The 115,343-nt window shown below is 60.8% G+C and carries 108 protein-coding genes, 7 tRNA genes and 3 rRNA genes (2 of these 118 cut by a window edge); 29 read left to right on the top strand and 89 right to left on the bottom strand.

What is annotated here, in order from left to right:
* Nucleotides 1–53: the beginning of a helix-turn-helix domain-containing protein gene (locus tag AB688_RS04870; protein WP_054893579.1), read on the bottom strand. The gene continues 760 nt to the left of window position 1, outside the view; only the first 53 of its 813 coding nucleotides appear in the window; its start codon is at nt 51–53; the stop codon falls past the left edge of the window.
* Nucleotides 54–231: 178 nt separating this feature from the next.
* On the opposite strand from AB688_RS04870, the gene AB688_RS04865 reads away from it, so the two are divergent.
* Entirely contained in the window at nt 232–1,674 is a 1,443-nt protein-coding gene (locus tag AB688_RS04865; RefSeq protein WP_054893578.1) for an alanine/glycine:cation symporter family protein, read from the top strand.
* A gap of 72 nt (nt 1,675–1,746) precedes the next feature.
* Complete coding sequence (locus AB688_RS04860; RefSeq protein WP_063542495.1) at nt 1,747–2,736, top strand: asparaginase; 990 nt, start codon at nt 1,747–1,749, stop codon at nt 2,734–2,736.
* A 119-nt stretch (nt 2,737–2,855) separates the two neighbouring features.
* Here the strand turns inward: AB688_RS04860 and AB688_RS04855 are convergent.
* From AB688_RS04855 to AB688_RS04805, 10 genes are all read right to left on the bottom strand, one after another.
* Nucleotides 2,856–2,951 (bottom strand) — tRNA-Sec (locus tag AB688_RS04855).
* Nucleotides 2,952–2,957: 6 nt separating this feature from the next.
* Nucleotides 2,958–4,880: a selenocysteine-specific translation elongation factor gene (gene selB / locus AB688_RS04850; protein ID WP_063546620.1), complete on the bottom strand. Its 1,923-nt coding sequence runs from the start codon at nt 4,878–4,880 to the stop codon at nt 2,958–2,960.
* Nucleotides 4,877–6,304 carry an L-seryl-tRNA(Sec) selenium transferase gene (gene selA, locus AB688_RS04845; RefSeq protein ID WP_063542493.1) on the bottom strand — a complete coding sequence of 476 codons (1,428 nt, stop codon included), beginning with the start codon at nt 6,302–6,304 and terminating at the stop codon, nt 4,877–4,879. Before selA ends, selB begins: the two co-directional genes overlap by 4 nt.
* A gap of 167 nt (nt 6,305–6,471) precedes the next feature.
* Entirely contained in the window at nt 6,472–7,398 is a 927-nt protein-coding gene (gene fdhE / locus AB688_RS04840) for a formate dehydrogenase accessory protein FdhE (protein ID WP_063542491.1), read from the bottom strand.
* A 4-nt stretch (nt 7,399–7,402) separates the two neighbouring features.
* Nucleotides 7,403–8,059 carry a formate dehydrogenase subunit gamma gene (locus AB688_RS04835; protein ID WP_054893574.1) on the bottom strand — a complete coding sequence of 219 codons (657 nt, stop codon included), beginning with the start codon at nt 8,057–8,059 and terminating at the stop codon, nt 7,403–7,405.
* On the bottom strand, nt 8,056–9,006 hold the full coding sequence (fdxH, locus tag AB688_RS04830; RefSeq protein WP_054893573.1) for a formate dehydrogenase subunit beta: 951 nt from the start codon (nt 9,004–9,006) through the stop codon (nt 8,056–8,058). The genes AB688_RS04835 and fdxH overlap by 4 nt, the downstream gene beginning before the upstream one ends.
* Nucleotides 9,006–12,074 carry a formate dehydrogenase-N subunit alpha gene (gene fdnG / locus AB688_RS04825; protein WP_155738188.1) on the bottom strand — a complete coding sequence of 1,023 codons (3,069 nt, stop codon included), beginning with the start codon at nt 12,072–12,074 and terminating at the stop codon, nt 9,006–9,008. Before fdnG ends, fdxH begins: the two co-directional genes overlap by 1 nt.
* Before the next feature lie 276 nt (nt 12,075–12,350).
* A complete protein-coding gene (locus AB688_RS04815; RefSeq protein ID WP_155738187.1) occupies nt 12,351–16,373 on the bottom strand; it encodes a hypothetical protein in 4,023 nt (1,340 codons plus the stop codon).
* 224 nt (nt 16,374–16,597) lie between these two features.
* A complete protein-coding gene (locus tag AB688_RS04810; RefSeq protein WP_054893569.1) occupies nt 16,598–17,140 on the bottom strand; it encodes a single-stranded DNA-binding protein in 543 nt (180 codons plus the stop codon).
* Nucleotides 17,141–17,149: 9 nt separating this feature from the next.
* Nucleotides 17,150–18,544: an MFS transporter gene (locus AB688_RS04805; protein ID WP_063542485.1), complete on the bottom strand. Its 1,395-nt coding sequence runs from the start codon at nt 18,542–18,544 to the stop codon at nt 17,150–17,152.
* A 129-nt stretch (nt 18,545–18,673) separates the two neighbouring features.
* On the opposite strand from AB688_RS04805, the gene uvrA reads away from it, so the two are divergent.
* On the top strand, nt 18,674–21,508 hold the full coding sequence (gene uvrA / locus AB688_RS04800; protein WP_063542483.1) for an excinuclease ABC subunit UvrA: 2,835 nt from the start codon (nt 18,674–18,676) through the stop codon (nt 21,506–21,508).
* Between the two features lie 66 nt (nt 21,509–21,574).
* Here uvrA and bfr read toward each other — a convergent pair whose 3' ends face one another.
* The 56 genes from bfr to tyrS form a co-directional block, all read right to left on the bottom strand.
* Nucleotides 21,575–22,039 (bottom strand): bacterioferritin, encoded by a 465-nt coding sequence (gene bfr, locus AB688_RS04795; protein ID WP_063542481.1) that lies wholly within the window; start codon nt 22,037–22,039, stop codon nt 21,575–21,577.
* Between the two features lie 165 nt (nt 22,040–22,204).
* Entirely contained in the window at nt 22,205–23,644 is a 1,440-nt protein-coding gene (locus AB688_RS04790) for a catalase (protein WP_063542479.1), read from the bottom strand.
* A 172-nt stretch (nt 23,645–23,816) separates the two neighbouring features.
* The gene (gene rplQ, locus AB688_RS04785) at nt 23,817–24,203 is read right to left on the bottom strand and encodes a 50S ribosomal protein L17 (RefSeq protein WP_003255451.1); all 387 of its coding nucleotides are present in this window, start codon (nt 24,201–24,203) and stop codon (nt 23,817–23,819) included.
* A gap of 42 nt (nt 24,204–24,245) precedes the next feature.
* On the bottom strand, nt 24,246–25,247 hold the full coding sequence (locus AB688_RS04780) for a DNA-directed RNA polymerase subunit alpha (protein WP_003255452.1): 1,002 nt from the start codon (nt 25,245–25,247) through the stop codon (nt 24,246–24,248).
* A 22-nt stretch (nt 25,248–25,269) separates the two neighbouring features.
* On the bottom strand, nt 25,270–25,890 hold the full coding sequence (gene rpsD, locus AB688_RS04775) for a 30S ribosomal protein S4 (RefSeq protein WP_063542477.1): 621 nt from the start codon (nt 25,888–25,890) through the stop codon (nt 25,270–25,272).
* 15 nt (nt 25,891–25,905) lie between these two features.
* Nucleotides 25,906–26,295, bottom strand: coding sequence for a 30S ribosomal protein S11 (gene rpsK / locus AB688_RS04770; protein WP_003255454.1), 390 nt, complete (start codon nt 26,293–26,295; stop codon nt 25,906–25,908).
* Between the two features lie 18 nt (nt 26,296–26,313).
* A complete protein-coding gene (gene rpsM / locus AB688_RS04765; protein ID WP_003257112.1) occupies nt 26,314–26,670 on the bottom strand; it encodes a 30S ribosomal protein S13 in 357 nt (118 codons plus the stop codon).
* Nucleotides 26,671–26,801: 131 nt separating this feature from the next.
* Nucleotides 26,802–26,918 (bottom strand): 50S ribosomal protein L36, encoded by a 117-nt coding sequence (gene rpmJ, locus AB688_RS04760; protein ID WP_011531897.1) that lies wholly within the window; start codon nt 26,916–26,918, stop codon nt 26,802–26,804.
* 28 nt (nt 26,919–26,946) lie between these two features.
* Nucleotides 26,947–28,278 (bottom strand): preprotein translocase subunit SecY, encoded by a 1,332-nt coding sequence (gene secY, locus AB688_RS04755; protein WP_003255459.1) that lies wholly within the window; start codon nt 28,276–28,278, stop codon nt 26,947–26,949.
* The gene (rplO, locus tag AB688_RS04750) at nt 28,279–28,713 is read right to left on the bottom strand and encodes a 50S ribosomal protein L15 (protein ID WP_054893563.1); all 435 of its coding nucleotides are present in this window, start codon (nt 28,711–28,713) and stop codon (nt 28,279–28,281) included.
* A gap of 3 nt (nt 28,714–28,716) precedes the next feature.
* A complete protein-coding gene (gene rpmD, locus AB688_RS04745; protein ID WP_029614570.1) occupies nt 28,717–28,893 on the bottom strand; it encodes a 50S ribosomal protein L30 in 177 nt (58 codons plus the stop codon).
* Nucleotides 28,894–28,895: 2 nt separating this feature from the next.
* Nucleotides 28,896–29,396: a 30S ribosomal protein S5 gene (rpsE, locus tag AB688_RS04740; protein WP_003255465.1), complete on the bottom strand. Its 501-nt coding sequence runs from the start codon at nt 29,394–29,396 to the stop codon at nt 28,896–28,898.
* Between the two features lie 3 nt (nt 29,397–29,399).
* The gene (gene rplR / locus AB688_RS04735; RefSeq protein WP_023629183.1) at nt 29,400–29,750 is read right to left on the bottom strand and encodes a 50S ribosomal protein L18; all 351 of its coding nucleotides are present in this window, start codon (nt 29,748–29,750) and stop codon (nt 29,400–29,402) included.
* A gap of 10 nt (nt 29,751–29,760) precedes the next feature.
* A complete protein-coding gene (gene rplF, locus AB688_RS04730; RefSeq protein WP_027594874.1) occupies nt 29,761–30,294 on the bottom strand; it encodes a 50S ribosomal protein L6 in 534 nt (177 codons plus the stop codon).
* A 12-nt stretch (nt 30,295–30,306) separates the two neighbouring features.
* The gene (gene rpsH, locus AB688_RS04725; protein ID WP_023382627.1) at nt 30,307–30,699 is read right to left on the bottom strand and encodes a 30S ribosomal protein S8; all 393 of its coding nucleotides are present in this window, start codon (nt 30,697–30,699) and stop codon (nt 30,307–30,309) included.
* A 209-nt stretch (nt 30,700–30,908) separates the two neighbouring features.
* Nucleotides 30,909–31,214, bottom strand: coding sequence for a 30S ribosomal protein S14 (gene rpsN / locus AB688_RS04720; protein ID WP_013970638.1), 306 nt, complete (start codon nt 31,212–31,214; stop codon nt 30,909–30,911).
* 13 nt (nt 31,215–31,227) lie between these two features.
* Nucleotides 31,228–31,767 carry a 50S ribosomal protein L5 gene (gene rplE / locus AB688_RS04715; RefSeq protein ID WP_003255474.1) on the bottom strand — a complete coding sequence of 180 codons (540 nt, stop codon included), beginning with the start codon at nt 31,765–31,767 and terminating at the stop codon, nt 31,228–31,230.
* Between the two features lie 20 nt (nt 31,768–31,787).
* On the bottom strand, nt 31,788–32,102 hold the full coding sequence (gene rplX, locus AB688_RS04710) for a 50S ribosomal protein L24 (protein ID WP_003255476.1): 315 nt from the start codon (nt 32,100–32,102) through the stop codon (nt 31,788–31,790).
* Between the two features lie 11 nt (nt 32,103–32,113).
* The gene (gene rplN, locus AB688_RS04705) at nt 32,114–32,482 is read right to left on the bottom strand and encodes a 50S ribosomal protein L14 (protein WP_011063774.1); all 369 of its coding nucleotides are present in this window, start codon (nt 32,480–32,482) and stop codon (nt 32,114–32,116) included.
* Nucleotides 32,483–32,505: 23 nt separating this feature from the next.
* Nucleotides 32,506–32,772: a 30S ribosomal protein S17 gene (rpsQ, locus tag AB688_RS04700; RefSeq protein ID WP_023534981.1), complete on the bottom strand. Its 267-nt coding sequence runs from the start codon at nt 32,770–32,772 to the stop codon at nt 32,506–32,508.
* 2 nt (nt 32,773–32,774) lie between these two features.
* Nucleotides 32,775–32,966 carry a 50S ribosomal protein L29 gene (gene rpmC / locus AB688_RS04695; RefSeq protein ID WP_002555481.1) on the bottom strand — a complete coding sequence of 64 codons (192 nt, stop codon included), beginning with the start codon at nt 32,964–32,966 and terminating at the stop codon, nt 32,775–32,777.
* Entirely contained in the window at nt 32,966–33,379 is a 414-nt protein-coding gene (gene rplP, locus AB688_RS04690; RefSeq protein WP_009397508.1) for a 50S ribosomal protein L16, read from the bottom strand. Before rplP ends, rpmC begins: the two co-directional genes overlap by 1 nt.
* 12 nt (nt 33,380–33,391) lie before the next feature.
* Nucleotides 33,392–34,078 (bottom strand): 30S ribosomal protein S3, encoded by a 687-nt coding sequence (gene rpsC, locus AB688_RS04685; protein WP_003255481.1) that lies wholly within the window; start codon nt 34,076–34,078, stop codon nt 33,392–33,394.
* Between the two features lie 13 nt (nt 34,079–34,091).
* Nucleotides 34,092–34,424, bottom strand: coding sequence for a 50S ribosomal protein L22 (gene rplV / locus AB688_RS04680; RefSeq protein WP_003103908.1), 333 nt, complete (start codon nt 34,422–34,424; stop codon nt 34,092–34,094).
* Between the two features lie 11 nt (nt 34,425–34,435).
* Nucleotides 34,436–34,711, bottom strand: a complete 276-nt coding sequence (gene rpsS, locus AB688_RS04675; RefSeq protein WP_010486981.1) for a 30S ribosomal protein S19 — start codon at nt 34,709–34,711, stop codon at nt 34,436–34,438.
* Nucleotides 34,712–34,727: 16 nt separating this feature from the next.
* Complete coding sequence (gene rplB / locus AB688_RS04670; protein ID WP_029614573.1) at nt 34,728–35,552, bottom strand: 50S ribosomal protein L2; 825 nt, start codon at nt 35,550–35,552, stop codon at nt 34,728–34,730.
* A 14-nt stretch (nt 35,553–35,566) separates the two neighbouring features.
* Complete coding sequence (gene rplW, locus AB688_RS04665; RefSeq protein ID WP_003255484.1) at nt 35,567–35,866, bottom strand: 50S ribosomal protein L23; 300 nt, start codon at nt 35,864–35,866, stop codon at nt 35,567–35,569.
* Nucleotides 35,863–36,465 (bottom strand): 50S ribosomal protein L4, encoded by a 603-nt coding sequence (gene rplD / locus AB688_RS04660; RefSeq protein WP_009397517.1) that lies wholly within the window; start codon nt 36,463–36,465, stop codon nt 35,863–35,865. Before rplD ends, rplW begins: the two co-directional genes overlap by 4 nt.
* A gap of 12 nt (nt 36,466–36,477) precedes the next feature.
* Nucleotides 36,478–37,113, bottom strand: a complete 636-nt coding sequence (gene rplC, locus AB688_RS04655; protein WP_054893562.1) for a 50S ribosomal protein L3 — start codon at nt 37,111–37,113, stop codon at nt 36,478–36,480.
* 81 nt (nt 37,114–37,194) lie between these two features.
* On the bottom strand, nt 37,195–37,506 hold the full coding sequence (rpsJ, locus tag AB688_RS04650; RefSeq protein WP_003186070.1) for a 30S ribosomal protein S10: 312 nt from the start codon (nt 37,504–37,506) through the stop codon (nt 37,195–37,197).
* A gap of 141 nt (nt 37,507–37,647) precedes the next feature.
* Complete coding sequence (gene tuf, locus AB688_RS04645; RefSeq protein ID WP_013970626.1) at nt 37,648–38,841, bottom strand: elongation factor Tu; 1,194 nt, start codon at nt 38,839–38,841, stop codon at nt 37,648–37,650.
* A 27-nt stretch (nt 38,842–38,868) separates the two neighbouring features.
* Nucleotides 38,869–41,016, bottom strand: a complete 2,148-nt coding sequence (fusA, locus tag AB688_RS04640; protein ID WP_054893561.1) for an elongation factor G — start codon at nt 41,014–41,016, stop codon at nt 38,869–38,871.
* Between the two features lie 30 nt (nt 41,017–41,046).
* The gene (rpsG, locus tag AB688_RS04635; RefSeq protein ID WP_003246741.1) at nt 41,047–41,517 is read right to left on the bottom strand and encodes a 30S ribosomal protein S7; all 471 of its coding nucleotides are present in this window, start codon (nt 41,515–41,517) and stop codon (nt 41,047–41,049) included.
* Between the two features lie 106 nt (nt 41,518–41,623).
* Entirely contained in the window at nt 41,624–41,995 is a 372-nt protein-coding gene (rpsL, locus tag AB688_RS04630; RefSeq protein WP_003255492.1) for a 30S ribosomal protein S12, read from the bottom strand.
* A 210-nt stretch (nt 41,996–42,205) separates the two neighbouring features.
* Nucleotides 42,206–46,405, bottom strand: coding sequence for a DNA-directed RNA polymerase subunit beta' (gene rpoC / locus AB688_RS04625; protein WP_054893560.1), 4,200 nt, complete (start codon nt 46,403–46,405; stop codon nt 42,206–42,208).
* A 64-nt stretch (nt 46,406–46,469) separates the two neighbouring features.
* Nucleotides 46,470–50,543, bottom strand: a complete 4,074-nt coding sequence (gene rpoB, locus AB688_RS04620; protein WP_054926048.1) for a DNA-directed RNA polymerase subunit beta — start codon at nt 50,541–50,543, stop codon at nt 46,470–46,472.
* A 220-nt stretch (nt 50,544–50,763) separates the two neighbouring features.
* Nucleotides 50,764–51,132 (bottom strand): 50S ribosomal protein L7/L12, encoded by a 369-nt coding sequence (gene rplL, locus AB688_RS04615; protein ID WP_054893558.1) that lies wholly within the window; start codon nt 51,130–51,132, stop codon nt 50,764–50,766.
* Between the two features lie 80 nt (nt 51,133–51,212).
* A complete protein-coding gene (gene rplJ / locus AB688_RS04610; RefSeq protein WP_029614620.1) occupies nt 51,213–51,713 on the bottom strand; it encodes a 50S ribosomal protein L10 in 501 nt (166 codons plus the stop codon).
* A 203-nt stretch (nt 51,714–51,916) separates the two neighbouring features.
* Nucleotides 51,917–52,612 (bottom strand): 50S ribosomal protein L1, encoded by a 696-nt coding sequence (gene rplA, locus AB688_RS04605; RefSeq protein WP_054893557.1) that lies wholly within the window; start codon nt 52,610–52,612, stop codon nt 51,917–51,919.
* Complete coding sequence (rplK, locus tag AB688_RS04600) at nt 52,612–53,043, bottom strand: 50S ribosomal protein L11 (RefSeq protein WP_003255500.1); 432 nt, start codon at nt 53,041–53,043, stop codon at nt 52,612–52,614. The genes rplA and rplK overlap by 1 nt, the downstream gene beginning before the upstream one ends.
* A gap of 119 nt (nt 53,044–53,162) precedes the next feature.
* Nucleotides 53,163–53,696: a transcription termination/antitermination protein NusG gene (gene nusG, locus AB688_RS04595; RefSeq protein WP_003255501.1), complete on the bottom strand. Its 534-nt coding sequence runs from the start codon at nt 53,694–53,696 to the stop codon at nt 53,163–53,165.
* A 9-nt stretch (nt 53,697–53,705) separates the two neighbouring features.
* A complete protein-coding gene (secE, locus tag AB688_RS04590) occupies nt 53,706–54,074 on the bottom strand; it encodes a preprotein translocase subunit SecE (RefSeq protein WP_063542475.1) in 369 nt (122 codons plus the stop codon).
* Between the two features lie 44 nt (nt 54,075–54,118).
* Nucleotides 54,119–54,194 (bottom strand) — tRNA-Trp (locus AB688_RS04585).
* Nucleotides 54,195–54,249: 55 nt separating this feature from the next.
* A complete protein-coding gene (gene tuf / locus AB688_RS04580; protein WP_013970626.1) occupies nt 54,250–55,443 on the bottom strand; it encodes an elongation factor Tu in 1,194 nt (397 codons plus the stop codon).
* 79 nt (nt 55,444–55,522) lie between these two features.
* A tRNA-Thr gene (locus AB688_RS04575) sits at nt 55,523–55,598 on the bottom strand.
* Between the two features lie 28 nt (nt 55,599–55,626).
* Nucleotides 55,627–55,700 (bottom strand) — tRNA-Gly (locus AB688_RS04570).
* Between the two features lie 24 nt (nt 55,701–55,724).
* A tRNA-Tyr gene (locus AB688_RS04565) sits at nt 55,725–55,808 on the bottom strand.
* 143 nt (nt 55,809–55,951) lie between these two features.
* Nucleotides 55,952–56,377 (bottom strand): hypothetical protein, encoded by a 426-nt coding sequence (locus tag AB688_RS04560; RefSeq protein ID WP_063542473.1) that lies wholly within the window; start codon nt 56,375–56,377, stop codon nt 55,952–55,954.
* 7 nt (nt 56,378–56,384) lie between these two features.
* The gene (locus tag AB688_RS04555) at nt 56,385–57,134 is read right to left on the bottom strand and encodes a pantothenate kinase (protein WP_063542470.1); all 750 of its coding nucleotides are present in this window, start codon (nt 57,132–57,134) and stop codon (nt 56,385–56,387) included.
* Nucleotides 57,124–58,083, bottom strand: a complete 960-nt coding sequence (gene birA, locus AB688_RS04550; RefSeq protein WP_054895649.1) for a bifunctional biotin--[acetyl-CoA-carboxylase] ligase/biotin operon repressor BirA — start codon at nt 58,081–58,083, stop codon at nt 57,124–57,126. The genes AB688_RS04555 and birA overlap by 11 nt, the downstream gene beginning before the upstream one ends.
* A 210-nt stretch (nt 58,084–58,293) precedes the next feature.
* Nucleotides 58,294–58,409: ribosomal RNA gene (gene rrf, locus AB688_RS04545) — 5S ribosomal RNA — on the bottom strand.
* Between the two features lie 133 nt (nt 58,410–58,542).
* Nucleotides 58,543–61,435 (bottom strand): 23S ribosomal RNA (locus tag AB688_RS04540).
* A 222-nt stretch (nt 61,436–61,657) separates the two neighbouring features.
* Nucleotides 61,658–61,733, bottom strand: a tRNA-Ala gene (locus tag AB688_RS04535).
* A gap of 6 nt (nt 61,734–61,739) precedes the next feature.
* Nucleotides 61,740–61,816 (bottom strand) — tRNA-Ile (locus AB688_RS04530).
* Nucleotides 61,817–61,892: 76 nt separating this feature from the next.
* Nucleotides 61,893–63,429 (bottom strand): 16S ribosomal RNA (locus AB688_RS04525).
* Together the 16S, 23S and 5S rRNA genes with 2 tRNA genes alongside form the textbook arrangement of a ribosomal RNA operon.
* Nucleotides 63,430–64,000: 571 nt before the next feature.
* On the bottom strand, nt 64,001–65,200 hold the full coding sequence (gene tyrS / locus AB688_RS04520; RefSeq protein ID WP_063542468.1) for a tyrosine--tRNA ligase: 1,200 nt from the start codon (nt 65,198–65,200) through the stop codon (nt 64,001–64,003).
* A gap of 233 nt (nt 65,201–65,433) precedes the next feature.
* On the opposite strand from tyrS, the gene AB688_RS04515 reads away from it, so the two are divergent.
* Together AB688_RS04515 and AB688_RS04510 are read left to right on the top strand one after the other, a co-directional pair.
* A complete protein-coding gene (locus AB688_RS04515; protein ID WP_063542466.1) occupies nt 65,434–66,855 on the top strand; it encodes a peptidoglycan DD-metalloendopeptidase family protein in 1,422 nt (473 codons plus the stop codon).
* A 3-nt stretch (nt 66,856–66,858) separates the two neighbouring features.
* Nucleotides 66,859–67,950 carry an anhydro-N-acetylmuramic acid kinase gene (locus AB688_RS04510; protein ID WP_063542464.1) on the top strand — a complete coding sequence of 364 codons (1,092 nt, stop codon included), beginning with the start codon at nt 66,859–66,861 and terminating at the stop codon, nt 67,948–67,950.
* 54 nt (nt 67,951–68,004) lie between these two features.
* On the opposite strand, the gene erpA is transcribed toward AB688_RS04510, so the two are convergent.
* Nucleotides 68,005–68,355, bottom strand: a complete 351-nt coding sequence (gene erpA, locus AB688_RS04505) for an iron-sulfur cluster insertion protein ErpA (RefSeq protein ID WP_029615063.1) — start codon at nt 68,353–68,355, stop codon at nt 68,005–68,007.
* Nucleotides 68,356–68,499: 144 nt separating this feature from the next.
* On the bottom strand, nt 68,500–69,534 hold the full coding sequence (gene argC, locus AB688_RS04500; RefSeq protein ID WP_063542462.1) for an N-acetyl-gamma-glutamyl-phosphate reductase: 1,035 nt from the start codon (nt 69,532–69,534) through the stop codon (nt 68,500–68,502).
* Nucleotides 69,535–69,675: 141 nt separating this feature from the next.
* On the opposite strand from argC, the gene hemJ reads away from it, so the two are divergent.
* From hemJ to AB688_RS04470, 6 genes are all read left to right on the top strand, one after another.
* A complete protein-coding gene (gene hemJ, locus AB688_RS04495) occupies nt 69,676–70,101 on the top strand; it encodes a protoporphyrinogen oxidase HemJ (RefSeq protein ID WP_054892249.1) in 426 nt (141 codons plus the stop codon).
* 29 nt (nt 70,102–70,130) lie between these two features.
* On the top strand, nt 70,131–71,078 hold the full coding sequence (locus AB688_RS04490; protein WP_063542460.1) for an NAD(P)H-dependent flavin oxidoreductase: 948 nt from the start codon (nt 70,131–70,133) through the stop codon (nt 71,076–71,078).
* Between the two features lie 75 nt (nt 71,079–71,153).
* A complete protein-coding gene (locus AB688_RS04485; RefSeq protein WP_063542458.1) occupies nt 71,154–71,936 on the top strand; it encodes an SDR family NAD(P)-dependent oxidoreductase in 783 nt (260 codons plus the stop codon).
* Between the two features lie 64 nt (nt 71,937–72,000).
* Nucleotides 72,001–72,339: a histidine triad nucleotide-binding protein gene (locus AB688_RS04480; RefSeq protein WP_063542456.1), complete on the top strand. Its 339-nt coding sequence runs from the start codon at nt 72,001–72,003 to the stop codon at nt 72,337–72,339.
* A gap of 66 nt (nt 72,340–72,405) precedes the next feature.
* Nucleotides 72,406–73,053, top strand: coding sequence for a 2-polyprenyl-3-methyl-6-methoxy-1,4-benzoquinone monooxygenase (gene coq7, locus AB688_RS04475; RefSeq protein ID WP_063542454.1), 648 nt, complete (start codon nt 72,406–72,408; stop codon nt 73,051–73,053).
* Nucleotides 73,054–73,062: 9 nt separating this feature from the next.
* On the top strand, nt 73,063–74,103 hold the full coding sequence (locus AB688_RS04470) for a hypothetical protein (RefSeq protein ID WP_063542452.1): 1,041 nt from the start codon (nt 73,063–73,065) through the stop codon (nt 74,101–74,103).
* Nucleotides 74,104–74,131: 28 nt separating this feature from the next.
* On the opposite strand, the gene AB688_RS04465 is transcribed toward AB688_RS04470, so the two are convergent.
* On the bottom strand, nt 74,132–74,554 hold the full coding sequence (locus tag AB688_RS04465; RefSeq protein ID WP_028689009.1) for an OsmC family protein: 423 nt from the start codon (nt 74,552–74,554) through the stop codon (nt 74,132–74,134).
* Nucleotides 74,555–74,744: 190 nt separating this feature from the next.
* Here AB688_RS04465 and crp point away from each other — a divergent pair, with 190 nt between their 5' ends.
* Nucleotides 74,745–75,389 carry a cAMP-activated global transcriptional regulator CRP gene (gene crp, locus AB688_RS04460; RefSeq protein WP_054925379.1) on the top strand — a complete coding sequence of 215 codons (645 nt, stop codon included), beginning with the start codon at nt 74,745–74,747 and terminating at the stop codon, nt 75,387–75,389.
* On the opposite strand, the gene AB688_RS04455 is transcribed toward crp, so the two are convergent.
* From AB688_RS04455 to AB688_RS04440, 4 genes are all read right to left on the bottom strand, one after another.
* On the bottom strand, nt 75,386–76,090 hold the full coding sequence (locus tag AB688_RS04455) for a lipoate--protein ligase family protein (protein ID WP_063542450.1): 705 nt from the start codon (nt 76,088–76,090) through the stop codon (nt 75,386–75,388). The two genes, crp and AB688_RS04455, sit on opposite strands and share 4 nt — an antisense overlap.
* A gap of 91 nt (nt 76,091–76,181) precedes the next feature.
* Nucleotides 76,182–77,015 carry an indole-3-glycerol phosphate synthase TrpC gene (trpC, locus tag AB688_RS04450; protein ID WP_063542448.1) on the bottom strand — a complete coding sequence of 278 codons (834 nt, stop codon included), beginning with the start codon at nt 77,013–77,015 and terminating at the stop codon, nt 76,182–76,184.
* Nucleotides 77,012–78,061 carry an anthranilate phosphoribosyltransferase gene (trpD, locus tag AB688_RS04445; protein WP_063542446.1) on the bottom strand — a complete coding sequence of 350 codons (1,050 nt, stop codon included), beginning with the start codon at nt 78,059–78,061 and terminating at the stop codon, nt 77,012–77,014. The genes trpC and trpD overlap by 4 nt, the downstream gene beginning before the upstream one ends.
* Before the next feature lie 9 nt (nt 78,062–78,070).
* Nucleotides 78,071–78,664, bottom strand: a complete 594-nt coding sequence (locus AB688_RS04440; RefSeq protein WP_054892238.1) for an aminodeoxychorismate/anthranilate synthase component II — start codon at nt 78,662–78,664, stop codon at nt 78,071–78,073.
* Nucleotides 78,665–79,026: 362 nt separating this feature from the next.
* Here AB688_RS04440 and estP point away from each other — a divergent pair, with 362 nt between their 5' ends.
* Nucleotides 79,027–80,928: an esterase EstP gene (gene estP / locus AB688_RS04435; protein ID WP_063542444.1), complete on the top strand. Its 1,902-nt coding sequence runs from the start codon at nt 79,027–79,029 to the stop codon at nt 80,926–80,928.
* 144 nt (nt 80,929–81,072) lie between these two features.
* Here estP and trpE read toward each other — a convergent pair whose 3' ends face one another.
* From trpE to AB688_RS04390, 9 genes are all read right to left on the bottom strand, one after another.
* Nucleotides 81,073–82,554, bottom strand: a complete 1,482-nt coding sequence (trpE, locus tag AB688_RS04430; RefSeq protein WP_063542442.1) for an anthranilate synthase component I — start codon at nt 82,552–82,554, stop codon at nt 81,073–81,075.
* A gap of 70 nt (nt 82,555–82,624) precedes the next feature.
* Nucleotides 82,625–83,443 carry a phosphoglycolate phosphatase gene (locus tag AB688_RS04425; RefSeq protein WP_063542440.1) on the bottom strand — a complete coding sequence of 273 codons (819 nt, stop codon included), beginning with the start codon at nt 83,441–83,443 and terminating at the stop codon, nt 82,625–82,627.
* Nucleotides 83,440–84,114, bottom strand: coding sequence for a ribulose-phosphate 3-epimerase (rpe, locus tag AB688_RS04420; RefSeq protein WP_054892234.1), 675 nt, complete (start codon nt 84,112–84,114; stop codon nt 83,440–83,442). The genes AB688_RS04425 and rpe overlap by 4 nt, the downstream gene beginning before the upstream one ends.
* 184 nt (nt 84,115–84,298) lie before the next feature.
* Entirely contained in the window at nt 84,299–85,126 is an 828-nt protein-coding gene (locus AB688_RS04415) for an ABC transporter permease (protein WP_063542438.1), read from the bottom strand.
* Nucleotides 85,127–85,137: 11 nt separating this feature from the next.
* Entirely contained in the window at nt 85,138–86,385 is a 1,248-nt protein-coding gene (locus AB688_RS04410; protein WP_063542436.1) for an ABC transporter permease, read from the bottom strand.
* 67 nt (nt 86,386–86,452) lie between these two features.
* The gene (locus tag AB688_RS04405; RefSeq protein WP_054892231.1) at nt 86,453–87,487 is read right to left on the bottom strand and encodes an ABC transporter substrate-binding protein; all 1,035 of its coding nucleotides are present in this window, start codon (nt 87,485–87,487) and stop codon (nt 86,453–86,455) included.
* A gap of 40 nt (nt 87,488–87,527) precedes the next feature.
* The gene (locus AB688_RS04400) at nt 87,528–88,640 is read right to left on the bottom strand and encodes an ABC transporter ATP-binding protein (protein WP_063542434.1); all 1,113 of its coding nucleotides are present in this window, start codon (nt 88,638–88,640) and stop codon (nt 87,528–87,530) included.
* A gap of 275 nt (nt 88,641–88,915) precedes the next feature.
* Nucleotides 88,916–89,545 carry a response regulator transcription factor gene (locus AB688_RS04395; protein WP_063542432.1) on the bottom strand — a complete coding sequence of 210 codons (630 nt, stop codon included), beginning with the start codon at nt 89,543–89,545 and terminating at the stop codon, nt 88,916–88,918.
* A 10-nt stretch (nt 89,546–89,555) separates the two neighbouring features.
* Nucleotides 89,556–91,943 carry a PAS domain-containing sensor histidine kinase gene (locus AB688_RS04390; protein WP_063542430.1) on the bottom strand — a complete coding sequence of 796 codons (2,388 nt, stop codon included), beginning with the start codon at nt 91,941–91,943 and terminating at the stop codon, nt 89,556–89,558.
* A gap of 95 nt (nt 91,944–92,038) precedes the next feature.
* Between AB688_RS04390 and AB688_RS04385 the strand changes: the two genes are divergently transcribed.
* A complete protein-coding gene (locus AB688_RS04385) occupies nt 92,039–93,040 on the top strand; it encodes an alpha/beta hydrolase family protein (RefSeq protein ID WP_054892228.1) in 1,002 nt (333 codons plus the stop codon).
* 84 nt (nt 93,041–93,124) lie between these two features.
* Here AB688_RS04385 and AB688_RS04380 read toward each other — a convergent pair whose 3' ends face one another.
* From AB688_RS04380 to AB688_RS04370, 3 genes are read right to left on the bottom strand one after another with little or no spacing between them, the layout of a single operon-like run.
* On the bottom strand, nt 93,125–93,889 hold the full coding sequence (locus AB688_RS04380; RefSeq protein WP_063542428.1) for a TerB family tellurite resistance protein: 765 nt from the start codon (nt 93,887–93,889) through the stop codon (nt 93,125–93,127).
* Nucleotide 93,890: 1 nt separating this feature from the next.
* Nucleotides 93,891–94,562: an N-acetylmuramate alpha-1-phosphate uridylyltransferase MurU gene (gene murU / locus AB688_RS04375; protein WP_063542426.1), complete on the bottom strand. Its 672-nt coding sequence runs from the start codon at nt 94,560–94,562 to the stop codon at nt 93,891–93,893.
* On the bottom strand, nt 94,559–95,578 hold the full coding sequence (locus AB688_RS04370; protein ID WP_063542424.1) for an aminoglycoside phosphotransferase family protein: 1,020 nt from the start codon (nt 95,576–95,578) through the stop codon (nt 94,559–94,561). The genes murU and AB688_RS04370 overlap by 4 nt, the downstream gene beginning before the upstream one ends.
* 131 nt (nt 95,579–95,709) lie before the next feature.
* Here AB688_RS04370 and AB688_RS04365 point away from each other — a divergent pair, with 131 nt between their 5' ends.
* From AB688_RS04365 to AB688_RS04315, 11 genes are all read left to right on the top strand, one after another.
* Complete coding sequence (locus AB688_RS04365) at nt 95,710–98,520, top strand: LPS-assembly protein LptD (RefSeq protein ID WP_063542422.1); 2,811 nt, start codon at nt 95,710–95,712, stop codon at nt 98,518–98,520.
* Complete coding sequence (gene surA, locus AB688_RS04360) at nt 98,501–99,820, top strand: peptidylprolyl isomerase SurA (protein ID WP_054892223.1); 1,320 nt, start codon at nt 98,501–98,503, stop codon at nt 99,818–99,820. The genes AB688_RS04365 and surA overlap by 20 nt, the downstream gene beginning before the upstream one ends.
* On the top strand, nt 99,817–100,806 hold the full coding sequence (pdxA, locus tag AB688_RS04355) for a 4-hydroxythreonine-4-phosphate dehydrogenase PdxA (protein WP_063542420.1): 990 nt from the start codon (nt 99,817–99,819) through the stop codon (nt 100,804–100,806). The genes surA and pdxA overlap by 4 nt, the downstream gene beginning before the upstream one ends.
* A complete protein-coding gene (gene rsmA / locus AB688_RS04350) occupies nt 100,803–101,603 on the top strand; it encodes a 16S rRNA (adenine(1518)-N(6)/adenine(1519)-N(6))-dimethyltransferase RsmA (protein WP_063542418.1) in 801 nt (266 codons plus the stop codon). Before pdxA ends, rsmA begins: the two co-directional genes overlap by 4 nt.
* 166 nt (nt 101,604–101,769) lie before the next feature.
* Nucleotides 101,770–102,150, top strand: a complete 381-nt coding sequence (apaG, locus tag AB688_RS04345) for a Co2+/Mg2+ efflux protein ApaG (protein ID WP_054892220.1) — start codon at nt 101,770–101,772, stop codon at nt 102,148–102,150.
* Nucleotides 102,150–103,016, top strand: a complete 867-nt coding sequence (locus AB688_RS04340; RefSeq protein WP_054892219.1) for a symmetrical bis(5'-nucleosyl)-tetraphosphatase — start codon at nt 102,150–102,152, stop codon at nt 103,014–103,016. The genes apaG and AB688_RS04340 overlap by 1 nt, the downstream gene beginning before the upstream one ends.
* A gap of 14 nt (nt 103,017–103,030) precedes the next feature.
* Nucleotides 103,031–103,360, top strand: coding sequence for a thiosulfate sulfurtransferase GlpE (glpE, locus tag AB688_RS04335; protein ID WP_063542416.1), 330 nt, complete (start codon nt 103,031–103,033; stop codon nt 103,358–103,360).
* Nucleotides 103,361–103,644: 284 nt separating this feature from the next.
* Nucleotides 103,645–105,567, top strand: coding sequence for a PrkA family serine protein kinase (locus tag AB688_RS04330; protein WP_054892217.1), 1,923 nt, complete (start codon nt 103,645–103,647; stop codon nt 105,565–105,567).
* A gap of 129 nt (nt 105,568–105,696) precedes the next feature.
* Entirely contained in the window at nt 105,697–106,968 is a 1,272-nt protein-coding gene (locus AB688_RS04325) for a YeaH/YhbH family protein (protein WP_054892216.1), read from the top strand.
* A complete protein-coding gene (locus AB688_RS04320; RefSeq protein ID WP_063542414.1) occupies nt 106,965–108,533 on the top strand; it encodes a SpoVR family protein in 1,569 nt (522 codons plus the stop codon). The genes AB688_RS04325 and AB688_RS04320 overlap by 4 nt, the downstream gene beginning before the upstream one ends.
* 51 nt (nt 108,534–108,584) lie before the next feature.
* A complete protein-coding gene (locus tag AB688_RS04315) occupies nt 108,585–109,691 on the top strand; it encodes a multifunctional CCA addition/repair protein (protein WP_063542412.1) in 1,107 nt (368 codons plus the stop codon).
* A 156-nt stretch (nt 109,692–109,847) separates the two neighbouring features.
* On the opposite strand, the gene folK is transcribed toward AB688_RS04315, so the two are convergent.
* Together folK and folB are read right to left on the bottom strand one after the other, a co-directional pair.
* Nucleotides 109,848–110,360 (bottom strand): 2-amino-4-hydroxy-6-hydroxymethyldihydropteridine diphosphokinase, encoded by a 513-nt coding sequence (gene folK, locus AB688_RS04310; RefSeq protein WP_063542410.1) that lies wholly within the window; start codon nt 110,358–110,360, stop codon nt 109,848–109,850.
* Nucleotides 110,351–110,707, bottom strand: a complete 357-nt coding sequence (gene folB, locus AB688_RS04305) for a dihydroneopterin aldolase (RefSeq protein ID WP_054892212.1) — start codon at nt 110,705–110,707, stop codon at nt 110,351–110,353. Before folB ends, folK begins: the two co-directional genes overlap by 10 nt.
* Before the next feature lie 73 nt (nt 110,708–110,780).
* Between folB and plsY the strand changes: the two genes are divergently transcribed.
* Entirely contained in the window at nt 110,781–111,350 is a 570-nt protein-coding gene (gene plsY / locus AB688_RS04300) for a glycerol-3-phosphate 1-O-acyltransferase PlsY (RefSeq protein ID WP_063542408.1), read from the top strand.
* A gap of 24 nt (nt 111,351–111,374) precedes the next feature.
* On the opposite strand, the gene tsaD is transcribed toward plsY, so the two are convergent.
* Complete coding sequence (gene tsaD, locus AB688_RS04295) at nt 111,375–112,400, bottom strand: tRNA (adenosine(37)-N6)-threonylcarbamoyltransferase complex transferase subunit TsaD (RefSeq protein ID WP_054892210.1); 1,026 nt, start codon at nt 112,398–112,400, stop codon at nt 111,375–111,377.
* Nucleotides 112,401–112,604: 204 nt separating this feature from the next.
* Here tsaD and rpsU point away from each other — a divergent pair, with 204 nt between their 5' ends.
* From rpsU to rpoD, 3 genes are all read left to right on the top strand, one after another.
* Nucleotides 112,605–112,820: a 30S ribosomal protein S21 gene (gene rpsU / locus AB688_RS04290; protein ID WP_003255575.1), complete on the top strand. Its 216-nt coding sequence runs from the start codon at nt 112,605–112,607 to the stop codon at nt 112,818–112,820.
* Nucleotides 112,821–113,050: 230 nt separating this feature from the next.
* Complete coding sequence (gene dnaG / locus AB688_RS04285) at nt 113,051–115,033, top strand: DNA primase (protein ID WP_063542406.1); 1,983 nt, start codon at nt 113,051–113,053, stop codon at nt 115,031–115,033.
* Between the two features lie 67 nt (nt 115,034–115,100).
* Nucleotides 115,101–115,343, top strand: the beginning of a protein-coding gene (gene rpoD / locus AB688_RS04280) for an RNA polymerase sigma factor RpoD (protein WP_063542404.1). 1,611 nt of this gene lie beyond the right edge of the window; the window shows 243 of its 1,854 coding nt (coding positions 1–243); its start codon is at nt 115,101–115,103; its stop codon lies beyond the right edge, outside the window.

The following is a 115,343-nucleotide window of genomic DNA, read 5'->3' as shown; positions in this document are numbered from 1 at the left end:
GAGCGGTAGTGACTGCAGGCGAGTTTGAGATTGGCGGCTAGAAAATCGGCCATGAACGGCGTTCCAGGTGATGCGAGTGGTGCAAGTCTAGCATCAAGTCGCACCAAAACAGAGCAACCCGCGAAATTGTAACCACAGGTGTCATGACCAACCATGCGCGCCAACGATAGCGCGCGTCTCTGTCGCCGCTGGTCACTCCACACGAAGAATAAGAATCGAGGTCATTTTCCAATGCTCGAAGCACTTAACGATTTCCTTTCAGGAAAACTGCTCATCGTCCTGATCGTCGGGCTCGGTAGCTACTTCACCATTCGTTCCCGGTTCGTCCAGTTCCGCCACTTCGGCCACATGTTCGGCGTGTTCAAGGAGTCCCTGCGCGGCCAGGCTGGCCAACTGAGCTCGTTCCAGGCCCTGATGCTGAGCCTCGCCGGCCGCGTCGGTGCAGGTAACATTGCCGGTGTCGGCATCGCCGTGACCCTGGGCGGCCCAGGCGCAGTGTTCTGGATGTGGGTCACCGCACTGGTGGGCATGTCCAGCAGCTTCTTCGAATGTACCCTGGCCCAGGTCTACAAGCGCGCCGACGGCGACGGCCTGTACCGCGGCGGCCCGGCCTATTACATTCAGCACGGCCTGAAGCTCAAGAGCATGGCGATCGTGTTCTCGATCCTGCTGCTGGTCACCTACGGCTTCGCCTTCATCGGCCTGCAGTCGTACACCGTGACCCATTCGCTGCAGAACGCCTTTGCCTTCGACCCGCGCCACACCGGTATCGTCCTGGCAGTGCTGCTGGCCATCACCTTCATCGGCGGCATCAAGCGCATCGCTGCGGTGTCGGACCTGCTGGTGCCGATCAAGACCCTGGCCTACATCGGCGTGACCCTGTACGTGATCGGCACCCAGATCGAACACGTGCCTGCCATGCTGGAAACCATCTTCAAGAGCGCCTTCGGCCTCGACCCGGCCTTTGCCGGCCTGCTGGGCAGCGCCATCGTCATGGGCGTGAAACGCGGCGTGTTCGCCAACGAAGCGGGCCTGGGCAGTGCCCCGAACGTCGCGGCCGTGGCGGCAGTGAAGCACCCAGGCGCCCAAGGCGTGGTGCAGGCCTTCAGCGTGTTCCTCGACACCTTCGTGATCTGCACCTGCACCGCGCTGCTGATCCTGCTGTCGGGCTTCTACACCCCAGGCTTCGAAGGCGACGGTATCGTCCTGACCCAGAACTCGCTGGCCGCCGTGGTCGGTGACTGGGGCCGCATCTTCGTCAGCGTCGCGCTGTCGCTGTTCGTCTTCACCTGCATCCTCTACAACTACTACCTGGGCGAGAACAGCCTGCAGTTCCTGAGCCGCAACCGTGTCGTGCTGATGGCCTTCCGCGGCCTGGTGCTGGCGCTGGTGGTGTGGGGTTCGATGCAAGACCTGTCGACCGTGTTCGCCTTCGCCGACATCACCATGACCTGTCTGGCCTTCGTCAACCTGGTCGCCCTGGCCCTGCTGTTCAAGGTCGGCCTGCGCGTGATGCGCGACTACGACGCACAGCGCAAGGCCGGCATCAAGCAGCCGGTGTTCGACTCCAGCAAATTTGCCGACCTGGACCTGGACCGTGCCGCCTGGCCAGCCAATCCTCAGGCTGAAACAGCCACTGACAAAGCTGCTGGCGAACTTCAGCACCAGCGCTGATACCCTGCCCTGCCCGGCCGCCCCGCTCGTGGGCGGCCGGCTTTCCTTCGCTCCTCGCTTCGGAATCCTTCCATGGGTGCAGTCAAGAATCTCCTCGTTCTCTACACAGGTGGCACCATCGGCATGCTGCAGACCCCCGCGGGCCTGGCGCCGGCGGGTGGCTTCGATGCACGTATGCGTGCCCACCTCGCACAGCGCAATGACGCGCCGACACTGCAATGGACCTTGCGCGAGCTCAACCCGCTGATCGACAGCGCCAACATGCAGCAGGCCAATTGGCTGGCGATGCGTGATGCCATCGTCGAGGCGGTCGAGCATGACGGCCATGACGGCGTGCTGGTACTGCATGGCACCGACACCCTGGCCTACAGCGCGGCAACGTTGTCGTTCCTGCTGCTCGGCCTGCAGGTGCCGGTCCTGCTTACCGGCTCCATGCTGCCGGCCGGTGCGCCAGACAGCGACGCCTGGGACAACCTGGTCGGCGCGTTGCGTCAGTTCGAGCAGGGCCTGGGCAAAGGCGTGCAGCTTTACTTCCACGGCCGGTTGCTGCACGGCTGCCGCGCCTCGAAACTGCGCAGCGAAGCCTTCGATGCGTTCACCGTGATGGAACGCCACCGCGAGGGCGAGCGCGCTGCACAGATCCCTGCCAGCCTGGACTACCGCCAGGTGCGCCAAGCGGTGAAGCTGGCGGTGCTGCCGGTGTTCCCAGGGTTGTGTGCGGATTACCTGCACGGGCTGTTCGACGCGGGGGTCCAGGGCTTGCTGCTTGAGTGCTATGGCAGCGGTACCGGCCCGTCCGATGACCAGGCACTGCTCGACGCGCTGCACGGTGCGCGTCAACGCGGGGTGATGATCGTCGCGATCAGCCAGTGTCCCGAGGGCGCGGTGGTGTTCGACACCTATGCCGCCGGCAGCAAGCTGCGCGATACCGGGCTGGTCAGTGGTGGCGGGATGACTCGCGAAGCGGCGCTGGGCAAGATGTTCGCGCTGTTGGGGGCTGGGTTGGATGTGGAGGCCGCAGAGCGGTGGTTTGCATTGGACCTGTGTGGGGAGCGGGCTTAGGTTTCAGCCTGTCATGGCCTCTTCGCGGGCAAGCCCGCTCCCGCAGGGATTTCCACAGTTCTTGAGAATTGTGCTGTACCTGTGGGAGCGGGCTTGCCCGCGAAGAGGCCTGGCGAAAATGGCGGAAGGCAGCGGGAGTCGAACCTGCCCGGGAACGGCTGCCGTCCCCAACCGGGTTTGAAGCCCGGCCGCGCCACCGGGCGCGATTGCCTTCCTTGAACTCAGGGCCTGGCCTGCTGCCGGGCCAGCGCGCTATCGGCGCGGATGTGACGTTGCTCGGCAACCCTGCGGGTCAGGCCAAGCCGGTCGAAGTACTCGAGAATCTGCACGCTGCGCTTGCGACCGATGCCCAACATATCGCGAAACGCCGCCACCTGCACTACCGGCGTGTCCTGTATCTGGCGCAACAACATCTCGGCCATGCGCTGGATCGTCTCCTGCGGGTAGAACAGGTCGCGCACCACCTGGTGCAGCACTCCCAGCCGCGCCAGCTTGCGCATCAGCAGGCGCACCTGGGTTTCCTCCACCTGCTCGGCTGCAGCCAGGGTCCTGACCCAGGGCGGATCGAACGCACCTTCCAGCAAACGCGGTTGCAGACGCTCCCAGAGCGCAGTATCGGCGTCACTCAACTGCACCTTGTGATCCGGCAGGTGCAACCATGGGCCGCTGCTGGCGACTGCGCCCTCACCGAGCAACTCGTCCAGCAGGCTGACAAAGGCGGCACGCTCCAGCGGCAAGGCGCAGAAGCGGCGCAGGCGGTCGCGGTCGGGGCCAAGCTGATCGGGCTCCTGCTCGTGGAACTGCGCCAGTTGCTCGAGCACTTCATGCCTGAGCGCCTGCCATTGCTGACGATCGAACAGCAACGGCCCCTGGCGGGTGGCAATCACCTGGACGTCATCGGGCAACCGCCAACTGTCGCGCAGACGGTTGAACTGTCGCTCCAGGCGCTGCGGGTCGAGCCCGGCGGGAGCCGCCGCCAGAAGGGCCGACAGGGCCTGCTCCAGATCGCAGGCATCGCGCAGCACCTGCAGTTGGCGCAAGCGCGACTCGCTGCGGCGCTGCCTGCTGGGGGCGAAAGGGTCGAGCACCCGACCACCGCCGAGGGTGCGCTGGGCACGCTGGTCGCGCAGCACCAGGCGGTCGCCATGCACCGCCTGCAGCGGCGCGTTGAGCAGCAACTGAGCGAACATGCGTTGGCCTGCCGTCAGAGCCTCGCCCTCCAGCAGCGCCACGCGCGCCGTCACGTCCTGGGTACCGAGGTGCACATGCACCGCGCTGAAATGCTCGAAGGTGCGCGTTTCGCCCGGCAACAATGCCAACTCGATATCGATACGCGAACTGGGCGCATGCAGCCACTCGGGCACCAGCCAATCGCCACGGTGCACGTGCTCCACGGCCAGGCGCTCGGCACTGATGTTCAGCGCCACGCGCTGCCCGGCCTCGGCCACCAGCGCGGCCTGGTTCTGTGCATGCAGGCCACGCACCCGCACAGCTTTGCCAGCCTTGCCCAGCAACAGGGTGTCGCCCGCGCTCACCTGCCCGGCCAGCGCGGTGCCGGTCACCACCACACCGGCACCGGAAACGGCGAAAGCACGGTCAATTGCCAGCCGAAAGCCTCCTTGGCTCCCACGCCGCAGCACCTGCGTGCGCGCCTCGACCAACGCCTGGCGCAGCACTTCGACGCCTTCACCGGTCACGCTGGACAAGACGAACTGCCGAGCCCCGGCATAAGGCCCGGGGGCCAGCAGCGCTTCGACCTCGTGCTGCACTTCCAGCAGTCGCGGTGCCTCGACCCGGTCGCACTTGCTGATCGCCACCAGCGCCTGGGGAATGCCCAGCAGCTCGATGATCGCCAGGTGCTCGCGGGTCTGCGGCATAACGCCGTCGTCAGCGGCCACTACCAGCAACACCAGGTCGATGCCATGGGCGCCGGCGAGCATGTTGTGGATAAAACGCTCGTGACCGGGGACGTCGATGAAGCCGGTCAACGGCTCGCCTTCGGCCAGCGACGCATAGCGATAGCCGAGGTCGATGGTCATGCCCCGGACGCGCTCTTCCTGGCGCTGGTCACCGGCCTGGCCGGTCAGGGCCTGGAGCAGCGCAGTCTTGCCGTGATCGATATGCCCGGCGGTGCCTACGATCACTGCACCGGCCCCAGCTGCAGCGCCGGCAACTGGGCCAGCCACTGGGTTTCGTCATCCAGCTGACGCAGGTCGAGCCACAGGGCATCGTCATCGATGCGTCCGAGCACCGGCACCGGCAACTCGCGCAGTGCGCGCTCCAGCACCCTCAGGCTGCGACCACGCAGCTTCTTCGAGACCTGCGGGCGCAGGCACAGCGCCGCGCTTGGCAGCCGCGCTACCGGCTGGCTGCCGCTACCGATCATGCCCAATGCGGGCTCGACCGCGACCGTCCACTGCTCGCCCAGTCGCGCGGCCAGTTCCGGCGCCAGGCGCTGGGCCTGGGCAGCGATCTCGTCCTGGGGCCGGGTCAGCAGGCGCAGGCTGGGCAAGCGTTCGGCCAGGCGATCGGGGTCGCGGTACAGCGCCAGCACCGCCTCGAGCGCCGCCAGGGTGATCTTGTCCACACGCAGCGCGCGTTTGAGCGGGTTCTTCTTGATCCTGGCGATCAGCTCCTTGCGCCCGACGATGATGCCCGCCTGCGGACCACCCAGCAGTTTGTCGCCGCTGAAGGTGACGATATCGGCGCCGTCCGCCAACGCCTGACGCACCGTCGGCTCGGCGGGCAGGCCCCAACGGGTGAGGTCGAGCAGGCTGCCGCTGCCCAGGTCTTCGAGCAGCGGCAGATCATGTTGATGGGCGATGCGCGCAAGCTCGGCGGTCGGCACCTGGGTGGTAAAGCCCTGGATGCTGTAGTTGCTGCAATGCACGCGCATCAGCAGGCCGGTGCGCGGATTGATCGCCGCCTCGTAGTCGCGGGCATGGGTGCGGTTGGTGGTGCCGATCTCGTGCAGGCGCACACCGGCACGGGCCATGATGTCGGGGATGCGGAAGGCGCCGCCGATCTCGATCAGCTCGCCACGGGAGATGATCCCTTCCTTGCGCGCACCCAGGCTGTTGAGCGCCAGCAGCACGGCAGCGGCGTTGTTGTTGACCACGGTGACTGCCTCGGCGCCGGTCAGCTCGCGGATCAGGCCCTCGATCAGGTCATCGCGGTCACCGCGCTTGCCGGTGGCCAGGTCGAATTCGAGGTTGAGCGGATAACGGGCGGCGGTCTGCATCGCCTGTACGGCCTCTTCCGGCAACAGGGCACGGCCGAGGTTGGTGTGCAGCACCGTGCCGGTGAGGTTGAAGACCCTTCGCACCTGGCTGCGCTGCTGGATCGCCAGGCGCTCGCCGGCGCGACCGAGCAGGATTTCAGCAGCCAGTTCGACGGCGCTCAACTGACCAAGGCGAGCGGGCTCGCGCAGGTCGTCGAGCAGTTGACGCAGGCTGGCCAGGGTGGCGTCGCGACCATGGCGATCGAGCAAGGGCTGGCAGGCGGGGTGGCGTAGCAGGGTGTCGATGGAGGGCAGGCGTGGCGCTTGATTGGCGAGGCTTGACGACATGCGGTACTACCTTGGTTGATCCGGTGTCTGTAATGGCCCTTTCGCGGGCAAGCCCGCTGCTACAGGTTGCCCGTCGTCCGCAAAGGTGGCGGGGTCATTGCAGGAGCGGCGGTTCGCCGCTGCGACTTTCCCCGCGATAGGGGCGGCTCGGTGTGCAGTGTAGACCCTCATCCTCCTCCAGGCGCCAACATCAGGTTCGGCGCCAGCCGATGAAAGCCCTCCTCGTCCAACCGGATATCCAGCGCCAGGCTGGCCAGGTCATCGGCCAACGCCTCGCCCATCGCGTCATTTTCCAGGTAGCAGTGCTTGAGGTAGGTGTTGCAACCAGGGCAGCACTCCGCCCGCAGCGGCGCCTTGCCTGGGGCATGGCGGTCATCCTCCAGGCTGGAGTAGCGCAAATCCTTGCTCGACTCGCAGTACACACACTTGACCCGCACCACATGCCACTCACAGGCGCACAGCGAACAGGCCAGGTAGCGCAGCCCGTTGTGCTTGCCGCGGTTGCGCACCAGGCCCGCCATCGCTGGCGAGCCGCAGCACGGACACTGCGCGAGGCTGCTGCCGGGCTTGAGCTCATCGCTGGGCAAGCCCCGCCGCCAACTGGCCCAGGCCGCCTGCAACGCAGCGCCGATGAAAGGCACCAGCGCCGCGGGCACGGCATCGTACTGACCGCTCAGCAAGGCGATACCCCAACCTTTGCGCTGGCTCTCTTCGCTGCTGCGCAGAACCTTCAGGGCATCCGCCAGGGCACCCTGCTCCGGTACCTCGAAGCGATCCAGCAGCGCCTGCAGCCAGACCAACCACGGCCCTTCGCGCACCAGGCTGTCGGCCGCCAGCGGCGGCAGGCCGTGGCTGATGCACAGGCGCTGACGCTCCTCGGCGACCGGCACGCCGGAGGGTGGATTGTCGAGCAACTGCTGCTGCACCCGGCACAGGCGCGCAACCAGCCTCAGGTAGTCGCCAAGGGCATGGCCCTCGGCAAGCTGCTCCAGTCGCGCCGCGCGCAGTTCGAACAGGTTGTCGGCGGGCTGGTGGAGAAACGGCGGCATTACCGCCGACGCTTCGATCTGCCCGGGTTCGAGAATCGTGCTCAAGCGCTCATCCTTCTTTCCGTCCGGGGTTGTGTGGCGTCTTGTCGCCGGTCACGTCCCGGTACCACAGCTCATGATGTTTACGTGCCCAGGCACGGCTGACCCAGCCGTGCAGCATGGCGCCGACCGAGCCCTTGATCCAGATCCCGGCATAGATGTGCACGATGATGCTCAGCACCAGCACGAACGCCGCCAGGGCGTGCAGCAAGGTGGCCAGGCGAATCGCGCCGATGTCGAAGTACTGGCTGAACCAGGCGCGCCAGATCACCACGCCACTGACCAGCAGGATCAGCATGCACACCAGCAAGGTCCAGAACAGCAGCTTCTGCCCGGCGTTGTACTTGCCGATCGGCGGCACGCCTTCTTCCTCGTTGCGCATCACCCGATCCACACGGCGCAGCCACAGGCGGTCGTTGGCGGTGATGAAGTTGGCCCGCCAGAAGCGGATCACCAGCCCCAGGAAGAACACGAACATCGCCACCCCGAGGAAGGGATGCAGGATGCGTGTCCAGGGGCCGCCACCGAACAGGTTGCTGAGCCAGAACAGTGCCGGATGGAACAGCGCCAGCCCCGACAGCCCGGCCATGAAGAACAGGATCGCGACGATCCAGTGGTTGGTCCGCTCGTTGGCGTTGTAGCGCAGGATAGGCTTGTTGTCGTTCATGGCCGCTGCTCCCCTTGCCCGCCGGGCTTGCCCGGGTCATAGACGTGCACTGCCGGGTCCACCTGGTGCACGCTGGTATCGGTCGGAGCGGGATGCTCGTCCTCCTCGACCCGCTGCGGCCCGACCCGCACATAGTGGAAGAACCCGGCCAGGACCGCCGCGCCCATGGCCAGCAGCGCCAGCGGTTTGCTGATGCCCTTCCACAACCCTACCAGCGGGCTGATCACCGGCTGGTCCGGCAGGCCTGCATACAGCCTGGGTGTATCGGCGTGGTGCAGCACGTACATCACGTGGGTGCCACCGACACCGTCCGGGTCGTACAGGCCGGCGTTCTCGTAGCCGCGCGACTTGAGGTCGACGATGCGCTCGTCGGCATGCACCTTCATCTCGTCCTTGCTGCCGAAGACGATCGCCCCGGTCGGGCAGGTCTTCACGCATGCCGGCTCCAGGCCCACGGCCACGCGGTCGGAACACAGGCTGCACTTGTAGGCCTTGTGGTCTTTCTGCGAGATTCGCGGGATGTTGAACGGGCAGCCGGTGATGCAATAACCGCAACCGATGCAGTGGTCCTGGTTGAAGTCGACGATGCCGTTGGCGTGCTTGATGATCGCGCCGGGGCTCGGGCAGGCCTTGAGGCAGCCAGGGTCGGCACAGTGCATGCAGCCGTCCTTGCGGATCAGCCACTCCAGGTTCCCGTCGTCGCGCTCGTGCTCGGTAAAGCGCATCAGGGTCCAGGTGTCGGCGGTGAGGTCCTGCGGGTTGTCGTAGGTGCCGTGGTTGTGGCCGACCTCGTCGCGCAGCTCGTTCCACTCCGAGCACGCCACCTGGCAGGCCTTGCAGCCGATGCACTTGGTGGTGTCGATCAGCTTGGCGACCTGCTCCTGCTGGCGTACCGAAGGCGGTACGGTCGTGGTGGCCGAGCGGGCGATGATATCTTGCTGGGCCATCAGATTTTCTCCACGTTGACGAGGAACGACTTGGACTCCGGCGTCTGGGTGTTGCCATCACCGAGGAACGGCACCAGCGTGTTGGTCAGGTAGCCATGCCGGGTCGAACCGGTGAAGCCCCAGTGCAGCGGGATGCCGATCTGGTGCACGGTCTGGTTATTGACCTGCAGCGGACGGATCCGCTTGGTCACCACCGCTACCGCCTCGATATGCCCACGCTTGCTCGACACCCGCACCCGATCTCCCGCCTTGATGCCCTTCTCGCCGGCCAGCACTTCACCGATCTCGACGAACTGCTCGGGCTGGATGATCGCGTTCAGGCGGCAGTGCTTGCTCCAGAAGTGGAAGTGCTCGGTCAGCCGGTAGGTGGTCGCTGCGTAGGGGAACTCCTCGTGCTTGCCGAGGGTGTCCCACACCGAATCGAAGATCCGGCCTGCCGGGTTGCTGGTAGCCTTCTTGTTGTTCGGGTGCAGCGGGTTGATCCCGATCGGCGTCTCGAACGGCTCGTAGTGCTCGGGGAACGGCCCCTCGGCCATCTTGTCGATGGCGAAGAAGCGCGCCACACCTTCGGGGTTCATGATGAACGGATTCATCCCCGCTTCAGGCGGAGAGTCGACCTTGAAGTCGGGCACGTCAGTGCCGCCCCAGGCCTTGCCGTTCCACCACACCAGGCGTTTCTTGTGCGGGTCCCACGGGTTGCCCTGCGGGTCGCTGGAGGCGCGGTTGTAGAGGATGCGGCGGTTGGCCGGCCAGGCCCAGGCCCAGTTCTGTACCTGGTGCATGCCGTAAGGGTCGCTGTTGTCGCGCCGGGCCATCTGGTTGCCTTGCTCGGTCCAGCAGCCGGCGAAGATCCAGCAACCGGATGCTGTGCTGCCGTCATCTTTCAACTGGCCGAAGCCCGACAACTGCTGGCCGCCCTTGATGGCCAGGCCACTGGCGTCGGTCATGTCGCTCACCGCCCAGCCGTTCATTTCCTTGGCGAGCTCTTCGGGGGAAGGCTCCTCGGGGATCTTGTACGGCCAGCTGATGTTGAGCATCGGGTCGGGGTAAGCGCCGCCTTCCGACTTGTAGCGCTGACGCAGACGCAGGAACAGCTCGCTCATGATCTGCACGTCGGTGCGCGTCTCGCCGGGGCCGTCAGCGCCCTTCCAGTGCCACTGCAGCCAGCGGCTGCTGTTGACCAGCGAGCCGTCCTCCTCGGCAAAGCAGGTGGTGGGCAGGCGAATCACCTCGGTCTGGATATTGGCCGTGTCGACATCGTTGTACGGCCCGGCGTTGCGCCAGAACTCGGATGTCTCGGTGGCCAGCGGGTCCATGATCACCAGCCACTTGAGCTTGCCCAGCGCCGCGGTGACGCGGTTCTTGTCCGGCAGCGCGGCGATCGGGTTGAAACCCTGGCACATGTAGCCGTTGACCTTGCCCTGGCTCATCATCTCGAACATGCGCAGCACGTCGTAGGCCGCCACATCGAGCTTGGGCAGCCAGTCGTAGCCCCAGTTGTTCTCGGCGGTGGCGTTGGCGCCATACCAGGCCTTCATCAGGCTGACATGGAACTTGCCATAGTTCTGCCAATACGAGAGCTGGCCCGGACGCAGCGGCTTGGAGGCGCGCTTGTCGATGAACGCGGCGTAGTCCTGCTCGGCATCGCCGGCCAGCGTCAGGTACCCCGGCAGCGAGTTCGACAGCAGCCCCAGGTCGGTCAGGCCCTGGATGTTGGAATGCCCGCGCAGGGCGTTGACCCCACCGCCGGGCATGCCGACGTTGCCCAGCAGCAGCTGGACCATCGCCGCACTGCGGATGATCTGCGCGCCGATCGAATGCTGGGTCCAGCCCAGGGCGTAGAGGATCGTCATGGTCTTGCCCGGCACGGCGCAGGTGGCGATCTCTTTCCAGACTTTCATCATCTGGTCCTGCGGCATGCCGCAGGTCATGCTGGCGATTTCCGGCGTGTAGCGGCTGTAGTGCTGCTTCATCAACTGGAACACGCAGCGCGGGTGCTGCAGCGTCGGGTCGACCTTGGCGAAGCCGTCCTCGCCCAGCTCGTAGCCCCAGCCGGACTTGTCGGCATAGATCCGCTTGGCCGCGTCATAGCCACTGAACAGGCCGTCTTCGAAGCCATAGTTCTCTTTGACGATGAACGACACGTCGGTGTAGTTGCGCACGTATTCGTGCTGGATCTGGTCGGTCGTCAGCAGGTAGTTGATCAGCCCTCCCATGAAGGCGATGTCGCTGCCGGTGCGAATCGGCGCGTAGTAGTCGGCCACCGAAGCGGTCCGGGTGAAACGCGGATCGACCACGATCAGGCGCGCTTTGTTGTGCGCCTTGGCCTCGGTCACCCATTTGAACCCGCAGGGGTGGGCCTCGGCTGCGTTGCCGCCCATGACCAGCACCAGGTTTGCGTTGGCGATGTCAGACCAGTGATTGGTCATCGCGCCACGGCCGTACGTCGGGGCAAGACTTGCCACCGTCGGGCCGTGTCAGACACGCGCCTGGTTGTCGAACCCCAGCATGCCGAGTGAACGGATGACTTTATGAGTCAGGTAGCCTGCTTCGCTGGACGCTGCCGACGCCGCGAGGAAGCCCGTACTCAGCCAGCGGTTGACCGTCTGGCCCTGGGCGTTCTTCTCGATGAAGTTGGCATCGCGGTCCTGCTTCATCAGCGTGGCGACGCGGTCGAGCGCCTCGTCCCAGCTGACCCGCACCCATTCCTGGCTGCCCGGCTTGCGCATCTCGGGGTATTGCAGGCGGCTGGGGCTGTGGATGAAGTCGAGCAGCCCGGCACCTTTCGGGCACAGGGTGCCGCGGTTGACCGGATGATCGGCGTCGCCTTCGATGTGGATGATGTTCTGTTTGACGTTCTTGCCCGCATCGCCCTGGCTGTACAGGATCAGGCCGCAGCCGACCGAGCAGTAGGGGCAGGTGTTGCGGGTTTCTTTGGTGTGCGCCAGCTTGAAGTGGCGCACCTGCTCGGCGAACGCGGCTGTCGGGGCCATGCCCAACGCCGCGAGGCTCGAGCCTCCAAGGCCGACGGCGGCGACCTTGAAGAATTGCCGACGGTTCAGGTCCATCGTGCACTCCTGATCAGGTTTGGACGCACGGGACATTGCCGGCGCCTCTGGACTTCACGGTGGCGGTAGACAGATACCGCCAGCGTTAAGCCTAGACAAGATTCCGAGAAGTGCTATGACAAGGGTCAATGGATGCCGCCAAGGCACCTCGGCTTCCTGTAGGAGCGGGCTCGTCCCGCGATGGCGGCGGTGTGGCCAACATCGCATCGCGGAGCAAGCCCGCTCTACGAAAAAGCCCCGGACGGTCCGGGGCTTTTTCAGTTCATCCGCCTGACCTCACCCGCGCATGACACGCCAGGCCGGCACATCATCGTTGGGCTTGTAGGTCAGATCGCTCTTGTCGGTCTTCTCCCCCCCGATCGCCTTGAGCCAGGTGTCCAGGTCACCCGTGCTGATCTTGCCGTCACGACGATCGTTCTTGGCCAGGTTGTCGAGCTGGTCGAAGAAGCCCTGGTTGTCGAGCAGAAAGCGCGCGGCCTTCTTCTCGGCGTCGCTGCCGTCGCCATCGGCGATCTTTTCCAGATCCTTTCTGCTGACGATGTCATCCTTGCCGTTCCAGTCGTCCCAACGGTCGCGGATGGTATCGATGATGTCCTTGTGCTCATCGAAGAAACCGCGGCCGTAGCCATCCTCGTGGGCACCGACGATCTTGAGCCAGGTGTTGAGATCGTCGGTGCTCACCTTGCCATCCTGGCCACCCTTGCCCCACTGGGTATCGAGCTGATCGAAGAAGCCCTCGTGCTCGAGCAGGAATCGCGCCGCCGCTTTTTCCTGCTCGCTGCCGCCGCCCTCGGCGATCTTGTTCAGATCCTTCCGGCTGACGATGTCGTCCTTGCCGTTCCAGGCATCCCAATATTCACGGATGTCGTGGATCACTTCACGGTTGTCCTGGTAGAACGCCTTGTCGTAGGTGTTCAGGTGCTTGTCGTCGTCCAGGCGGTTGACCGACGAGCCGCCCTCCTGCGGCGTCTCCCTGAAGTGATCCCACTCGTCCTTCTGGTAATCGAAGATGCTCTGCCCGTCCGGCGCATCGCGACCGTCGTATTCGTAGAAGCTGTAGCGGGCATATTCGAGCTTGTCGCCCCAGTCATCCTGCGTCAGGCCGATATCGGCGAGGTCCTTGAACCACTGACCTTCCTTGTCCGTGGCCTTCTGGCGCTTCTCGTGGTCGACGAAGATACCGATGATACCGGTGATCAGCCCAAGCCCAGCAGTCACCAGGAACAGCGGTCCGGTCACACCCGCCAGGGCGCCGATGTTGGCGACCAGACCAACCGTGCCGATCACCCCGGCACCGAAACCTGCCGCCCCACTGACCACCTGCAGCGCACCGTTGGCCTTGCCCAGGGCGCTGCCGCTCTTGATGGCGTCCTTGATCGCCAGGCCGCCGACAACGATGTCGGCAATGCTCAGCAGGTCCGGAGCCACGCCGAGCACTTTGGTCAGCGAGCCACCGATCTTCGCCGCAACGCCCGGCTTGACGGGTGGCTTGTCGGTGGTCGTGAGTGCGTCCTGGACGGTGCGGGTATCGATCACGCTCGGGGTAGACGGGGTGTTGCGGATGGACTCGTTGATCGGCTCGAGCGCGTCATCGATGACATCGGCCGGTGGCGGGGTGCGGTTGTCCAACTCGTACATCTCGTTGATGGATTCGCGATCCAGCTCGAAAGTGTCCGGGTGCGGGAGCTCCCCGCTACCCACCGAGGCACCACTGCCACGGTAGTTCTCGGGATCATTCCAGATCTGGTCGAAGGACCGGCGGCTCGGCGGCGTAAGATTGCGCGACTCGAAATACTCCACGACCCCTTCGTAGATCGAGGTGACGGTGTCGGAGGAACTGATCGAGGGTGTGCGATGAGCCGAGTCCTGGACGCGCTCGGTGAACTCGAACACCGAATCGTCATCCGGCAGATCGCCCAAGCCATTGGCCGCACGGCGCTCGCTGATGCTGTCTCTGATGATCTCGTCGGTCAGTTCCAACCCCTGGTCCTGCGCCAGCTGCGACAGGGTCTGGTAGCGCGAGTAATCCGTAGGCGGCGTTCCGCCTGCGCGGGTGACGATGTCATCGAGCAATTCGCGGCTGCCGTTGTCCTCCAGCGAGCCGAGCCCCGAAGCTTCCCCGGACAGCCTGACCTCATCCAGTACGTCACCGCCGCCGCTGTTGTGCAGCGAGCCCAGCTCGATAAGGCTGCCGACCCGATCCGCCGCAGGATCCGGCACTCCGGAAATACCTTTGTCGTGCAGGGATTTCTCGATTTTCTTGCCGAGCGAGCTTTCTTTGCCCCAGATTTCCGGCAGGGTCTTGCTCAGCCCCAGCAACTTGGCGGTGTCGGTACCGGTCAACAGGTCGAAAACCTTGGTCTTTTCGAACTGCGCGCCAGCACCAAGGAAGCCGATGAAGTCGCGGGCGATGGCCAGACGCTCCAGCGGCTCGTCTGCCAACTGGCCGTTCTTCGCCGACAGCGCATAGATGGCACCGCCCAATGAGCCGAACGCCGAAACGCTGCCCAGTACGCCGTACTTGTTGAGCGTCCCTATCGCCTTGGTGAAGTCGTTGCTGCTGACATCCAGCGGCTTGTACTTGCCAGTGAGCTCTTCGTTGAACTTGTCCTGAGTGATCTCACCACTGTTCAGGCGCTCGGTGAGCTTGTTGAAGTCGTCGAGCTTGGTCTTGTCGTTGAGCAGCTCGTTGTAGAACTTCTCGATGCTGTCTGCGACCCGACGTGGAATGTCGGCCGACTTGAGGATCGTCTTGACCAGCGCGCCGAAGTCTTTGTAGGCCAACTCCTTGTATTCATCGGGAATCGCTCCCGGATCACCGAGCAGGGTGTCGATCTCGGCGACGATGCTGTTCTGCTGCAACTGGGCCTCGGCCTTGCGCGCGCGCTCAGGGTCGAGCATCTCGAGGCTTGAGGTGAGGCCGGCGACTTCGGCCTTGGCCTCGGACTCCATGCCGTTCTTCTTCAGATCGGCCAGGTATTTGACGTAGTCGGGGCTGGTCAGGGTGTCGTAGAGCTGGTCGGCCAGCTTGTCCTTGTCTTCGCTACTGACCTTCTTGATCGCTTCATCGAGTTCGGCCTGGTACTCCTTGCCGATCTTGTCCTTTTCGCCGTTGCCGTTGGTGAACAGCTCATTGAGCAACTTGTCCACGGAGTTGCCATCGAGGATGTCCTGCATGTCCTCCTTGCTCAGGGTTTCCCCGTCACCGAACTGCCGCCAGGTTTCGCCGCCGCGCGGATCCTCGATGTAAGGCGTGATGCTGTGCCCGCCCTCCATGGTCGCCTTGGCTTCGATGGCCTTGACCAGTTTGTAGACGTCGCTGTCCTTGTCCACCTTGCCGTCGTCGACCAGCTTCTTGTACTTGTCGAGCAGGTTCTTGGTGGCCAGTTCGACCACCGACATCGACTCCTTGTCGTCCTTGTCGGCCTTTTCACCGGTCTTCTTGTTGAGCAGGTCCAGGCTGTCGAGGTCGGGCAGGTCGTATTTGTCGCGCAGATCCTGGATCGAGCCCTCGCTCTTGTTGTAGTCGCTGCGCTTGGAGGCCACGCGATCGTACATTTCCTTGTTCTCGAACTCGGAGACGACGTATTTCTTGCCGTCCTTGGTCTCGAACTGGATCACGCCATTGCCGAACTCGTCCGGCCAGCCGAAGGTGGAAATATCGTGGTCGGCAACATAGGTATCGGCGCCAGCGACTTCGCGGCCATCGTCGGCGCGCTTTTCCAGGGTGTAGCGCGACAGGGCCATGGGTTGCAACGAAGCGAAGAGCTCGGGTGTCAGGGCTTTCGACACCGTTACGGTTTCGCCGTCCTTGGTGGTGTAGGTGATGACCTCGGCTTTTTCCAGATCGCCCTTCCACTCGAACTGATCGTAGTCGCCCCACTTCTTCAATTCGGTATTGCGGTCGGCGATGGCATGATCGTCTTTCATCGCAGCGACCACCTGGGCCTTTTGCCCAGGCGATTTGTTCAGCTCGAAGAGATTGGCCAGGAACTTGTAGAGCTCGGGGTTTACCGAGCGCTCGACCACCACACCCATGCCATCCAGCTCGTAGCGAATCTTGCCATCCAGTGCCGGCTCGACCTCGGTCTTGTCCACCGGCGGCCATTTCTCGTTGTCGGTGGCGGTACGGTCGTCGTTCGCTTTTGCATTCACCTTCGCGTTGAGCACGACCCCATCGAATCGCTTGCCGTCGGTTTCGGATCTTTCGCTGGAGCTCGGGTTCAATGGTTTCACGTTCACGGTGCGGTCCTCGCGTGGCGGTAGCGTTTGGCCAAGCCCTTTCACAGATGCTTTCATGTTGTGCATCCGTGATCGGGAGCTGTCCATCGTTAGCCCATGTGGCGTGAATTGCTGTGAAACGCTGAGAATCGATGTGAACGATGGGTAAATTGAAACATTTGTCGTTTTGGCGATGACGCGTCCTGGTTCTCGCCTGTCCTTTGCAGAGGTAATAAAAAACCCGATGAATCAAAGACTCATCGGGTTTTTTATTACCGGGCTAGCCGATGCAACAGACGCGATCAGAACGGAATATCGTCATCGAAGCTGTCGAAATCAGCGGCAGGCTGCGGAGCCTGCTGTTGCGGCGCTGGGCGCTGTTGCGCCTGCTGCGGACGCGGCGCCTGCTGGCGTGGGGCCTGGTTGTACTGTTGCTGCTGGCCACCGCCCTGGTTGTAGTTGCCGCCGCCCTGGTTGTACTGATCGCCACCCTGGCCCTGCGGACGGCCGCCGAGCAGCTGCATGGTGCCCTGCATGTCGACAATGATCTCGGTGGTGTAGCGCTTGATGCCGTCTTTTTCCCACTCGCGAGTCTGCAGCTTGCCCTCGATGTAGCACTGCGAACCCTTGCGCAGGTACTCGCCGGCGATCTCGGCAACCTTGCCGAACAGCGAGACACGGTGCCATTCGGTGCGCTCGACCTTCTGCCCCGACTGCTTGTCGGTCCACTGCTCGCTGGTGGCCAGGCTCAGGTTGGTCACGGCGTTACCGTTGGGCAGGTAGCGGACTTCGGGATCCTGGCCGCAAGTACCAACCAGAATGACTTTGTTAACCCCACGGGCCATAACGTTCTCCTAGGCTTCGCACGCCGCCGAGGCTGGGTTCACCAGACGCTCGAGGGTCGCACGGTCCAAAATTTTCGTATCCAGTTTGATATAGATGGCGGCTTCTTCTGCCACCACCACGGCGTCGGTTACACCTGGCACAGCCATCAGGCGCTCGGTCAATCCGGCTTCGCGAACAGCCTCCGGTGTCAACGGCATGCGCAGGCTGGTGACGTACGGCGGTTCGTTCATGCCCAGGGCAGATACCAGCCAGATACCACACAGTACAGCACATCCCAGGAACACCATGCCCAGGCCACCGTGCTGGTACAACCAGCCACCGATGATTCCTCCCAGCGCGGCACCCAGGAACTGGCTCGTGGAGTAGACCCCCATGGCCGTTCCCTTGCCGCCGGCGGGCGACACCTTGCTGACCAGCGAAGGCAAGGATGCCTCCAGCAGGTTGAAGGCGGTAAAGAATATCACGGTGCCGGTCACCAGTCCTCGCAAGTCGTCAGCCCAGCGCCAGAAGAACACCTCGATCAGCAGCAGCACAGTGACCGCACCAACCAACACGCGTTTCATCTTGCGCTTCTTTTCGCCGTAGATGATGAACGGCACCATTGCAAAAAATGAGACGAGCAAGGCGGTCAGGTATACCCACCAGTGCTCTTCCTTGGGCAGGCCGCCACGCTCGACGAAGGCCAGCGGCAGGGCCACGAAGCTGGCCATGAGGATCGCATGGAGGATGAAAATGCTCAGGTCCAGACGCAGAAGGTCCGGATTACGCAGGGTCGGGCCGAGCGCCTGGCGTGCGACACCCGATTCGCGGTGTTGCAGTGCGCTATGCGCGCTGGGCACGACGAAGGCGATCAGGGCGATACCGACGACGGCAAGTCCTGCGGTAGCGAGGAACAATCCCGACAAGCCAAAGGCACTTGTCAGCAGCGGCCCTATCACCATCGCCACCGCGAACGACAGGCCGATGCTCATGCCGATCATGGCCATGGCCTTGGTGCGATGCTGTTCGCGGGTGAGGTCGGAGAGCAAGGCCATGACCGCTGCGGAAATCGCTCCCGCGCCCTGCAGGATGCGTCCGGCGATCACGCCCCAGATCGAATCGGCCTGGGCCGCCAGCAAGCTGCCAAGGGCGAAGATCACCAGGCCCAGGTAGATTACCGGACGACGCCCGATGCGGTCGGAAATCACCCCGAACGGGATCTGTAGCACGGCTTGCGTCAGGCCGTAGGCGCCAATGGCCAGGCCGATCAGCGCGGGCGTGGCACCGGCGAGGTCCATGCCATAGGTGGCCAACACGGGCAGGACCATGAACATGCCCAGCATACGAAAGGCAAAGACCAGGGCAAGGCCGCCTGCGGCGCGGGTTTCGCTGCCACTCATGCGCTCGTTGTGGGTGTCGTGCATGGATAAACCTCGTGTGAACCGGCGGCGATTCTATCAGTCCGACGGCTAGACGGCATATACGCGACGCTTTGCCGCGTAGTGGCAGCGCGCCGTATACTTCTTTGTTTATGCCCGCCAAGCGAGGCCGTAGTGGACAAGATCCTGATCCGTGGGGCACGTACCCACAACCTGAAGAACATCGACCTGACCCTGCCCCGGGACAAACTGATCGTGATCACCGGTCTGTCCGGTTCCGGCAAGTCGTCACTGGCCTTCGACACACTCTACGCCGAAGGTCAGCGTCGCTACGTGGAGTCGCTGTCGGCCTATGCCCGGCAGTTCCTGTCGATGATGGAAAAGCCCGATGTCGACACCATCGAAGGCCTGTCACCGGCAATCTCCATCGAGCAGAAGTCGACCTCGCACAACCCGCGTTCGACCGTCGGCACCATCACCGAAATCTACGACTACCTGCGCCTGCTCTATGCCCGCGTCGGTACGCCACGCTGCCCGGACCACGACATTCCGCTTGAAGCGCAAACGATCAGCCAGATGGTCGACCTGGTGCTCGAGCAACCCGAAGGCAGCAAGCTGATGCTGCTGGCACCCGTGGTGCGCGAGCGCAAGGGTGAGCACCTGGCGGTGTTCGATGAGCTGCGCGCCCAGGGCTTCGTTCGCGCGCGGGTCAACGGCAAGCTGTACGAACTCGACGAGTTGCCCAAGCTCGACAAGCAGAAGAAGCACAGCATCGATGTCGTGGTCGACCGCTTCAAGGTGCGCAACGACCTGCAGCAGCGCCTGGCCGAGTCCTTCGAGACCGCGCTGAAGCTGGCCGACGGTATCGCCCTGGTGGCGCAGATGGATGACGAAAGCGCCGAGGACATGATCTTCTCCGCCCGCTTCGCCTGCCCGGTCTGCGGCCATGCGATCAGTGAGCTCGAACCCAAGCTGTTCTCCTTCAACAACCCGGCTGGCGCCTGTCCGACCTGCGATGGCCTGGGCGTGAAGCAGTTCTTCGACACCAAGCGTCTGGTCAACCACGAGCTGACCCTGGCCGAAGGTGCGATTCGTGGCTGGGACCGGCGCAACGTCTACTACTTCCAGATGCTCGGCTCGCTGGCGGCGCATTACGGCTTCAGCCTCGACGAGCCGTTCGGCCAGCTCTCGGCCGATCACCAGAAGGTGATCCTGCAGGGCAGCGGCAAGCAAAGCGTCGACTTCAAGTACCTCAACGACCGCGGCGACATCGTCAAGCGCTCGCACCCGTTCGAAGGCATCGTGCCGAACCTGGAACGCCGCTACCGCGAGACCGAATCGGCGACCGTGCGCGAGGAGCTGGCCAAGTTCCTTGGCACCCAGCCGTGCCCGGACTGCCGCGGCACCCGCCTGCGTCGCGAAGCGCGCCATGTATGGGTGGGCGAAAAAACCCTGCCGGCCGTCACCAACCTGCCGATCGGCGATGCCAGCGAGTACTTCGCCGCCCTGACGCTCAGCGGTCGACGCGGAGAAATTGCAGCGAAGATCCTCAAGGAGATCTGCGAGCGCCTGCAGTTCCTGGTCAACGTCGGCCTGGACTACCTCACCCTCGACCGCAGCGCCGAAACCCTTTCGGGTGGCGAGGCCCAGCGAATCCGCCTGGCCAGCCAGATTGGCGCCGGCCTGGTGGGGGTGATGTACATCCTCGACGAGCCGTCGATCGGCCTGCACCAGCGTGACAACGACCGTCTGCTCGCCACGCTCAACCACCTGCGCGACCTGGGCAATACGGTGATCGTGGTGGAGCACGACGAGGACGCCATTCGCCTGGCCGACTATGTCGTCGACATCGGCCCGGGCGCCGGGGTGCATGGCGGGCAGATCGTCGCCGAAGGCTCACCACAGGAAGTCATGGCGCACCCCGACTCGGTGACTGGCATGTACCTGTCCGGTCGCAAGAAGATCGCCGTGCCGGCCAAACGCACGCCACGCAACAAGAAGCTGTCGCTCAAGCTCAAGGGGGCACGCGGCAACAACCTGCAGAAGGTCGACCTGGAAGTGCCGATCGGCCTGCTGACCTGCGTCACCGGTGTGTCCGGCTCGGGCAAGTCGACGCTGATCAACAACACCCTGTTCCCTCTCGCAGCCACTGCGCTCAATGGTGCCAGCAGCCTGGAAGCGGCAGCGCACACCAGCATGGATGGCCTGCAGCACCTGGACAAGGTGGTCGATATCGACCAGAGCCCGATCGGCCGCACACCGCGCTCGAACCCGGCCACCTATACCGGCATTTTCACGCCGATCCGCGAACTGTTCGCTGGCGTGCCGGAGTCGCGTTCTCGGGGTTATGGCCCTGGGCGCTTCTCGTTCAACGTCAAGGGCGGGCGCTGCGAAGCGTGCCAGGGCGATGGCCTGATCAAGGTGGAAATGCACTTCCTGCCGGATATCTACGTGCCGTGTGATGTGTGCAAGAGCAAGCGCTATAACCGCGAGACGCTGGAGATCAAGTACAAGGGCAAAAATATCCACGAAGTCCTGGAAATGACCATCGAGGACGCACGCGAGTTCTTCGACGCGGTCCCGGCGTTGGCGCGCAAGCTGCAGACACTGATGGACGTGGGCCTTTCGTACATCAAGCTAGGACAGTCGGCTACGACGCTTTCAGGCGGTGAGGCGCAGCGGGTGAAGCTGTCGCGCGAGTTGTCCAAGCGCGACACCGGCAAGACCCTCTACATCCTCGACGAGCCGACCACCGGCCTGCACTTCGCTGACATCCAGCAGTTGCTGGACGTGCTGCATCGCCTGCGCGACCACGGCAACACCGTGGTGGTGATCGAGCACAACCTGGACGTGATCAAGACCGCCGACTGGCTGGTGGACCTGGGGCCGGAAGGTGGCTCCAAGGGCGGCCAGATCATTGCCAGCGGCACGCCCGAGGAACTGGCCAAGATGAAGCAGTCGTATACCGGGCATTACCTCAAGCCCCTGCTGGAACGCGACCGGGCCTGACGAAAAAAGCCCCTGGCATGCAAATGCCAGGGGCTTTTCTCTCTATGCCTGCCCTCTGCAGGGACGTTACATCTGCGATTGCAGGTAATTCTGCAGCCCGATGGACTTGATCAGGCCCTGCTGCTTCTCCAGCCAGTAGGTGTGATCTTCCTCGGTGTCGGCCAGTTGCGCGCGCAGGATATCGCGGCTGATGTAGTCCTTGTGCAACTCGCACAACTCGATGCCTTTGCACAATGCGGCGCGGACCTTGTACTCCAGGCGCAGGTCGGCAGCGATCATGTCAGGCACGGTGGTGCCCACGTCGAGGTCATCCGGGCGCATGCGCGGGGTGCCTTCGAGCATGAGAATGCGGCGAATCAGGGCATCGGCGTGCTGCGCCTCTTCTTCCATCTCGTGGTTGATGCGTTCGTAGAGCTTGGCCAAGCCCCAGTCTTCGTACATGCGCGAGTGGATGAAGTATTGGTCACGTGCCGCCAGTTCGCCCGTCAGCAACGTGTTGAGGTAATCGATTACGTCCGGGTGACCTTGCATCGCCCTGATTCTCCCTGAGTGAAAGCTTGATAAGGAGATAGTGTGAACCATGATTTCTTCAAGGTCACTGAAAAATGCGCAATTTGTGTGAAAAAAGCGGGCAAACCGTAGTGATTTTCATTGAAAAACCGCCCAAATGAGGGCGGTTCTCCTTATCACTTCGACTTAGGCCAGCTTGATGCCCAAGGCGTTTGCAATCCCCTCGCCGTAAGCAGGATCTGCCTTGAAGAAGTGCTGCAACTGACGCTGCACCACATCTTCGCTGACGCCTTGCAGGGTGCCGGCAATGTTGTTTATCAACAGGGCTTGCTGCTCGGCGTTCATCAAGCGGAACAGCGCACCCGCATGGCTGTAGTAGTCATTGTCCTCACGGTGGTCGTAACGATCCGCCGCACCATTGAGGGCCAACGCAGGCTCGGCATGACGAGGCGACTGCTTGGGCGCATCGGCATAGCTGTTCGGCTCGTAGTTCGGAGCGCTGCCGTAGCTGCCCATGGTCATCGCCCCATCGCGCTGGTAGCTGTGCACCGGGCTACGTGGCGCATTCACCGGCAAATGCTGGTGATTGGTACCAATGCGGTAGCGGTGGGCATCAGCGTAGGCGAATACGCGGCCCTGCAGCATGCGATCCGGAGACAGGCCAACACCTGGCACCATGTTGCTCGGCCCGAACGCGGCCTGCTCGACTTCAGCGAAGTAGTTGAGCGGGTTGCGATTGAGTTCCAGCACACCTACCTCGATCAGTGGGTAGTCCTTCTGCGACCAGGTCTTGGTGACGTCAAAGGGGTTCTCGGCGCGATTGGCCGCTTCTTCTTCGCTCATCACCTGGATGCAGACGGTCCAGCGCGGGTAGTCGCCGCGATCGATCGCTTCGAACAGGTCACGTTGGGCGTAGTCTGGATCGGTACCCGCGATACGTGCCGCATCGGCCGGGGCCAGGTTCTTGATACCTTGCTGGGTCTTGAAGTGCCACTTGACCCAGGTCCGCCGGCCATCGGCACTCAGCAGGCTATAGGTATGGCTGCCGAAACCGTGCATGTGGCGGTAGCCGTCCGGAATACCCCGATCAGAGAACAGGATGGTGACCTGGTGCAGCGCCTCGGGCGAATGTGACCAGAAGTCCCACATCATCTGGGCGTTCTTCAGGTTGGTCTGTGGGTGACGCTTCTGGGTGTGGATAAAGTCCGGGAATTTCAGCGGATCGCGAATGAAGAACACGGGGGTGTTGTTGCCGACGATGTCCCAGTTACCTTCTTCGGTGTAGAACTTGACGGCAAAACCACGTGGGTCACGCTCGGTGTCGGCCGAACCACGTTCGCCTCCGACAGTGGAGAAACGCAGGAAGGTTTCGGTCTGCTTGCCGATGCTCTCGAACAGACGAGCGCTGGTGTATTGAGTGATGTCGCGAGTGACGGTGAAGGTGCCGTAAGCGCCCGACCCCTTGGCGTGTACGCGACGTTCAGGGATGTTCTCGCGATTGAAGTGGGCCAGCTTCTCGATCAGATGGAAGTCGTCGAGCAGCAGCGGGCCGCGTGGGCCTGCCGAACGGGAATTCTGGTTATCGGCTACAGGTGCACCGCTGGCGGTAGTGAGAATCTTGCTCATGGGCTCTCCTTATCGGTCTCGAAATGCCGGCTAATCGGCCTGAGAGCAAGTATGGGTGCGCAACATGACAAGATCTAATTTATAGATATGCTTATATCGATAGTTTTTTACAATTTATTAAGACACAAAAAACCGGGCACTAGGCCCGGTTTCTTGTAGCAGACAGAACGTCTTACTCGGCAGCTTCTACAGCACCACCGACTGGACGATCAACCAGCTCGACGTACGCCATAGGCGCGTTGTCGCCAGCGCGGAAACCGCACTTCAGGATACGCAGGTAGCCGCCCTGACGGGTGGCGTAACGCTTGCCCAGATCGTTGAACAGCTTGCCAACAGCGGATTTCGAACGGGTACGGTCGAAAGCCAGACGACGGTTGGCGACGCTATCTTCCTTGGCCAGGGTGATCAGCGGCTCGGCAACGCGGCGCAGTTCCTTGGCTTTCGGCAGGGTGGTTTTGATCAGCTCGTGCTCGATCAGCGACACTGCCATGTTCTGGAACATAGCCTTGCGGTGAGAGCTGGTACGGCTCAGGTGACGTCCACTTTTACGATGACGCATGATTCATTCCTTACCAAACACTACGTTCGGTGATTACGACGATCAGGCAGTCGCCTTGTCGTCTTTCTTAAGACTTGCAGGCGGCCAGTTGTCGAGGCGCATGCCGAGAGACAGACCACGAGAGGCCAGGACGTCCTTGATTTCGGTCAGGGACTTCTTGCCCAGGTTAGGAGTCTTCAACAGCTCTACTTCGGTACGCTGAATCAGGTCGCCGATGTAGTAGATGTTCTCCGCCTTGAGGCAGTTGGCCGAACGTACAGTCAGTTCCAGGTCGTCAACCGGGCGCAGCAGGATCGGATCGATCTCGTCTTCCTGCTCGACCACAACCGGCTCGCTGTCACCTTTGAGGTCGACGAACGCGGCCAGCTGCTGTTGCAGGATGGTCGCGGCCCGACGGATGGCCTCTTCAGGGTCCAGGGTGCCGTTGGTTTCCAGATCGATGACCAGCTTGTCCAGGTTGGTACGCTGCTCAACACGGGCGTTCTCGACTACGTAGGCGATACGACGCACCGGGCTGAACGAAGCGTCCAGCTGAAGACGGCCAATGCTGCGGCTTTCATCTTCGTCAGTCTGACGGGAATCGGCCGGCTCGTAACCGCGACCACGAGCTACGGTGAGCTTCATGTTCAGGGCGCCGTTGGACGCCAGGTTCGCGATTACGTGATCGGGATTGACGATCTCGACATCGTGATCCAGCTGAATATCGGCAGCGGTAACCACCCCCGAACCCTTTTTCGACAAGGTCAGCGTAACTTCGTCACGACCGTGCAGCTTGATCGCCAGGCCTTTGAGGTTCAACAGGATTTCAATGACGTCTTCCTGTACACCTTCGATCGCGGAGTACTCATGGAGTACACCATCGATCTCGGCCTCGACTACTGCACAGCCAGGCATGGAGGACAACAGGATGCGACGCAGCGCGTTGCCCAGGGTATGGCCGAAACCACGCTCGAGAGGCTCGAGCGTGATCTTGGCGCGGGTTGGACTGACTACCTGCACGTCGATGTGACGGGGAGTCAGGAACTCATTTACCGAAATCTGCATGGATGCACCTATTTTCTAGCCCTTACTTGGAGTAGAGCTCGACAATCAGGTTTTCGTTGATGTCGGCGGACAGATCGCTGCGAGCAGGAACGTTCTTGAAAACGCCCGACTTTTTAGCAGAATCAACGTCTACCCACTCAACGCGGCCACGCTGGGCGCACAGTTCAAGGGCTTGAACAATGCGCAGCTGGTTCAGCGACTTCTCACGAACCGCGACCACGTCACCCGGACGAACTTGGTAGGATGGAATGTTTACGGTCTTGCCGTTAACGCTGATCGCTTTGTGCGAAACCAGCTGACGGGATTCGGAACGAGTCGAACCGAAGCCCATACGGTAAACGACGTTGTCCAGGCGGCATTCCAGCAGTTGCAGCAGGTTCTCACCAGTAGCGCCTTTTTTCGAGGCTGCGACTTGGTAGTAACCGCGGAACTGGCGCTCCAGGACACCGTAGATACGGCGGACTTTTTGTTTCTCGCGCAGCTGGGTACCGTAGTCGGACTGACGGCCACGGCGCTGGCCGTGTACACCTGGGGCTGCTTCGATGTTGCACTTCGATTCCAGAGCGCGAACACCGCTCTTCAGGAACAGGTCAGTGCCTTCACGGCGAGACAGTTTGCATTTTGGACCAATGTAACGTGCCATTTATCTGTCTCCTGATTACACGCGACGCTTCTTCGGCGGACGGCACCCGTTATGCGGGATTGGCGTCACGTCGGTGATGCTGGCGATCTTGTAGCCGCAGCTGTTCAGTGCACGAACGGCGGACTCACGACCTGGACCTGGACCCTTGACGTTCACGTCGAGGTTCTTCAGACCGTATTCCAGCGCAGCTTGACCAGCGCGCTCAGCAGCGATCTGAGCTGCGAACGGGGTGGATTTGCGCGAACCACGGAAACCCGAACCACCGGAAGTCGCCCAGGACAAAGCGTTGCCCTGACGGTCGGTGATGGTCACGATGGTGTTGTTGAAAGACGCATGGATGTGGGCGATGCCATCAACCACTGTCTTTTTGACTTTTTTACGAGGACGAGCAGCAGGTTTTGCCATGTCTATATTCCTGGGCGATTACTTGCGGATCGGCTTACGCGGGCCCTTACGGGTGCGTGCGTTGGTCTTGGTGCGCTGACCGCGAACCGGCAGACCTTTACGATGACGCAGGCCGCGGTAGCAACCCAGGTCCATCAAGCGCTTGATCTTCATGTTGATGTCACGGCGCAGGTCACCTTCGGTGGTGAACTTCGCGACTTCGCCACGCAGGGTTTCGATTTGCTCGTCGCTCAGATCCTTGATCTTAGCGGCTGGATTTACACCAGCGTCTGCACAGATTTTCTGTGCAGTTGTGCGACCGACACCATAGATGTAGGTCAGCGAGATAACAGCATGCTTGTTATCTGGAATGTTGACGCCTGCAATACGGGCCATTCAGTGGGACTCCAATTGACAGCTACCTACGCCCCGGAAGCCAAGAAATAGGGCGCGAGATAATATCGCTGTAGAAACGAATAATCAACCCAGCAGCACACTAGCTGCTGGGTTTGAAGCGCAGATCACACTCAGCCTTGGCGCTGCTTGTGACGCGGTTCCGCGCTGCAGATCACGCGCACGATACCTTCGCGACGAATGATCTTGCAGTTGCGGCACAGCTTTTTCACCGATGCACGAACTTTCATTACCGACTCCTCGAACCTTAGGGGTCTATCAGCGCAGCAGACCGCTGCCACCGTAGCCTTTCAGGTTGGCTTTCTTCATCAGGGATTCGTACTGGTGCGAAACGAGGTGCGATTGTACTTGGGACATGAAGTCCATCACAACCACTACCACAATCAGCAACGAGGTCCCGCCAAGGTAGAACGGCACGTTTGCTGCCACCACCAGGAACTGGGGCAGAAGGCAGACGGCCATCATGTAAAGAGCACCGAACATGGTCAAACGAGTCAGAACGCCATCAATGTAGCGCGCCGACTGCTCACCAGGACGGATACCCGGAATAAAGGCACCGGACTTCTTCAGGTTTTCCGCTACGTCTTTCGGGTTGAACATCAACGCTGTGTAGAAGAAGCAGAAGAAGATGATCCCTGCACTAAACAGCAGAATGTTCAACGGCTGACCAGGAGCGATCGACTGCGAGATGTCCTGCAGCCAGCCCATACCCTCGGACTGACCGAACCAGGCACCCAGCGAAGCCGGGAACAGCAAGATGCTGCTCGCGAAAATGGCAGGAATGACGCCCGCCATGTTCACTTTCAGCGGCAAGTGGCTGGTCTGCGCAGCGAAGACCTTGCGGCCCTGCTGACGCTTGGCGTAGTGAACGGCGATACGACGCTGACCACGCTCAATGAACACCACGAAACCGATAATCGCTACTGCAAGCAAACCGATAGCGACCAGGGCGAAGATGTTGATATCGCCTGTACGCGCAGACTCGAAAGACTGCCCGATTGCTCTCGGAAGACCGGCAACGATACCTGCGAAGATCAACATCGAGATACCGTTGCCCACACCGCGCTCGGTGATCTGCTCGCCGAGCCACATCATGAACATTGCGCCAGCCACGAAGGTGGAGACGGCAACGACATGGAAGCCCAGGCCAGCAGAAAACGCCACGCCCTGGTTGGCCAGGCCAATGGACATGCCAATGGCTTGAACCAGCGCCAGGATAACGGTGCCGTAGCGGGTGTACTGGCTGATCTTGCGACGGCCAGCTTCACCTTCCTTCTTCAACTGCTCCAGCTGAGGGCTGACTGCGGTCATGAGCTGCATGATGATCGATGCCGAGATGTACGGCATGATCCCCAGTGCAAAGATGCTCATGCGCTCCAGCGCACCACCGGAAAACATGTTGAACAAGCTAAGAATGGTCCCCTCATTCTGTCGAAACAGATCCGCCAGACGGTCTGGATTGATGCCAGGCACCGGGATATGTGCGCCGATCCGATAGACGATGATCGCCATGAACAGAAAGCGCAGACGAGCCCAGAGTTCCGACATCCCGCCCTTACCGAGCGAAGAGAGAGCACCTTGCTTAGCCATTTATTCCTCGAACTTGCCGCCAGCTGCTTCGATAGCCGCACGCGCACCTTTGGTGACGGCGATGCCCTTGATAGTGACTGCGCGAGTGACTTCGCCGGACAGCATGATTTTCACACGCTGTACATGCTGGCCAATCACGTTGGCGTCTTTCAGGGACTGTACGGAGATCACGTCGCCTTCCACCTTGGCCAGCTCGGACAGACGCACTTCGGCGCGATCCATGGCTTTCAGGGAAACGAAGCCGAACTTCGGCAGACGACGGTGCAGCGGCTGTTGACCGCCTTCGAAGCCCGGAGCGATGGTGCCACCGGAACGGGAGGTCTGACCTTTGTGACCACGGCCACCAGTCTTGCCCAAACCGCTACCGATACCACGACCCGGACGATGCTTCTCGCGACGGGAACCCGGCGCTGGACTCAGATCATTGAGTTTCATCGATTAACCCTCGACGCGCAGCATGTAGTAAGCCTTGTTGATCATCCCGCGATTCTCGGGAGTATCCTGGACTTCTACAGTGTGACCGATGCGACGCAGACCCAGGCCTTTAACGCACAGGATGTGGTTAGGCAGGCGGCCGGCGGTGCTCTTGATCAGCGTTACTTTTACGGTTGCCATGATCAGAAGATCTCCTCAACGCTCTTGCCGCGCTTGGCAGCAATGGATTCAGGAGATTGCATGGCTTTCAGACCCTTGAAGGTGGCGTAAACCACGTTCACTGGGTTGGTCGAACCGTAGCACTTGGCCAGAACGTTCTGGACACCAGCAACTTCCAGGACAGCACGCATTGCGCCGCCGGCGATGATACCGGTACCTTCCGAAGCAGGCTGCATGTAAACCTTCGAGGCGCCGTGGGCAGCCTTGGTGGCGTACTGCAGGGTAGTGCCCTTCAGGTCAACCTGGATCATATTGCGACGGGCAGCTTCCATGGCTTTCTGGATCGCGGCAGGTACTTCGCGCGATTTGCCACGGCCGAAGCCGACGCGACCTTTGCCATCACCTACCACGGTCAGCGCGGTGAAGGTGAAGATACGGCCGCCTTTAACGGTTTTAGCAACGCGGTTAACTTGAACCAGCTTCTCGATGTAGCCTTCGTCGCGCTTTTGATCGTTATTTGCCATAACTTAGAACTCCAGTCCGCCTTCACGAGCAGCATCGGCCAGCGCCTTGACGCGACCATGGTACTTGAAGCCGGAACGGTCAAAGGCAACTTGAGATACACCGGCGGCTTTCGCACGCTCAGCTACCAGCTTGCCAACCTTAGTGGCCGCGTCGATGTTGCCGGTGGCGCCATCACGCAGTTCTTTGTCCAAGGTCGAGGCGCTTGCCAGAACCTTGCTGCCGTCGGCCGAAATGACCTGGGCATAGATGTGCTGCGAGGAGCGGAACACGCACAGACGCACGGCTTCGAGCTCGTGCATTTTCAGGCGTGCTTTGCGAGCGCGACGCAGTCGAATAACTTTTTTGTCGGTCATTTGCTAGGCCCTACTTCTTCTTGGCTTCTTTACGACGGACTACTTCGTCCGCGTAACGCACACCCTTGCCTTTGTAAGGCTCTGGCGGACGGAAGTCGCGGATTTCAGCGGCCACCTGACCCACCAGCTGCTTGTCGATACCCTTGATCAGGATGTCGGTCTGGCTTGGGGTTTCAGCGGTGATACCGGCTGGCAGTTCGTAGTCCACTGGATGCGAGAAGCCCAGAGCCAGGTTCAGGATGGTGCCCTTGGCCTGTGCCTTGTAACCAACACCGACCAGCTGGAGCTTGCGCTCGAAGCCTTGGCTTACGCCCTGGACCATGTTGTTCACCAGAGCACGGGTGGTACCGGCCATGGCACGAGCTTGCTGGTCACCGTTGCGAGCGACGAAGCGCAGCTCGCCGGACTCTTCGGTAACTTCAACAGACGAGTGAACGTTCAGTTCGAGAGTGCCCTTGGCACCCTTCACCGAAAGCTGCTGGCCGGCGAATTTGACTTCGACACCGGATGGCAGCTTAACGGGGTTCTTAGCGACGCGAGACATGCCTATCTCCCCTTAGAACACTGTGCACAGAACTTCGCCACCGACACCGGCAGCGCGCGCAGCGCGATCAGTCATCACACCTTTGTTGGTGGAGACGATAGACACGCCCAGACCGCCACGTACTTTCGGCAGGTCGGAGACGGACTTGTACTGGCGCAGGCCTGGACGGCTGGAGCGCTTCAGTTCCTCGATGACCGGACGGCCTTCGAAGTACTTCAGTTCGATCGACAGGGAAGGCTTGGCTTCGCCACTGACCTGGTAGCCAGCGATGTAACCTTCGTCCTTCAGAACTTTGGCAACCGCGACCTTCAGAGTGGAGGAAGGCATGCTTACGACGGACTTTTCAGCCATCTGGGCATTACGGATGCGAGTTAGCATGTCCGCTAACGGGTCCTGCATACTCATGGGCTAGATGCTCCTGATACAAGAATTATTAGCCTTGCGGCTATCACAACCACCTGACCGCCCCGGGCAAAAAACCCAGGCTCAGGTGAGCCGGTCATTCTAGACACAAGACAGAAACGAAACAAGCCCCACGAGGGGGCTTGTTTGTTGGCGATGTCACCGGCGGTCGGAAGATTGCTCCCCTTACGCCGGGATCACACCTGCAGCGATTACCAGGAGGCCTTGACCAGACCTGGTACGTCACCACGCATTGCAGCTTGACGCAGCATGTTACGGCCCAGGCCGAACTTACGGTAAACACCGTGAGGACGACCGGTCAGGCGGCAACGGTTGCGCAGACGCGAGGCGCTGGCATCACGAGGCTGCTTCTGCAGAGCGACAACGGCAGCGAAACGCTCTTCTGGAGAGGCGTTCAGGTTGACGATGGTCGCTTTCAGCTCGGCACGCTTTTTGGCGTACTTGGCTACCGTGAGCTGACGCTTCAGCTCGCGGTTTTTCATGCTCTTCTTGGCCATTTTCCTACTCCAATCAGTTGCGGAACGGGAACTTGAATGCACGCAGCAGAGCGCGGCCTTCGTCGTCCGAACGAGCAGTGGTGGTCAGGGTGATGTCCAAACCGCGCAGAGCATCGATCTTGTCGTAGTCGATTTCCGGGAAGATGATCTGCTCTTTCACGCCCATGCTGTAGTTGCCACGACCATCGAAGGACTTGGCATTCAGGCCGCGGAAGTCGCGAACCCGAGGCAGGGAGATCGCCAGCAGGCGGTCCAGGAATTCGTACATCTTGTCGCTACGCAGGGTCACCTTGACGCCGATCGGCCAGCCTTCACGGACTTTGAAGCCCGCGATGGATTTACGAGCGAAAGTCACGACCGGCTTTTGACCGGTGATCTTTTCCAGGTCGGCAACTGCGTGCTCGATGACTTTCTTGTCGCCGATCGCTTCGCCCAGACCCATGTTCAGGGTGATCTTGGTAACGCGCGGAACTTCCATCACGTTCGACAGCTTAAGTTCTTCCTTAAGCTTGGGAGCGATTTCGTTCCGGTAAATCTCTTTCAGTCGTGCCATGGTCTTCTACCTAGCAGTGTTCAAGCATCAACCGCTTTTTGGGTCGACTTGAAGACACGAATTTTCTTACCGTCTTCTACTTTGAAACCAACGCGGTCAGCCTTGTTGGTTTCGCCATTGAAGATGGCAACGTTGGAAGCGTGCAGAGGCGCTTCTTTCTCGACGATACCGCCCTGAACGCCTGCCATCGGGTTCGGCTTGGTATGACGCTTGACCAGGTTGACACCACCGATGACCAGACGGTCATCAGCGAGAACCTTCAGCACCTTACCGCGCTTACCCTTGTCTTTGCCGGCGATCACGATGATCTCGTCGTCACGACGAATCTTTTGCATGTCGGATCTCCTTACAGCACTTCAGGGGCGAGCGAGACGATCTTCATGAACTTCTCGTTACGAAGCTCACGGGTCACTGGCCCGAAGATGCGGGTACCGATCGGCTCTTGCTTGTTGTTCAGCAGAACAGCAGCGTTGCCGTCGAAACGAATGATGGAACCGTCAGCGCGACGTACACCGTGACGGGTACGGACGACAACAGCGGTCATCACCTGGCCTTTCTTGACCTTACCGCGAGGAATCGCTTCCTTGACGGTAACTTTGATGATGTCACCGATGCCGGCGTAACGGCGGTGCGAACCGCCGAGAACCTTGATGCACATGACGCGACGAGCGCCGCTGTTATCGGCCACATCGAGCATGGATTGAGTCTGAATCATAAAATTTCTCCGACCCCTAGCCCTTAGACTTCAACAGCGCGTTCGAGGACTTCAACCAGTGCCCAGGACTTGGTCTTGGCCAGCGGACGAGTTTCGGTGATCGAAACCTTGTCGCCGATCTTGCACTGGTTGGTTTCGTCGTGCGCGTGCAGCTTAGTCGAACGCTTAACGTATTTACCGTAGATCGGGTGCTTAACGCGACGCTCGATCAGAACGGTGATGGTCTTGTCCATTTTGTCGCTGACGACACGGCCAGTCAGCGTACGGACGGTTTTTTCAGCTTCAGCCATGATCACTTACCTGCCTGCTGGTTGAGCACAGTTTTCACGCGAGCGATGTCACGCTTAACTTGCGAGAGCAGGTGCGACTGCCCCAACTGGCCAGTTGCTTTCTGCATACGCAGATTGAACTGGTCGCGCAGCAAGCCGAGCAGTTGCTCATTCAGTTGCTGTGCCGATTTTTCACGAAGTTCATTCGCTTTCATCACATCACCGTCCGCTTAACAAAGGAGGTGGCGAGAGGCAGCTTTGCAGCAGCCAGGGCGAAAGCTTCGCGCGCCAGCTCTTCAGAAACACCCTCGATCTCGTACAGGACTTTGCCTGGCTGGATCTGGGCAACCCAGTACTCCACGGAACCCTTACCTTTACCCATACGAACCTCGAGAGGCTTCTTGGTAACCGGCTTGTCCGGGAATACACGGATCCAGATCTTGCCGCCACGTTTTACGTGACGGGTCAGCGCACGACGCGCCGACTCGATCTGGCGGGCGGTGAGACGACCGCGAGCGACAGCTTTCAGAGCGAACTCGCCGAAGCTGACCTTGCTACCGCGCAGTGCCAGACCACGGTTGTGGCCGGTCATCTGCTTGCGGAATTTTGTACGCTTTGGTTGCAACATTTGGCGTACCCCTTACTTAGCAGCTTTTTTACGAGGCGCTGGTGCTTGCGGCTTCAGCTCTTCCTGGCGACCACCAATTACTTCGCCTTTGAAGATCCAAACCTTCACACCGATCACACCATAGGTGGTGTGAGCTTCGTAGGTGTTGTAGTCGATATCGGCACGCAGGGTGTGCAGAGGCACACGACCTTCGCGATACCACTCAGTACGGGCGATCTCGGCACCGCCGAGACGACCGCTCACCTGGATCTTGATGCCTTTGGCACCAATACGCATGGCGTTTTGTACGGCGCGCTTCATGGCGCGACGGAACATAACGCGGCGCTCCAGCTGCTGGGCAACGCTTTGCGCAACCAGCATGGCGTCGAGTTCCGGCTTGCGGATCTCTTCGATGTTGATGTGCACAGGCACACCCATCTGCTTGGTCAGGTCCTGACGCAGCTTCTCTACATCCTCACCCTTCTTGCCGATAACGATACCGGGACGAGCGGTGTGAATGGTGATGCGTGCAGTTTGAGCCGGACGATGAATATCGATACGGCTTACGGACGCGCTTTTTAGTTTGTCTTGGAGGTACTCACGCGTTTTCAGATCCTTCAACAGGTAATCTGCGTAAGTAGCACCGTCTGCGTACCAGACGGAGGTGTGCTCCTTGACGATTCCCAGGCGAATGCCAGTGGGATGTACTTTCTGACCCATCTGATCGACTCCGTTACTTGTCCGCAACCTTGACAGTGATATGGCAAGACCGCTTGACGATGCGATCAGCGCGGCCTTTGGCACGCGGCATGATGCGCTTCAGCGAACGCCCTTCGTTGACGAAAACGGTGCTGACCTTCAGGTCATCAACGTCTGCGCCTTCGTTGTGTTCGGCGTTGGCAACGGCCGACTCGAGGACTTTCTTCATGATTTCAGCGGCTTTTTTGCTGCTGAAGGCCAACAGGTTGAGCGCTTCGCCCACCTTCTTCCCGCGGATCTGGTCGGCGACCAAGCGGGCTTTCTGGGCGGAGATTCGAGCGCCCGACAACTTAGCGGCTACTTCCATTTCCTTACCCCTTAACGCTTGGCTTTCTTGTCAGCCACGTGCCCGCGATAGGTGCGGGTACCGGCGAACTCGCCCAGTTTGTGGCCGACCATGTCTTCGTTCACGAGAACTGGGACGTGTTGGCGACCGTTGTGTACCGCGATGGTCAGACCGACCATTTGTGGCAGGATCATCGAACGGCGCGACCAGGTTTTCACTGGCTTGCGATCGTTCTTCTCCACCGCCACTTCGATCTTCTTCAGCAGGTGAAGATCGATAAAAGGACCTTTTTTCAGAGAACGTGGCACTGTCGTATCCCTCTAGTTACTTGCGACGACGGACGATCATGTTGTCGGTACGCTTATTACCACGGGTTTTCGCACCCTTGGTTGGGAAGCCCCATGGCGATACCGGATGACGACCACCGGAGGTACGACCTTCACCACCACCATGTGGGTGGTCAACCGGGTTCATGGCAACACCACGAACGGTTGGGCGAACGCCGCGCCAGCGTTTGGCACCAGCTTTACCCAGCGAACGCAGGCTGTGCTCGGAGTTCGAGACTTCACCCAGGGTCGCACGGCATTCAGCCAGTACTTTGCGCATCTCACCGGAGCGCAGACGCAGAGTCACGTAGGCACCTTCACGAGCGATCAGCTGAGCCGAAGCACCAGCGGAACGAGCGATCTGTGCACCTTTACCCGGCTTCAGTTCGATGCCGTGAATGGTGCTACCTACCGGGATGTTGCGCAGTTGCAGGGAGTTACCGGCCTTGATTGGGGCCAGGGCACCTGCGATCAGCTGGTCGCCAGCGCTCACGCCTTTAGGGGCGATGATGTAGCGACGCTCGCCGTCTGCGTAGCACAGCAGGGCGATGTGAGCAGTACGGTTTGGATCGTATTCCACGCGCTCGACAGTGGCTGGAATGCCATCTTTGTCGTTGCGACGGAAGTCGACCAGACGGTAATGCTGCTTGTGACCACCACCAACGTGACGAGTGGTAATGCGGCCATTGTTGTTACGACCACCAGACTTCGATTTCTTCTCGAGCAGCGGTGCGTGAGGAGCGCCTTTGTGCAGCTCCTTGTTGACCACCTTGACCACGAAACGGCGGCCAGGGGAAGTCGGTTTGCATTTAACGATTGCCATGATGCACCCCTTCCTTACTCAGCACTGCTGCTGAAATCGAGATCTTGGCCTGGCTGAAGGGAGACGATCGCCTTCTTCCAGTCATTACGCTTGCCCAGACCACGTGCGGTACGCTTGGTTTTACCCAGGACGTTGACAGTCGACACGTTTTCAACTTTTACGTTGAACAGGCCTTCGACAGCTTTCTTGATTTCCAGCTTGGTTGCATCGGTAGCAACCTTGAATACGAACTGGCCTTTTTTCTCAGCCAGAACGGTAGCCTTCTCGGAAACGTGCGGGCCAAGGAGGACTTTGAATACGCGTTCCTGGTTCATCCCAGCAGCTCCTCGAATTTCTTCACGGCGGAGACAGTGATCAACACTTTCTCGTAGGCGATCAGGCTGACCGGGTCGGAACCCTGGACGTCACGTACGTCGACGTGCGGCAGGTTACGAGCAGCCAGGTACAGATTCTGATCAACTGCGTCCGAAACGATCAGTACGTCGTTCAGGCCCATGCCGTTCAGCTTGTTCAGCAGGTCTTTGGTTTTCGGCGCTTCGACAGCGAAGTCCTGAACCACGACCAGACGATCGCTACGCACCAGCTCGGAGAGGATGGAGCGCAGTGCAGCGCGGTACATCTTCTTGTTGAGCTTCTGCGAGTGATCCTGAGGGCGAGCTGCGAAGGTGACACCACCGCCACGCCAGATCGGACCGCGAGTGGTACCGGCACGAGCACGGCCAGTACCCTTCTGACGCCATGGGCGCTTACCGCCACCGGCTACGTCAGAGCGGGTCTTCTGCTGCTTGGTGCCCTGACGGCCGCCGGCCATGTAGGCCACGACTGCTTGGTGTACCAGCGTCTCGTTGAATTCGCCACCGAAAGTCAGTTCGGAAACTTCGATCGCCTGAGCGTCATTTACATTGAGTTGCATGTCAGTTTCCCCTTAACCGCGAGCCTTGACAGCCGGACGCACAACCACGTCGCCGCCAGTAGCGCCTGGAACGGCACCCTTGATCAGCAGCAGGTTGCGTTCAGCGTCTACGCGTACTACTTCCAGGGACTGTACAGTCACGCGCTCAGCGCCCATGTGACCGGACATCTTCTTGCCCTTGAATACACGACCAGGAGTCTGGCACTGGCCGATGGAGCCAGGGACACGGTGCGATACGGAGTTACCGTGGGTGTTGTCCTGACCACGGAAGTTCCAACGCTTGATGGTACCGGCGAAGCCTTTACCTTTGGACTGACCGGTTACGTCTACCAGCTGGCCTGCAGTGAAGAGTTCAGCTTTGATCAGATCGCCAGCCTGGAAATCGCCTTCTTCAAGACGGAACTCCCAGACACCGCGACCAGCGGCAACGTTAGCCTTGGCGAAGTGACCTGCCTGAGCGGCAGTCACGCGCGAAGCACGACGCTCGCCGACAGTGACTTGCACTGCACGGTAGCCATCGGTTTCTTCAGTTTTGAACTGGGTGACACGATTCGGCTCGATCTCGATGACCGTGACCGGAATGGAGACACCTTCTTCGGTGAAAATGCGGGTCATACCGCACTTGCGACCGACTACACCAATAGTCATGTTGTAAACCTCATGAGTGTACGGGGCTTTCACCCGCTATGGCCGCCCATTTCAGAGCGTTACACGACTCAGACCGAAGTCTTAGCCGAGGCTGATCTGCACTTCCACACCTGCCGCGAGATCAAGCTTCATCAGCGCATCAACGGTTTTATCCGTTGGCTGGACGATGTCCAGAACGCGCTTATGAGTGCGAATCTCGTACTGGTCACGCGCGTCTTTGTTGACGTGCGGGGAGACCAGAACGGTGAAACGCTCTTTGCGGGTAGGCAGTGGAATTGGACCACGCACTTGTGCACCAGTACGTTTCGCGGTTTCCACGATTTCCTGGGTGGATTGGTCGATCAGGCGATGGTCGAAAGCCTTCAACCTGATACGGATTTGCTGATTTTGCATTGGATTTCAGACTCCAGGCTGTTCCCAACGGACGCACTACGCCCGCTAAAAGGAGGCGTGATTCTATAGACGCCCCTATTTAGTGTCAACCCAATAAAAAAAACCCCCGCTAAGCGGGGGTTTTTTCAATCGGTCGAGTGATTACTCGATGATTTTGGCTACGACGCCGGCGCCGACGGTACGACCGCCTTCACGGATGGCGAAGCGCAGACCGTCTTCCATTGCGATGGTCTTGATCAGGGTGACAGTCATCTGAATGTTGTCACCTGGCATTACCATTTCAACGCCTTCCGGCAGTTCGCAGTTACCGGTCACGTCAGTGGTACGGAAGTAGAACTGAGGACGGTAGCCTTTGAAGAACGGAGTGTGACGACCGCCTTCTTCCTTCGACAGAACGTAGACTTCTGCGGTGAACTTGGTGTGCGGCTTGACCGAACCTGGCTTGACCAGAACCTGGCCACGCTCAACGTCGTCACGCTTGGTACCACGCAGCAGAACGCCGCAGTTCTCGCCAGCACGACCTTCGTCCAGCAGCTTGCGGAACATCTCAACACCGGTGCAGGTGGTGGTGGTGGTGTCACGCAGACCAACGATTTCCAGCGGATCCTGAACGCGGACGATGCCACGCTCGATACGGCCGGTAACAACGGTACCACGACCCGAGATCGAGAATACGTCTTCGATCGGCATCAGGAACGGCTGGTCGACGGCACGAACTGGCTCAGGGATGTAGGCATCCAGAGTTTCTACCAGCTTCTTGACAGCGGTAGTGCCCATTTCGTTGTCGTCTTTGCCTTCCAGCGCCATACGAGCCGAACCGATGATGATCGGAGTGTCGTCGCCTGGGAAGTCGTAGGTGGACAGCAGGTCGCGAACTTCCATCTCGACCAGTTCCAGCAGCTCAGCGTCGTCTACCAGGTCAGCCTTGTTCAGGAAGACCACGATGTACGGAACGCCTACCTGACGGGACAGCAGGATGTGCTCACGGGTTTGTGGCATCGGACCATCGGCAGCCGAGCAAACCAGGATCGCGCCGTCCATCTGGGCAGCACCGGTGATCATGTTCTTCACGTAGTCAGCGTGACCTGGGCAGTCAACGTGAGCGTAGTGACGAATGTTCGAGTTGTACTCGACGTGAGCGGTGTTGATGGTGATACCGCGCGCTTTTTCTTCCGGAGCCGAGTCGATCTTGTCGAACTCAACGACTGCCGAACCGAAAACTTCGGAGCAGACGCGAGTCAGAGCTGCGGTCAGAGTGGTCTTACCGTGGTCAACGTGGCCGATAGTGCCGACGTTAACGTGGGGAAGGGAACGATCAAATTTTTCTTTAGCCACGACAGTGAACCTCTTGCCTAAAGGGGATTAGCCTTGTTTTTTAACGAGTGCTTCGACGATGTTCGACGGAGCTTCGGCGTATTTGGAGAATTCCATGGAGTAGCTTGCGCGACCCTGAGACATGGAACGAACGTCGGTCGCGTAACCGAACATCTCTCCGAGCGGTACCTCAGCAGTGATTACCTTGCCGGACACCGAGTCTTCATTACCCTGGATCATCCCGCGACGACGGCTCAGGTCACCCATCACGTCACCCAGGTAGTCTTCCGGGGTTACAACTTCGACCTTCATGATCGGCTCAAGCACCACGCCACCGCCCTTCTGGGCCAGCTGCTTGGTCGCCATCGAAGCGGCGATTTTGAACGCCATTTCGTTGGAGTCGACGTCGTGGTACGAACCGTCGAATACCGTAGCCTTCAGGCCGAGCAGCGGATAGCCGGCAACAACGCCGTTTTTCATCTGCTCTTCGATACCCTTCTGGATCGGGGCGATGAATTCCTTAGGAATCACACCACCAACGACTTCGTTGGTGAACACCAGACCTTCGGTGATGTTGCCTTTCTCGTCCACGTCCGGCTCCGAGAAACGGATCCAGCAGTGACCGAACTGACCACGACCACCCGACTGACGAACGAACTTGCCTTCGATCTCGACGTTGGACTTGGTGATCTTCTCGCGGTACGAAACCTGCGGCTTGCCGACGTTGCACTCGACGTTGAACTCGCGCTTCATGCGGTCAACGAGGATGTCCAGGTGCAGCTCACCCATACCGGAGATGATGGTCTGGCCGGTTTCTTCGTCGGTCTTGACGCGGAACGACGGGTCTTCCTGGGCCAGCTTGCCCAGAGCGATACCCATCTTCTCCTGGTCAGCCTTGGTTTTCGGCTCTACGGAGAGCGAAATTACCGGCTCAGGGAAGTCCATACGCTCGAGGATGATCGGCTTGTCGGCGTTGCACAGGGTGTCACCGGTGGTGACGTCCTTCATGCCGATCAGAGCAGCGATGTCGCCAGCGCGTACTTCTTTGATCTCTTCACGCTGGTTGGCGTGCATCTGCACCATACGACCAACGCGCTCTTTCTTGCCTTTGACCGAGTTGATGACGGAGTCACCGGAGGTCAGGAAGCCCGAGTAGACGCGGACGAAGGTCAGAGTACCCACGAACGGGTCGGTGGCAATCTTGAACGCCAGGGCCGAGAACGGCTCGTTGTCGTCAGCAGGACGCTCGTCGTACTGCTCCGGAGTGACTTCATCCTTCGGCACGTCGATCAGATCAGGGTGGATACCCTTGATCGCAGGGATCTCGGTTGGCGCAGGCAGGAAGTCAATGACGGCGTCGAGAACCAGGGGAACGCCCTTGTTCTTGAACGAGGAACCGCAGACAGCAGGAACGATCTCGCTCGCCAGGGTACGGGCGCGCAGACCAGCCTTGATGTCTTCGACGGACAGGTCACCTTCTTCGAGGTACTTGTTCATCAGCTCTTCGTTGGCCTCGGCAGCAGCCTCGACCATGTTGCTGCGCCATTCGTTGGCCAGGTCCACCAGCTCGGCAGGAATCTCTTCCTCGCGATAGGTGGTGCCCTTGTCGTCATCGTTCCAGTAGATGGCCTTCATCTTGATCAGGTCAACCTGACCCTGGAAGTCATCTTCAGCACCGATGGCCAGCTGGACCGGAACCGGGGTGTGACCCAGGCGGTTCTTGATCTGACCGACAACGCGCAGGAAGTTGGCACCGGCACGGTCCATCTTGTTCACGTAGACAACACGTGGAACGCCGTACTTGTTGGCCTGACGCCATACGGTTTCGGACTGAGGCTCAACGCCGGAAGTACCGCAGAACACGACGACCGCGCCGTCGAGTACACGCAGCGAACGCTCTACTTCAATGGTGAAGTCAACGTGGCCGGGGGTATCGATGACGTTTACGCGGTAGTTGTCGTACTGACCACGGGAGCCTTTCCAGAAGGTGGTAACGGCAGCGGAGGTAATGGTGATACCGCGCTCCTGCTCCTGCACCATCCAGTCGGTGGTCGCGGCGCCATCATGCACCTCGCCCATCTTGTGGCTCAGACCTGTGTAGAACAGGATCCGCTCGGTAGTGGTGGTCTTGCCCGCGTCAACGTGGGCACAGATACCAATGTTACGGTAGCGGTTAATTGCTGTAGTACGAGCCATAAAGCCCTCGCAAAATGATTGATGCTTGAATTAGAAGCGGTAGTGCGAGAACGCTTTGTTGGCTTCGGCCATACGGTGCACGTCTTCACGCTTCTTGACTGCAGCACCCTTGCCTTCGGCAGCATCCAGCAGCTCGCCGGCCAGGCGCAGGGCCATCGACTTCTCGCCGCGCTTGCGGGCGTAGTCTACGAGCCAGCGCATTGCCAGAGCGTTACGACGGGATGGACGAACTTCAACCGGAACCTGGTAAGTGGCACCGCCGACACGACGGGACTTTACTTCGACCAGCGGAGCGATGGCGTCGAGAGCTTTCTCGAAGATTTCCAGGGGGTCGCTGTTCTTGCGTGCTTTGACAGTATCCAGGGCACCGTAAACGATGCGCTCGGCTACGGCCTTCTTGCCGCTTTCCATCACGTGGTTCATGAACTTGGCGAGGATCTGAGATCCGTATTTCGGATCGTCAAGGATCTCACGTTTTGCTGCTACACGACGTCTTGGCATGATAAGCCCTCAAACGGTCTTCAGGTTAGCCCGGGACGCGGGTCTTCGACCCCTGCCCGACCTTACTCTTATCGACTCAAATAAATGGATGTCTGCAAACGACCGATTACTTCGGACGCTTGGTACCGTACTTCGAACGGCCCTGGTTACGGCCTTTGACGCCCGAAGTATCCAGAGAGCCGCGAACGGTGTGGTAACGAACACCTGGCAAGTCTTTTACACGGCCGCCACGGATCAGGACGACGCTGTGCTCTTGCAGGTTGTGGCCTTCACCGCCGATGTACGAGGAAACCTCGAAACCGTTGGTCAGACGCACACGGCATACTTTACGCAGTGCCGAGTTAGGTTTTTTCGGCGTGGTGGTGTACACACGGGTGCACACGCCACGACGCTGCGGGCAGTTCTGCAGCGCAGGAACGTCGGACTTCTCGACCGAACGCTTGCGCGGCTGACGTACCAGCTGGTTGATAGTTGCCATCTACTAGCTCCACTGATTGTCTTGCGACTCTATTGTCTTGCAAGAAAGCCAAAAATTGGCGAGACGGAGCCTCACCAAATTTAAGGGTACAAAAGTCTAAAGAGGATCTTGCACCCAGTCAAGACAAGGCCCCGACCCTTCCTGCCCGATCATCGGCAACAAATCATGTCACCGAGACTCGGGAGGAAGGGGCCGGGGCCCCGCCTCTTCTTAGTTACCGCTGGAGTTCAGCGCTTCGGTCAGTGCGGCTTCCACCTCACTGGCGCTCACACGCAGCGGCTTGTCGGCATCACGGCGACGCTTGCGCTCGCTGTGGTACGCCAGACCGGTACCGGCCGGGATCAGACGACCCACGACCACGTTCTCTTTCAGGCCGCGCAGGTAGTCGCGCTTGCCGGTTACCGCCGCTTCGGTCAGTACGCGGGTGGTTTCCTGGAAGGAAGCCGCGGAGATGAACGACTCGGTCGACAACGACGCCTTGGTGATACCCAGCAGGACACGGGTGAACTTGGAGATGAACTTGTCTTCGCCAGCCAGACGCTCGTTCTCTACCAGTACCTGGGTCAGCTCCATCTGGTCGCCCTTGATGAAGCTGGAATCGCCCGACTCGCTGATCTCGACCTTGCGCAGCATCTGGCGCAGGATGGTCTCGATGTGCTTGTCGTTGATCTTCACGCCCTGCAGACGGTAAACGTCCTGGATCTCGTTGACGATGTATTTCGCCAGCGCGCTGACACCCAGCAGACGCAGGATGTCGTGCGGATCACTTGGACCGTCGGAGATGACTTCGCCGCGGTTTACCTGTTCGCCTTCGAAGACGTTCAGGTGGCGCCACTTCGGAATCAGCTCTTCGTACGGATCGCTGCCGTCGGTCGGCGTGATGACCAGGCGACGCTTGCCCTTGGTCTCTTTACCGAACGCGATGGTACCGCTGACTTCAGCCAGGATCGACGCTTCCTTCGGACGACGCGCTTCGAACAGGTCGGCAACGCGCGGCAGACCACCGGTGATGTCACGGGTCTTCGACGTTTCTTGCGGGATACGCGCGATAACGTCACCGACGCCGATCTGGGCACCGTCAGCCACACCGACGAGGGCGTTGGCTGGCAGGAAGTACTGAGCCGGTACGTCGGTACCCGGCAGGTACAGATCCTTGCCGTTGGCGTCGACCATCTTGATGGCCGGACGGATTTCCTTGCCAGCAGCAGGGCGATCCTTGACGTCCAGGACTTCAATGTTGGTCAGGCCGGTCAGTTCGTCGGTCTGGCGCTTGATCGTGATGTTTTCTTCCATGCCCACGAAGGTCACGGTACCTTTCAGCTCGGTAACGATCGGGTGGGTGTGCGGGTCCCACTTGGCGACGATGGCGCCAGCTTCGACCTTCTCACCTTCCTTGACCGAGATCACGGCACCGTAAGGCAGCTTGTAGCGCTCACGCTCACGACCGAACTCGTCGGCAATGGCCAGCTCGCCGGAACGCGATACCGCGACCAGGTTGCCATCGGCACGCTCGACCTGCTTCAGGTTGTGCAGACGTACCATACCGCCGTTCTTCACCTGGACGCTGTCGGCAGCCGAGGTACGGCTTGCAGCACCACCGATGTGGAAGGTACGCATGGTCAGCTGGGTACCCGGCTCACCGATCGACTGTGCAGCGATGACGCCGACAGCTTCACCGATGTTCACCTGGTGACCACGAGCCAGGTCACGACCGTAGCACTTGGCGCAGATGCCGTAGCGGGTTTCGCAGCTGATCGGCGAACGCACGATCACTTCGTCGATGCTGTTCAGCTCGATGAACTCGACCCACTTCTCGTCGACCAGGGTGCCAGCAGGAACGATGACGTCCTCGGTACCAGGCTTGAACACGTCGCGGGCGATGACACGACCCAGAACACGCTCACCCAGCGGCTCTACAACGTCGCCACCTTCGATGTGCGGCGTCATCAACAGGCCCTGGTCGGTGCCGCAGTCGATCTCGGTCACGACCAGATCCTGCGCCACGTCTACCAGACGGCGAGTCAGGTAACCGGAGTTCGCAGTCTTCAGTGCGGTATCCGCCAGACCTTTACGAGCACCGTGGGTCGAGATGAAGTACTGCAGTACGCTCAGACCTTCACGGAAGTTCGCAGTGATCGGCGTCTCGATGATCGAGCCGTCCGGCTTGGCCATCAGACCACGCATACCAGCCAGCTGACGAATCTGTGCAGCGGAACCCCGCGCACCCGAGTCAGCCATCATGTACATCGAGTTGAAGGACTCTTGCTCGACTTCCTTGCCCTCACGGTCGATGACCTTCTCTTTCGAGAGGTTGGCCATCATCGCCTTGGACACTTCGTCGTTCGCCTTCGACCACAAGTCGATGACCTTGTTGTACTTCTCGCCCTGGGTAACCAGGCCGGAGGCGTACTGGCTCTCGATTTCCTTCACTTCATCGGTGGCAGTACCGATAATGCGGGCTTTTTCGTCCGGGATAACGAAGTCGTTAACACCGATCGAGACGCCGGAAATGGTCGAGTAAGCGAAACCGGTGTACATCAGCTGGTCAGCGAAGATCACGGTCTCTTTCAGACCAACCACGCGGTAGCACTGGTTGATCAGCTTGGAGATCGCCTTCTTCTTCATGGGCTGGTTGACCACGTCGTACGGCAGACCTGCCGGAACGACCTGGAACAGCAGCGCACGGCCAACGGTGGTGTCGACGATACGGGTGTTCTTGGTGACGCTGCCATCACGGTCTTTCACGGTCTCGTTGATACGGACCTTGATTTTCGCGTGCAGGGCAGCCTCGCCGGCGCGGAATACGCGGTCGACTTCCTGCAGGTCGGCGAACACGCGACCTTCGCCCTTGGCGTTGATGGCTTCGCGGGTCATGTAGTACAGACCCAGTACGACGTCCTGCGAAGGAACGATGATCGGCTCACCGTTGGCTGGCGACAGGATGTTGTTGGTCGACATCATCAGCGCGCGCGCTTCGAGCTGGGCTTCCAGGGTCAGCGGCACGTGAACGGCCATCTGGTCACCGTCGAAGTCGGCGTTGTACGCAGCACAGACCAGCGGGTGCAGCTGGATCGCCTTGCCTTCGATCAGCACCGGCTCGAACGCCTGGATACCCAGACGGTGCAGCGTCGGTGCACGGTTCAGCAGGACGGGGTGTTCGCGGATGACTTCGGCGAGAACGTCCCAGACCTCTGGCAACTCGCGCTCGACCATCTTCTTGGCCGCCTTGATGGTGGTCGCCAGACCACGCATTTCCAGCTTGCCGAAAATGAACGGCTTGAACAGCTCGAGGGCCATCTTCTTCGGCAGACCGCACTGATGCAGACGCAGGGTCGGACCTACGGTAATTACCGAACGACCGGAGTAGTCCACGCGCTTACCGAGCAAGTTCTGACGGAAGCGACCTTGCTTACCTTTGATCATGTCGGCCAGCGACTTCAGCGGACGCTTGTTCGAGCCAGTGATGGCGCGACCGCGACGACCGTTGTCGAGCAGGGCATCGACTGCTTCCTGCAGCATGCGCTTTTCGTTGCGCACGATGATGTCCGGCGCCGACAGATCGAGCAGGCGCTTCAGACGGTTGTTACGGTTGATCACCCGACGATACAGGTCGTTCAGGTCGGAGGTCGCAAAGCGGCCACCATCCAGCGGAACCAGCGGACGCAGGTCCGGCGGCAGCACTGGCAGGACGGTCAGGACCATCCACTCAGGCAGGTTGCCCGAGCCCTGGAAAGCTTCCATCAGCTTCAGGCGCTTGGACAGCTTCTTGATCTTGGTTTCCGAGTTGGTTTGCGGAATTTCTTCACGCAGACGGCCAATCTCGTGCTCCAGGTCGATCGCGTGCAGCAGCTCGCGGACAGCCTCGGCACCCATGCGGGCGTCGAAGTCGTCACCGAACTCTTCCAGCGCTTCGAAGTACTGCTCGTCGTTCAGCAGCTGACCCTTCTCGAGGGTGGTCATGCCTGGATCGATCACCACGTAGCTCTCGAAGTAGAGCACGCGCTCGATGTCACGCAGGGTCATGTCCATCAGCAGGCCGATACGGGACGGCAGCGACTTCAGGAACCAGATGTGGGCGACCGGCGAGGCCAGTTCGATGTGCGCCATGCGCTCACGACGAACCTTGGCCAGGGCAACTTCAACGCCGCACTTCTCGCAGATCACACCGCGGTGCTTGAGGCGCTTGTACTTGCCGCACAGGCACTCGTAGTCCTTGACTGGGCCAAAGATCTTGGCGCAGAACAGGCCGTCACGCTCAGGTTTGAACGTACGGTAGTTGATGGTTTCCGGCTTCTTAACTTCACCGAACGACCACGAACGGATCATTTCAGGCGACGCCAGACCGATGCGGATGGCGTCGAACTCTTCGACTTGACCCTGGTTTTTCAGCAAATTCAGTAGGTCTTTCAAGGCCTTTCCTCCTGGCGGAGCAGGAAGCGGGCTATACCAGCCCCGCTCCCCTTCGCGTCACGTGTTATTCGGTTTCCAGATCGATATCGATACCGAGCGAACGGATCTCTTTGATCAACACGTTGAAGGACTCGGGCATGCCCGGCTCCATACGGTGATCGCCATCCACGATGTTCTTGTACATCTTGGTACGGCCGTTCACGTCGTCCGACTTCACTGTGAGCATTTCTTGCAGGGTGTATGCCGCGCCGTATGCTTCCAGCGCCCACACTTCCATCTCCCCGAAACGCTGACCACCGAACTGCGCCTTACCACCCAACGGCTGCTGGGTAACCAGGCTGTAGGAACCAGTGGAACGCGCGTGCATCTTGTCGTCCACCAAGTGGTTCAGCTTGAGCATGTACATGTAGCCAACGGTCACAGGACGCTCGAACTTGTTGCCGGTACGGCCGTCGAACAGCACCATCTGGCCGCTCTCTGGCAGGTCGGCCAGCTTCAGCATGGCCTTGATCTCACGCTCCTTGGCACCGTCGAAGACAGGCGTCGCCATCGGCACACCTTTCTTGAGGTTGTTGGCCAGGGCGAAGATCTCTGCGTCGGAGAACTCGTCGAGGTTTTCCTGACGACCACCGATCTCGTTATAGATCTCGGTCAGGAAGGTACGCAGCTCGGCTGCCTTGCGCTGTTCTTCGATCATGCGGTCGATCTTCTCGCCCAGACCTTTGGCCGCCAGGCCCAGGTGGGTTTCGAGAATCTGACCGACGTTCATACGCGAAGGTACGCCCAGCGGGTTCAGTACGACGTCGACCGGAGTACCGTTGGCGTCGTGCGGCATGTCTTCTACCGGCATGATCACCGAGACGACACCCTTGTTACCGTGACGACCGGCCATCTTGTCACCCGGCTGGATGCGACGGCGGATTGCCAGGTAGACCTTGACGATCTTCAGTACGCCTGGAGCCAGGTCATCGCCCTGCTGCAGCTTGCGCTTCTTGTCTTCGAACTTGTCGTCCAGCAGACGGCGACGATCTACGATGTACTGCTGAGCCTTTTCCAGCTGCTCGTTCAGTGCATCTTCGGCCATCCGCAGTTTGAACCACTGGCCGTGCTCCAGACCGTTCAGTACGTCGTCAGTGATCACGGTGCCTTTCTTCAGGCCCGCACCACCGTCGACCACCTGGCCGTTCAGAGCCGAACGCAGACGCTCGAAGGTCGCGCCTTCGACGATGCGGAACTCTTCGTTGAGGTCCTTGCGGATCTCGTCCAGCTGCATCTTCTCGATGGCCAGGGCGCGGCTGTCGCGCTCGACGCCATCACGGGTGAAGACCTGTACGTCGATGACGGTGCCCTTGGTGCCGGTCGGCACGCGCAGGGAAGTGTCTTTGACGTCGCTGGCCTTCTCACCGAAGATCGCACGCAGCAGTTTCTCTTCCGGCGTCAGCTGGGTCTCGCCTTTCGGAGTGACCTTGCCGACCAGGATGTCACCGGCGCCGACTTCGGCACCGACGTAGACGATACCGGCTTCGTCCAGCTTGTTCAGCGCAGCCTCACCCACGTTCGGGATGTCCGCGGTGATTTCCTCTGGGCCAAGCTTGGTGTCACGAGCCACACAGGTCAGTTCCTGGATGTGGATCGTGGTGAAGCGGTCTTCCTGAACCACACGCTCGGACAGGCAGATGGAGTCTTCGAAGTTGAAGCCGTTCCACGCCATGAACGCGATGCGCATGTTCTGGCCCAGTGCCAGTTCACCCATATCGGTGGACGGACCGTCAGCCATGATGTCGCCACGCGCAACCACATCACCCTTGCTCACCAGCGGGCGCTGGTTGATGCAGGTGTTCTGGTTCGAACGGGTGTACTTGGTCAGGTTGTAGATATCCACACCTGCTTCACCGGTCTCGACTTCGTCGTCAGCTACACGCACGACGATACGGCTGGCGTCGACCGAGTCGATCACACCACCACGGCGAGCCACGACGCAGACGCCGGAGTCACGGGCGACGTTGCGCTCCATGCCGGTACCTACCAGCGGCTTGTCGGCACGCAGGGTCGGTACAGCCTGACGCTGCATGTTCGAACCCATCAACGCACGGTTGGCGTCGTCGTGCTCGAGGAACGGAATCAGCGAGGCAGCAACGGAAACAACCTGCTTCGGCGAAACGTCCATCAGGGTGACGTCTTCCGGCGCCTTGACGGTGAATTCGTTCAGGTGACGGACCGCTACCAGCTCGTCGATCAGGTGCTTCTGCTCGTTCATCGCAGCCGAAGCCTGGGCGATGACGTGATCAGCTTCTTCGATCGCCGACAGGAACACGATGTCGTCGGTGACCACACCCTCTTTCACCACACGGTACGGGCTTTCCAGGAAGCCGTACTGGTTGGTGCGGGCGTAGGCCGCCAGGGAGTTGATCAGACCGATGTTCGGACCTTCCGGCGTTTCGATCGGGCACACGCGGCCGTAGTGGGTCGGGTGTACGTCACGGACTTCGAAGCCGGCACGCTCACGGGTCAGACCGCCAGGGCCGAGTGCGGAGACACGACGCTTGTGGGTGATCTCGGAGAGCGGGTTGTTCTGGTCCATGAACTGCGAGAGCTGGCTGGAACCGAAGAACTCCTTCACCGCCGCCGCAACCGGCTTGGCGTTGATCAGGTCCTGCGGCATCAGGCCTTCGCTTTCGGCCATCGACAGACGCTCTTTGACCGCACGCTCGACGCGCACCAGGCCAACGCGGAACTGGTTCTCGGCCATCTCGCCGACACAACGCACGCGACGGTTACCCAGGTGGTCGATGTCGTCGACGATGCCCTTGCCGTTACGGATGTCGACCAGGGTCTTCAGTACATCGACGATGTCTTCCTTGCTCAGCACGCCCGAACCTTCGATCTCGGTGCGACCGATACGACGGTTGAACTTCATGCGGCCTACGGCGGACAGGTCGTAACGCTCGGCGCTGAAGAACAGGTTGTTGAACAGGGTCTCGGCGGCGTCCTTGGTTGGTGGCTCGCCTGGACGCATCATGCGATAGATTTCGACCAACGCTTCCAGCTGGTTGCTGGTGGTATCGATCTTCAGCGTGTCGGCGATGAACGGACCGCAATCGATGTCGTTGGTGTACAGGGTCTCGATGCGGACGACCTGGGCCTTGGCGATCTTGACCAGCAGATCGGTGGTCAGCTCGGTGTTGCACTCGGCCAGGATTTCACCAGTTGCCGGGTGCACGATGGCCTTGGCAGTGGTACGGCCAATCATGTACTCGAGCGGAACGTCCAGCTGCTTGACGCCAGCTTTCTCGATCTGGTTGATGTGGCGCGCAGTGATACGGCGGCCTTGCTCGACGATGACCTTGCCGGTCTCGTCGGTGATGTCCATTACCGCAACTTCACCGCGCAGACGCTGGGCAACCAGCTCCAGGCTCAGCTTCTCACCGGAAACGTGGAACACGTTGGTGGTATAGAAGGTGTCCAGGATCTCTTCGGTGCTGTAGCCCAGGGCGCGCAGCAGTACGGAGGCCGGCAGCTTGCGGCGACGGTCGATACGGACGAACACGCAGTCCTTCGGATCGAACTCGAAGTCGAGCCAGGAGCCGCGGTAAGGAATGATGCGAGCGGAGTACAGCAGCTTGCCGGAGCTGTGAGTCTTGCCACGGTCGTGGTCGAAGAACACACCAGGCGAACGGTGCAGCTGGGAAACGATCACACGCTCGGTACCGTTGATAACGAAGGTACCGTTCTCAGTCATCAGGGGAATTTCACCCATGTAGACTTCTTGCTCTTTGATGTCCTTGATCGCTTTGTTCGACGATTCCTTGTCGAAGATGATCAGGCGCACCTTGACCCGCAGTGGGACCGCGAAGGTCACGCCACGCAGGACACATTCCTTCACATCGAAGGCAGGCTCGCCCAGGCGATAGCCTACGTACTCCAGGGCAGCATTGCCGGAGTAGCTGATGATCGGGAATACCGATTTGAAGGCCGCATGCAGACCGACGTCGCGAAACTGATCCTTGGATGCTCCCGCCTGCAGGAATTCGCGATACGAATCCAGCTGGATGGCCAGGAGATACGGCACATCCATGACGTCCGGCAACTTGCTAAAGTCCTTGCGGATACGTTTTTTCTCAGTGTATGAGTAAGCCATCAGCGTTCCCCAGCTTGGTCACCTGCTTGTTTGGCTTCTCCCGGCGGGAGCAGCCAGAAAATCGTGCAAACCCCTTGGTTTGCGCCACCCACATGGGTGTCTTGCAGCTCATTATCGGGGCCGACATGATCGGCCACCAATAACGGAAAAAGGCCGGTGGCACAGGCCACCAGCCATCAGCCCTACGCTTGACGCTCAGGCTGCAGTCGCAAAGTCGAAATTACTTCAGCTCGACTTTAGCGCCAGCTTCTTCCAGCTTCTTCTTAGCGTCTTCAGCGGCTTCTTTCGAAACGCCTTCAGCTACAACCTGAGGAGCGCCATCGACTTTCTCTTTGGCTTCTTTCAGGCCCAGACCGGTCAGTTCGCGAACGGCTTTGATGACGTTCACTTTCTTGTCGCCGGCTTCAACCAGGACAACGTTGAACTCGGTCTGCTCTTCAACAACGGCGGCGGCAGCAGCTGGGCCAGCGGCAACAGCGGCAGCAGCGGTAACGCCGAAGGTTTCTTCCATTGCTTTGATCAGTTCAACAATTTCCAGAACGGTTTTCTGGCCGATTGCTTCGATGATTTGCTCGTTAGTCAGAGACATGACTATGAATTCCTGTATTGGGGGACAGCCTTACACGGCCATCAAATTAAACGTTTGATTTCGAGAGAAGCTACGCCGCCTTAGGCAGCAGCGGCTTCTTTCTGGTCGCGCAGAGCTGCCAGGGTACGAGCCAGCTTGCTGGTTGCACCTTGGATTACGCTCATCAGCTGTGCGATAGCCTCGTCGCGAGTTGGCAGGGTTGCCAGCACGTCGATCTGGTTAGCGGCAAGGAACTTGCCGTCGAACGCAGCTGCCTTGATCTCGAACTTGTCCTGACCCTTGGCGAATTCCTTGAACAGACGGGCAGCAGCGCCCGGGTGTTCGTTGGAGAACGCAATCAGGGTAGGGCCGGTGAAGGCGTCGTTGAGGACACTGAATTCAGTGTCAGCAACAGCGCGCTTGAGCAGGGTGTTACGTACGACACGCACGTATACGCCAGCTTCACGAGCCTCTTTACGGAGTCCGGTCATTGCGCCTACAGTCACACCACGGGCATCGGCCACGACAGCGGACAGAGCGACTTTGGCAGCCTCGTTGACTTCAGCGACGATGGCCTTCTTGTCTTCGAGTTTAATTGCCACGGGTTTACTCCTGGTTTCTACCGTTTCATCTGGCCGAGGCCGGATGTCGTTTTGGTGTCTGACTCGCGAGCGAATCGGGAGCACCATCTGCGTAGGCTTGTGTTTTAAGACTTGCGTCGCCTACGGTCTTGGATAGCCCCCGCCAGGCAGGGACCCCAATCTTGTTGCAGTCGGCGCGCTCGAGAGACCGCGCCGACTTTGCATTACACGTTCAGCGAGCTCTGATCGATGATCAGACCTGGGCCCATGGTGGTGCTCAGGGTAACGCGCTTGACGTAGATACCTTTCGAGGAAGCCGGCTTGATACGCTTCAGATCAGCGATCAGGGCTTCAACGTTTTCCTTCAGCTTGTCGGCTTCGAAGCCGATCTTGCCAACGGAGGTATGGATGATACCGTTCTTGTCGGTACGGTAGCGAACCTGACCAGCCTTGGCGTTTTTCACGGCAGTGGCTACGTCTGGGGTCACGGTACCGACTTTCGGGTTAGGCATCAGGCCACGAGGACCCAGAACCTGACCCAGCTGACCGACAACGCGCATGGCATCCGGGGATGCGATGACGACGTCATAGTTCAGGTCGCCGCCTTTCATTTCGGCAGCCAGATCGTCCATACCTACGCGGTCAGCGCCGGCAGCCAGAGCGGCCTCGGCAGCGGGCCCCTGGGTGAAGACAGCAACGCGTACGGTCTTGCCAGTGCCGTGCGGCAGCACAGTAGCGCTACGAACGACCTGGTCGGATTTACGCGGGTCAACACCGAGGTTTACGGCGATGTCGTACGACTCGACGAATTTGGCAGCCGGCAGCGAAGCCAGCAGGGTAGCGGCCTCTTCGAAGTTATAGGCCTTGCCTGCTTCGATTTTCTCGGCGATTGCCTTTTGACGCTTGGTCAGCTTAGCCATTACACACCCTCCACGTTCAGGCCCATGCTGCGGGCAGAGCCAGCGATGGTGCGTACAGCTGCATCCAGGTCAGCGGCGGTCAGATCAGCCTGTTTTGCCTTGGCGATATCTTCCAGCTGAGCGCGGGTGACGGTACCGACCTTGACGGTGTTCGGACGGGCCGAACCACTGGTCAGGCCAGCAGCTTTCTTCAGCAGAACCGAGGCAGGGGTGCTCTTGGTTTCGAAGGTGAAGCTACGGTCACTGTAAACAGTGATGATCACAGGAGTCGGCAGGCCGGCTTCTTGACCCTGAGTACGGGCGTTGAAGGCCTTGCAGAATTCCATGATGTTCACACCGTGTTGACCCAGTGCTGGACCAACGGGTGGGCTTGGGTTGGCCTGGCCGGCCTTTACTTGCAGCTTGATGTAAGCCTGAATCTTCTTAGCCATGAGCTACTCCAAAATCGGGTTCGAACGCCTGGTGGCTCCCCGGATGACTTGCGTTTTATCCCAGTGACGACAAAACCCCGCAGCACATAGGGCTGCGGGGTATGGGATGCGTCGCTCAGTTAGACCTTCTCGACCTGACTGAACTCAAGCTCTACCGGAGTAGAGCGACCGAAAATGAGCACTGCGACCTGCAGACGGCTCTTCTCGTAGTTAACCTCTTCGACGCTACCGTTGAAGTCGGCGAATGGACCGTCAATGACGCGAACCACTTCACCCGGCTCGAACAGCGTCTTCGGCTTCGGCTTGTCACTGCCGTCGGCAACGCGACGCAGAATAGCTTCTGCCTCTTTATCGGTGATCGGCGCGGGCTTGTCCGCGGTACCACCAATGAAACCCATGACGCGAGGGGTATCCTTGACCAAGTGCCAAGTCCCTTCGTTCATTTCCATCTGCACCAGGACATAGCCCGGGAAGAATTTACGCTCACTCTTGCGCTTCTGGCCGTTGCGCATTTCGACGACTTCTTCGGTCGGAACGAGAATCTCGCCAAACCCGTCTTCCATGCCTGCCAGCTTTACGCGCTCGATGAGGGAGCGCATGACATGCTTCTCGTAACCCGAGTAAGCATGCACAACATACCAACGCTTAGCCACGAGACACCCTTAGCCAACAATCAAGGAAACCAACCAGCCGAGCAGGGAATCCAGACCCCACAACAGCAGCGCCATCACGAGGACCACAGCCACCACGATCAACGTAGTCTGGGTAGTCTCCTGGCGGGTTGGCCACACGACTTTACGGATCTCGGTACGAGCTTCCTTCGCCAGCGTAAAGAACGACTTACCCTTCGCAGTCTGCAGAGCAACGAAGCCTGCGACAGCTGCCAGGGCGAGCAGCGCGAGAACGCGATACAGGATAGGAGCGGCGGAGTAATACTGATTACCCACGACACCTACGACAACCAATGCAACTACAGCCAGCCACTTGAACAGATCAAAACGCGATTCTTGGGCTTCAGTTTTGGGAGTCATCGGGGAGGATCCTGTAAGAAGAAAGCCAATCACACCGAGGTGAATGGCAGGTCAGGAGGGAATCGAACCCCCAACCTACGGTTTTGGAGACCGTCGCTCTGCCAATTGAGCTACTGACCTGTAACGCTGTATCAGGCCGGCCATTATGCCGGCCTGATTTAGATAAATCAACTACTTATTCAATAATCTTCGCTACGACGCCGGCGCCGACGGTACGACCGCCTTCACGGATGGCGAAGCGCAGACCGTCTTCCATTGCGATGGTCTTGATCAGGGTGACAGTCATCTGAATGTTGTCACCTGGCATTACCATTTCAACGCCTTCCGGCAGTTCGCAGTTACCGGTCACGTCAGTGGTACGGAAGTAGAACTGAGGACGGTAGCCTTTGAAGAACGGAGTGTGACGACCGCCTTCTTCCTTCGACAGAACGTAGACTTCTGCGGTGAACTTGGTGTGCGGCTTGACCGAACCTGGCTTGACCAGAACCTGGCCACGCTCAACGTCGTCACGCTTGGTACCACGCAGCAGAACGCCGCAGTTCTCGCCAGCACGACCTTCGTCCAGCAGCTTGCGGAACATCTCAACACCGGTGCAGGTGGTGGTGGTGGTGTCACGCAGACCAACGATTTCCAGCGGATCCTGAACGCGGACGATGCCACGCTCGATACGGCCGGTAACAACGGTACCACGACCCGAGATCGAGAATACGTCTTCGATCGGCATCAGGAACGGCTGGTCGACGGCACGAACTGGCTCAGGGATGTAGGCATCCAGAGTTTCTACCAGCTTCTTGACAGCGGTAGTGCCCATTTCGTTGTCGTCTTTGCCTTCCAGCGCCATACGAGCCGAACCGATGATGATCGGAGTGTCGTCGCCTGGGAAGTCGTAGGTGGACAGCAGGTCGCGAACTTCCATCTCGACCAGTTCCAGCAGCTCAGCGTCGTCTACCAGGTCAGCCTTGTTCAGGAAGACCACGATGTACGGAACGCCTACCTGACGGGACAGCAGGATGTGCTCACGGGTTTGTGGCATCGGACCATCGGCAGCCGAGCAAACCAGGATCGCGCCGTCCATCTGGGCAGCACCGGTGATCATGTTCTTCACGTAGTCAGCGTGACCTGGGCAGTCAACGTGAGCGTAGTGACGAATGTTCGAGTTGTACTCGACGTGAGCGGTGTTGATGGTGATACCGCGCGCTTTTTCTTCCGGAGCCGAGTCGATCTTGTCGAACTCAACGACTGCCGAACCGAAAACTTCGGAGCAGACGCGAGTCAGAGCTGCGGTCAGAGTGGTCTTACCGTGGTCAACGTGGCCGATAGTGCCGACGTTAACGTGGGGAAGGGAACGATCAAACTTTTCCTTAGCCATCGATACAGTCCTCCGCAGAAGAAATAGTCACTACGCTGATAAAACAAAGGCAGATATTTTCATATCTGCCTTGTTTATATGGAGCTCTTGAGCGGACTTGAACCGCTGACCTCACCCTTACCAAGGGTGTGCTCTACCAACTGAGCTACAAGAGCGAAACTCTTTGTGCCAAAACAGCAAACTTGGAGCGGGTAGCGGGAATCGAACCCGCATCATCAGCTTGGAAGGCTGAGGTTCTACCACTAAACTATACCCGCGGAGCTTGCAGCTCTCGCTAAAACTGGTGGAGGGAGAAGGATTCGAACCTTCGAAGCTCTCGCAACGGATTTACAGTCCGTCCCCTTTGGCCGCTCGGGAATCCCTCCAGACGTGGCGGGCATTCTATTTACCTGCCGACCTGTAGTCAAGCATTTTTTTCAATTAAATCTGAAAGTTAGCTGCTTTGACTATGCTTCCGGTACTACCACCTGAGCGGTGTTCCCTGCGAAGCGGGCGCCATTCTATCAAGCTATTCGCCAGTTGCAATACCCTGGCAGAAAATAATTTTATGTTTTAAGTCTTTGAAATCACTGGAAAGACTGGCAATGACCGCCTCATCCAGCAAACGCTCGCTATCAGGGCTGACCTTGAGCCAGAAGCCGTCCGCGCCAGCCAACTGCCCCTGCACGGGCTGAGCGGCGATATCCAGGCTCAGCAATCGCTGGCGCAAGGCCACGAGTTCATCCTGCCCGGTAAATCCCCCCACCACCAGGCACTCATCCCTGCGTCTGGCGGGAGCCGCCGCTCCCGTCTCCCGAAGCAGGCGGATCTCCTGCTGACTTCCCTTGTAGAGGGAAAGGGGTGCAACTTCCTTGACCCGTACCGGCGCCTCCTGCTGGTGCCACACGTAATAGACGGCATTTAGCACTACCAACAGCAGAAACAACCAACGCATAGGCACCTCAACTCAAGGGGCAGGCCATCGCCAGGCCAACAAAGACCAGGTCCGGTACAACCCGCGCGCCAGGTGCAGACACCTGGACCAGGGGCGCATCGCCTCCCGTGAGGAAGACGCTGAACTCATTACCCCACAGCGCGCGCGCCTGATCGATCTGCGTATGGGCGAACCCCTGCAGCATCAGCACGCACCCACGTTCGACTGCCTCGACCGTGGAGCGCCCGGGCTCAAGACTGCTCAATGCTCGCTCGGCCGAGGCATCGTCATAACGAATACGGCGGGTATGGGTCCGCAGCTGGCTACGCATCAGAGGCATCCCCGGACAGATATATCCACCCAGGTGCTGACCATCCGCCGCCACGAAGTCCGCCTTGGCGGCTGTGCCAAAATCCATCACCAGGCAAGCCCCTTTGGCCAGGTGGAATGCACCGAGGGCGGCCAGCCAGCGATCCATGCCCAGGCGCTCATGATCTTCATAGCCATTGCGTACTCCCGCCATTTCAATGACAGGACGCGCAACCCGCACGTCAACAGCGAAGGCTTGCCTGATCGCCTCGCACAGCGCATCGGTTTCTTCCTCGCTGCGCACGCTGACCATCCGTGCACCCGCCAGGCGCGCGGCAGCCAGCCCTCCGACAGCGGCCAGCAGCGCCTGATCCGAATCGACGATACCGCCACCCACAATGGTGGCATCCGCAGCATGAATCACACGCCACTTGATAAAGCTATTACCGCAATCGAGCTCAAGAATCATCGCGCAACCTCAACCCGAGCTCTCCACCACTGAAGCTCTTCTCCACACCCTCGACATCCATGCGTAGACCGCCCTGCCCGTCCACACCCAGCACAATGCCATCGACCGTCTGATTGCCGGCGATCAGCGAGACCTTGCGCCCCTGCCACAGATGCGCCTGCTCCCATTCCTCCTGGAAAGCAGCGAAACCATAGCGACGATGGCGTGAAAGCTCATGCTGCAATTGCTGGTTCAACTGCGCAACCAGACGATTGCGATCAATGAGATCGCCAGTCTCCCGACGCATCGATGTCCATTGCTGGTCGACCTGATCATTGCTCTGCATGTTCACATTGATGCCGACACCTAGCACGACGTGACAGACATCCGCGGGGTCGCCAACCAGCTCCAGAAGAATGCCGACAATCTTCTTGTTAGCGACAAGAACGTCATTGGGCCATTTCAGCCCCGCTCCCTTTACACCGAACGTATGCAGCGTGCGCATTACCGCGAGGCCAACGACCAGACTCAGCCCCTCAAGCTGGCGCATGCCACCCTCTACCCGGAGCACCAGGCTGTAATAGAGATTCTCAGCGAACGGGCTGACCCAGTGTCGGCCGCGCCGACCACGACCAGCACTCTGGCGCTCGGCGAGCACCAGGAAGGGAGCTGCTTGCCCCTTTCCAATCAGACGCAGGGCCTCGGCATTGGTCGAATCTATCGAGTCATGGACAAGAACAGGCCATTGCTCACCCTGCGTGAATGCAGCAATCGCCGACGCCTCGAGCAGGCTCAATGGCGTAGCCAGCTGGTATCCACGACCACGCACCTTGTGAATGGTGAGGTTCAGCTCGCTTTCGAGGTGCTGCAGCTGCTTCCACACAGCACTGCGGCTTACCCCCATGGCTTCCCCCAGGGCCTGGCCAGAATGAAATCGGCCATCCTTGAGGAGATTCAACAACTTCAGCATGCCAGTCTCGACTTGGAATAAGGCTGGCATGATAGCCACGGGCTGCTGGATTGCATAGGAAAAGGGCAGGGATATCCCCGCGAGAAAGGGAGGGCGCCGATGTGTCCCGTGGCGTGCGCGGTGTCGGCGCGGGGGAGCGATGAGATCTGGCGAACGCCAGAAAGACAAAACCCCTACCTGCTCGCGCAGATAGGGGTTTTGCGAAATGAATCTTGACGATGACCTACTCTCACATGGGGAAACCCCACACTACCATCGGCGATGCATCGTTTCACTGCTGAGTTCGGGATGGGATCAGGTGGTTCCAATGCTCTATGGTCGTCAAGAAATTCGGTTGCCAGTGCGTCTTTGCAGACACGCCAGCCAATTCGGATATGTGATCTTTGTGAGTCGCTTCGAACTTTCGGTTCGTTTCGTCTTCACCACCGCAATCTGCAAAGCAAATTGCTTGGGTGTTATATGGTCAAGCCTCACGGGCAATTAGTATTGGTTAGCTCAACGCCTCACAGCGCTTACACACCCAACCTATCAACGTCGTAGTCTTCGACGGCCCTTTAGGGGATTCAAGATCCCAGTGAGATCTCATCTTGAGGCAAGTTTCCCGCTTAGATGCTTTCAGCGGTTATCTCTTCCGAACATAGCTACCCGGCAATGCCACTGGCGTGACAACCGGAACACCAGAGGTTCGTCCACTCCGGTCCTCTCGTACTAGGAGCAGCCCCTCTCAAATCTCAAACGTCCACGGCAGATAGGGACCGAACTGTCTCACGACGTTCTAAACCCAGCTCGCGTACCACTTTAAATGGCGAACAGCCATACCCTTGGGACCGGCTTCAGCCCCAGGATGTGATGAGCCGACATCGAGGTGCCAAACACCGCCGTCGATATGAACTCTTGGGCGGTATCAGCCTGTTATCCCCGGAGTACCTTTTATCCGTTGAGCGATGGCCCTTCCATACAGAACCACCGGATCACTAAGACCTACTTTCGTACCTGCTCGACGTGTGTGTCTCGCAGTCAAGCGCGCTTTTGCCTTTATACTCTACGACCGATTTCCGACCGGTCTGAGCGCACCTTCGTACTCCTCCGTTACTCTTTGGGAGGAGACCGCCCCAGTCAAACTACCCACCATACACTGTCCTCGATCCGGATTACGGACCTGAGTTAGAACCTCAAGGTTGCCAGGGTGGTATTTCAAGGATGGCTCCATGAGAACTGGCGTCCCCACTTCAAAGCCTCCCACCTATCCTACACAAGCAAGCTCAAAGTCCAGTGCAAAGCTATAGTAAAGGTTCACGGGGTCTTTCCGTCTAGCCGCGGATACACTGCATCTTCACAGCGATTTCAATTTCACTGAGTCTCGGGTGGAGACAGCGCCGCCATCGTTACGCCATTCGTGCAGGTCGGAACTTACCCGACAAGGAATTTCGCTACCTTAGGACCGTTATAGTTACGGCCGCCGTTTACCGGGGCTTCGATCAAGAGCTTCGCTTGCGCTAACCCCATCAATTAACCTTCCGGCACCGGGCAGGCGTCACACCCTATACGTCCACTTTCGTGTTTGCAGAGTGCTGTGTTTTTAATAAACAGTCGCAGCGGCCTGGTATCTTCGACCGGCATGGGCTTACGGAGCAAGTCCTTCACCCTCGCCGGCGCACCTTCTCCCGAAGTTACGGTGCCATTTTGCCTAGTTCCTTCACCCGAGTTCTCTCAAGCGCCTTGGTATTCTCTACCTAACCACCTGTGTCGGTTTGGGGTACGGTTCCCAGTTATCTGAAGCTTAGGAGCTTTTCTTGGAAGCATGGTATCAACCACTTCGCACTCTAAAGAGCGCTCGTCATCAGCTCTCGGCCTTGAAATCCCGGATTTGCCTAAGATTTCAGCCTACCACCTTAAACCTGGACAACCAACGCCAGGCTGGCCTAACCTTCTCCGTCCCTCCATCGCAATAACTGGAAGTACAGGAATATTAACCTGTTTTCCATCGACTACGCTTTTCAGCCTCGCCTTAGGGACCGACTAACCCTGCGTCGATTAACGTTGCGCAGGAAACCTTGGTCTTTCGGCGTGCGAGTTTTTCACTCGCATTGTCGTTACTCATGTCAGCATTCGCACTTCTGATACCTCCAGCAAGCTTCTCAACTCACCTTCACAGGCTTACAGAACGCTCCTCTACCGCATCACCAGAGGTGATACCCGTAGCTTCGGTGCATGGTTTGAGCCCCGTTACATCTTCCGCGCAGGCCGACTCGACTAGTGAGCTATTACGCTTTCTTTAAAGGGTGGCTGCTTCTAAGCCAACCTCCTAGCTGTCTAAGCCTTCCCACATCGTTTCCCACTTAACCATGACTTTGGGACCTTAGCTGACGGTCTGGGTTGTTTCCCTTTTCACGACGGACGTTAGCACCCGCCGTGTGTCTCCCATGCTCGGCACTTGCTGGTATTCGGAGTTTGCATCGGTTTGGTAAGTCGGGATGACCCCCTAGCCGAAACAGTGCTCTACCCCCAGCAGTGATACATGAGGCGCTACCTAAATAGCTTTCGAGGAGAACCAGCTATCTCCGAGCTTGATTAGCCTTTCACTCCGATCCACAGGTCATCCGCTAACTTTTCAACGGTAGTCGGTTCGGTCCTCCAGTCAGTGTTACCTAACCTTCAACCTGCCCATGGATAGATCGCCCGGTTTCGGGTCTATACCCAGCGACTAAAGCGCCCTATTAAGACTCGCTTTCGCTACGCCTCCCCTATTCGGTTAAGCTCGCCACTGAATATAAGTCGCTGACCCATTATACAAAAGGTACGCAGTCACCTAACAAAGTAGGCTCCCACTGCTTGTACGCATACGGTTTCAGGTTCTATTTCACTCCCCTCTCCGGGGTTCTTTTCGCCTTTCCCTCACGGTACTGGTTCACTATCGGTCAGTCAGTAGTATTTAGCCTTGGAGGATGGTCCCCCCATGTTCAGACAAAGTTTCTCGTGCTCCGTCCTACTCGATTTCACTGGCAAGAGATTTTCGTGTACGGGGCTATCACCCACTATGGCCGCACTTTCCAGAGCGTTCCACTAATCTCAACCCAGCTTAAGGGCTGGTCCCCGTTCGCTCGCCACTACTAAGGGAATCTCGGTTGATTTCTTTTCCTCAGGGTACTTAGATGTTTCAGTTCCCCTGGTTCGCCTCTTGCACCTATGGATTCAGTACAAGATACTCAGCTTATGCTGAGTGGGTTCCCCCATTCAGAGATCTCTGGATCACAGTCTGTTTGCCGACTCCCCAAAGCTTATCGCAGGCTACCACGTCTTTCATCGCCTCTGACTGCCAAGGCATCCACCGTATGCGCTTCTTCACTTGACCATATAACCCCAAGCAATCTGGTTATACTGTGAAGACGACATTCGCCGAAAATTCGTGAGAACTCACAAATTTTACCTTAGCCTGAACTACCAGCAGTGAAACTGGCATTCAGTCTATTTCTATCACATATCCGAATTTTTAAAGAACGATCTGACAAAAGCCAGAAATCAGCATTCATCGACGAATGTTCATTTCTAGGTTCTGATCAAGGTACAGCGTAAGTGGTGGAGCCAAGCGGGATCGAACCGCTGACCTCCTGCGTGCAAGGCAGGCGCTCTCCCAGCTGAGCTATGGCCCCGCATATTGGTAGGTCTGGGCAGATTTGAACTGCCGACCTCACCCTTATCAGGGGTGCGCTCTAACCAACTGAGCTACAGACCTATATAGGGTCTTGATCGTCTTCACAATGAATCAAGCAATTCGTGTGGGAGCTCATCAGCAGGCTGATGTCTTCGATTAAGGAGGTGATCCAGCCGCAGGTTCCCCTACGGCTACCTTGTTACGACTTCACCCCAGTCATGAATCACACCGTGGTAACCGTCCTCCCGAAGGTTAGACTAGCTACTTCTGGTGCAACCCACTCCCATGGTGTGACGGGCGGTGTGTACAAGGCCCGGGAACGTATTCACCGCGACATTCTGATTCGCGATTACTAGCGATTCCGACTTCACGCAGTCGAGTTGCAGACTGCGATCCGGACTACGATCGGTTTTGTGAGATTAGCTCCACCTCGCGGCTTGGCAACCCTCTGTACCGACCATTGTAGCACGTGTGTAGCCCAGGCCGTAAGGGCCATGATGACTTGACGTCATCCCCACCTTCCTCCGGTTTGTCACCGGCAGTCTCCTTAGAGTGCCCACCATAACGTGCTGGTAACTAAGGACAAGGGTTGCGCTCGTTACGGGACTTAACCCAACATCTCACGACACGAGCTGACGACAGCCATGCAGCACCTGTGTCAGAGTTCCCGAAGGCACCAATCCATCTCTGGAAAGTTCTCTGCATGTCAAGGCCTGGTAAGGTTCTTCGCGTTGCTTCGAATTAAACCACATGCTCCACCGCTTGTGCGGGCCCCCGTCAATTCATTTGAGTTTTAACCTTGCGGCCGTACTCCCCAGGCGGTCAACTTAATGCGTTAGCTGCGCCACTAAAATCTCAAGGATTCCAACGGCTAGTTGACATCGTTTACGGCGTGGACTACCAGGGTATCTAATCCTGTTTGCTCCCCACGCTTTCGCACCTCAGTGTCAGTATCAGTCCAGGTGGTCGCCTTCGCCACTGGTGTTCCTTCCTATATCTACGCATTTCACCGCTACACAGGAAATTCCACCACCCTCTACCATACTCTAGCTCGCCAGTTTTGGATGCAGTTCCCAGGTTGAGCCCGGGGCTTTCACATCCAACTTAACGAACCACCTACGCGCGCTTTACGCCCAGTAATTCCGATTAACGCTTGCACCCTCTGTATTACCGCGGCTGCTGGCACAGAGTTAGCCGGTGCTTATTCTGTCGGTAACGTCAAAACAGCAAGGTATTAACTTACTGCCCTTCCTCCCAACTTAAAGTGCTTTACAATCCGAAGACCTTCTTCACACACGCGGCATGGCTGGATCAGGCTTTCGCCCATTGTCCAATATTCCCCACTGCTGCCTCCCGTAGGAGTCTGGACCGTGTCTCAGTTCCAGTGTGACTGATCATCCTCTCAGACCAGTTACGGATCGTCGCCTTGGTGAGCCATTACCTCACCAACTAGCTAATCCGACCTAGGCTCATCTGATAGCGCAAGGCCCGAAGGTCCCCTGCTTTCTCCCGTAGGACGTATGCGGTATTAGCGTTCCTTTCGAAACGTTGTCCCCCACTACCAGGCAGATTCCTAGGCATTACTCACCCGTCCGCCGCTGAATCAAGGAGCAAGCTCCCGTCATCCGCTCGACTTGCATGTGTTAGGCCTGCCGCCAGCGTTCAATCTGAGCCATGATCAAACTCTTCAGTTCAATACTGCTTGGGTTTTTAAGAAACCCTAAACTTGGCTCAGCAATCTCAAATGACTATGTGATTTCTCGCATGGCCACTTGTGATGCTGATAATCTTGGCGACTATCAGTCCGTACTCACAAGCACCCACACGAATTGCTTGATTCGATTTGTTAAAGAGCGTTTGGTTAAGAGCCTTTCGTCTCAACCGAGGCGCGCATTCTACGCTTTCCTCATTGGCTGTCAAGCGTTTATTTTGAAGTTTTTTCCGAGAAACTCGTTTAGCTTCAAACACTTGACTCGCTGCGATCTCTCGTAGCGGGAGGCGAATCATACAGCACTCGAAGATGCTGTCAACTGCCTTTTTCACCGCTGCCGATCAGGTGACCGAAGCCCTTCACGCCTTGCCGAAATCGCTTAACTCATTGATTAACAAGAATTTTTGCGCTCCGTTTGCTGCGGAAGTGGGGCGCATTATAAGGGGATATGAGAGGGCGTCAACCTTTTATTTCAAGAATCTTTCAGATCGCTGAGAACACAGCGGGGAGGCCTGTCGGCCTCCCCGCTTATATATAGCTGCACCATCAGGCGATCACTCAGCCTTCAGCGTAACCCGTCCAAACGACTTCTTGCCCGCCTGGCACACATGGGTAGCACCCAGCGCGAACATGAAGTCCTTGTCGATGACTGCACCATCAACCTTGACCGCACCACTGCCTAGCAGATCACGTGCCTGTGCCGAGTTCTTCACCAGGCCCGCACGATTGAGCACCGCCGCGATCGGCAGGGCCTCAGCCGCAACCACTTCGATCTCCGGAAGATCTTCCGGCAGCTCGCCATCCTTCATGCGGTTGCCGGCAGCGCGGTGAGCGTTCGCCGCAGCCTCTTCACCATGGAAACGCGCCACGATCTCTTCGGCCAGCTTGATCTTGATGTCACGAGGGTTCGCGCCCTTCTCGACATCCGCACGAAACTGATCGATTTCCTCCATCGAGCGGAAGCTCAGCAGCTCGAAGTAACGCCACATCAGCGTATCCGGAATCGACACCAACTTGCTGTACATCACCCCAGGCGCTTCCTGGATACCCACATAATTGCCCAGCGACTTGGACATCTTCTTCACGCCATCGAGCCCTTCCAGCAACGGCATGGTCACGATGTTCTGAGCTTCCTGACCATAGGCGCGCTGCAGCTCACGCCCCATCAGCAGGTTGAACTTCTGGTCGGTACCACCCAGTTCGACATCAGCCTTGAGCGCAACCGAGTCGTAACCCTGCACCAGCGGATAGAGGAACTCATGGATGGCGATCGGCTGCTGGCTGGTGTAGCGCTTGTCGAAGTCGTCACGTTCGAGCATGCGCGCGACGGTGTACTGGGACGCCAGGCGAATGAAGTCGGCCGGGGTCAGCGTATCCATCCAGGTGGAGTTGAACGCCACCTCGGTCTTGGCCGGGTCGAGAATCTTGAACACTTGCTGTTTATAGGTTTCGGCGTTGTCCAGAACCTGCTCACGGGTCAGCGGCGGGCGCGTGGCACTTTTGCCGCTCGGGTCACCGATCATGCCGGTGAAGTCACCGATCAGGAAGATCACCTGGTGCCCCAGCTCCTGGAACTGCCGCAGCTTGTTGATCAGTACGGTATGGCCCAGATGCAGATCAGGAGCCGTTGGGTCGAAGCCAGCCTTGATACGCAGCGGCTGGCCGCGCTTGAGCTTCTCCACCAGTTCCGACTCGACCAACACCTCTTCCGCACCGCGCTTGATAAGCGCCAGCTGCTCTTCAACCGACTTCATAGACAGACCCGCAAGGCTCAGATTCAAAGGGGACCAACCATACAAGATCGGCCGTCAAATACAAGTTTCGCAAAGGAATGTGACCCGAGAGGCGCCTTGCGGCGTCTACGCGCCCTTGCGCGAAAATGGATTTGGTTATATTTTATACAGTTATTTCATCTTCATCATGTCATTCATCTTTTTCAGCGTATTCAGTCACCTTTTTCATTCACTTTTTCAAAGTCACCTTATCTATGACCAACGACACGCCTAAAGCGCCCCCGCTTTATCCGAAAAGCCATCTGTTGGCCGCCAGCGGCATCGCCGCCCTGCTCAGCCTGGCCTTGCTGGTATTTCCCTCCAGCGACGTAGAAGCGAAGAAGACCACCCTCAGCCTCGAGCTCGAAACCCCGGCCGAGCAACTCAAGGACGAATCCAAGGCCGCACCGCTGGTGCAGTCCACCGAATCCACCGGCTCGCCCTTCGCCCAGATCGAAGGGGATGAACCCGCTACAGAACAGGCCGCCGAGCAACCGCAACCCGTCGCACAGGAAAAGGCGCAAGACAAGGCTCCCGGCCATCGCGAAGTCGTCGTCGCCCGTGGCGACACCCTCTCCACGCTGTTCGCCAAAGTGGGCCTGCCTGCCAACGTCGTGCATGACGTGCTGGCCAGCGACAAGCAAGCCAAGCAGTTCAGCCAGCTTAAACACGGCCAGGTACTGCAGTTCGAGCTGGACAAGGACGGCCAACTGGCCAGCTTGCACAGCCAGGTCAGCAACCTCGAAAGCATCCGCCTGAACAAGACCGACAAGGGTTACGCGTTCGAGCGCGAAATCACCAAGCCCCTGGTGCGAACCGCCTACGCCCATGGCGTCATCAAGAGTTCGCTCTCGGCCTCGGCCCAACGTGCCGGCCTTTCCCACAGCCTGACCATGGATATGGCCCGCGTGCTGGGCTACGACATCGACTTCGCCCAGGACATCCGCCCTGGCGACGAATTCGACGTGGTCTACGAACAGAAGGTCATGGATGGCAAGGTGATCGGCACCGGCAACATCCTCTCGGCGCGTTTCACCAATCGCGGCAAGACCTACACCGCCGTGCGCTACACCAACAAACAGGGCAATACCAGCTACTACACCGCTGACGGCAACAGCCTGCGCAAGGCGTTCATCCGCACACCGGTAGACTTCGCCCGCATCAGCTCGCGCTTCTCCGCCGGACGCAAGCACCCGATCCTGAACAAGATTCGCGCCCACAAGGGTGTCGACTATGCAGCGCCTCGCGGCACGCCAATCAAGGCAGCCGGTGATGGCCGCATCGAGCTGGCCGGCCGCCGGGGCGGCTACGGCAACACCGTCATCATCGCCCACGGCAACACCTACAAGACCCTGTATGGCCACATGCAGGGCTTCGCCAAAGGCATCAAGACCGGCAGCAACGTCAAGCAGGGCCAGATCATCGGCTATATCGGCACCACCGGTCTCTCCACTGGCCCACACCTGCACTACGAGTTCCAGGTCAACGGCGTCCATGTCGACCCGCTGAGCCAGAAGGTGCCAATGGCCGATCCGATCGCCAAGGCCGAGCGCCAGCGCTTCATGCAGCAAAGCCAACCCCTGATCGCTCGCATGGATCAGGAAAAGGCCACGCTGCTCGCCGCCAACAAGCGCTGATTCATGGCGTTCTACCTGGGGGTGATGTCCGGCACCAGCCTTGACGGCCTGGACATTGCCCTGATCGAACAAGGCGAGCAGCCCCGATTGCTCGCCACCCGCTACCTGCCCATGCCCTCCGACCTTCGCCAGGACCTGCTGAGCCTCTGCGCCAGCGGCCCTGACGAGATCGCACGGGCAGCGCTGGCCGAGAACCGCTGGGCTGGCCTTGCTGCAGAAGGCATACAGCAATTGCTGACCGAGCAGAAACTCGAGCCCAGCGCCATCCGCGCCATCGGCAGCCACGGCCAGACCATCCGCCACGAACCGGCCCGAGGCTTCACCTTGCAGATCGGTAATCCGGCCTTGCTCGCCGAGTTGACCGGCATCTGCGTGGTGGGTGATTTCCGTCGCCGCGATGTGGCCGCAGGTGGCCAGGGCGCACCGCTGGTCCCGGCCTTCCACGAAGCCTTGTTCGGCCATCTGGGACAGCGCCTGGCCGTACTCAACGTCGGCGGCTTCAGCAACCTGAGCCTAATTGCCCAGGACACTCCGGTACATGGCTTCGACTGCGGCCCGGGCAATGTGCTGCTGGATGCATGGATCGAGCGCAAGCGCGGCCAGACCTTCGACGCCGATGGCGCATGGGCGGCGAGTGGCAAGGTGCAGGACCAATTGCTGGCGGCACTGCTGAGCGACCCGTTCTTTGCCGGCAACGGCCCCAAGAGCACCGGGCGCGAGGTATTCAACCTGCCCTGGCTCGATGCCCACCTGGCAACGTTGCCGCACTACCGCGACGAAGACGTTCAGGCCACGCTGCTGGAGCTGACTGCACGCAGCATCACCGATGCCTTGCGCAATGCCCAGCAGGATACCGAGGCCCTGATGGTCTGCGGCGGCGGCGCGCGCAATGGCACCCTGATGAATCGGCTGGCCGCCTTGCTGCCTGCCGCGAAAGTGACCAGCACCAGCGCCCAAGGTATCGATCCGGACTGGGTCGAGGCAATGGCATTCGCATGGCTGGCTCATTGCTGCCTCGAAGGCATCCCGGCTAACCGCCCAAGTGTCACGGCTGCCAGAGGGCTACGAGTACTGGGCGCGATCTACCCAGCCTGAAAGACAGAAACGAAAACGCCGCGCAATTGCGCGGCGTTTTCGTTCAAGCGCGACTCAGATCGAAAACGACGAACCGCACCCGCAGGTGGTAGCGGCGTTCGGGTTCTTGATCACGAAGCGAGAGCCTTCCAGGCCTTCCTGGTAGTCCACTTCGGCGCCCGCCAGATACTGGAAGCTCATTGGGTCAACGACCAGCGAAACGCCTTCGCGCTCGACAATGGTGTCGTCCTCGGCCACGTCTTCATCGAAGGTGAAGCCGTACTGGAAACCCGAGCAGCCGCCGCCTGTGACGAACACACGCAGCTTGAGGCGATCATTGCCTTCTTCGGATACCAGGGTCTTCACCTTGTGCGCAGCCCCTTGGGTAAACTCCAAAGCGGTGGGGGTGAAGGTTTCAACGCTCATGTTGGTTCTCCCGGCGTAAGCCGCCATAAAACTCGATGACGCGCATTATCCGCTTCTCCGAGAAAATTGGTCAAGAATTGTGCGGCTTTGGTCGACACAAACGAAAAGGCCCGCACGAGGCGGGCCTATTCACCTGCTTGACGATTAAGGCAGCAGGCCAGCGTGGGACAGGCCCATGCGCTCATCCAGCCCGAACAGGATGTTCAGGTTCTGCACCGCCTGGCCGGACGCGCCCTTGACCAAGTTGTCGATCACCGACAGCACCACCACCAGATCACCACCCTGCGGGCGATGGACGGCGATACGGCAGACGTTGGCGCCACGCACGCTGCGGGTCTCAGGGTGACTACCGGCCGGCATCACGTCGACGAACGGCTCGTTCGCATAGCGTTTCTCGAACAGCGCCTGCAGGTCGACCGAGGTGTCGACAACATTCGCGTAGAGGGTGGCATGAATACCGCGAATCATTGGAGTCAGGTGAGGCACGAAGGTCAGACCGATATCCTTGCCCGCTGCCAGGCGCAGGCCCTGGCTGATTTCTGGCAGGTGGCGGTGCCCTTTGACTGCATAGGCCTTCATGCTTTCGCCGGCCTCGCAGAACAGCGAGCCCACTGCAGCACCACGGCCGGCGCCACTGACACCCGACTTGCAGTCGGCAATCAGGCGCGACGGATCGGCCAGACCCGCTTCGAGCAATGGCAGGAAACCAAGCTGGGTCGCGGTCGGGTAGCAACCCGGCACGGCGATCAGGCGCGCTTGGCGGATCTTCTCGCGGTTCACTTCAGGCAGGCCGTAGACGGCATCCTTGAGCAGTTCCGGCGCGCCATGCGGCTGGCCGTACCACTTGCCCCACTCGACAGCGTCCTGCAGACGGAAGTCGGCAGACAGGTCGATGACTTTGGTCCCGGCAGCCAGCAACTCGCCGGCCAGGGCATGGGCAACGCCATGCGGTGTGGCGAAGAACACCACGTCACAGGCGCCGAGCGTCTTGCTGTCCGGTACGCTGAACTGCAAACCGTCATAGTGGCCGCGCAGGTTCGGGTACATGTCGGCCACCGCGACACCCGCCTCGGAGCGCGATGTGATGACCGCTACCTCGGCCTGTGGGTGCTGTGCCAGCAGGCGCAACAGTTCGACACCGGTGTAACCCGTGCCGCCGACGATACCGACCTTGATCATAACGCTTGCCCCTCATCAACGAGACCACTGGAAAGCGCACGATAATAGGGTTACGTGACGCCTGTAACAACTCTTGGGTACCCCTTCGCAGCGCCGGACCACTACTATCTGACCACCGTGAAAACCTGAAGGAACTCCCCCATGCTCTATCTCTGGATCAAGGCGCTGCATATCGTCAGCGTGGTCTGCTGGTTCGCAGGTCTGTTCTACCTGCCGCGCCTGTTCGTCTATCACGCCCAGAGCCAGGACAGCATCAGCCAGGAACGCTTCGTCACCATGGAGCGCAAGCTGTACCGCGGCATCATGAACCCGGCGATGATCGCCACCTACGTGTTCGGTATCTGGATGCTCTACCTCACGCCCGGCTGGCTGAGCCAAGGCTGGCTGCATGCCAAGCTGACCCTGGTGATCCTGCTGACCGGCTACCATCACGTCTGCGGCGCACAGCGCAAACGCTTCGCCGCCGGGCAGAACACCCGCAGCCATGTGTACTACCGCTGGTTCAACGAAGTACCGGTATTGATCCTGCTGGCTGTCGTAATTCTGGTGGTGGTCAAACCGTTCTGAGCATACCCCCTGAGCAAAGGAGCCTTGCCATGTCCCTGCCCGCAACACTTGAACACCGTCTGCGACTGCCTGTGGTTGCCGCGCCGATGTTCCTGATTTCCAACCCGCAGCTGGTCCTGGCTTGCTGCGCCAACGGTGTGGTGGGCAGTTTTCCGGCGTTGAACCAGCGCGACAGTGCCGGCTTCAAGGCCTGGCTGGAGGAGATCGAGGCAGGGCTCGCGCAGTTACAGGCGCCCGCGCCTTATGCCGTCAACCTCATCGTGCACCCGAGCAACCCGCGCCTGCAGGCCGATCTCGCCCTGTGCGTGGAGCACCAGGTTCCCATCGTGATCACCAGCCTGGGCGCGGTGAAGGAGGTAGTGGACGCAGTGCACGGTTATGGCGGCCTGGTGTTCCACGATGTCACCACCCGTCGTCACGCCGAGAAAGCCGCCGAGGCCGGCGTCGATGGCCTGATCGCCGTGGCTGCGGGCGCCGGCGGTCATGCCGGGACCTGGAGCCCGTTCGCCCTGGTCGCGGAGATCCGCCAATTCTTCGACAAGACCCTGCTGTTGGCCGGTTGCATCAACCAAGGTCACGAAATTCTCGCGGCACGTCTGCTGGGCGCCGATCTCGCGTACATGGGCACACGCTTCATCGCCACCCGCGAGAGCCAAGCCCAGGACGCCTACAAGAAAATGCTCCTCGATGCCCATGCTGCCGATATCGTCCACACCCCGGCGGTGTCGGGTGTACCGGCCAGCTTTCTGCGCCAGAGTCTGGAGCAGGCCGGTTACGACATGGCCGCGCTCAAGCACAACCCGGGCGAGGTCAAGCTCAAACCGCTGGATGAAGAAGCCAAGGCCTGGAAAACCGTGTGGTCGGCTGGCCAGGGCGCGGGCGGTATCCATGACCTACCCGATACGGCAGTGCTGATCGAGCGCCTGCGTGACGAATACCAGGCTGCCCAGCTTCGCAGCGCTGAACTGGCGCGCTGAAGCCCCTGCAAAAGACCACAACCGCCCCGGCCAAGCTGTACACTAGGCGCCCTCTTCCGCCCCCAGGAGCCTTGCATGACCCGTTACGCCATGATCACCGGAGCTTCCAGCGGCCTGGGCCTGGCCCTGGCGGAGGCCCTGGCGCGGCGCGGGCGCAACCTGATCCTGGTGGCACGCCATCGTGAAACCCTCGAACCGATCGCGATCGAGCTGACCCAGCGCTTCGGTGTCGAGGTTCTGCTGCGCGCCTGCGACCTCAGCCAGCCTTTGCGCCTGTCGGGATTCGTACTTGAGCTGGAAGAGGGCGAGCGGCGCATCGACCTGCTGGTCAACTGTGCCGGCCAGCGCACCTACGGGCCCTTCCTGGCCCATGAGTGGGCCGACGAACAAGACCTGCTGGAGGTCAATATCCTCGCCCTGACCCGCCTGTGCCACGCGATCGGCAACCTGATGGCGGTGCACGGTGGCGGCCAGATCCTCAACGTAGCCTCACTGGCCAGCGCCGCGCCAGGTCCGTGGATGGCCTGCTACAGCGCCAGCAAGGCCTATGTACTGAGTTTCTCGGAAGCCCTGCGCGAAGAACTGCGTCGTACCGGGATCAAGGTGTCGGTGTTGTGCCCGGGCCCGATCCGCTCGGCAAAACGACACATCCCGCGACTGGAGGGCAGTTCGCGCTGCCTGAGTGCCGAAGAAGTGGCGCTCTACACAGTGCGCGCGCTGGACAAGAACCACGCCCTGATCATGCCAGGCCGACGCAATCGCTGGCTGGCCTTCGCCCCACGCCTTCTGCCGCGCTGGTTGAGCCGCAAGCTGGCGGGCGTGATCCATCGTCGCTACTGCCCGATCGGCGCCGAATGACCTCTGTCCGAGCAGCGCTTCGCTGAGTACACTGCGCTTCGACCCTCACCAAGGAGCAAGTGACGTGGACGATCTATTCCTCAAGATCATCAACCGGGAAATCCCGGCGGATATCATCTACGAAGACGACCAGATCCTGGCCTTCAAGGATATCGCCCCTGCGGCGCCGGTACATTTTCTGGTCATCCCGAAAAAGCACATCCCGACCCTCAACGACCTGACCGAAGAGGACAAGGCACTGGCTGGCCACATCCTGTTCACCGCCCAGCGCCTGGCCGTCGAGCAGGGCTGCGAGGAAGGTTTCCGCGTGGTCATGAATTGCAACCCCAAGGGTGGGCAGACGGTCTATCACATCCACATGCACGTGCTCGGCCAGCGTCAGATGAACTGGCCACCGGGCTGACCCAAGGCAAGCCCATCCGGCATGATTGAGTTAAACTGTCGGGCATCACTTTAGTGGAGGTGCCCGATGGCTACCGAACGTCACTATTCACCGCTCGACCGCTTGTTGCTGCAGGCTGACACCGCCATGCGCACCTTGCTGCCCTTCAGCGGCCAACCTTCCCGTCCCTCGCCCGCGATCATCCAGCCTGACGCCGAGCTGGACGAGTCCCAGACCCGCCATATCGCCGGCCTGATGCGCATCAACCATACCGGTGAAGTCTGCGCCCAGGCGCTCTACCAAGGCCAGGCACTGACCGCCAAGCTGCCGCAGGTACGCAAGGCCATGGAGCATGCCGCCGAGGAAGAGATCGACCACCTGGCCTGGTGCGAACAGCGCATCCGCCAACTGGGCAGTCATCCCAGTGTGCTCAACCCGTTGTTCTATGGCATGTCGTTCGGCATCGGTGCCCTCGCCGGCCTGGTCAGCGACAAGGTCAGCCTGGGCTTCGTCGCCGCCACAGAACATCAGGTCTGCAAGCACCTGGACGAGCACCTCGAACAGATCCCCGAGGAAGACGAAAAATCCCGCGCCATTCTCGAGCAGATGCGCGTCGATGAAGAGCAACACGCCGAATCCGCACTGGAAGCAGGCGGCTACCGCTTCCCTGCCACGGTGCGTTTCGGCATGAGCCTGCTGGCCAAGGTGATGACCAAGAGCACCTACCGAATCTAGGACGAGCCGATGACCGAGCGCTTCGATGCCAAGGACCTGGCCAGCGCCGTAAGCGCCGGCATTCTCCAGCCAGGACAGGATCGGGCGCTGCTCGAGTTCCTGCGTCAGCAACCGCAACAACAGGGCCGGTTCCAGCTGGCCCATGTCGCTTTCTACTTCGGCGCGCTGCTGATCATGGCAGCCATGGGCTGGTTGCTCACCGAAGCCTGGATGCGCATTGGTGATACAGCACTGCTGACCGCCGCCCTCCTCTATATCGCCGCGCTTACCCTGTTCGCCCTGTCACTCCAGCGCCGTGGACAGGTCATTGCTGCTGGCGTTCTCGCTGCGGTGGCCGTAAGCATCGTGCCATTGGCAGTCTTCGCCATCGAGCGCCTGCTCGGCTGGTGGCCGCTGGATGACCTGCAGTTCGACTACCACCAGTACTACACCTACGTGCAGGGCGGCTGGCTGCTGATGGAAGCGGCGACCGTCGTCGCCGGGGTGGCGATGCTGCGCCTGGTGCCTTTCCCCTTCATCGTGATGCCAATTGCCGTGGCCTTGTGGTTCATGTCCATGGACCTCAGCGAATGGTTCTACGGCGAAGTGTTCAGTTGGGAGCAGCGCCAGAAGGTCTCGGTGTGGTTCGGCCTGCTGTTGCTGGCCGTGTTCCTGGCTGCCGATGGTCGCACGCGCCGCGATTACGCCTACTGGGGCTATCTGGCAGGGCTTCTGGCATTCTGGGGCGGGTTGACTTCGATGAACAGCGACAGTGAGCTGGGCAAGGCGCTCTATTGTCTGATCAACCTTGGCCTGATGGGATGTGCAGTGCTGCTGCGCCGACCGATGTTCATGGTATTCGGCGCCATGGGCGTGGCGGCGTACCTGGGCTACCTGTCGTATGACGTGTTCGCCGAGTCGTTGCTGTTCCCGGTAGTAATCACCCTGATCGGGCTTGGCGTTATCGGCCTTGGGTTGGCTTACCAGAAACGCCGCGAGCACCTGAGCCAGTCGTTGCGGGCAAAGCTGCCGCAATGGTTGCTCGACGCGTTACCGGCCCTGCGCGACTGAAACGGGGCCGCCAGGCGGCCCCACCACTTCAACCCAGCTCTACGATCTCGTACCCATGGGTGATCTCCACACCCGCACGATCGAGCATGATCGATGCCGAGCAATACTTCTCGGCCGACAGCTCGACCGCTCGCTTGACCTGCGCCTCTTTGAGGCCACGGCCCTTGACCACGAAGTTCAGGTGGATCTTGGTGAATACCTTGGGATCTTCGCTGGCGCGCTCAGCCTCGAGAAAAGCTTCGCAGCTTTCCACCGCCTGTCGGGATTTCTTCAGGATGCTGACCACATCGAAACTGCTGCAGCCACCCAGGCCGAGCAGCAGCATCTCCATCGGGCGTACGCCCAGGTTACGACCGCCAGCCTCGGGAGGACCGTCCATGACCACGACATGCCCACTCCCCGACTCACCGAGGAACATGGCCTCACCGGCCCACTGGATGCGTGCCTTCATCTATCCGGACTCCTGATTTCGTAAAAGGTCGTCAGCTTAGACCTTGTAGCGCTGTCGGAAAAGCTCAAGACGTTGGGGTTTCATGCCGATAAAGCCGAAGTGTCTGATAAGCTGACGCCAAATCACTGGCGCTCGCTGTCAGTAACCTCCTACAAAAATGCCTCTGCGTCGCTCGAACAGGATTTTCGTGATGGTAGCCTCAGCACTCCCTGCCAAGATCAAGAATATCGACAAGCTGCTGGTGCACTGCCAACGCCGCCGCTATGCCGCCAAGAGCAACATCATCTGCGCCGGCGACCGGGCCGAGACGCTGTCGTTCATCGTCAAGGGATCGGTGACCATCCTGATCGAGGACGATGAAGGTCATGAGATGATCATCGCCTACCTCAACAATGGTGACTTCTTCGGTGAATTGGGGTTGTTCGAACCAGCGGGCCCCGAACAGCAGCGCAGCGCCTGGGTACGGGCCAAGACCGAGTGCGAAGTGGCCGAGATCAGCTACGACAAGTTCCGCGAGCTGGCCCGTCACGATCCGGACATTCTCTACGCCCTTGGCAGCCAGATGGCCCAGCGCCTGCGCAACACAACGCGCAAGGTCGGCGACCTGGCCTTCTTCGACGTCACCGGCCGCGTCGCCCGTTGCCTGCTCGACCTGTGCAAGCAGCCGGATGCCATGACCCACCCCGACGGCATGCAGATCAAGATCACCCGTCAGGAGATCGGGCGGATCGTCGGCTGTTCGCGCGAGATGGTCGGCCGGGTGCTCAAGGATCTTGAAGAACGCAGCCTGGTGCAGGTCAAGGGCAAGACCATGGTGGTCTACGGAACCCGCTAATCCTTGGGCAGCGCCGCGATCACCTCGGCGTAGGCCTGGGACAGCCGCTCGAACCAAGGGGCTGCGGGCACCACTTCATGCAAGGCAATATGGCTGTCGGCGCGGCAACGTTGCTCCAGCCCACAGCAGTCGTTGAAGCGGTTGACCGCCGCCACCATCGACTCGCGCTCGTTGTCCAGCAGCAGCGCGCCATGCACCAGCACTACCGGGCGCTTGCCGCCCAGCCCTTGGCGCCAGCGCTGGGCAGTGCCGACCAGCTTGCGGCCGTTGAGATTGACGTTGTAGCGCCCATCGCAGAACGCACCGTCGATCTCCCCGACCGACGCCACACCACCCCATTCGCGCAAGACATCGCACAGCGGCAGGCACAGGCGCTCGTAAGCGTTCTCGATGCGTCCGTGGTCACCTTCGCTGCGCGGTGCGACGTAGACCAGCGCCACGTTCACGGTCGAATGGGACTGCGGCACCGGCTCTCCACCGGTTTCACGCAGCAACACCGGCCAGCCAGCGATCGCCAGCTCGGCACAGGCGGCTTCGAAGTTGTCGAGACGACTCATTCGTCGCGGCATGACCAGAGCATGATCGGTGGGGCGCCAGAACAGCACGCCGGACTCACGCTCGCCACGGCAGACGGCGGCGAGCAGCTCCTGTTCGGCATGCAGGCCCTGCTCGACGGTGAGGGCCAGGGGTTGATCGGTCATTGATCCACCTTGGAAATCCGGTTCACTGGCCCGCGAAAGGGCCAGAACAGTCATACAAAAAAGCCGGCATCAAGCCGGCTTCGTTTTTTGATCAGTCCAGAGGCTGAACAGTCTTCTTCACCTGATCCGGGAAGAACAGCCTCTGCAGCTCCAACCCCGGCTGCTCGGCGCGCATGAAGGCTTCGCCCACCAGGAACGAATACACCTCGTTGATTTCCATCAGCTCCACGTCGGCGCGGTTGAGGATACCGCTCTCGGTGACCGCCAGGCGGTCACGCGGAATGCGCGGCAGCAAGTCGAGGGTGGTGTCCAGGCTGACCTCGAAGGTGTGCAGATTGCGGTTGTTGACCCCCACCAGTGGCGTATCGAGGGTTTTCAGCGCACGCTCGAGCTCATTGCCATCGTGTACCTCCACCAGCACGTCGAGACCGACATCCTTGGCGGTGGCGGCCAGCTCGGCCATCTTCACATCGTCCAGTGCCGAGACGATCAGCAGCACGCAGTCGGCGCCCAGGGCGCGGGCTTCGACGATCTGGTAGGGATCGACCATGAAGTCCTTGCGGATCACCGGCAACGACACGGCAGCGCGGGCCTGTTGCAGGTACGCGTCTGCGCCCTGGAAGTAATCCACGTCGGTGAGTACCGACAGGCAGGTGGCGCCGCCCTTCTCGTAGCTCACCGCGATTTCCGCAGGCACGAAGTGCTCGCGGATCACGCCCTTGCTCGGCGAGGCCTTCTTGATCTCAGCGATGACCGCAGGCTGCTTGCGCTTGGCCTGTTCGATCAAGGCGTTGGCGAAGCCGCGGGGAGCGTCGGCGCCCTTGGCCAGACGCTCCAGTTCGGCGAGGCTCACGCGCGCGCTGCGCTCGGCCACTTCCTGAAACTTGCGGGCGATGATCCTTTCCAGCACCGTCGGTACGCTCATGCTCCGTTCTCCTGCTTGAATACCGCGGTAAAGGCGCCCAGCTCCTGGAGTTTTTCCCAGGCAAGGCCGGTGTGCAGCACATCGTGGGCGAGTTCGACGCCCGACTTCAGGCTCATCGCATGGTCGGCGGCATACAGCGCGGCGCCAGCGTTGAGCACGATCATTTCGGCAGCTTTCTGGCCGTTTTCGGTCTTGCGTCGGCCCAGGGCGTCACGGATCAGCGCCAGCGAAGCCTGTGGGTCCTCGACCGCCAGGCCATGCAGGCTCTGGCTCTTCATGCCAAGGTCTTCCGGTTCGACCCAGTATTCGGTGATCTCACCGTTCTTCAATTCCGCGACGAAAGTCGGCGCGGCCAGGCTGAATTCGTCCAGGCCATCCTTGGAGTGCACCACCAGCACATGCTTGCTGCCCAGGCGCTGCAACACTTCGGCGAGCGGGCGGCACAGGGCCTGGGTGAATACACCAACCACCTGGTGCTTCACACCGGCCGGATTCGTAAGCGGGCCGAGCATGTTGAAGAGCGTGCGCAAGCCCAGGTCGCGGCGCGGGCCAGCAGCATGCTTCATCGCACTGTGGTGAGTCTGGGCGAACATGAAACCGATCCCCAGGCTATCGATGCAGCGGGCCACCTGCACTGGGGTAAGGTTCAGGTAGATACCGGCCGCCTCCAGCAGGTCGGCGCTGCCGCTCTTGCCGGACACCGCGCGGTTGCCGTGCTTGGCCACCGGGCAACCGGCCGCGGCGAGCACGAAGGCCGAAGCCGTGGAAACGTTGAAGATGTTGGCCCCGTCGCCGCCGGTGCCGACGATGTCGACCACGCCGTCGAGGCTCTTGAGCTCGACCTTTTCGGCCAGCTCACGCATGACCGAAACGGCGCCGACGATCTCGTCGATGCTCTCGCTCTTCATGCGCATGCCCATCAGAAAGGCGCCGATCTGCGCCTCGGTGCATTGTCCGGTCATGATCTGACGCATGACATCGCGCATTTCGTCTGTGGACAGGTCCAGGTGGCCGACGATGCGGCTCAGCGCGCTCTTGATATCCATGATCGATCCTTAGCGGCGGCCGCCGGTCTGCTTGAGGAAGTTGGCGAACAGCTCGTGGCCCTGCTCGGTGAGGATGGACTCGGGGTGGAACTGCACCCCTTCGATGTTCAAGGTCTTGTGGCGCAGGCCCATGATCTCGTCGACCGAACCGTCTGCATGGGCAGTCCAGGCGGTGACTTCGAGGCAGTCCGGCAGGGTTTCACGCTTGACCACCAGCGAATGGTAGCGGGTCACGGTCAACGGGTTGTTCAGGCCGGCGAACACACCCAGGTCGCGGTGGAACACCGGGCTGGTCTTGCCATGCATGACCTGGCGGGCCCGCACCACGTCACCGCCATACGCCTGGCCGATGGACTGGTGGCCCAGGCACACACCGAGGATCGGCAGCTTGCCGGCAAAGTGCAGGATGGCCTCGATGGAAACGCCTGCCTCGCTGGGCGTGCAAGGACCGGGCGAGACGACGATGCGCTCCGGGTTGAGGGCTTCGATCTGGGCGATGGTCAGTTCGTCGTTGCGAATGACCTTGACCTCGGCACCCAACTCGCCGAGGTACTGGACGACGTTGTAGGTGAAGGAGTCGTAATTGTCGATCATCAGTAACATCTGGGGTCAACCTCTTGAATCTACTGACTGTGCTTTCGAACCTTCCTGCCTCGACCATGGGCGCGGCTCTACCGCGACAGCGAAGATGGAACGACAGGAGGGCAAACGGGGGCGGGCCGGACAGGACCGGCAGGAGAAAGAGTCAGGCGCGCCAACGCCAACGGGCGTGAGCCTTGATAACGCGCATCAGGAGTTTGCTGACGATCAACACGGGGTAGTTCTCGCTCATACGTCCCGGCACAGTAGCCTACCGCGACGACAGGCGCAATACGCCGCAAATACTGGGGAACGAACGGACTGCGTGCTTTTTTGCTAAGGTCTTCGGGCTTGTCTCCATAAAAACAATGAAAAGGAACTTCCACATGCGACAGCCACCTTTCCTGCGCACGGCCCTGTGCCTGCTCACCCTCGCCTGCAGCCAGGCCATGGCGGCGCCCTCGCCGTACTCTTCGCTGATCGTATTCGGCGACAGCCTGAGCGATGCGGGGCAGTTCCCTGACCTCACCGGTGGCACACCGGGCATGCGTTTCACCAATCGCGATGCGAACGGCAACTATGCCCCGGTGTCACCCATGATCCTTGGCGGGAGGCTGGGCTTTTCCGACACGGAACTGGGCCCATCCACCTCGCGGGTCAATCTTGTGCAAGGTCGCCCCGACGGCAACAACTGGGCCGTCGGCGGCTACACGACACAGCAGATCCTCGACTCGATCACCGACACCTCCGAGGCGGTGATTCCACCCGGGCGCCCTGGCGCAGGTCTCGTCCTGCGTGAGCGCCCCGGCTACCTGGCCAACGGCTTGCGAGCCGACCCGAATGCGCTCTACTACGTCACCGGTGGCGGTAATGACTTCCTGCAGGGGCAGGTCAACAGCGCCGCCGATGCAGCCGCCGCTGGCGCGCGGCTGGCCGCCAGTGCCCAGGCCCTGCAGCAGGGCGGAGCGCGCTACATCATGGTGTGGCTGCTGCCCGATCTGGGGCAGACCCCGAATTTCAGCGGTACGCCGCAGCAGGGCCCGCTGTCGCAGCTTTCGGGCGTGTTCAACCAGTCGCTGCTCAACCAGTTGCGCCAGATCGACGCTGAAATCATCCCGCTGAACATCCCCACCCTGCTCGGCGAGGCCCTGCGCAGCCCGGCGGAGTTCGGCCTGGCCGCCGACCAGAACCTGGTCGGTACCTGCTACAGCGGCGACAGCTGCGTGCAAAACCCGGTCTATGGCGCCAACGGCACCAACCCCGACCCAACCCGGCTGCTGTTCAACGACTCGGTACACCCGACCATTGCTGGCCAGCAACTGATCGCCGACTACGCCTATTCCATCCTAGCCGCCCCTTGGGAACTGACGCTGCTTCCGGAAATGGCCCACGCCAGCCTGCGCGCCCATCAGGATGAGCTGCGCAACCAGTGGCAGACACCCTGGCAGGCAGTTGGTCAGTGGCAAGCCTTCGTCGCCACCGGCGCCCAGGATCTGGACTTCGGCAGCCAGCGCAGTTCGGCGAGTGGCGATGGTCGCGGTTACAACCTGACCCTCGGCGGTAGCTACCGACTCGATGATGCCTGGCGCGTCGGCCTGGCAGCAGGCGTCTACAGACAGAAACTGGAGGCAGGCCAACAAGACTCGGACTACAAGCTCGACAGCTACCTGGCCAGCGCCTTCGCCCAGTTCCGCGAGAACCGCTGGTGGGCCGATGCGACGCTGACTGCCGGGCACCTGGACTACAGCGATCTAAAACGCAGCTTCGCCCTGGGCGCCAGCGAGCGCACCGAAAAAGGCGATACCGATGGCGAGGCCTGGGCCATCAGCGGGCGACTGGGCTACAACCTGGCCGCCGACGCGAGCAGCTGGCAATTGGCGCCGTTCATCAGCGCCGACTATGCGCGAGTCAAGGTCGATGGCTACGACGAGAAGAGCGGACGCTCCACGGCCCTGGCTTTCGACGACCAGGACCGCAAATCCCGCCGCCTGGGTGCAGGACTGCTGGGCAGTGTGCAAGTGCTGCCGAGCACGCGGTTGTTCGCCGAGGTCGCGCGCGAGCACGAGTTCGAGGATGACCGCCAGGACCTGACCATGCACCTGACCACCCTGCCGGGCAACGACTTCACCCTCGCCGGCTACACGCCGCACAGCAACCTGACCCGCGCGAGCCTGGGCCTCAGCCATGAACTGGTGCCGGGGGTGAACCTGCGGGGCAATTACAACTGGCGCAAGAGCGATGAACTGCGCCAACAGGGGGTAAGCCTGGCGGTGAGCCTGGACTTTTGAGGGTTAACCCGTCGCGGTGCCAGCCCGCTCCTACAGCAATTGCAGTGAACCTGTAGGAGCGGGCTGGCCCCGCGATGGGCTGCGCAGCAGCCCACTCACACCACCAAAAAAACGGCGCTCATCAGAGCGCCGTTTTTTCATCCATCAGCCGCGCGGCGTCTGCTCGGCCAGCGCCACGGCACGGAACATCGCCCGACGCTTGTTGATGGTCTCTTCCCACTCCAGTGCCGGTACCGAGTCGGCCACGATGCCGCCACCGGCCTGCACGTGCAGTTCGCCGTCCTTGATCACCGCAGTACGGATGGCAATGGCGGTGTCCATGTTGCCGTTCCAGGCAAAGTAACCCACTGCACCACCATAGACACCCCGCTTGACCGGCTCCAGCTCGTCGATGATCTCCATCGCCCGGATCTTCGGCGCGCCCGACAATGTGCCGGCCGGCAGGATCGCACGCAGTGCGTCCATCGCCGTCAGCCCCTCGGCCAACTCGCCGGTGACGTTCGAGACGATATGCATGACGTTCGAATAACGCTCGATCACCATTTTCTCGGTCAGGCGCACGCTGCCCGTCGACGACACACGCCCCACATCGTTGCGCCCCAGGTCGATCAGCATCAGGTGCTCGGCGATTTCCTTGTCGTCCGACAGCAGGTCGTCTTCCAGCGCGCGGTCGGCCTCTTCGTTGGCGCCGCGCGGGCGGGTGCCAGCGATCGGACGTACGGTGACCAGATTATCCTCGACCCGCACCAGCACTTCCGGCGAGCTGCCGACCACATGGAAGTCGCCGAAGTTGAAGAAGTACATGTAGGGGGTCGGGTTGAAGCAGCGCAGCGCCCGGTACAGGTCGATGGGCGCAGCCTTGAAGTCGATGGACATGCGCTGCGACGGTACGACCTGCATGCAGTCGCCAGCGAGGATGTATTCCTTGATCCGCCCGACCGCATTCTCATAGTCGTCCCGGGTGTAGCTGGAGCGGAATTCAGGCTCGGCGGCCATCGGCCCGCTGAGGTCCAGCCCCCGACGCGGGGTGATTGGCTGGCGCAGCTTGTCGAGCAAGCCATCCAGACGCGCCTTGCCTTGCTCGAACGCCTGCTCCTCAGACGGGTCGACCAGCACGATCGCGTGCATCTTGCCGGCCAGGTTGTCGAACACCACCACGGCGTCGGAGACCATCAGCAGGATGTCCGGCACCCCCAGCGGATCCGGGTTCGGGCAGGCGCCCAGGCGCTTTTCGACATAGCGCACGCAGTCATAGCCGAAATAGCCGACCAGGCCACCATTGAAGCGCGGCAACCCAGGAATGTCGGCGACCTTGTAGCGGTCCTTGAAAGACTCGACGAATGCCAGTGGATCTTCGACCTCGTGGCTCTCTACCTCGACGCCATCGTGCAGGATGCTCACCCGGTAGCCGTGGACGCGCATCACTGTGCGCGAAGGCAAACCGATCATCGAGTAGCGCCCCCACTTCTCCCCGCCCTGCACGGACTCGAGCAGATAAGAGTTGGCCTGGTCGGCAAGCTTCAGGTAGATGGACAGCGGCGTATCGAAGTCGGCCAGGGTTTCACAGGCCAGGGGAATGCGGTTGTAGCCGGCAGCGGCCAGGCGCAGGAATTCTTCGCGGGTCATGGGTAGCCTCGTGGCAAGCAGCAATGGGTTCGGGCAAGCGGACGGGCCGGCAGGCGCCGGCGAGCGGGAGTCAGGCGCGCCAGCGCCAACGGGCCAGGGCCTTGATGACTTTCATCCAGAATTTGCCGGTAACACCCACAGTGGAGTCTCTGTCTTGGGAGGCTTGAAGGTCCGCCCACGTTATCCCAGTGTCGGTGACTAAGCAACCGGGCAACAGCAGGCGCAGATCGTCGAGTACCAGGCTCGGCGACTCCTCGTCGATCGGCCGTCCGTGGTTGTAGCCGTAGGTCAGGCCGACGCTCTTGACCCCCGCCGCCCTGGCCGCCTGCACGTCACTGCGCGAATCGCCAACGAACAGCGACTGCTCGGGCGCAATACCGGCCATCTTCATGACGAACAGCAATGCCGCCGGGTCGGGTTTCTTCTGTGGCAGGGTGTCGCCACCGATGATCCAGCGGAAATAGCGACCGATCTTCATCTGGTCCAGCAACGGCCCGACAAAGCGTTCGGGCTTGTTGGTGATCAGCGCCATCTCCACGCCCTGCTTGCGCAACCAGCGCAAGGTGTCGCGCACGCCTGGGTAGACCACGGTCAGCTCATGGCTTTCGCCATAAGCTTCCATGAACAGTGCCAGCGCACGCTCGGCCAGTTGCGCATCGACGGCATCGTGCTCGATGCCGCCGGCCAGGGCGCGGCGCACCAGCACCTCGGCACCGTTGCCCACCCACTGGCGCACGGCATCCAGCCCTGCGGCCGGGCGCCCCAGTTCGAGCAGCATGCGGTCCACGGCGGCGGCCAGGTCCGGTACCGAATCGATCAACGTACCGTCCAGATCGAACATCACCAGCCTGGGCAGCGTCCCCGGGAACAGCTGCTCGAAGCCACTCATGGGCGGGCCTGGGCCAGTTCGGCGCGCATCTTGGCGATCACTTCCTGGTAGTCTGGGGCGTTGAAGATCGCCGAGCCGGCCACGAAGGTGTCAGCGCCAGCAGCGGCGATTTCACGGATGTTGCCGACGTTGACGCCGCCATCGATCTCCAGGCGGATATCACGCCCGCTGGCATCGATCAGCGCGCGGGCCTCGCGCAGCTTGTCGAGGGTGCCTGGGATGAACTTCTGCCCGCCGAAGCCGGGGTTGACGCTCATCAGCAGGACCATGTCGACCTTGTCCATCACGTATTTCAGTGCGTCCAGGCTGGTGGCCGGGTTGAATACCAGGCCGGCCTTGCAGCCGCCGTCCTTGATCAGTTGCAGCGAACGGTCGATGTGTTGCGACGCTTCCGGGTGGAAGGTGATGTAGGTAGCGCCGGCCTCGATGAAGTCGCCGATGATGCGGTCGACCGGGCTGACCATCAGGTGCACATCGATCGGCGCGGTCACGCCGTACTTGCGCAGTGCGGTGCAGACCATCGGACCGATGGTCAGATTGGGCACGTAGTGGTTGTCCATGACATCGAAGTGGACGATGTCGGCCCCGGCGGCCAGAACCTTGTCGACGTCCTCGCCCAGGCGGGCGAAATCGGCGGAAAGAATGGAGGGGGCAATAGCGTAGGGCTGCATGGCGCACCTATGTGGTGGAAATCACGGTGGCGCGCATTGTAACTCAGGGAAGTGGACGGGGGCTGATTGGTATCAATTGGTGTCGAACGGTGCACGGAACCGGGGTTGTCTGTACCGGCCTCATCGCGGGGCAACTGTGGGAGCGGGCTTGCCCCGCGATGAGGCCGGTGCAGCCGCCGCAGGATCAGGCCGGCTGCTGGGTCCGCAACTTCTCGCTGCGCCCGCGCAACCACTCCAGGGTCAGCAGCAGGATCACCGAAAACGCAATCAGCAACGTGGCCGCCGCCGCAATGGTCGGGCTCAGGTTCTCGCGAATGCCACTGAACATCTGCCGCGGCAAGGTGGCCTGCTCTGGGCCAGCGAGGAACAGCGTCACCACCACCTCATCGAAGGACGTGGCAAAGGCGAACAGCGCTCCGGAAATCACGCCCGGCGCAATCAGCGGCAAGGTCACCCGACGGAAGGTCAGCAAGGGCGAGGCGCCGAGGCTGGCCGCGGCGCGCACCAGGTTGTAGTTGAACCCCTGAAGGGTCGCCGACACGGTGATGATCACGAACGGCACGCCCAGCACCGCGTGCACCAGGATCAACGAAATGAAGCTGTTACCCATCCCCAGCGGCGCGAAGAACAAGTAGCTGGCCACACCGATGATCACCACCGGCACCACCATCGGCGAAATCACCAGCGCCATCACCAGCGACTTGCCGGGGAAGTCGCCGCGGGTCAGGCCGATCGCGGCCAGGGTGCCGAACACCATGGCCAGTACCGTGGCCGCCGGAGCGACGATGATGCTGTTCTTCAGCGCGCGCATCCACTCGGCAGAGGCGAAGAAGTCCTGGTACCACTGCAGCGAAAAGCCTTGCAGCGGATACACCAGGAAGCTGCCGCTGTTGAACGACAGCGGAATGATCACCAGCACCGGCAAGACCAGGAACAACAGGATCAGGCCGCAGAGAATGCGCAGGCTGTAGAACCAGACCCGCTCCACGGGCGACATGTAAGGGTTCAGCATGACAAGGCTCCTCAGCTCAGGCGCAGGCGGCTGGCGCCGACCAGCCAGCTATAAATCAGGTACAGCAGCACGGTTGCCAGCAACAGCAACCCGCCCAGGGCCGTGGCCATGCCCCAGTTGATGCTGGTGTTGGTGTAGAAGGCGACGAAATAGCTGACCATCTGGTCGTTCGGGCTGCCCAGCAGGGCGGGGGTGATGTAGTAGCCGATGGCAAGGATGAACACCAGCAGGCAGCCGGCGCCGACACCAGCGTAGGTCTGCGGGAAATACACCCGCCAGAAGCTGGCGAACGGATGACAGCCCAGCGAGATCGCCGCACGCATGTAGCTGGGCGAAATACCTTTCATCACGCTGTACAACGGCAGGATCATGAATGGCAGCAGGATGTGCACCATGGAGATGTAGACCCCGGTGCGGTTGAACACCAGCTCCAACGGCTGATCGATGATGCCAATGGCCATCAGCGCGCTGTTGATCAGGCCGCCAGACTGCAACAACACGATCCACGCCGCCACCCGCACCAGGATCGAAGTCCAGAACGGCAACAACACCAGGATCATCAACAGGTTGCTCTGCCGGGTCGGCAGGTTGGCCAGCAGGTAGGCGAGTGGATAAGCCAGCACCAGGCAGATCACGGTGATCACCACCCCCATCCACAGGGTGCGGGCAAAAATGTCCAGATAAATGGCCTGGTCAGGGGTGGTCTTGGCCAGTTCGCCCAGATCATCGATGCGGTGATCCAGCGAGGCCAGCAGATAGAAAGGTGTCACCTCGCTGGTGTTACGGCGAATTGCCTGCCAGTAGGCCGGGTCGCCCCAGCGCTCATCAAGGGTCTGCAGGGCGTCTTTATAGGAAGCCGGTTCGGTCTTGAACGGCAGTGCACGTGCTGTCTTGGACAGCAGGCTGCGGTAGCCGGCCAGCTCCATGTTCAGGCGCTTGGAAAGCTCGCCCAGGGTCTGATTCTTGCGCGATTCGGCCAGGTCCTCGCTGAGGGCCTTGTACACCGCCTCGTCGGGCAGGCTCTTGCCGTCCCACTGCAACACGGCGTCGACGGTGCGCGGAAGGCCTGCGACCACCTCAGGGTTTTCGACGCTTTTGTACAACAGTGCGGCGATCGGCACGAGGAACACCAGCAGCAGGAACAGCGCCAGCGGCGCGATCAACGCCTGGGCCTTCCAGCGGTTGACCCGTTCGGCGCGCTTGAGGCGCTGCTTGAGACTTGGACCTGCGCCTTCATTCAGGGGCACTGCAATGGCCATGGTGAACTCCGAAAAACACAGAAAACGAGGGAGCGCCGGTCAAACCCCGGCGCTCCTTTGAGGCGCGTTACTTCTTCGCAGCCCAGGCGTTGAAGCGTTGCTCCAACTGCTCGCTGTTGTCGGCCCAGAAGGCCACGTCGATCTGCACCTGGTTGGCGATGTTCTCGGGCGTGGTTGGCATGTCCTTCTTCACATCGTCCGACAGCAGTTCGATGGCCTTGGAGTTGGCAGGGCCGTAGGCGATGTTCTCGGAGTAGATCTTCTGCTGTGCCGGTTGCACGGTATAGGCGATGAACTTCTTCGCCTCTTCCACGTTCTTCGCACCCTTCGGAATGGCCCAGGCGTCGAAATCGTAGATCCCGCCGTTCCACACCACCTTCAGGTTGCTGTCCTTCTGTACCGCAGCGATCCGGCCGTTGTAGGCCGAGCTCATGACCACGTCACCCGAGGCCAGGTACTGCGGCGGCTGGGCGCCGGCTTCCCACCACTGGATGTTCGGCTTGAGCTCGTCGAGCTTCTTGAAGGCTCGGTCTACACCGGCTTTGGTCTGCAGCACCGAGTACACATCCTTGGGCGCTACGCCGTCGGCCATCAGGGCGAATTCCAAGGTGTACTTGGCGCCCTTGCGCAGGCCGCGCTTGCCCGGGAATTTCTTGGTGTCCCAGAAATCGGCCCAGCTGGTGGGCGCGGTCTGGAGTTTGTCAGCGTTGTAGGCCAGCACCGTGGACCACACGAAGAAGCCTACGCCGCAGCCCTGGATCGCACCGGGTACGTAGTCGGCCGCGTTGCCGAACGGCGCGGGGTCGAGTTCCTCGAACAGGCCTTCCTGGCAACCGCGCTCCAGCTCTGGCGACTCCACCTCGACCAGGTCCCACGACACGCTCTTGGTATCGACCATGGCTTTGACCTTGGCCATCTCGCCGTTGTACTCCCCGGCGACGATCTTGCCCTTGCCGGCCTTTTCCCACGGCTCGTAGAACGCCTTGACCTGGGCCGCCTTGTTGGCACCGCCGAACGACACCACGGTGAGGTCCGCGGCCAGGGCCTGCCCCGCGGTAAACAGCCCCAGGGCCAGGGCGGTCAGTTTCAACTGCTTGCGCATTATTATTCTCTCCACAGTACAGGGTTGGTGAAGCAATCGATCAGTGGGCTCCGGCAATCGGGTCGAGCGCACGGGCGTGCTCCACCTGCCAGCCAAGCGGTACCACATCGCCCACGGCCAGGGCCGGGTCGAGCTCGGCGATTGGCTGCTTCACGAAGAAGTCGGCCTTGCCGCAGACTTCCAGGCGCACCCGCACGTGGTCGCCCAGATAGATGAACTCGGCCACGCGGCCGGAGAAACGGTTGACGCAATGCTCGCTGTGGCCGTTGAGACGCACGCGCTCCGGGCGGATCGACAGGGTCACCGGCTCGCCGGCCTGGCCGACGTTCACCGCCAGCGCCTCGACCTTCTCGCCACGTGCCAGTTGCACCTGGCAGCGCTCGCCGTTGCGCGCCAGCAGGGTTCCGTTGATGCGGTTGTTCTCGCCGATGAAGTTGGCGACGAAGGTGTTGGCGGGCTCTTCGTAGAGGGTGCGCGGGTCGGCGATCTGCTGGATCTCGCCCTGGTGGAACACCGCCACGCGGTCGGACATGGTCAGCGCCTCGCCCTGGTCGTGGGTGACATAGACCACGGTCACGCCCAGGCGCTGGTGGATATGCTTGATCTCCATCTGCATGTGTTCGCGCAACTGCTTGTCGAGCGCCCCGAGCGGCTCGTCCATCAACACCAGTTGCGGCTCGAACACCAGCGCTCGCGCCAGCGCCACACGCTGCTGCTGACCGCCGGAAAGCTGGCCGGGGTAGCGCTTGGCGAAGCTGTCGAGCTGGACCATGTTGAGCACACGCTTGACCCGCTCGCTGATGTCGGTCTTGCTCAGGTTGCGCACACTCAGGGGGAAAGCCAGGTTCTCGGCGACGGTCATGTGCGGGAACAGCGCATAGTTCTGGAACACCATGCCGATGTCGCGCTTGTGCGGTGGCACGTTGTTGATCGAGCGCCCGGCCAGCTGGATCTCACCGGCGGTGGGGGTCTCGAAACCGGCCAGCATCATCAGGCTGGTGGTCTTGCCCGAACCGGAAGGGCCGAGCAGGGTGAGGAACTCGCCCTTGCGGATGTCGAGGTTGAGGTCCTTGACGATCAGCGATTCGCCGTCGTAGCTCTTCTGCACACCACGGAAGCTGACCAGCGTCTCGTTCGAATTCGCCTCGCTCATGCCCTGCACCTTCTTGTTGGAATGACTGCGTAGGCAAAAGACTAGAAGAACGGCAAAGCCCCGGAAATCGGGGGTGCTGAGAGAATGCCATCATCCAGATGGAAGAGTTGTTGTAGGGATTGCCCTACAAGGATGACGCGATTGGAATACTCCTCATCCCGACACCTCCAACTCTGTGGGAGCGGGCTTGCCCGCGAAGAGGTCGACACAGACACAGAGATCGACAGGCAGGGACCTTTCGCGGGCAAGCCCGCTCCCACAGATGCATGTCGCAATCAGACCAGCTTGTGCTCCATGGCGTACTTCACAAGCTCCGCCAGCGAATTGACCCTGAGCTTCTGCATCAACCGCGCCTTGTGGGTACTGATGGTCTTGCTCGACAGCGCCAGCTGCTGGGCGATGTCGTTGACGTTGGCACCCTGGGCCAGGCGTTCGAACACCGAGAACTCACGCTCCGACAGCAGTGTGTGCAGCGGCCGGGTCTCGGTCAGGCCCACCTCGAAGACCATGCGGTCGGCCAGCACCGGGTCGATGTAGCGACCACCACCGGCAACGCGGCGGATCGCAGTCAGCAGCAGCGCCGGGTCGCTATCCTTGGTCGCATAGCCTGCCGCCCCCGCCTTGAGCGCGCGTGCAGCCATCTGTGCTTCGTCGTGCATCGACAGCACCAGGATGGCTGGCGGACTGTTCAGCGCGCGGATCCGCGGAATCGCCTCCAGGCCGTTGACGCCCGGCATCGAGATATCCAGCAGCACCACCTCGCAGGGGGTATGGCGCAGCGTTTCGAGCAACTGCTCGCCATTGCCGGCCTCGCCCGCTACCAGCATGTCCTTGGCCAGGCCGATCAATTGCTTGATGCCCTCGCGGACGATGGTGTGGTCTTCAGCCACCAGCACTCGAATCAAGGTGTTTCTCCTAATAAAGAGGGATGGCCACGCTCAGGCTGGTGCCCTCGCCCGGCTCGCTTTCCAGGGTCATGCTGCCGCCCAGCATCAGCACCCGCTCACGCACGCCGACCAGGCCGAACGAGGTGGGGCGTGACTGAGCGGGGCTGAAGCCGGCACCGTCGTCGATCACCGTCATGCGTAGCCAGTCATTTTCATGCTTGAGCTCGATTTGCACCGTGTGCGCCCTGGCATGGCGCATGACATTGGTCAGCGCCTCCTGCAGGATGCGGAACAGTCCAGTGGCCTTGGCATCGCTCAATGCTGGCAGATTATCCGGCACCTGCACCAGGCAGGGAATCTGCGTGCGCGCCTCGAAGCGCCGGGCCTGCCATTCGATGGCCGAGGCGATCCCGGCATCGAGGATCGGCGGACGTAACGCCGTGGCCACATCGCGCACCAGCTGGAACAACTGGGCGATCAGTCGCTTCATGCTGGTAAGTCGCTCGTTGAGCCCCGGGTCGAGCTCGGCGAACGCCAGCTCGCACATCGAAACTTCCAACTTGAGCACAGTGAGCATCTGCCCGAGCTCATCGTGCACTTCACGGGCGATCCGCGCCTTCTCCTCCTCACGCACACTCTCCAGGTGTGCCGACAACTCACGCAGTTGCTCCTGGGAGCGCGCCAGTTCCAGCTCGACCCGTTTGCTCTGGGTGATATCCCAGACAATGCCGTCCCACACCACCCGGCCATCGGCCTGACGCCGGGCGCTGGCCTTGATGTCGGCCCAGCGCTGCAGACCTTCGCGGGTGAGAATGCGGCCCTGCCAGGACCAGTCGCGGTCATTGGCCAGCGCCAGGTCCTGGACCCGGTGATAGTCGGCGCGGTCATCGGGGTGGACCAGATTGCGCAGCCCCATGTCCGCCTGCTGAATCTGGGCGGGGGCATAGCCGACCAGCGCCTCGCTGCCCTCACTGACATAGGGAAACTCCGGCTCGCCCTCGGCAGGATCACGCTCCAGGCGAAAGACCAGGCCCGGCACGTTGCCCGCGATACCCTTGAGCCGCGCCTCGCTCTCGCGCAGGGCCGCCAGGGCGCGGCGGCGCTCGGTGACATCGGTGATGAACACCACCAGGTATTCGGCATCCCGAAAACGCAGGAAGCTCAGTGACAGCTCCACCGGCAGCAAGCTGCCATCGGCACGACGGCACAGGGTCTCGAACGCTTGCGCCCCACTGTCGCCCGTGCGCGCACGCTTCCACAACTCCAGCCAGCGGTCCATGTGCAGGCTCGGCTCGATATCGATCAGCGGTCGCTCGAGCAGTTCGCCCTCGCCATGGCCGAGCATGCGCTCGGCAGCATGATTGGCGTAGCGAATATGGCTGTCCCAATGCACCCAGAGGATGCCAACGGTGCTCTGGTCGATGGAAAACTGGCTCAGCCGCAGTGCCTCTTCACGGGCCTGGCGTTCGAGCAGGCTCTCGCGCACGCTCAGCAGGCTCCGCTCGAGTCGGCGCTGCTGGCGACGCTGCATCGCCAGGGTGGCCAGCGCGCAGAGCAGCAACAAGCCGAACAACAACGCAAGGTTCTGCCAGAACCCCGCCGACTCGCTCAGGCGCGGGTACTTCGGTTGCAACCAACGCTGGTGCAACTGCTCCAGTTCCTTGGCAGGCATCGCCTGCAGACCGCGCTCCAGCACGTCGGCCAGCAGCGGCCAATCGCGGCGCGAGCCGATACGCAGCAACTGCGGCAGGCCAATATCGCCCACGACCACCAGGTCGCCGAATTCGCTCTCGCGCGACAGGCGACTGAGCTGCGCCTCGTCGAGCACGGCGTAGCTGGCTTGCGCACCCAGCACCAGTTGCAGCGCCTCGCGCTCATTGGGCACGCCCTGCAGGTTGAGATTGGCGAAGTTGCCACGCAGGTAATCGGCCAGGCTGCTTGGCATGCGCACGGCCACCCGGTCGCTGGCGCCAAGCTGCTCCAAGTCGACCGCCAGCGCACCACTGCGCAGGCCAACCAGCAATTGCGGCACACGCATGTAGGGGTCGCTGAACAGCCACAGGCGCAGGCTTGCCGGGGTTTGAGCAAGGCCTGGAGCAAAATCGATCTCGCCAGCCTGCAACGCATGCTCCAAAGCAGCCTGGTCTGGGAAGTTTCGCCAGGTCAGGTCCAGATTCAGAGCCCGCCCCAGCCAACTCACCAGCTCGACGTTGGCCCCGTACAACTGCTGCAGGCGCCGGTCGAACTGAGCATAGGGTGCTTGCAGCACCAGCCCCACGCGCAGGCTGCGATGGCTGTCGAGCCATTGCTGCTGCGCAGGCTCGAGCACCACCGACGGGGGTGCCGGGGCTTTGGCAAGGGCGATCAAGGGCAGGCACAACCAGCCGATAACCAACAGGCAACGCATTCGCTTCATCGATACGCTCGTCTTGGCAAATGACGGCCATCTGCGTGGCCGTCGCGGGCAAATACTATTAGGCTGCCGGTATCATTCTGGCCTTGGGTTGATCCATGTTCATACTTTATCGCACGACGCTGGCCATGTTCTGCCTGGCCTCGGCCCTACCGCTCGCGGCCCATGCCGCCGACCCCGACAAACCTGCCGCGCCGGCTGAAACCACTGCCGTGCGCGCGCCCCTTGCCGAACGCAGCCAGGAAGACGCCCAGGCTCTGGAACGCCTGGTGCCCAAGGCCGAGCAGAAGACCCTGCAGGCCGACGGCGAAAACTTTCTGGCATTGTGGAAACCGGCCAACGACAGCGCCCCGAAAGGCGCCGTGATCATCGTGCCCGGTGCCGGCGAAACCGCCGACTGGCCCAATGCTGTCGGCCCGCTGCGCAACAAGTTTCCCGATGTCGGCTGGCACAGCCTGAGCATCAGCTTGCCCGATCTGCTGGCCGACAGCCCGCAGGCACGCGCCACCGACACACCCGCCGCCCAGCCCGACAAGGTAGAGGGCAAGGGCACCAGCGCCCCGGCCAAGGATACGCCGGACGACGCCAACGCCAATGTCGCCCAGGCCACGGCGGCCGATGCCGATACCGCGCAGGGCACCGACGCCGTGCAGGCCGACGAGCAGAACGACTCCGCCGACGCCACCCGCATCTTCGCCCGCCTCGATGCTGCCGTGGCCTTCGCCCAGCAGCAGAATGCCCACAGCATCGTCTTGATCGGCCATGGCAGCGGGGCGTACTGGGCGGCGCGCTATGTGAGCGAGAAACAGCCACCACAGGTGCAGAAGCTGGCACTGATCTCGGCGCAGACACCGGCACGGGTCGAGCACGACCTGGAAAGCCTGGTGCCGACGCTCAAAGTGCCCACCGCCGACATCTACGTCATGACCCGCACCCGCGATCAGAACGCCGCCAAGCTGCGCCTGCAAGCCAGCAAGCGCGAGAAGGACAGCCAGTATCGGCAGCTGTCGCTGATTGCCATGCCGGGTGCCAGGGCAGCGGAGCAAGAGCAGCTGTTCCGTCGGGTGCGGGGATGGTTGATGCCGCAGGAAGCGCAGTAAGGGGCTGGGTGTGTTGCCCCCTGTGGGAGCAGCGGTTCGCCGCTGCGACTTGCCCGCGACGAATTCACCACCGCACCCTGCCCCTCAAATCCCCCGCCGCTTGCGAATCAGGGCATAAGCCTGATGCAACTCACGCGTGCGCTCGGTCGCTTCACGCACCCGAGCCGCGCTTGCACCACTACCGACCAGCTTGTCCGGGTGATGCCGGCTGACCAGTCGGCGATAGGCCTGCTTGATCCGATCACCGTCGGTATCGGCCTCGACGCCCAGCAGTCGCAGCGCCGCGGCATAGGTCATCACCCCGCCCTCGACCGCAGAACGGTTCGGCTCGTACTCCTGGGACAAGGCCTGCACCTGGTTACGGCTCATGCCCAATTGCTGGCCCCAGTCCAGCAACAGTTCACGCTCGTGCCGCCCCGCCTTGCCATCGGCCCAGACCATGCGCCAGCACGCCCGCAGCGTACCTTCGGCGCCGTGGGGCTGCTGGCCGATACGGCGCAGGTACTGCCCCAGACGGTCCTTGCCCGACTTGCCGCGGTTGAATGCCGCGATCGCCCGCAAGCGGGCGGGCTCCGCAAGGTCCAGGCGGGTCATTTCCTGACGTGCCTGATAGATATGCCCCTCTGCGACTCGCCCATCACTCTTGGCCAGACGCCCCAACAGCACGAACAGCAACTCTTCGTCGCGCAAGGCCGGACGCCCACCCAGGCGCTCGCGCACATCATCCCATCCCTGCAGGCGCAGACGTCGGTCCATGGCCTGTCCCAGCAAGGCGCCCAGCAAGGCGCCAGGAATGCTGGCCACGGCAAAACCGGCTCCGGCACCAATCACTGTGCTCGGCCACCACATGTCAGGCACGCTCGCCGATCAGGCGCTCGACCTCGGCCAGGCGCTCGAGAGTGCCGACGTCGATCCACTGCCCAGGATAATGCTCACCTGTCACCTGCCCGGCCGCCATTGCCTGGCGCAGCAGCGGCGCGAGCTTGAAGGCGCCGGGCTGGCAGCCTTCGAACAACTTCGGGTCGAGTACCGACAGGCCACTGAACGTCAGGGTGCCGGGAGCGTCGTCGCCATCGACGACGTGCGTGCCGTCGAGACGGAAGTCGCCACGCCCGTGATGCCCCGGATTGTCCACCAGCACCAGGTGCGCAAGGCCCTGAAGCGGTTGAAACAGGCGCTTGAAGTCGTAATCGGTCCAGACGTCACCGTTGACCAGCAGGAACGGCGCATCCCCCAGCAGCGGCAGCGCCTTGAAGATGCCGCCGCCGGTCTCCAGCGGCTCGCCCTCGGGCGAATAGCTGATGCTCAGACCGAAGCGGCTGCCATCGCCCAGGTGATCCTCGATCTGCTGCCCGAGCCAGGCATGGTTGATCACCACATCGCTCACCCCCGCCCTGGCCAGAGCTTCGAGGTGGTACTCGATCAGCGGCTTGCCCGCGGCAGGCACAAGGGGTTTGGGGGTGTGCAAGGTCAGCGGGCGCATGCGCTCGCCCTTGCCTGCCGCCAGGATCATCGCTTTCATGGGTGTGCCCCAGTCTTGAGTTCGCCGATCAGTTGACCGAGTTCGGCCAGCTCAGGGCGACGGGCGATCACTTCATCTATATAGGCGAAGAAACGCGGCACGTCGGTGAGGTAGCGCGGTTTGCCATCGCGGTGACAGATGCGGGCGAAGATGCCGATCACCTTGAGGTGGCGCTGTACGCCCATCAGGTCGCTGGCACGCTGGAATTCTTCAAACTCAGGCTGCACCGGAATCCCTGCGGCCTGCGCCTTGTCCCAGTAGCTGCGCAACCAGCCATCGAAACGTGCTTGCGGCCAACTGAGGAAGGCATCCTTGAACAGGCAAGTGATGTCGTAGGTCACCGGGCCGTAGACGGCGTCCTGGAAGTCCAGCACGCCCGGGTTGGGGGCGCTGTGCATGAGGTTGCGCGGCATGTAGTCGCGGTGCACCAGGACCTTGGGCTGGGCCAGGGCGCTGTCGATCAGTTGCTGGCTGATGCGCTGCCAGCTGGCTTGCTGCGCTTCGCTGAACGCCAGTTTCAGTTCACGCCCGACATACCACTCGGGGAACAGCTCCAGCTCGCGGCGCAGCAAGGCGGTATCGTAGCTCGGCAGCGGCGCTTGCATCGGCAGTTGTTGCTGGGCCAGCAGCGCGTCAATGGCATCGGCGAACAGGGCATCGGCATTGTCGTCGCCGATGATTTCCAGATATGTCTTGCGCCCCAGGTCGCTCAAAAGCAGGAAGCCACGCTCCAGGTCCTGGGCATGGATCACCGGCACGTTGATACCCGCGCTGGCCAGCAAGTGGTCGATGGCGACGAAAGGTGCGCAATTTTCCTGCGGCGGTGGCGCATCCATGATCACGAAACTGTGTCCGCCGCCCTCCCAGCGGAAGTAGCGACGAAAGCTCGCGTCGCTGCTGGCGGCGGTCAGGCTGCCCGCAGGCACGTCGCCCCAGGCGTTTTCTTGGAAAAGATTCTGAAGCTGTTGTTCGAGCCACACAGTCAGCTGTTGCAGGCGTACATCATGATCAGGCATTACAAGGGTCTCCGACGGCCCCTAGCCGTCAAGCGGGTCATGCTTTATTATCCAGCATCTTTTTCAGACCATCGAGAGGCGTGCGGCCCCACACGCGGGCAGATGGCACGCAGGAAGCCCGGACTAATAAGATGGCATTGAAATCCCCCGCGTTTCGTAGAAAGTTTCCATTGCTGGTGACTGGCGGTCTGCTGGCCCTGCAACCTCTGGCCACATCGTACGTGGTGGCTGCCGAGCAGTTCGACTGCCAAGTGTCCGCCGCCGGTGGTTGGGACTGCAAGCCCAAGACCGCTGCCAGCACTCTGCCGCCGCGCCCTGTGCACGATGGTGCCGCGCTCAGTGGCGGCACCGAGGCCCAGACCGCCGAGGCGGCTGGCAGTGCCGAGCCCAAGCCGGTGCTGGTCACCGAGAGCAAGGGCCGCGCGCTGAAATCGCGCAGCGAAGACTACAGCCATCTGGACTGGGTGCCCCGCGAGAAGCTCACCGCTGCGCAACTGGCCGAGACCGGCCCGTATTGCGGCGGCGCGTACATCGAGCCGATCCGTCCGGGCATGAACGACTCCACGCCCAAGGACGAGTCGCCGACCTACCTCAACGCCAAGGTCTCCAAGTACCAGCAGGAGCAGCAGATCGCTACCCTGGCCGGTGACGTGGTCATGCGCCAGGGCAGCATGCAGGCCGAAGCCGACGAAGCCAACCTCTACCAGACCGAGAACCGCGGCGAGCTCAAGGGCAACGTCAAGATTCGCGACAACGGTACGCTGGTGGTGGGCGACCAGGCCGAAGTCCAGCTCGATACTGGCGAAGCCAAGGTCGACAACGCCGAATACGTGATGCACAAGTCGCACATCCGCGGCTCGGCCCTGTACGCCAAGCGTGCAGAAAACGCCATCATCCGCCTCAAGGACGGTACCTATACCACCTGTGAGCCGGGCAGCAACGCATGGCAGCTCAAGGGCAACAACATCACCCTGAACCCGGCAACCGGCTTCGGTACCGGCACCAACGTCACCCTTCGGGTCAAGGATATTCCGGTGTTTTACACACCGTACATCTACTTCCCGATCGACGACCGTCGCCAGTCCGGCTTCCTGCCGCCGTCGTTCAGTACCAGCAGCGACACCGGCTTCATGCTGGTCACGCCGTACTACTTCAACCTGGCGCCGAACTACGACGCCACCTTGTACCCTCGCTACATGGCCAAGCGCGGCTTGTTGATGGAAGGCGAATTCCGCTACCTGACCAAGTCGAGCGAAGGTCAGTTCGGCGGCGCGTACCTCAACGACGAGGACGACGACCGCAAGCTGCAGACGGACTACAAGAAAGAACGCTGGATGGTCAACTGGCAGCACAAGGGCGGCCTGGACGAGCGTCTGATGACCGAGGTGGACTACACCGACATCAGCGACCCGTTCTACTTCCAGGACCTGGAGTCCGACCAGATCGGTGTGCAGAAGCGTGACTTCATCAACCAGCAAGGGGCGCTGACGTACCGGGGCGACACTTACAATGCGCGGTTGAACGTACATGCGTACGAAATGGCCACCATTTCGCAGATCACGCCTTATGATCGCCTGCCGCAGATTACCGTTAACGGGATGCTGCCATACCATCCTGCTGGCTTCGATTTCTCTTACGATACCGAGGCTGTGCGCTTTGATCGTAATCTGAAGAATGATTTCGTACGAAACAAAGACGGGCTCCCGGATGACAGCACCGGATTTCCTGGACGTCGTCTGGACGAAAACGTATCTGGCATCGCTCGAGCGAACGGCACCCGCTTGAATATCGCCCCAGCGATGAGCCTGCCGATGGAAGCCAGCTATGGCTACATCACGCCGAAGCTCAAGTACGCTTACACCAGCTACGATCTCGATCTAGACAGCCAAGGCAAAGCCCAGGCAATCGCTCAGTCGGCAAACCCTGCGTACGGCAGCTACCACAGCTCGCTGAACCGCGACATCCCGATCTTCAGCGTCGACAGCGGCCTCTACTTCGACCGCAACACCTCGTTGTTCGGCACCAACTATCGCCAGACCCTCGAACCACGTCTGTTCTACCTCTATGTCCCTAACAAGGACCAGAAGGACATCCCGCTGTTCGACTCCGGCGAAACCCTGTTCAGCTACGACTCGCTGTTCCGCGATAACCGCTTCAGCGGTATCGACCGTATCGGCGACGAGAACAAGCTGTCGCTGGGCGTGACGACTCGCTGGATCGAGGAAAACGGCTTCGAGCGCCAACGCTTCAGCATCGGCCAGGCGTACTACTTCGAAGACCGCAAAGTGCAGTTGCCAGGTATCAACTACCGCGAGCGCGATGACGCTAAGTCGAACGTTTCGCCATACGCTCTGGTGTATCAGTACGCCTTCAACCGCGACTGGCGCTTCAATTCGGACTTCAACTGGGATCCAGACAGCCGCAGCACCCGTTCGGGCAGCGCGATGTTCCACTACCAGCCTGAAGACAACCCGAACAAAGTGATCAACGCCGGCTATCGCTACCGTAACGACACCATTACCTACGACTCCCTGACCGGTCTGTGGAAAGTCGGCGGCGGTGACTACGGCACACCTGGCCAGCCGGGCTACATCAAGGATTACTACAAGATCCAGCAGCACGACTTCTCGGTCATCTGGCCGATCGTGCCGCAATGGAGCGTCATTGCCCGCTGGCAGCACGACTACAACCGCAACCGCACCCTCGAAGCGATGGGCGGTTTCGAGTACGACAGCTGCTGCTGGAAGCTGCGCCTGATCAACCGCTACTGGCTCGACACCGACGACTTCAGTCAGGCCCTGCCGCAGAACGAAAAGGGCGACCACGGCGTATTCCTGCAGATCGTCCTCAAAGGCCTCGGCGGCGTCGTGGGCAACAAGGTCGAATCGTTCCTGGACCAAGGCATTCAAGGTTACCGTACCCGTGAAGAGCAAGCTTATTGATCGTCTGCGCCCGCTGATGCTGGGCGCCGTAATGCTGAGCGGTGCGGTGCATGCCGCGCCGCAACCCCTGGACCGCGTGGTGGCCATCGTCGATAACGACGTGGTCATGCAGAGCCAGCTGGACCAGCGCGTACACGAAGTGCAGCAGACCATCGCCAAGCGCGGCGGTGGCGTGCCGCCTGCCGGCGCCCTGGAACAGCAGGTGCTGGAACGCCTGATCGTCGAGAACCTGCAACTGCAGATCGGCGAGCGCTCGGGCATTCGTATCACCGACGAAGAACTCAACCAGGCCATCGGCACCATCGCCCAGCGCAACGGCATGTCGCTGGATCAGTTCCGTGCTGCCCTCGCTCACGATGGTCTGTCGTTCGATGACGCCCGTGATCAGGTCAAGCGCGAGATGATCATCAGCCGCGTTCGCCAGCGTCGCGTGGCCGAGCGCATCCAGGTGTCCGAGCAGGAAGTGAAGAACTTCCTCAACTCCGACCTGGGCAAGATGCAGATGTCGGAAGAATACCGCCTGGCCAACATCCTGATTCCGACCCCGGAAAGCGCCAATTCGGACGCTATCCAGGCCGCGGCACGCCAGGCTGGCGAGGTCTACCAGCAACTGCGCCAGGGCGCCGACTTCGGCCAGTTGGCCATCGCCCGCTCGGCCAGCGAAAACGCCCTGGAAGGCGGCGAGATGGGCTGGCGCAAGGCCGGCCAACTGCCACCTGACTTCGCCAAGATGCTCAGCAGCATGTCCATCGGTGACATCACCCAGCCGATTCGCATCCCCAACGGCTTCATCATCCTCAAGCTCGAGGAGAAGCGCGGTGGCAGCGAAAGCGTACTGCGCGACGAAGTCCATGTACGTCATATCCTGATCAAGCCCAGCGAGATCCGCAGCGATGCGGCGACCGAGCAACTGGCTGAACGACTGTACGATCGCATCAAGAATGGCGAAGACTTCGCCCAACTGGCGAAAAGCTTCTCGGAAGATCCAGGCTCCGCACTCAACGGCGGCGACCTGAACTGGGTCGACCCGAACAGCCTGGTACCGGAATTCCGCGAGCAGATGGCCAACGCCGAGCAAGGCGTCGTGACCAAGCCGTTCCGCACCCAGTACGGCTGGCATGTGCTGGAAGTACTCGGTCGTCGCGCTACCGACAGCACCGAACAGGCCCGCGAGCAGCAGGCCCTGAACGTACTGCGCAACCGTAAATACGACGAAGAGCTGCAGACCTGGCTGCGCCAGATCCGCGACGAAGCCTACGTTGAGATCAAGCTGCCTGGCGCCGACCAGGCGACCCAGTGAAGCCCCTGCGCTTCGCCGTCACCCCCGGCGAGCCGGCCGGCATAGGTCCAGACCTGTGCCTGCTGCTCGCCGCAGAGCCTCAGCCGCACCCCCTGATCGCCATCACCAGCCGTGACCTGCTCGCCGAGCGGGCCGCGCAGCTGGGGCTGTCGGTTACGCTGCTGTCGGTGTCGCCGGATGCCTGGCCAGACCAACCGGCACCCGCAGGCAGCCTCTACGTGTGGGACACGCCGCTGGCAACGCCTGTAACTGCCGGCCAACTGGACTCACGCAACGCGGCCTTCGTCCTGCAGACCTTGACCCGCGCGGGCCAAGGCTGCCTGAAAGGTGACTTCGCCGGGATGATCACCGCCCCGGTGCACAAGGGCGTGATCAACGAGAGCGGTATCGCCTTCTCCGGGCATACCGAGTTCCTCGCCGACCTCACCCAGACGGCCCAGGTGGTGATGATGCTCGCCACCCACGGTCTGCGTGTGGCGCTGGTCACCACGCACCTGCCGCTGCGCGACATCGCCGACGCCATCACCGCCGAACGCCTGGAGCGCGTCACGCGCATCCTGCATGCCGACCTGCGCGACAAGTTCGGCATCACCCAACCACGCATCCTGGTCTGCGGCCTCAACCCGCATGCCGGCGAAGGCGGCCACCTTGGCCGTGAAGAAATCGACATCATCGAGCCCGCGCTCGAGCGCCTGCGCGCCGAGGGCATGGACCTGCACGGTCCATTGCCGGCCGATACCCTGTTTACCCCCAAATACCTGGAGCACTGCGACGCAGTGCTGGCGATGTACCACGACCAAGGCCTGCCCGTACTCAAGTACAAGGGCTTCGGCGCCGCAGTCAACGTGACGCTGGGCCTGCCGATCATCCGTACCTCGGTCGATCATGGCACTGCCCTGGACCTGGCCGGCAGCGGCAAGGTCGACACCGGCAGCCTGCGCGTCGCCCTGGAAACCGCCTACCAGATGGCCGAGAACCGACCATGAACGAGCACTACCAACACCGGGCGCGCAAGCGCTTCGGCCAGAACTTCCTGCACGACGCCGGCATCATCGACCGCATCCTGCGGGCGATCAACGCCAAGGCCGGCGAGCACCTGCTGGAAATCGGCCCGGGCCAGGGCGCCCTGACCGAGGGCCTACTGGGCAGCGGCGCACAACTCGACGTGGTCGAGCTGGACAAGGACCTGGTGCCCATCCTCCAGCACAAGTTCGCCGACCGCGACAATTTCCGCCTGCACCAGGGCGATGCCCTCAAGTTCGATTTCAATACCCTGGGCGTGCCGCCGCGCAGCCTGAAAGTCGTCGGCAACCTGCCCTACAACATCTCCACGCCACTGATCTTCCACCTGCTGGCTCACGCCGGACTGATCCGCGACATGCATTTCATGCTGCAGAAAGAAGTGGTCGAGCGCATGGCCGCAGGTCCGGGCGGCGGGGACTGGGGACGCCTGTCGATCATGGTGCAGTACCACTGCCGCGTGGAACATCTGTTCAATGTCGGCCCTGGCGCGTTCAATCCGCCACCGAAAGTGGATTCGGCCATCGTCCGCCTGGTGCCGCACGAAGTGCTGCCGCACCCGGCCAAGGACCCGGCACTGCTCGAGCGCGTGGTGCGCGAAGCGTTCAACCAGCGCCGCAAGACCCTGCGCAACACACTCAAGGGGCTGCTCGACAGCCAGGCCATCGAGGCGGCTGGCGTCGATGGCAGCCTGCGCCCTGAACAGCTGGACCTGGCGGCCTTCGTGCGCCTGGCTGATCAACTGGCACTGCAGCAAGGCTGACTCGGCCCTTCCTGCCCCTTCGCGGGCAACCCGCCCCTCTCCTGGGGGCGGGTTTACCCGCTAAGTACCCCACACCGATGACAGCGCCCACCGCTGGCCCTTCCCCCTCTCAATGGCCTAGACTGCGACAATCGCGTTAATGCTCCCGTTCGCCCAAGGCCCTTGCATGTCCGACCCCCGCTACCAGATCGACGTCAGCGTCGTGACCCGCTTCCTCAAAGAGCAATCCGACCCAGAGAACAACCGTTTCGCCTTCGCCTACACCATCACGGTGTCGAACAACGGCACGCTCAAGGCCAAGCTGAGGGCGCGCCACTGGCTGATCACCAACGGTGACGGTGCCGTCGAAGAAGTGCGCGGCGATGGCGTCATTGGCCAACAACCGACCATCGACCCTGGGCAGAGCTATACCTACAGCAGTGGCGCAGTCATCAGCACTCGCGTCGGTACCATGCAAGGCAGCTATCAGATGTTCGCCGAAGACGGTACCCGCTTCGACGCCGAGATCGCGCCGTTCCGCCTGGCTGTGCCTGGAGCTCTGCACTGATGGCCACCTACGCCGTCGGTGACCTGCAAGGCTGCCTGCAACCGCTCAAGTGCTTGCTCGAACGCGTCAACTTCGATCCCAAGGTCGATCGCCTGTGGCTGGTGGGCGACCTGGTCAACCGTGGCCCGGAATCGCTCGAAACCCTGCGCTACCTGTATGCGATGCGCGAGTCGCTGGTCTGCGTGCTCGGCAACCATGACCTGCACCTGCTCGCAGCCTGGCATAACATCGAGCGCCTGAAGAAAAGTGACACCCTGCGCGAGATCATCGAGGCACCAGACGCCGATCAGTTGCTCGACTGGCTGCGCCGCCAGAAGCTGCTGCACTATGACGAGGCCCGGGGTATCGCCATGGCTCACGCCGGCATCCCGCCCCAGTGGACGCTGGGCAAGGCCCTGGAGCTGGCAGCAGAGGTGGAGGAGGTGCTGCGCGACGACAACCGCCTCAAGCTCTACCTCGACGGCATGTATGGCAATGAACCGAACAAGTGGAGCAAGAACCTCAGCGGCGTCGAGCGCCTGCGGGTCATCACCAACTATTTCACCCGCATGCGTTTCTGCACCACCGACGGCAAGCTCGACCTCAAGAGCAAGGAAGGCCTGGACAGCGCCCCCAAGGGCTACAAGCCCTGGTACGCCCACAAGGACCGTCGCTCGCGCCACGTGAAGATCATTTTCGGCCATTGGGCCGCCCTCGAAGGCAACGTCGAAGAGCCGAGCGTCATCGCCCTGGACACCGGTTGCGTATGGGGCGGCGCCATGACCCTGTACAACCTGGACAGCGGCCAATACCACCGCTGCGACTGCACCGACGAAGGCACCGTACGTACGGCACCGGAACCCACTAGAATCAACGACCGAACCTGAAGGAAAACGTACCCATGAGCGAATTCAAGCGCATCCCTCCGGAACAGGCCCTGGCCTTGCGTGCACAAGGTGCGGTGGTGGTCGACATTCGCGATCCCCAGGCCTTCGCTGCCGGCCATATCACCGGCGCCCGCCATCTGGATAACCATTCGGTGGCCGACTTCATCCGCAACGCCGACCTCGACGCGCCGACGCTGGTGGTCTGCTATCACGGTAACTCCAGCCAGAGTGCCGCCGCCTACCTGGTGGGCCAGGGCTTCTCTGAGGTCTACAGCGTCGACGGCGGCTTCGAGCTGTGGCGCGCTACCTATCCGGCCGAAACCGCCCAGGGCGACGCCGAATAATTTTTTTCATTTCCCCTCAAGCCCGCGTCACATGCGGGCTTGCGCCTTACCTGACGAACGGTCGGAAGCAACTTCTCGGCCCCTCGCCCTTGACCTTGCGTATTACCAACTATCCTTAAGCGCAGGCCATCCAAAAAAGGGGAGAGCCGGTACACCGGCGTGCGGGTCATCGGTAGCGTTCCAAGGTGTTCTGGGGGGTAAACAGCATTCGGTGAAAGCCGCTTGCATGCCAGCATCAGCTGACTGATCCGGCGTCGTCTCCACGTATCGAGCGAGGTGACGTCATGAGCATTTTTAGCCACTTCCAACAACGTTTCGAGTCAACGCGCCAGGAAGAACTCTCGCTGCAGGAGTACCTCGAGCTGTGCAAAGAGGATCGCAGTGCCTACGCATCGGCCGCTGAACGGCTGTTGCTGGCCATCGGTGAGCCGGAACTGATCGACACCTCGAGCAACTCCAGACTGTCGCGGATCTTCTCCAACAAGGTGATCCGCCGGTATCCGGCCTTTGCCGACTTCCACGGCATGGAAGAGTGCATCGACCAGATCGTTTCATACTTCCGCCACGCCGCCCAAGGCCTGGAAGAGAAGAAACAGATCCTCTATCTGCTGGGCCCGGTAGGCGGCGGCAAATCGTCCCTGGCCGAGAAACTCAAGCAGCTGATGGAGAAAGTGCCGTTCTACGCCATCAAGGATTCGCCCGTATTCGAGTCGCCACTGGGCCTGTTCAACGCCACCGAAGACGGCGCCATCCTCGAAGAGGAGTACGGCATCTCGCGGCGCTACCTGAACACCATCATGTCGCCCTGGGCGACCAAGCGTCTTCAGGAATATGGCGGCGATATCAGCAAGTTCCGCGTGGTCAAGCTGTACCCTTCGATCCTCAACCAGATCGCTATCGCCAAGACCGAACCCGGCGACGAGAACAACCAGGACATTTCCGCACTGGTCGGCAAGGTGGATATCCGCAAGCTCGAGGAATTCCCGCAGAACGACGCCGACGCCTACAGCTACTCGGGCGCCCTGTGCCGGGCCAACCAGGGCCTGATGGAGTTCGTGGAGATGTTCAAGGCACCGATCAAGGTCCTGCACCCCTTGCTCACCGCCACCCAGGAAGGCAACTACAACAGCACCGAGGGCCTGGGGGCAATTCCCTATTCGGGCATCCTGCTGGCCCACTCCAACGAGTCTGAGTGGCACACCTTCCGCAACAACAAGAACAACGAGGCGTTCATCGACCGGATCTATATCGTCAAGGTGCCCTACTGCCTGCGGGTCAGCGACGAAATCAAGATTTACGACAAGCTGTTGGTCAACAGCTCGCTGTCCAAGGCCCATTGCGCGCCCGACACCCTCAAGATGCTCGCCCAGTTCACCGTGCTCTCACGCCTGAAAGAGCCGGAAAACTCGAACATCTACTCGAAAATGCGGGTATATGACGGCGAAAACCTCAAGGATACCGATCCAAAGGCCAAGTCGATCCAGGAGTATCGTGATGCCGCTGGCGTCGACGAAGGCATGAACGGCCTGTCGACCCGCTTCGCCTTCAAGATCCTCTCCAAAGTGTTCAACTTCGACCCGCACGAAGTCGCGGCCAACCCGGTGCACCTGCTTTATGTGCTCGAACAGCAGATCGAACAGGAGCAATTCCCGGCCGAGGTGCGCGAACGCTACCTGCGCTACCTCAAGGAATACCTGGCACCGCGCTACATCGAGTTCATCGGCAAGGAGATCCAGACCGCCTACCTGGAGTCCTACAGCGAATACGGCCAGAACATCTTCGACCGTTATGTGCTGTACGCAGACTTCTGGATTCAGGACCAGGAATACCGCGACCCGGAAACCGGCGAAATCCTCAACCGGATCGCCCTCAACGAAGAACTGGAGAAAATCGAGAAACCGGCCGGCATCAGCAATCCGAAGGACTTCCGCAACGAAATCGTCAACTTCGTGCTGCGTGCCCGCGCCAACAACAACGGCAAGAACCCAAGCTGGCTGAGCTACGAGAAGCTGCGGGTGGTGATCGAGAAGAAAATGTTCTCCAACACCGAAGACCTGCTGCCAGTCATCAGTTTCAACGCCAAGGCAAGCAAGGAAGACCAACAGAAACACAACGACTTCGTCACGCGGATGGTGGAACGTGGCTACACCGACAAACAGGTGCGCCTGCTGTCGGAATGGTACCTGCGGGTCAGGAAATCGCAATAAAGCGACAAGCTGTCAGCCACAGGCTGCAAGCTGTACGGCGCGACCGTCAGGTCTGCGCCTCGGCTTGCAGTGCTGGTGGCTGCTGTGTCTCGCAGCTTGACGCTTGCAGCTGCTCTTAGCGGAGGCCCCATGAGCTACGTAATCGACCGACGCCTGAACGGCAAGAACAAGAGCACGGTCAACCGCCAGCGCTTTCTGCGCCGGTACCGTGAGCACATCAAGAAGGCCGTCGAAGAGGCGGTCAGCCGCCGCTCCATCATGGACATGGAGCATGGTGAGCAGATCAGCATTCCCGGGCGCGATATCGACGAACCGGTGCTGCATCACGGCCGTGGCGGAAAGCAGACCATCGTTCATCCGGGCAACAAGGAATTCACCGCAGGCGAACATATCGCCCGTCCGCAAGGCGGTGGTGGCGGTGGCGGACGCGGCAAGGCCGGTAATTCCGGCGAGGGCATGGACGAATTCGTCTTCCAGATCACTCAGGAAGAATTCCTCGAGTTCATGTTCGAGGACCTGGAGCTGCCCAACCTGGTCAAGCGTCACCTGACCGGTGCCGACACCTTCAAGACCGTACGCGCTGGTATCGCCAACGAGGGCAATCCGTCGCGCATCAACATCGTGCGTACACTGCGCTCGGCCCATGCCCGGCGCATCGCCCTGACCGGCAGCAGCCGCGGCCTGCTGCGCGCAGCGCAAAAGGAACTGGAGCGGCTGAAAGTCGAGGAACCCGATAACTTCACCGACATCCAGGAAGTCGAAGCCGAGATCGTGCGTCTCAAGGCACGCATCAACCGCCTGCCCTTCCTCGACACCTTCGACCTGAAGTACAACCTGCTGGTCAAGCAGCCCAACCCCAGTTCCAAGGCGGTGATGTTCTGCCTGATGGACGTCTCCGGCTCCATGACCCAGGCCACCAAGGATATCGCCAAGCGCTTCTTCATCCTGCTGTACCTGTTCCTCAAGCGTAACTACGAACGCATCGAGGTGGTATTCATCCGCCATCACACCAGCGCCCGCGAAGTGGATGAAGAAGAGTTCTTCTACTCGCGCGAGACCGGCGGCACCATCGTCTCCAGCGCCCTGAAAATGATGCAGGAGATCATGGCCGAGCGTTATCCGGCCAGCGACTGGAACATCTATGCGGCCCAGGCGTCGGATGGCGACAACTGGAACGACGACTCCCCTATCTGCCGCGATATCCTGACCAAGCAGATCATGCCGCACGTGCAGTACTACACTTACGTCGAGATCACCCCCCGCGAGCATCAGGCACTGTGGTACGAGTACGAACGTATCGGCGAGGCGTTTCCCGACACCTTCGCCCAGCAACAGTTGGTCTCGGCCGGTGACATCTACCCGGTCTTCCGTGAACTCTTCCAGCGCAGGTTAGCCACATGACCGCCAGAGCACAGAGACGCCAACCCATTTCCACCGGCTCGGAATGGACCTTCGAGCTGATCCAGACCTACGACCGGGAAATCAGCCGCCTGGCCGCGCGCTATGCGCTGGACACCTACCCCAACCAGATCGAGGTGATCACTGCCGAGCAGATGATGGATGCCTACGCCTCGGTGGGCATGCCGCTGGGCTATCACCACTGGTCCTACGGCAAACAATTCCTCAGCACCGAGAAGTCCTACAGCCGCGGGCAGATGGGCCTGGCCTACGAGATCGTCATCAACTCCGACCCCTGCATCGCCTACCTGATGGAAGAAAACACCATCTGCATGCAGGCGCTGGTGATCGCCCACGCCTGCTACGGGCACAACAGCTTCTTCAAGGGCAACTACCTGTTCCGCACCTGGACCGACGCCAGCTCGATCATCGATTACCTGGTATTCGCCAAGCAGTACATCGCCCAGTGCGAGGAACGCCATGGCATCGATGCGGTGGAGGACCTCATCGACTCCTGCCATGCCCTGATGAACTACGGCGTCGACCGCTACAAGCGGCCATACCCCATCTCCGCCGAGGAAGAGCGCCGGCGCCAGAAGGAGCGCGAGGAACACCTGCAGCGGCAGATCAACGACCTGTGGCGCACCATCCCGAAGGGTGCTGACAAGGGCGGCGAAAAGGACGACGCGCGCTTCCCTGCCGAACCTCAGGAAAACATCCTGTACTTCATCGAAAAACACGCGCCGCTGCTCGAACCCTGGCAGCGTGAGGTGGTAAGGATAGTGCGCAAGATCGCGCAGTACTTCTATCCGCAACGCCAGACCCAGGTGATGAACGAAGGCTGGGCAACCTTCTGGCACTACACCCTGATGAACGACCTGTATGACGAAGGCCTGGTCACCGACGGCTTCATGATGGAGTTCCTGCAATCGCACACCAGCGTGGTGTTCCAGCCCGGCTTCGACAGCCCCTACTACAGCGGCATCAACCCCTATGCCCTGGGCTTTGCCATGTACACGGATATCCGCCGGATGTGCGAGCACCCAACGGAAGAGGATCGCCGCTGGTTCCCGGAAATCGCCGGCAGCGACTGGCTGTCGACCATCAAGTTCGCCATGAGCAGCTTCAAGGACGAGAGCTTCATCCTTCAGTACCTTTCCCCCAAGGTGATCCGCGACCTCAAACTGTTCAGCATCCTCGACGACGACCAGCGCGACGACCTGCTGGTACCGGCCATCCACGACGAGGCGGGGTATCGCGTCATCCGCGAACAACTGGCGGCGCAGTACAACCTGGGGAACCGCGAGCCCAACGTGCAGATCTGGAGCATCGACCGCCGCGGCGACCGCTCGCTCACCCTGCGCCACCAGCAGCACAACCGCAAACCGCTGGGCGACTCCACCGAGGAAGTGCTCAAGCATCTGCACCGCCTGTGGGGCTTCGACATACACCTGGAGACCGTACAGGGTGACCAGGTGGTGAAAACCCACCATATGCCGCCCCGTGGCGAGCATGGGGAACCAGGCGACTACGGCCGCATGGATCTCGCCGTCATCCACCACCTCTGAGACCTCGTGACTGCCGACAAGGTATGCTGTCGGCAGTCACGGAGGTTGTACATGCACATCTATAAAGTTGGCGGCGCGGTTCGCGACCGCCTGCTCGGGCGCCCGGTCAGCGATATCGACTGGTTGGTAGTCGGCGCCACGGTCGAAGAAATGCAGGCCCTGGGCTTTCGCCCGGTAGGCGCGGATTTCCCCGTCTTCATCCACCCGAAAACCGGCGAGGAATACGCCCTGGCGCGCACCGAGCGCAAGAGCGGTCGCGGCTATGGCGGATTCACCTTTCACGCCAGCCCCGAAGTCACACTCGAGGAAGATCTGATACGCCGCGATCTGACCATCAATGCGATGGCCGAGGACGACCAAGGCAATCTGCACGACCCCTACCATGGCAAAGTTGATCTGAATAGACGCATTCTTCGCCATGTTTCCCCGGCATTCGCCGAAGATCCTTTGCGAGTGCTGCGGGTTGCCCGCTTTGCCGCGCGCTATGCGCCGCTGGGCTTTCACGTCGCCGATGAAACCCTTGAACTCATGCGCCAGATCAGCACCAGCGGCGAACTGCAGGCACTGACTGCCGAACGGAGCTGGAAAGAGATCGAACGTGCGCTGATGGAAGCGCAGCCACAGGTGTTCATCGAAGTGCTGCGCGACTGCGGCGCGCTGCAACAACTGATGCCGGAGCTCGACCCCAGCCCGCAGGCACTCGCCCCGCTGCAACAGGCGGCAGAGCATCGGCAGCCACTGCACGTGCGCTGGGCCTGCCTGCTGCAAGGCGTTCGGGACACCTCACAACTGAAAGCTGTAAACCAGCGCTTCAAGGCGCCACGTGAATGCCAGGAACTGGCACTGCTGGTTGGTGAGTGCCTGCCTCTGGCGCATCGCGCAATGGAGCTGGAAGCAGCGGCATTGCTGGAGCTTCTGCAGAAGTTCGACGTGTATCGCAGGCCGCAGCGTTTCGAAGACTTCATCGCCGCCTGCGAGATGGAGGCACTTGCGCGGCAAGCAGAGCGTTATCCACAGGCCGCCTACCTGCGAGGCGCGGCGTCGGCGGCACGAGACGTCGATGTGAAACCCTTGGTTGCACAGGGTTTGACCGGACAGGCATTGGGAGAGGCACTTAAGGCAGAGCGCTTGCAGGCGTTGACACGCTACAAAGGCTGACCTTGCGCAGCGAGCCCGATCCTTGTGGAGCTGCGGTGGATGGCACCGGCTTTGCCGGCGATCGCGGCGCAAGTCGCAGCGGCAAACCGCCACCGCCAGGTGAGAAAAGGCCGCGACATTGAAACGGCCTTCAGATTCTGGATAACGCAGTCGTGGCTAAAATGGCTGCGTCAGTTGCAACCCACGCCACTCGAACGGCACGGGCGCCAGCTCCTGCTGGATATTCGCCTGCTGCCACAACTCGGCCATGGATTGACCTGCTCCAGGATGCACCAGCTCGGGCGCGAGCAATGACAACGGCCAGAGCACGAACGCGTTTTTCAGGATTTCGGCGCGCGGCAGTACAAGGCCGTCGAAAGTACCGTGCAGTTGATCGAACATCAGCACATCGATATCCAGCGGCAAACCCTTGCGATCCAGGGCATAGCGGCCGTTTTCCGCCTCGATGAACTTGAGCCGGCGATCCAGTTCCAGTAGCGGCAGCGCGGTCTGCCCGCTCACCACCAGGTTGAAGAAAGGCCCGCTCTTGATCCCTACCGCCTGGCTCTCGAACACCGCCGAACAGCGCATGTCCTGGAGGATGCCGGCCAGCGCATCAAGCCCGGCGCACAGGTGGCGCTCGCGGTCGATATTGCTGCCCAGTCCCAGGTAAACCGTGCTCAGAGACATCCGCGCTCGATCTCCACGCCCACGCCACCCCGGGCCGCAGGAACGGCACCGGGCTTGGTCAGCTTCAACCGCATCCACACGATGCCGAACTCTTCCATCAAGGTCGCCGCGAGACGCTCGGCGAAGGTTTCCACCAGCTCGAAGCGCGACTGCTCGGCAAAGGCCTGGATACGGGCCGAGACACTGGCGTAGTCCAACGCCAGGTTGAGGTCGTCACCGGCCGCCGCCGGGCGGTTGTCCCAGGCGAAACTCAGGTCCAGGCGCAGGCACTGGCGAATATCCCGCTCCCAGTCATAGGCACCGATGACGGTATCGACTTCCAGTCCCTCGATGAACACTCTGTCCAAGCACTTCTCTCCACAGACGACAAGGGCGACTGGCGCCGTTAGAATCAGGGCGTCCCCGCCCGGAATAGTTAGCATGTTTTGGTTATTGGCGCTGCTCGCCTACCTGCTCGGCTCGCTGTCCTTCGCCATTGTCCTGAGCCGCCTCAGTGGCAACCCCGACCCTCGCTCCAGTGGTTCGGGCAACGCCGGCGCGACCAACATGCTGCGCCTGGCAGGCCGCAAGCTGGCCATCCTCACCCTGCTCGGCGACCTGTGCAAGGGTTTGCTGCCAGTGCTGCTGGCCGGACTTGCAGGCCTGAGCCTGCAGGCCCAAGCCTGGATAGGCCTGTGCGCGGTGATCGGCCACCTGTTTCCGCTGTACTTCCGTTTCCAGGGCGGCAAGGGCGTAGCCACTGCGGCGGGCATGCTCATGGGGCTGTACTTTCCCGCCGCGCTGCTGGCGATCGGCGCCTGGTTGCTCACCTTCTACCTCACCCGTACCAGCTCGCTGGCGGCCTTGATCGCCACGCCTCTGACCCTGCCGCTGCTGGCCTGGCGCGAGCCGGCCGCGCTGCTGCCAATGACGATGCTGACAGTACTTATAGTCTGGCGACACCGCAGCAATCTGCGCGACCTGTTTGCCGGCCGCGAACGACATTTCTGAATCACTCGCGGGGAAAACGCCGCCTCACAGCGGCGGCAATTGCTCCATCGGCCAACGCGCCTGCACGCTGATCGCCAGATCCTGCTGCTGTCCGGCCAACAGGCGCTGGCAGCCGGCATAGGCGATCATCGCGCCGTTGTCGGTGCAGAACTTCGGACGTGCGTAGTACACATTGCCCTTGATGCTCGCGAGCATGTCCTCGAGCGATGCCCGCAGCGCCTTGTTGGCGCTCACGCCTCCGGCGATGACCAGGCGCTTGAGACCGGTCTGCTTGAGGGCACGCTTGCACTTGATGGTCAGAGTCTCCACCACCGCCTGCTGGAATGCCAGCGACAGGTCGCAACGGGTTTGCTCGCTGTCGTCACCCGCATTGCGGCACTGCTGCCAGGTATTCAGGGCGAAGGTCTTGAGACCGCTGAAGCTGAACTCGAGCCCCGGACGGTCGGTCATCGGCCGCGGGAACACGAAGCGGCCGGGCGTACCCTGTTCGGCCAGACGCGCGATCTCGGGTCCGCCGGGATAATTCAGACCGATCAGCTTGGCCGTCTTGTCGAAGGCCTCGCCCGCCGCGTCATCCAGGCTCTCGCCCAGAAGCGCGTACTGGCCGATGCCATCGACCTGCACCAGTTGAGTGTGACCACCGGATACCAGCAAGGCGACGAACGGGAACTGCGGCGGCTGCTCCTCGAGCATCGGCGCCAGCAGGTGGCCCTCCATGTGGTGAACGCCGATCGCCGGAATATCCCACGCGAACGCCAGCGCCTGTGCACAGGAGGCGCCAACCAGCAGCGCACCGACCAGACCAGGGCCGGCGGTATAGGCGATGGCATCGATGTCGGCAGCGACGCAGCCGGCTTCATCCAGCACTTCGCGGATCAGCGGCAGCATGCGCTTGACGTGATCGCGCGAGGCGAGCTCGGGCACGACGCCGCCGTAGACGCGGTGCAGGTCGATCTGGCTGAACAGCGCATCGGCCAACAGGCCGCGCTCACTGTCGTATAATGCGACGCCGGTTTCGTCGCAGGATGTTTCCAATCCCAGTACTAGCATGGGTCCGTGCCTTGTGGAGGCTGAATTCGAAGCCGCGCATTCTAGTCCCCGTACAGAGTGCCGACCAGCGGTTTTCGATCAGAGGCTTTGCATTCCTCCCCGCTAAGGGTTAACATCCGCAACCCTTGAAAACCGACGTTCTCCAGCACACCTTTGTTTTGCCAGGAGCACGTCTACCCCGGTAATGAATTAAGGTAGCCCTGGATGCCAGCCGTCAAAGTTAAAGAGAACGAACCCTTCGACGTAGCTCTGCGTCGTTTCAAGCGCTCCTGCGAAAAAGCCGGTGTACTGGCTGAAGTTCGTAGCCGCGAGTTTTACGAGAAGCCGACCGCTGAGCGTAAGCGCAAAGCTGCTGCCGCTGTTAAGCGTCACGCCAAGAAAGTTCAGCGCGAACAGCGCCGCGCCGTTCGTCTGTACTAATACAGACGTTCTACGCAAAGCTTCTGCCCAGCCCGGCCTCGTGCCGGGCTAATGGCAGTTGTCGCTTCACACCCTTGGCCATGTGCCTTGGAGGCCCCGGCACTCGCCCATGGGCAGAATTCATACGCCTCACCAGAATGCCCGATGCGGCAGGTGATAGGCCGACACGCATCTCCCTTGTTGCTCTCTCCAGCGATTAGACTTGCCAGTAGCCAGATAACGAGACTGCCATGGCCGGGCTGATTCCCCAGAGTTTCATCGACGACCTCCTCAACCGCACCGACATTGTCGACGTGGTGAGTTCGCGCATCCAGCTGAAGAAGACCGGCAAGAACCATTCGGCCTGCTGCCCGTTCCACAAGGAAAAGACGCCGTCCTTCACTGTCAGCCCCGACAAGCAGTTCTACTACTGCTTCGGCTGTGGCGCCGGGGGCAACGCCCTGGGCTTCATCATGGACCACGACAACCTGGATTTCCCCCAGGCAGTCGAGGAACTGGCCCGCGCCGCAGGCATGGAAGTGCCGCGCGAAGAGGGACGACGCGGACAAAAGCCGCGCCAGCCCACCGACTCTCCGCTGTATCCGCTGCTCGAAGCAGCTGCCGAGTTCTATCGCCAGGCGCTGCGCAACCATCCAACACGCAAGGCAGCGGTCGAATACCTGAAGGGCCGCGGCCTGTCCGGCGAAATTGCCCGTGATTTCGGCCTGGGTTTCGCCCCGCCGGGCTGGGACAACCTGTTCAAGCACCTGGGCGCCGACACCCTGCAACAGAAGGTGATGATCGACGCCGGCCTGCTGATCGAGAACGCCGAGACCGGCAAGCGCTACGATCGCTTCCGCGACCGGGTCATGTTCCCGATCCGCGACAGCCGTGGCCGGGTGATCGCCTTCGGCGGGCGCGTGCTGGGCGATGACAAGCCCAAGTACCTGAACTCCCCGGAAACCCCGGTATTCCACAAGGGCCAGGAGCTGTACGGGCTGTTCGAGGCACGCAAGCACAACCGCAACCTCGACGAAATCATCGTGGTCGAGGGCTACATGGATGTGATCGCCCTCGCCCAGCAAGGCCTGCGCAATGCTGTGGCTACGCTAGGCACCGCGACCAGCGAAGAGCACCTCAAGCGCCTGTTCCGCGTGGTGCCCCATGTGCTGTTCTGCTTCGACGGCGACCAGGCCGGGCGCAAGGCGGCCTGGCGTGCACTGGAGGCCACGCTGCCGAACCTGCAGGATGGCAGGCGTGCGCGCTTCCTGTTCCTGCCCGAAGGGGAAGATCCGGATACGCTGGTCCGCGCAGAAGGCACCGACGCCTTCCAGGCCCGCATCCATCAGCACGCCCAACCGCTCGCCGACTATTTCTTCGAGCAACTGGGCAGCGAAGCCGACCCTCGCTCGCTGGAAGGCAAGGCCCACATGGCGACCTTGGCTGCACCGTTGATCGAAAAGATTCCGGGCGCCAATCTGCGTCAGTTAATGCGAAATCGCTTGAAGGAAATTACTGGTCTTGATGTCCAGCAAATGGAGCAGTTGGCACAGAAAACGCCCGCCCCCAGCGTACCGGACTACGATCCAGGCTATGACTACGATGCCATGGCCAGCTACACGCCGGACTTCAGCGAACAGCACCACGACTACGCCCCCGCCCAGCATGAGCAACGCCCCTGGACGCCGAACAAAGGGGGTGGCAAGAAGCCCTGGGATGGCAATGGCAAGCCCTGGGACAAGAACCGCAAGGGCGGCAAGGGCTGGCAGCGCGACGAAGCGCCGCCACGCACGCCGGCACCGGTCGAACCCCCGGCGCTCGCGGCCTTGCGCACATTGCTGCACCATCCGCTGCTGGCCGGCAAGGTCGAGGACGCGAGCCATTTCGCCGACGAAGAACATCTTTACAGCCAGTTGCTGGTAGCCCTGATCGAAGCCGTGCAGAAGAATCCTGGGCTAAGCTCCATGCAACTGATCGCACGCTGGCACGGCACCGAACAGGGGCGTCTGTTGCGGGCGCTGGCGGAGAAGGAATGGCTGATCGATGCCGATAACCTTGAACAACAGTTTTTCGACACCATAACTAGCTTGTCAGCCCGCCAGCGCGAGCGAAGCTTGGAACATCTGCTCAGGAAAGCACGTCAAAGTGAGTTGAGCACTGAGGAAAAATCCCAGTTGCTCGCCCTGCTCAGCAGGAATGTTCCCGCACAAACCCCGACCTCATCTGGCGCGTGAGGTCCATGCTCGGGTATAATCCTCGGCTTGTTTTTTGCCCGCCAAGACCTTCAGTGGATAGGGTGTTATGTCCGGAAAAGCGCAACAGCAATCTCGTATCAAAGAGTTGATCACCCGCGGTCGTGAGCAGGGCTACCTGACTTACGCGGAGGTCAACGACCACCTGCCTGAGGATATTTCAGATCCGGAACAGGTGGAAGACATCATCCGCATGATCAACGACATGGGGATCAACGTATTCGAGAGTGCTCCGGATGCGGATGCCCTGTTGTTGGCGGAAGCCGACACCGACGAAGCCGCAGCCGAAGAA

This window comes from Pseudomonas putida, assembly GCF_001636055.1.
GTDB classification, from domain to species: Bacteria; Pseudomonadota; Gammaproteobacteria; order Pseudomonadales; family Pseudomonadaceae; genus Aquipseudomonas; species Aquipseudomonas machongensis.
This window is presented reverse-complemented; position numbering and strand designations above follow the sequence as displayed.

Bases quoted from the DNA above. Each gene is read 5' to 3' on its own strand.
- rpmC (WP_002555481.1), bottom strand. From the start codon at position 32,966: ATGAAAGCGAATGAACTTCGTGAAAAATCGGCACAGCAACTGAATGAG.
- erpA (WP_029615063.1), bottom strand. From the start codon at position 68,355: ATGAGCGTTGAAACCTTCACCCCCACCGCTTTGGAGTTTACCCAAGGG.
- AB688_RS04470 (WP_063542452.1), top strand. From the start codon at position 73,063: ATGACCGAGCGCTTCGATGCCAAGGACCTGGCCAGCGCCGTAAGCGCC.
- rpmJ (WP_011531897.1), bottom strand. From the start codon at position 26,918: ATGAAAGTTCGTGCATCGGTGAAAAAGCTGTGCCGCAACTGCAAGATC.
- rpe (WP_054892234.1), bottom strand. From the start codon at position 84,114: ATGCAGCCCTACGCTATTGCCCCCTCCATTCTTTCCGCCGATTTCGCC.
- rpsQ (WP_023534981.1), bottom strand. From the start codon at position 32,772: ATGGCTGAAGCTGAAAAAACCGTCCGTACGCTGACTGGCCGTGTCGTC.
- AB688_RS04485 (WP_063542458.1), top strand. From the start codon at position 71,154: ATGACCCGTTACGCCATGATCACCGGAGCTTCCAGCGGCCTGGGCCTG.
- AB688_RS04405 (WP_054892231.1), bottom strand. From the start codon at position 87,487: ATGCGCAAGCAGTTGAAACTGACCGCCCTGGCCCTGGGGCTGTTTACC.
- apaG (WP_054892220.1), top strand. From the start codon at position 101,770: ATGTCCGACCCCCGCTACCAGATCGACGTCAGCGTCGTGACCCGCTTC.
- rpsD (WP_063542477.1), bottom strand. From the start codon at position 25,890: ATGGCACGTTACATTGGTCCAAAATGCAAACTGTCTCGCCGTGAAGGC.
- coq7 (WP_063542454.1), top strand. From the start codon at position 72,406: ATGGCTACCGAACGTCACTATTCACCGCTCGACCGCTTGTTGCTGCAG.
- rplW (WP_003255484.1), bottom strand. From the start codon at position 35,866: ATGAACCAGGAACGCGTATTCAAAGTCCTCCTTGGCCCGCACGTTTCC.
- fusA (WP_054893561.1), bottom strand. From the start codon at position 41,016: ATGGCTCGTACTACAGCAATTAACCGCTACCGTAACATTGGTATCTGT.
- rplD (WP_009397517.1), bottom strand. From the start codon at position 36,465: ATGCAACTCAATGTAAATGACGCTCAGGCGATCGAAGTTTCCGAACTG.
- rpsU (WP_003255575.1), top strand. From the start codon at position 112,605: ATGCCAGCCGTCAAAGTTAAAGAGAACGAACCCTTCGACGTAGCTCTG.
- rplB (WP_029614573.1), bottom strand. From the start codon at position 35,552: ATGGCAATCGTTAAATGCAAACCGACTTCCCCTGGCCGCCGTTTCGTG.
- rpsH (WP_023382627.1), bottom strand. From the start codon at position 30,699: ATGAGTATGCAGGACCCGTTAGCGGACATGCTAACTCGCATCCGTAAT.
- bfr (WP_063542481.1), bottom strand. From the start codon at position 22,039: ATGCAAGGTCACCCGGACGTAATCGATTACCTCAACACGTTGCTGACG.
- rplF (WP_027594874.1), bottom strand. From the start codon at position 30,294: ATGTCTCGCGTCGCTAAGAACCCCGTTAAGCTGCCATCCGGTGTCGAA.
- AB688_RS04415 (WP_063542438.1), bottom strand. From the start codon at position 85,126: ATGCTGAACCCTTACATGTCGCCCGTGGAGCGGGTCTGGTTCTACAGC.
- AB688_RS04340 (WP_054892219.1), top strand. From the start codon at position 102,150: ATGGCCACCTACGCCGTCGGTGACCTGCAAGGCTGCCTGCAACCGCTC.
- AB688_RS04390 (WP_063542430.1), bottom strand. From the start codon at position 91,943: ATGAAGCGAATGCGTTGCCTGTTGGTTATCGGCTGGTTGTGCCTGCCC.
- folK (WP_063542410.1), bottom strand. From the start codon at position 110,360: ATGTCTCTGAGCACGGTTTACCTGGGACTGGGCAGCAATATCGACCGC.
- argC (WP_063542462.1), bottom strand. From the start codon at position 69,534: ATGATCAAGGTCGGTATCGTCGGCGGCACGGGTTACACCGGTGTCGAA.
- rsmA (WP_063542418.1), top strand. From the start codon at position 100,803: ATGAACGAGCACTACCAACACCGGGCGCGCAAGCGCTTCGGCCAGAAC.
- AB688_RS04385 (WP_054892228.1), top strand. From the start codon at position 92,039: ATGTTCATACTTTATCGCACGACGCTGGCCATGTTCTGCCTGGCCTCG.
- rplV (WP_003103908.1), bottom strand. From the start codon at position 34,424: ATGGAAGTAGCCGCTAAGTTGTCGGGCGCTCGAATCTCCGCCCAGAAA.
- rplC (WP_054893562.1), bottom strand. From the start codon at position 37,113: ATGACTATTGGTGTAGTCGGTCGCAAGTGCGGTATGACCCGCATTTTC.
- secE (WP_063542475.1), bottom strand. From the start codon at position 54,074: ATGACTCCCAAAACTGAAGCCCAAGAATCGCGTTTTGATCTGTTCAAG.
- AB688_RS04425 (WP_063542440.1), bottom strand. From the start codon at position 83,443: ATGAGTGGCTTCGAGCAGCTGTTCCCGGGGACGCTGCCCAGGCTGGTG.
- AB688_RS04560 (WP_063542473.1), bottom strand. From the start codon at position 56,377: ATGCGTTGGTTGTTTCTGCTGTTGGTAGTGCTAAATGCCGTCTATTAC.
- plsY (WP_063542408.1), top strand. From the start codon at position 110,781: ATGTTTTGGTTATTGGCGCTGCTCGCCTACCTGCTCGGCTCGCTGTCC.
- dnaG (WP_063542406.1), top strand. From the start codon at position 113,051: ATGGCCGGGCTGATTCCCCAGAGTTTCATCGACGACCTCCTCAACCGC.
- AB688_RS04865 (WP_054893578.1), top strand. From the start codon at position 232: ATGCTCGAAGCACTTAACGATTTCCTTTCAGGAAAACTGCTCATCGTC.
- trpC (WP_063542448.1), bottom strand. From the start codon at position 77,015: ATGAGCGTACCGACGGTGCTGGAAAGGATCATCGCCCGCAAGTTTCAG.
- AB688_RS04370 (WP_063542424.1), bottom strand. From the start codon at position 95,578: ATGCCTGATCATGATGTACGCCTGCAACAGCTGACTGTGTGGCTCGAA.
- rplP (WP_009397508.1), bottom strand. From the start codon at position 33,379: ATGTTGCAACCAAAGCGTACAAAATTCCGCAAGCAGATGACCGGCCAC.
- AB688_RS04835 (WP_054893574.1), bottom strand. From the start codon at position 8,059: ATGAACGACAACAAGCCTATCCTGCGCTACAACGCCAACGAGCGGACC.
- rpsJ (WP_003186070.1), bottom strand. From the start codon at position 37,506: ATGCAAAATCAGCAAATCCGTATCAGGTTGAAGGCTTTCGACCATCGC.
- AB688_RS04810 (WP_054893569.1), bottom strand. From the start codon at position 17,140: ATGGCCCGTGGGGTTAACAAAGTCATTCTGGTTGGTACTTGCGGCCAG.
- rplR (WP_023629183.1), bottom strand. From the start codon at position 29,750: ATGACCGACAAAAAAGTTATTCGACTGCGTCGCGCTCGCAAAGCACGC.
- rplX (WP_003255476.1), bottom strand. From the start codon at position 32,102: ATGCAAAAGATTCGTCGTGACGACGAGATCATCGTGATCGCCGGCAAA.
- rpsK (WP_003255454.1), bottom strand. From the start codon at position 26,295: ATGGCAAAACCTGCTGCTCGTCCTCGTAAAAAAGTCAAAAAGACAGTG.
- crp (WP_054925379.1), top strand. From the start codon at position 74,745: ATGGTAGCCTCAGCACTCCCTGCCAAGATCAAGAATATCGACAAGCTG.
- rpsN (WP_013970638.1), bottom strand. From the start codon at position 31,214: ATGGCCAAGAAGAGCATGAAAAACCGCGAGCTGAAGCGTCAGCTCACG.
- AB688_RS04365 (WP_063542422.1), top strand. From the start codon at position 95,710: ATGGCATTGAAATCCCCCGCGTTTCGTAGAAAGTTTCCATTGCTGGTG.
- AB688_RS04325 (WP_054892216.1), top strand. From the start codon at position 105,697: ATGAGCTACGTAATCGACCGACGCCTGAACGGCAAGAACAAGAGCACG.
- AB688_RS04440 (WP_054892238.1), bottom strand. From the start codon at position 78,664: ATGTTACTGATGATCGACAATTACGACTCCTTCACCTACAACGTCGTC.
- rpsC (WP_003255481.1), bottom strand. From the start codon at position 34,078: ATGGGTCAGAAAGTACATCCCACTGGCATTCGCCTGGGAATCGTCAAG.
- rplL (WP_054893558.1), bottom strand. From the start codon at position 51,132: ATGTCTCTGACTAACGAGCAAATCATCGAAGCAATCGGCCAGAAAACC.
- rplE (WP_003255474.1), bottom strand. From the start codon at position 31,767: ATGGCACGACTGAAAGAGATTTACCGGAACGAAATCGCTCCCAAGCTT.
- selA (WP_063542493.1), bottom strand. From the start codon at position 6,304: ATGTCGTCAAGCCTCGCCAATCAAGCGCCACGCCTGCCCTCCATCGAC.
- rplQ (WP_003255451.1), bottom strand. From the start codon at position 24,203: ATGCGTCATCGTAAAAGTGGACGTCACCTGAGCCGTACCAGCTCTCAC.
- glpE (WP_063542416.1), top strand. From the start codon at position 103,031: ATGAGCGAATTCAAGCGCATCCCTCCGGAACAGGCCCTGGCCTTGCGT.
- AB688_RS04790 (WP_063542479.1), bottom strand. From the start codon at position 23,644: ATGAGCAAGATTCTCACTACCGCCAGCGGTGCACCTGTAGCCGATAAC.
- trpE (WP_063542442.1), bottom strand. From the start codon at position 82,554: ATGACCCGCGAAGAATTCCTGCGCCTGGCCGCTGCCGGCTACAACCGC.
- tsaD (WP_054892210.1), bottom strand. From the start codon at position 112,400: ATGCTAGTACTGGGATTGGAAACATCCTGCGACGAAACCGGCGTCGCA.
- rplN (WP_011063774.1), bottom strand. From the start codon at position 32,482: ATGATTCAGACTCAATCCATGCTCGATGTGGCCGATAACAGCGGCGCT.
- estP (WP_063542444.1), top strand. From the start codon at position 79,027: ATGCGACAGCCACCTTTCCTGCGCACGGCCCTGTGCCTGCTCACCCTC.
- rplK (WP_003255500.1), bottom strand. From the start codon at position 53,043: ATGGCTAAGAAGATTCAGGCTTACATCAAGCTGCAAGTAAAGGCCGGC.
- AB688_RS04805 (WP_063542485.1), bottom strand. From the start codon at position 18,544: ATGCACGACACCCACAACGAGCGCATGAGTGGCAGCGAAACCCGCGCC.
- rplO (WP_054893563.1), bottom strand. From the start codon at position 28,713: ATGAAACTCAATGATCTGAGTCCAGCGCCGGGTTCCCGTCGCGAGAAG.
- rpmD (WP_029614570.1), bottom strand. From the start codon at position 28,893: ATGGCAACCGTAAAAGTAACGCTGATCAAGAGCACCGCCGGCCGCCTG.
- AB688_RS04465 (WP_028689009.1), bottom strand. From the start codon at position 74,554: ATGAAGGCACGCATCCAGTGGGCCGGTGAGGCCATGTTCCTCGGTGAG.
- rpsL (WP_003255492.1), bottom strand. From the start codon at position 41,995: ATGGCAACTATCAACCAGCTGGTACGTCAGCCGCGCAAGCGTTCGGTC.
- AB688_RS04455 (WP_063542450.1), bottom strand. From the start codon at position 76,090: ATGACCGATCAACCCCTGGCCCTCACCGTCGAGCAGGGCCTGCATGCC.
- AB688_RS04555 (WP_063542470.1), bottom strand. From the start codon at position 57,134: ATGATTCTTGAGCTCGATTGCGGTAATAGCTTTATCAAGTGGCGTGTG.
- AB688_RS04320 (WP_063542414.1), top strand. From the start codon at position 106,965: ATGACCGCCAGAGCACAGAGACGCCAACCCATTTCCACCGGCTCGGAA.
- AB688_RS04510 (WP_063542464.1), top strand. From the start codon at position 66,859: ATGGCGTTCTACCTGGGGGTGATGTCCGGCACCAGCCTTGACGGCCTG.
- AB688_RS04515 (WP_063542466.1), top strand. From the start codon at position 65,434: ATGACCAACGACACGCCTAAAGCGCCCCCGCTTTATCCGAAAAGCCAT.
- rpsG (WP_003246741.1), bottom strand. From the start codon at position 41,517: ATGCCAAGACGTCGTGTAGCAGCAAAACGTGAGATCCTTGACGATCCG.
- AB688_RS04815 (WP_155738187.1), bottom strand. From the start codon at position 16,373: ATGAAAGCATCTGTGAAAGGGCTTGGCCAAACGCTACCGCCACGCGAG.
- AB688_RS04380 (WP_063542428.1), bottom strand. From the start codon at position 93,889: ATGTGGTGGCCGAGCACAGTGATTGGTGCCGGAGCCGGTTTTGCCGTG.
- AB688_RS04780 (WP_003255452.1), bottom strand. From the start codon at position 25,247: ATGCAGATTTCGGTAAATGAGTTCCTGACTCCCCGTCACATCGACGTG.
- rpoB (WP_054926048.1), bottom strand. From the start codon at position 50,543: ATGGCTTACTCATACACTGAGAAAAAACGTATCCGCAAGGACTTTAGC.
- tuf (WP_013970626.1), bottom strand. From the start codon at position 55,443: ATGGCTAAGGAAAAGTTTGATCGTTCCCTTCCCCACGTTAACGTCGGC.
- fdxH (WP_054893573.1), bottom strand. From the start codon at position 9,006: ATGGCCCAGCAAGATATCATCGCCCGCTCGGCCACCACGACCGTACCG.
- tyrS (WP_063542468.1), bottom strand. From the start codon at position 65,200: ATGAAGTCGGTTGAAGAGCAGCTGGCGCTTATCAAGCGCGGTGCGGAA.
- secY (WP_003255459.1), bottom strand. From the start codon at position 28,278: ATGGCTAAGCAAGGTGCTCTCTCTTCGCTCGGTAAGGGCGGGATGTCG.
- AB688_RS04400 (WP_063542434.1), bottom strand. From the start codon at position 88,640: ATGAGCGAGGCGAATTCGAACGAGACGCTGGTCAGCTTCCGTGGTGTG.
- hemJ (WP_054892249.1), top strand. From the start codon at position 69,676: ATGCTCTATCTCTGGATCAAGGCGCTGCATATCGTCAGCGTGGTCTGC.
- AB688_RS04860 (WP_063542495.1), top strand. From the start codon at position 1,747: ATGGGTGCAGTCAAGAATCTCCTCGTTCTCTACACAGGTGGCACCATC.
- murU (WP_063542426.1), bottom strand. From the start codon at position 94,562: ATGAAAGCGATGATCCTGGCGGCAGGCAAGGGCGAGCGCATGCGCCCG.
- AB688_RS04410 (WP_063542436.1), bottom strand. From the start codon at position 86,385: ATGGCCATTGCAGTGCCCCTGAATGAAGGCGCAGGTCCAAGTCTCAAG.
- rpsE (WP_003255465.1), bottom strand. From the start codon at position 29,396: ATGGCAAATAACGATCAAAAGCGCGACGAAGGCTACATCGAGAAGCTG.
- AB688_RS04315 (WP_063542412.1), top strand. From the start codon at position 108,585: ATGCACATCTATAAAGTTGGCGGCGCGGTTCGCGACCGCCTGCTCGGG.
- AB688_RS04330 (WP_054892217.1), top strand. From the start codon at position 103,645: ATGAGCATTTTTAGCCACTTCCAACAACGTTTCGAGTCAACGCGCCAG.
- rplA (WP_054893557.1), bottom strand. From the start codon at position 52,612: ATGGCTAAGCTGACCAAGCGTCAAAAGGCAATCGCCGAGAAAATCGAA.
- trpD (WP_063542446.1), bottom strand. From the start codon at position 78,061: ATGGATATCAAGAGCGCGCTGAGCCGCATCGTCGGCCACCTGGACCTG.
- rpsM (WP_003257112.1), bottom strand. From the start codon at position 26,670: ATGGCCCGTATTGCAGGCGTCAACATTCCAGATAACAAGCATGCTGTT.
- AB688_RS04490 (WP_063542460.1), top strand. From the start codon at position 70,131: ATGTCCCTGCCCGCAACACTTGAACACCGTCTGCGACTGCCTGTGGTT.
- birA (WP_054895649.1), bottom strand. From the start codon at position 58,083: ATGCTGAAGTTGTTGAATCTCCTCAAGGATGGCCGATTTCATTCTGGC.